The sequence below is a fragment of the Actinomycetospora chiangmaiensis DSM 45062 genome, assembly GCF_000379625.1.
GTDB classification, from domain to species: domain Bacteria; phylum Actinomycetota; class Actinomycetes; order Mycobacteriales; family Pseudonocardiaceae; genus Actinomycetospora; species Actinomycetospora chiangmaiensis.
Genome location: NZ_KB903244.1, coordinates 282,953 through 394,194, shown reverse-complemented (window position 1 = coordinate 394,194; position 111,242 = coordinate 282,953). Strand labels below are relative to the sequence as shown.

The following is a 111,242-nucleotide window of genomic DNA, read 5'->3' as shown; positions in this document are numbered from 1 at the left end:
CTGGTCACGACCTCCGAGATCGCGGCCGCCCACGGCTGGACCCCCCGGGCCCGTGTCCACACCGCCACGGTGACCGGCGACGACCCGGTCTTCATGCTCACCGGCATCATCCCGGCGACGGCGAAGGTGCTCGCCCGGGCCGGGCTCGCGCTCGGCGACATCGACGCCTTCGAGGTCAACGAGGCGTTCGCGTCGGTCGTGCTGGCCTGGCTCGCCGAGACCGGGGCCGACCCGGCACGGGTCAACGTCAACGGCGGCGCGATCTCGATCGGCCACCCGCTCGGCGCCAGCGGGGCGCGGCTCGCGACGACGTTGCTCGGAGTGCTCGAGCAGACCGGCGGGCGCTTCGGCCTGCAGACGATGTGCGAGGCCGGCGGCACAGCAAACGCCACGATCGTCGAGAGGCTGGACCGATGACCATCACCGGGAAGAACGCGCTGGTCACCGGCGCCAACCGCGGCCTCGGGGCCGCCCTGGTCGACGAGCTGCTCGCCCGCGGGGCGGGCACCGTGTACGCGGCGGCCCGCGATCCGCGGTCCGTCGCGCACCCGGACCCCCGGGTGGTCCCGCTGCGGCTCGACGTCACCGACCTCGCGACGATCCGGGCGGCCGCCGCCCGGGCCGACGACGTCGACCTGTTGATCAACAACGCCGGGACCAGCGGGGCGGGTTCGCTGCTGACCGGCGACCCGGAGCACGCCCGCGCCGAGATGGAGACCAACTTCTGGGGTCCCGTCGCCGTGCTCCGGGCCTTCGCGCCGGTCCTCGCGCGGCGGGGCGGGGGAACGGTCGTGACCGTTCTGTCCGCGCTGTCCTGGGCCGCCGCGCCGTGGGCCGGTTCCTACGCGGCGACCAAGGCCGCGGCGTGGTCGTTCACCAACGGCGTGCGGGTGGAGCTGCGTGAGCAGGGCACCCACGTGGTCGGTGTCCACCTCGGCTTCATGGACACCGACATGGTCGCCCACCTCGACGTCCCGAAGATCGCCGCGCCCGCGGTCGCGGCGCAGATCGTCGACGGCATCGTCGCGGGCGCCGACGAGGTCCTCGCCGACGCGCCGAGCCGCGGCCTCAAGCAGGCCCTGGCCGGCGCGCCCGCCGGTCTGGAGGTGTGAGGGGACCTCCCGCCGTGGCAGGGAAGCGTCGTTGCTGTCACCCAGTGGCAGATTCGCCGCACCGTCGGCGGGAGGGCAGCGGACCCGGCCGTGAGTGTCGGGGGTCGCTGCTAGCTTGCGAACATGAGTTCGAACGAGGTGGTGGACGCGGTCAGCGCCGAGCTGACCGCGCTCCTCGCCCGCCTCGGCGAACTCGCGCAGTGGCCCACCGACCCCGTCGGCAACGGTGCCGTACAGATCGACCGGATCGCGCTGCTCGAGCAGGCCCGCGCCGCGCTGGCCGCCGCCCAGCACACCGCGATCGTCACCTTCGGCCGCGCCCAGGTCGAAACCCAGATCGAGCAGATCGCCGACGGCCGCCTGGACCCGGAGAAACTCGGCCGCGGGATCGCCGACCAGATCGCCCTGGCCGCCCACGTCTCCCCCCACGTCGCAGACCGCCGCCTCGGAGTCGCCCGAGCCCTCGCGACCGACCTTCCCTGCACCCGCGCCCTGCTCGTGGCCGGGCGGATCACCGAACACCTCGCCGAACACATCGTGTCCCTGACCTCGCACTTGGATGCGGAGAACCGGCGGCTGGTCGACAAACAGATCACCGACGCCGGCCTCGAGGACATGGGGCGCAAACAGGCGGAGGCGGCGGTGAAGAAACTCGCCTACGAGGCCGACCCGGTCGGGTTCACCCGCCGCGGCCGCACCGCGCGGAAAGACCGGCGCGTGACCTTGCGGCCCGCCCCGGACACCATGAGCGTCCTGTCCGGGCTGCTGCCGGTCGAGCAGGGCGTCGCGTGTCTGGCGTCGCTGCGGAAGTACGCCGACAGCCTCATCGCTACCGGGGACACCGACGGCCGCACCCGCGACCAGATCCTCGCCGACACCCTCGTCGAACGGCTGACCGGTCAGGCGCGGGCGGAGGACGTCAACGTCGAGGTCGGGATCGTGCTCCCCCTCGACGCCCTCACCGACCCGCAGAGCCCGACGACCGGCGAGCTGGTCGGGCACGGCCCGCTGCCCGGGCCGATCGCCCGGGAGATCCTCGCGACCTCGAAAGGCCGGCGCTGGTGGCGGCGACTGTTCGCCCACCCCGACCACGGCACCCTGGTCGGCGGCGACCCCCAGCGGCGGCTGTTCGACGGGTTCCTCGCCACGCTCATCCGCTGGCGCGACCACGGCTGGTGCCGCGAACCCTTCTGCACCGCCCCCGGCCGCCACCTCGACCACATCATCGGCAAGCAGGCAGGCGGACCGACCAGCTTCGGCAACGGCCGCGGCACCTGCGCCCGCCACAACCAGAACAAAGAACTCCCCGGCTGGCGCCACCGCATCGTCCACGACGGCCACGGCAACCAACCCCACACCGTCGTCACCACCACCCCGACCGGCCACACCTACACCAGCCGCGCCGGACCCTGACCGGCGACGTGGTGTCCGACGACCGGGGGACGGGTCCCTCCCCGGGGCGACCATGCGTCCGGCGGACACCGCGCGGCCGCGCCCGGGACGAGCCTGATCCCAGAACGGCGCGGGCACGAGACCCGGCCGGCGACGAGATGGAGGCGGTCATGTTCACCGAGGAGACCCCGCGGGCGTGCGGCGAGGACGGGACGTCCGACCCGGACGGCTACATGATCCTGGTGATCGACCCCGCGACCGGCCACGGCGACTGCTTCGGCCCCTACGCCACGGCGGCCGCGGCGCAGGAGCAGGCCTTCTGGCGGCGCCTCGAGTACGACGTGGCCGACCTGCCCGACGTGCTCATCGGGGTCGTCCCGTGGCACGCCGAGGGGGACGGGCCGTCGCGGTGATCGACCGGGTCACACCTCCCGGGCGAGCATGTCGCGGATGCCCTGGTCGATGAAGGCGGTGTCGTCGGGGTTCATCCCGCCGCCCGCGAAGTGGCCCCACACCCCCGGGATGACGCGGACCTCGCCGTCGGGGATGTGCTGGGAGGCCCACTGCTCGTCCTCGGGCGGGAAGTACAGGTCCTTCTCGGCCGGCATCGCGAGCAGGGGGCAGCGGATCGAGTTCAGCGCGGCGACGGTGTCGCCGCCGAACCCGGGCGTCTGCCCGACGTCGCCGTGGAACCAGGTCCACGCCATGGCGAGCAGGTTGTTCGGGTCGCGCTCGTCGAGGAAGAACGCCTCCCAGAAACCGATCAGGAAGTCCTCGAGGGAGGAGAACCCGACCTTGCGCCACTCCTCCTGCCAGTAGAACGCCTGCGAGAAGCCCCACCCGGCGTAGACCCGCGCGAAGGCCCGCAGACCCGTCGTCGGCCACGCGTCGTCGGGGTACCAGCCGCCGGCGAAGGCGGCGTCGGCCCGGAGCGCGGCGGAGATCGACTCGAGGAAGACGCGGTTGTGCGGCGCGGTGACGCTCGAGCCGCAGAACGGCACCGCCCGTTGCACCATCTCGGGGTGGCTCACCGCCCACTGGTAGGTCTGGCCCGCGCCCATCGACCAGCCCGTCACCAGCGGCAGCGTCTCGATCCCGAAGTGCTCGGTGACGAGGCGGTACTGGCACTCGACCTGGTCGTGGAACGTCACGTGCGGGAACCGGGCGCGGTCGTACGGCGGCGGGGTGTTGCTCGGGGAGGACGACAGCCCGTTGCCCAGCATGTTTGGCACGATGATGAACCACTCGTCGGGGTTCAGCGCCTTGTCCGTGCCGATCAACCACTCGTTGTCGGTGTGCCGGCCGGAGTACCAGGTGGGGTAGACGATCGCGTTGCTGCGGTCGGCGTTGAGCGTGCCGTACGTCTGGTACGCGAGGCGGGCGTCCCGCAGCGTCGCACCGTGCTGGAGGACCACGTCGCCGAGGTCGAACACCTCGAAGTCGGTCGGGGCGGGCATCGGGGTCTCCTCAGCTCGCCGTCGCGCACTGGCCACGGTCGACCCGGGTGGGTCCGTCCTTGCCGGGGCGGATGTCGACGTCGAAGATCCCGGTCGGCACGTAGAGGGAGCAGCAGGCGTTCGGGATGTCGACGATGCCGCTGACCCGGCCCTCGATCGGCGCCGCGCACAGGATGAGGTAGGCCTGCTCGCCGGTGTAGCCGAACTGGGTCAGGTAGTCGATGGCCTGCAGGCAGGCGCGGCGGTAGGCGATCGTGGCGTTCATGTAGTGCTGGTCGCCCGCCTCGTCGACCGAGATGCCGATGAACGAGACGAAGTCGTCGTAGCGGGGCTCGTGGCGACCGGGCTGGAAGATCGGCGTCGTCGCCTTGTACTTCGCGACGCCGTCCTTGATGAGGTCGACGTGGACGTCGACGTAGCCGCCCATCTCCACCGCACCGCAGAAGCTGATCTCGCCGTCGCCCTGGGCGAAGTGCAGGTCGCCGATGGAGAACTTCGCGCCCGGCACGTAGACCGGGTAGAGGACGCGGGAGCCGATCGAGAGGTTCTTGATGTCGACGTTGCCGCCGTGCTCGCGGGGCGGCACGGTCCGCGCGGCCTCCGCCGCGGCCCGCTCGACGTCGCCGCCGGCCATCGTGCCGAGCAGGGCGTGCTCGGGCAGCGGCGGCAGCGCGAGGGGCGGCACCCGGTCCGGGTCCGTGTCGATCAGCGCCTGCTCCCGACGGTTCCACTCGGTGAGCAGCTCGTGCGAGGGGGCGCAGCCGGCGAGTCCGGCGTGCACGTTGGAGGCGATCCGGACGCCGGGCAGGTGCCGCGACGTGGCGTACTTGCCCTGGAAGTCCCAGATGGCCTTGCCGGGGTCGGGGAAGTGGTCGGTGAGGAACCCGCCGCCGTTGCTCTTCGCGAAGATGCCGGTGTAGCCCCAGCCCTGGCCGGCCTCGGGGCCGACGGCCGGGGCGCCGCCGTGCGCGGGCCCGAGGTCGAGGTAGTCGACGACGAGCAGGTCGCCGGGCTCGGCGCCCTCGATCTCGATCGGCCCGGAGAGCATGTGGTTGTGGTCGAGGACCATGTCGCGGATGTCGTTCGCGGAGTCGTCGTTGCGGACCTGACCGTCGGTCCAGTCCTTGCACTCGATCCGGAACACGTCGCCCGGCCGCACCGAGGCGGCCGCGGGGATGTCGGGGTGCCAGCGGTTGTGGCCCGGGACCTCCTGCTCCCGCATCGACTTCGACTGGTCCACGCGGAACACGGTGTCGGACACGGTGGCCTCCCCATCGACGACTTGTTCTCATATGGGAATACCGTCGGGGTGGGCGCGTCAAGGGGAGACGGCGGGCAGGGCGGTGATCACATCGAAGTCGAGGCCGTCGGCGACGGCAAGGTGCACGGGCTGGCGCGCCTGGCGTCCCCGGAACTCCACGGTGCCGCGGGGTCCCTCCCAGGCCGTGCCGTCGACGACGGCGTCCCAGGCGTCGAGGCGGTCGTCCGCTGCGCGCTCGGCGAGCGCGGCCAGGGTGCGCAGCCCCTCGTAGCAGCTCTCCGCCGCGCTGCTCAGCGCCGGGGCGTCCGGGCCGTGCGCGTGCAGGTAGCCGGACAGCAGGTCGAGGGCGCCCGTCGTCGTGAGGGACCGGAAGTAGGAGGAGGCGACGAACAGGTTCTCCGTCGCCTCGGCGCCGCTGGCGAGGAGCATGTTCTCCTCCATCAACGGGCTGAAGCGCACCAGCCGGTCGGCGAGGCCCCGGCGGGCGAACTCCCGGTTGAACTCCACGGCGTCCTGCCCCACCAGCAGCATGAGCACGCCGTCGCACGCGGCCCGTTCGACCCGGTCGACCAGCCGGCCGACCCGCCCCGCGCCGAGCGGGGTGAAGGACTGCCCGACCACGTCGAGGCCCAGCTCGCGGGCGAAGCCGTGCACGGCGCGGGCGGAGACGCGGGGCCAGACGTAGTCGTCGCCGACGACGTACCAGCGGCGCGCCCCGAGCTCGTCGCGCAGCCACCGCAGCGCCGGGGCGATCTGCTGGTCCGGGGTCTCCCCGCTGCAGAACACGCCCGGCCGCGTCTCGCCGCCCTCGTAGAGCGACGGGTAGGCGTAGGGCACGCGGCCGGTCACGGCGGGCACCAGCGCCCGGCGGACCGACGAGATGTGCCAGCCGCTCACCGCGTCGACCGTGCCCCGCGTGACCCGGGCGCCGACGTCCGCCGCGACCGCCGTCGGCGCCCGCCCGCCGTCGACGACCTCGCTCACCACCCGGCGCCCGCGGATGCCGCCGCGGGCGTTGATCTCGTCGACGGCGAGCCGGATCACCGCCTCGCACGAGGGCGCGAACAGGCCCGCGGGACCGCGCAGCGGCAGCACCATGGCCACCCGCCAGACCGCCTCCGCGGTGTTCGCGCCCATGGGCCCTCCAGCAGGCCGTCGGGTGACCCGGCATGGCACCCGCCGGGATATTCTCACGGGGGAGCGACGGGCGAGGAGGCTCGATGGACGGGGATCTCGACGCCGGGTCGCTGACGGTCGCCCTCCACCAGGTCCTCGCCCGGGTCGCCGCCCGGGTCGAGGAGATCACCGCGGCCGCGGGTCTGGCGCTGCCGCAGTGGCTGGTGCTGGCGTCCCTCGCCGACCGGGGCGACCTCGCGATGGGCGAGCTCGTCGCCGGGACCGGGCTGAACGACTCCACGCTCACCCGCGTCGTCGACCGCCTCGCGAGCCTCGGCCTGGTCTACCGGGGCGTCGACCCCGCCGACCGCCGCCGGGTCCGGGTGTCGCTGAGCGCCCGGGGCCGCGCCCTGCACGGCCGGATCGCCCCCGACGTCGCCGCCGCGGAACGCGCCCTGGTGGACGACCGCGACGGCGACGCCGTCGCGACGTTCCTCGCCGGGCTCGGCCGCGCGGGCGTCCGGGCCTGACGGCGCGCTCCTCCCGACGGCGGGTGGGCGTCCCGCCGACGATCTCCGCCTCCTACGCTCGGATCGTGCAGGGCGCCCTCCTCGTCGCGGGGACCACCAGCGACGCGGGCAAGAGCGTCCTCGTCGCGGGGATCTGCCGCTGGCTCGCCCGGCAGGGTGTCGACGTCGCCCCGTTCAAGGCGCAGAACATGAGCAACAACTCCGTCGTCACCCTCGACGGGGGCGAGATCGGCCGCGCGCAGGCGCTCCAGGCGGCCGCGTGCGGCCTCGCCCCGAGCGTCGCCTTCAACCCGGTGCTGCTGAAGCCCGGGTCGGACCGCACCAGTCAGGTCGTCGTCCACGGCCGCGTGGACGGCACTGTGAGCGCGTTGTCCTACCGCGAGCGCAAGCCGGCCCTCCTCGAGATCGTGACGGCGGGTCTCGCGCGGCTGCGGGCCGAGCACGACGTCGTCATCTGCGAGGGCGCCGGGTCGCCGGCCGAGATCAACCTGCGGGCCACCGACATCGCCAACATGGGGCTCGCCCGCGCGGGGGAGCTCCCGACGATCGTGGTCGGCGACATCGACCGCGGCGGCGTGCTGGCCCACCTCTTCGGCACGCTCGCCGTCCTCGAACCCGGCGACCAGGCGCTGGTGAGCGGCTTCGTCGTCAACAAGTTCCGCGGCGACCCCGCCCTGCTCGAGCCGGGGCTGGCGCAGCTGGAACGGCTCACCGGCCGACCCACGCTCGGCGTGATCCCGTACGCGCCCGACCTGTGGGTCGACGCGGAGGACTCCCTCGGCCACGACGGCGCCGTCGGCCGGCCCGCCGCGCCGCTCGGCCGGGACTGGCTGCGGGTCGCGGTGGTGCGGTTCCCGCGCGTCTCGAACGGCACCGACGTCGACGCGCTGGCCGCCGAGCCCGGGGTCTCGGTCCGCTACGTGACCGCCCCGTCCGAGCTCGTCGGCGCCGACCTCGTCGTCCTGCCCGGCTCGAAGACGACCGTCTCGGACCTCGCCTGGCTGCGGTCGTCCGGGCTCGCGGACGCCGTGCTCGCCCACGCCCACGCCGGCCGCCCGCTGCTCGGGATCTGCGGTGGTTACCAGATGCTCGCCCGCAGCATCGACGACCCGCACGGCGTCGAGGCCGCCCCCGGCCGCCACGAGGGCCTCGGGCTGGGTGCGTTCGACGTCGTCTTCGACCGCGACAAGCACCTCGGCACCCCGCGCGGGACGGCGCTCGGCGAGGAGGTCGGCGGCTACGAGATCCACCACGGGCGCGAGCTGCGCGACGGCGGCGCGCCCCTGGTGACGACGGCCGACGGAGCCCCGGAAGGGCTCGACGTCGGGAACCTCTGGGGAACGCACTGGCACGGGTTGCTGGAGAACGACGGTTTCCGACGGCGGGTGCTGACGCGGGTGGCGGCGGCGACCGGCCGGGACTTCCGGGTCTCGCCGACGACGTCGTTCACGGCGGCACGCACCGCCCAGCTCGACCTGCTCGCCGACCTCGTGGAGTGTCACCTCGACACGGCGGCGCTGCGGCGGCTGATCGAGGGCGGGGCCCCAGCCGGGCTGCGGATCGTGCCCCCGGCCGGCGCTCCCTGAACGACTACTTCGCGGCGTTCGCGACCTTGTCGATGGTCTCGGTCATCTGCTCCTCGGTGACCATCGGGAAGAAGCCCTTGAAGTTCTCGTCCTGCACGCCCGACCAGTCGTAGACCTGCGTGACCTGGGTGCCGGAGCCGGCGGGCTCGAGCTTCCAGGTCCAGGTGTGGCCGGTCGCCTTCACGTCGCCCAGCTTGTCGGTGTACCCGTCGATCGGGTGGATGGTGGGCGCCCAGCCGATCTCGCGGTTCTCCTCGAACGAGGTGACCTCGTTCTTCATCTGGTAAGGGCCCAGGGCGTCGTTCGTCATGTTCATGACGAACTCGTCGCCCGACTTCGAGACCTTGTCCGGGCCCGAGTCGAGGCCCTGGAGCATGCCCGCACCGTCGAACTCGGTGTGGCGCTCCGGGCGGGAGAGCAGGTCGAAGATCTGCTCCGGGCTGGCGTCCACGGTCTTGGTGACGGTCTGCTGCTCGCTCACGCTCGTCCTTTCCTCGGGGAAGTCGGGGCGGACCGGGTCGTGCGGCACACGACCGGTCGACACGGAGGAGCGTGCCCCGATCGTGTCCGTCTCAATCGCGCACGGTGGGCCGGACGGCCCAGACCGGGCGGGTCGTCCGCACCATCAGGTCGTCCCGCCGGAGGATGCTGCCCGGCCCGTCCGGGTCGACGAGCCGGTCCAGCGCCCCGAGGTCCTCGGGCTCCAGCCCGTCGGCGACGCCGTCACGCAGCCGCTGCAGCCCCGCCAGCGCGTAGCGGCCGACCGCCGCCGAGTGCGACCCGTCGACCGTCAGCGTGTCGGTGCGCTGCGCCTCGATCCGGAGCCCGGCGGCCTCGATCAGCGGGGCGAAGTCCGCTCCCCGGTGCGGCATCCGCTCGGCCGCGAGACGGTCCGCCACCACGTGGGCGCGCGCCTCCAGCCCGGGCCGGTCCGCGGGCGCGTCGTCGGGCAGGAAGCGCGGGAAGCCGTCGATCTCGACGACGACGATCAGGCCGCCAGGCGCGAGCGCGGTGCCCAGGCGGCGCAGCATGCCCTCCGGGTCCGCCAGGTGGTGCAGCGAGGCCGACGCCCACACGAGGTCCGGCGTCCCGAGGGGGACCCCGGCACCGTCGAGGTCGCAGGGCAGCACGTCGACCTGCCCGGCCAGCCCGGCGTCGTCGGCCTTCTCCTGCAGCCGCCGCAGGTGCGCCGCGGAGGAGTCGAGCGCCGTCACGTGCGCCCCGGGGAAGCGGTCGAGCAGGGCGAACGTGCCGACGCCGGTACCGGCGCCGAGGTCGACGATCTCGCGCGGGGTGTCGCGCACCGGCAGCCAGGCGGCGAGGTCGGCCAGGTGCTCGGCGAACACGTCGGCGTCGAGGTCGAGGACCTCCGCCATGTCGCCGGCGTGCCCGTCGTCGTGCCCGTGCCCGTGCCCGTGGCCGTGCCCGTGTGCGTCGCTCATGCCGCGCGCGAGGCCTCGTACACGTGCCCCGCGGTGCGCAGGCGCTCGACGAGGGCCGGCCCCATCGCGGTCGCGGGCGTGAGCGAGCCGGCGCGCGAGGGCAGCCGGTCGCCGTCGAGGGCGAGGCAGAGCACCGACTCGCCGAGCATCACCGCGGTGGCCGCGTACCCGGGGTCGCCGGAGCCGGAGACGCGCGCGGTGTAGTGCGCACCCGTCGTCGTGACGGCGTCGAGGTCGTGGCGGAAGAAGCCCTTGCGGCGCGTCTCCTCCGACGGGCCCTCGCCCGGCTTGGGGAGGACCCGGTCGAGCAGCTGGCGCGCACCCGGCGTCGCGAACCCGGCGAGCATCGCGCCGAGACCCGCCGTCACCGCGCCCGCCGTGACCGCTCCGACGGGGCCGGCGCCCGTGGCCATGACCTCTCCGTAGCGCAGGCCCTTGCCGTAGGAGTAGCCGGCGATCGCGTTGGAGCGGCGCACGATGCGGGTGTTGTAGGACGCCATGACGAACGGGGCCGCCCACTTCCCGTCGGGGAGGCGGTGCGGCGCCGGGTTGTCGCTGGGCTGGCGGGTGTCCGGCTCGGCGTCGCGGTCGGGGGACAGGCCGTACGGGTCGCGCAGCAGCTTCACCGTCGAGCGGTCGGCCTTCACCTCGTCGGCGATGCCCCGCATCGAGTCGATCGTCCCGCCGGAGACGCCGCCGCGGACCCGGGCGACGGCGGTGACGTCGGTCAGGTCGCCCTCGCCGTCGGCCTGGACCTGCGAGTGCAGCAGCAGGACACCGAGGTCGGACGGGACGGAGTCGTATCCGCAGGAGTGCACGATGCGGGCCCCGGTCCGCTGCGCGACGGCGTCGGTGGCGTCGATCGCCTCGCGGGCGAAGGTGACCTCCCCGGTGAGGTCGGCGTAGTGCGTTCCGGCCGCGGCGGCCGCCTCGACGAGGGGGAGCCCGAACTTGGCGTAGGGGCCGACCGTCGACGCGATCGCCGTCGTCGACGCCACCATGGCGTCGAGGGCCGCGCGGTCGGTCGAGTCGGCGACGATCAGCGGCCAGTCGCTCCCCGGGGCCGGGAGCCCCGCACGGACGGCCTCGAGCTTCGACCGGGACCGGCCGGCCAGCGCGATCCGGGTCCCGGTCGGGGCGTGCCGGGCCAGGTAGTCGGCGGTCAGGGCCCCGACGAAGCTGGTGGCGCCGTAGAGGACGACGTCGTGCTCGCGCTCGCTCATCCGGCGCACGCTAGCGCCGCCGCCGGGCGGGCGCGCCCGGAGTCAGTCGAGGATCACGAACACGGGGTGACGCGGGGCGATCGCGGCCAGGTCGGCGTCGGACGAGTCGGCCGACACCCCGTCGAAGAACGCCCCGACCTCCCAGGCCCAGACCTTCAGGTAGGCGCGCAGCACCGGCACGATCTCGGCGGGCGCGGTCAGCTCGCGGACGACGATGCGCTCGGTCCGGCGCCCGACGGTCAGCTCCGCCTCGCCCGCGACGCGGATGTTGCGGACCCACTGCGTCTGTCCCCGGGCGGCCACCAGGTAGCGGCGGCCGTCGAGCGGGAGCGGGTTGACGGGCGTCGTCCGCACCTCGCCGCTGGACCGTCCGCGCACCCCGAGGACGGCGGACCCGGCGAGGGAGAGGCCCCGGCGGGTGAAGAAGCTGACCAGCGGGTTCATGACGCGCCGCGTGATGATGCCGGGCTGCTGGTAGTGGGTGGTCATGGCCGGTCTCCCTTGTGTGAGCACTGCTCTCGTTCCTGCGAGAGCAATGCTCTCTGTTGTGGGTCCTGCTGTCAAGAGCAGTGCTCTCTGAAATGCTGGTGCCATGACCACCCGCCAGGAGCAGCGCGCCGAGACGACCGAGCGGATCCTCGCGGCCGCCCGCGCGCAGCTCGCCGAGGTCGGCGCCGCGGCGCTGTCACTGCGGGCGGTGACCCGTGAGGTCGGGATGGTGTCCTCGGCGGTCTACCGCTACTTCCCGAGCCGCGACGACCTGCTCACGGCGCTGATCATCGAGGCCTACGACGCCGTGGGAGAGGCGGCGGAGGCGGCGGACCACGGCGGCGAGCCGCTCGAGCGGTGGGTGTCGGTGTGGCGGGCGGTGCGCGCGTGGGCGCGGGAGCACCCGGCGCAGTACGCGCTGATCTACGGCTCGCCGGTGCCCGGGTACGCGGCGCCGCAGGACACGTTGCCCGCCGCCGGCCGGGTGGCGATCGTGCTCGCCCGCATCGCGATCGAGGCCGGGGGACCGGTGGCCGCGCCCCCACCCGCCGTCCGGAACGCCCTGGCGCCCGATCTCCTGCCGGGCCTGACCGCCGAGCTCGCCCCGGCCGCGATGGCGGCCTTCACCCAGCTCTTCGGGACGGTCGGCTTCGAGCTGTTCGGGCAGTACGAGAACGTGGTGCACGACCGCGACACGTTCTTCGACCACGTCGCGCGGACGGCGGGCGCGACCTGCGGGTTGTGAGGAGCCGTTTCGGCGACCGGGTGGTCCGGTCATCCGCCGGCGTCGTCATCGTGGACGAGGACCGGGAGGTACTTCGGTGGACGAGCCCCTCGACGTGGAGCCCGAACAGCTCGCGCAGGAGATCTCGGACGGCGCGAGCCGGGACGGACGCCGGATCGCGGTGGTGGAGTCGTTGACGGGTGGCCTGGTCTCCAGCGACCTGGCGGCCGCCCCGGGATCGAGCGAGTGGTTCCGGGGAGGCGTCGTCGCCTACGACCGCACCACCAAGCACGGGGTCCTCAAGGTGCCCGACGGGCCGGTCGTCGCCGAGCCGGCCGTCCGGGCCATGGCGGAGAACGCCGCCGAGATGTTCGGCGCGGACGTGGTCGTCGCCGTGAGCGGCGCGGGCGGGCCCGACCCGCAGGACGACCAGCCGCCCGGCACGGTCTGGTTCGCGGTCAGCGACCACGGCCGCACCGACGCCTGGGTGAAGCAGTTCCCGGGCGATCCGCCGGACGTGCTCAAGGCGACCCGGATCGAGGCCCTGCACACGCTGCGCGAGCACACCACCGCGGCCCGCTCGCAGGGCTAGGCGCCGAGGGCGGCCTGCCAGTGCGCGCGCAGCGCCCGGCCGGCCGCCCCGGGGTCGATCGAGTCCGGCGCCACCAGGTACTGCAGGGCGAGGCCGCGCAGCTCGGCCACCACGATCGCCGCGACGATCGCGGGCTCGACGTCCGCGCGGACGTCCCCGGCGGCCCGCCCCGCCTCCAGGTCGGCGGCGATGTCGGCCCGGAACAGCGCGTCGCGCTCGCGGAACACCGGGCCGAGCTCGGCCGAGGCGACCGACTCCGCCCACAGCACGAGGAACGCCCGCGAGAGCGACCCGATCCCGCCGACGGCGCCGAGGTAGCGCTCGACCAGGGCGAGGAACCGGCCGAGGCCGGGATCCATCTCGTCGAGCCCCGGGACGAAGCCGGCCTGGCTCGCCGACACGAGCGCCTCGACGAGGGCCTGCTTCGAGCCGAAGTGATGCGTGACGATGCCGCGGCTGTAGCCCGCACGCCGCCCGACCTCCGCGAGCGTCACCGACCCGAGGCCGGACTCGACCACGAGGTCGGCGGTCGCGGTCAGCAACGCGCGCTCGGTCGTCTCGCGCCGCTCCCGCTGCGTTCTCCGTTCCACGGGCGGATCGTATCGTGCTAACTTGCGTGTTAGTCGACAAGTAAGTGAGGCCGAGATGACCGCGGTGTTCGTGCACGGCAACCCCATGACGGCGGCGGTCTGGGAGGGCCTGCTCGCCGCGATCGGGCGCGAGGACGTCGTGCTCCTGTCCCCGCCCGGGTTCGGCGCGCCCCTGCCCGGCGGGTTCGACGTCTCCCCGGACGGCTACCGGGACTGGCTGGTGGGGCACCTGGAACGGTTCGACGGGCCGGTCGACCTGGTCGGGCACGACTGGGGCGGGGCCCACGTCGTCCGGGTGGCGATGGACCGTCCGGACCTGGTGCGGAGCTGGGTGAGCGACGCGCTCGCGCTCTACCAGCCCGACTACGTCTGGCACGACCTCGCGGTGACCTGGCAGACGCCGGGCGCGGGGGAGCGGCAGGTCGCCGGGCTCGCGGACCGGCCGGCGTGGACGGCGCGCCTGACGGGCCGGGGCATGCCCCGGGCGGTCGCCGAGCGCATCGTCGACGGCTACGACCCGTCGTTGGCCCACGCGATCCTCGCGCTGTACCGGGCGGCCGCCCAGCCGGTCATGGCGCGCGCGGGGCAGGGGCTGGAGCGGGCCGCGCTGCGACCCGGCCTCGCCGTCGTGGCCACCGGCGACCCCGTCGCCGGCACCCTCGCGCAGCGCCGGGCGGCCGCGGCCCGCGCCGGGGCGCAGGTCGCGGTCCTCGAGGGTGTCGGCCACTGGTGGCCGGCCCGCTACCCGGTGCGGACCGCCCAGCTCCTCGGCCGGTTCTGGCGCTCGCTCGACGTCGTCACGACGACAGTGGGAGCCCCAGCAGTGCGTTCTCGATCAGTTCGGGCAGTGCCGGGTGGATCCAGTACTGCCCGGTGGCGACCTCCTGCGCGGTCTGGCCGAACACCATGGCCTGGACGAGCACCTGGATCAACGAGGACGCCTGCGGTCCCATGAAGTGGGCGCCGAGGAGCTCGCCCGACGGGGAGGCGAGCACCTTGGCGAAGCCGGTGGAGTCCTCCATCGCCCAGCCGAAGGCGACGTCGCCGTAAGCCTGCACCTTCGAGACGTACGGGGTGCCGTCGCGGCGCAGGTCCTGCTCGCGGGCGCCGACGCTCGCGACCTGCGGGTCGGTGAACACGGCCGACGGGACGAACCGGTGGCTCGTGGCGCGGGGCGCGTCGGGGTGCAGCAGGTTGTGCTGCACCACCTTCGCCTCGTGGTTCGCGACGTGCTTGAGCTGGTAGGGCGAGCTGACGTCGCCGAGCGCGTAGATGCCCTCGACCGGGGTGCGCTGGTACTGGTCGACCTCGACGCGGCCGTCGGTGGTGAGCTGCAGGCCGGTCTTCTCGACGTCGAGCCGGTCCCCGTTGGGCCTGCGGCCGGTGGCCACGAGGAGGGCGTCGCCCTCGATCTCGCCGCCGTCGGGGCAGGTGAGCACGATCGTGCCGTCGGCGCGCTGCTCGGCGGCGGTCGGCTCGGCGTCCAGGTAGACGTTCCACCGCTCCTGGGCGAGGCGGGTGAAGCGCTCGGAGACCAGCTCGTCCTGCTCGCGCAGCAGGGCCGGCCCGCGGGTCACGATCGTGACCTCGGTGCCCAGCGCCGAGAACACGTGGGCGAACTCGCAGGCGATGTAGCCGCCGCCGACGATCGTCAGGCGGCGGGGGAGCTCCGGCAGGCGCATGACGTCGTCGGAGGTGTGGAACGGGACCCCGGAGTCCGCGATCACCGCGGGCGCGGTCGGCCGCGAGCCGGCGGCGATGACGATGCGGTCGGCGGTGACGGTCTCGCCGTCGCCGCCCGCCGTCGGGGTGATCGAGAGTTCCCGGTCGCCCGTGAACACCGCGTGCCCCTGGTACACGGTGATGTTGGAGCACTCCTGGTCGCGGTAGCGCAGACCGCCCGCGGAGATGGGGTCGATGCGCCCGAACACGCGGTCGCGGATGTCCGGCCAGCGCACCTTGTCGATGCTCGCGTCGACGCCGTACGTGCTCGCGCGGCGGATCGTCTCGGCGACGTCCGAGGCGTAGACGTACATCTTCGTCGGGATGCAGCCGACGTTGAGGCACGTCCCGCCGAACACGCCGTGCTCGACGATCGCCACGTCGAGGTCGTCGAAGCGCGAGTCGAGGATCGAGTTGCCCGATCCCGAGCCGATGATCACGAGGTCGTGGTGGGGCACGTGCCCCACTCTATTGAGCCCCGCCGGGTGCGGCTCGTCCGTCCGGCGGTGAACGGTGTCTCCTCGGTCTCGACGACGCTGCGTGATGATCACGGTTGTCCCCGGTGAGCGGTCCTCATTGACCGTTCATCGCCGTCTCCTCACTCGCCGGTGTCGTTTACCGTCCGAAATCGACCGTTCGTCGTCGCTCGGCGGGGCGAACTCCCGCTCGCCGACTTGTTGACCACCGCCGGTCTCTGGTCACCTCTGCTCCGACGGACGGTGAGCGGTACGCCGGACGGGCCCCGCGAGGGGGCGGCGGAACTGCAGTACGTGAGCGGAGGCGGGATGCGGGAGCGAACGCACGGTCGGCACCGTGTCGAGGTGACCCGGACGCCGCGGGGGCCGCTGGTGCGGCGGGCGGTCCTGTGCGCCTCGACGGCCGTGGTGGTGCTCGCGGTCGTGGCGGTGGGGCTGGTGGGGTTCGGCGGACGGAGCTCGGCGGTGACGACGGGGAGCACCGGCGACGACCCGGGGGGCACCGGCGGCGACGGGGTGGCGCAGGCGCGGATCGTGGGCGGCGAACGCACCAGCACGGCCGACGAGCCGTGGGTCGTCTACCTCACCGACTCGTCGGGCTTCCAGTTCTGCGGCGGCACCCTCGTCGCGCCGACGAAGGTGGTCACGGCCGCGCACTGCACGGCGTCGGCGCCGGACCGGAAGATCCTCGCCGTGGTCGGGCGGGACGACAAGGACTCGAGGACCGGCCGCTCGGTGGCGGTGTCACGGGTCTGGATCAGCCCCACCTTCCAGTCGGTCGGCTCCGGGCTCGACGTGTCCGTCCTGACGCTCGCCCAGGCGGTCACCACCCCCACGCTGCCGCTGGCGACGGCCGCCGACTCCGCGCTCTACGGCGCCGGCACCGCCGCCCGCATCTACGGCTGGGGCGCGACGTCGGAGAACGGCTCGGCCTCCCGCTACCTGCTCGGGGCCACGGTCCCGATCCGCGAGGACTCCTACTGCCGGTCGTCCGCGTCGTCCTACGACCCGACGCTCCTGACCTGCGCGGGCTTCGACGCCGGGGGCGTGGACACCTGCCAGGGCGACTCCGGCGGGCCCCTGGTCGCGGGCGGCAAGCTCATCGGGATCACGAGCTTCGGCGACGGGTGCGCCCGCGCCGGCAAGCCCGGCTACTACACGCGGGTCGGTCCGAACGCCGATCTGATCGAGAAGCAGATCGCGTCGTAGGAGAGGGACATCCCGGTCGGAGGGCAGACCGGACGGGGGACCGAGGGCGGATCGGCGGGCAGGCCGGTCCGCCCTTCGTCGTGCCCCGTCCGTCCCGCCGTTCCCGACGCCGGGTCCTGCCGGACTTGCACCGGGCCGCCGGGGCGATCTAGCCTGAACTCACCAGTTAGTACATGGAGGTTCCGGTGACCCTGACCCTGCCCGACGTCGCTGCCGCCGACCCCGCCCGGGACGACCGCGCGAGCCACCTCGTCGGGCTGGTGGGCACGGGCATCGGCCCGTCGCTGACGCCCGCGCTGCACGAGCGCGAGGGCGACGCGCAGGGGATGCGCTACCTCTATCGACGGCTCGACCTCGACGTGCTCGGCATCGGTGCCGCCGAGGTCGGCCGCGTCCTCGACGCCGCCCGCCTCACCGGCTTCTCCGGGCTCAACGTCACGCACCCGGCCAAGCAGACGGTGCTCGCCCACCTCGACCGGATCGACCCCGACGCCGCCGTGCTGGGCGCGGTGAACACCGTGGTGTTCGGGCCGGACGGCGCCGTCGGGCACAACACCGACCGCTCCGGCTTCGCCCGCTCCTTCCGGCGCGGCCTCCCCGGCGTGCCGGTCGACCGGGTGCTGCTGCTCGGCGCCGGCGGTGCCGGGGCCGCGGTCGCCCACGCCCTGACCGATGTCGGGGTCCGTGAACTCCTCGTCGCCGACGCCGACCGCGCCCGTGCGGAGGCCCTCGCCGCCGCCGTCCGCGAGGCCGGCCGGGCGACCACGGCCGTCGTCGGGACCGGGGACGTCGAGGACACGCTGCGCCGCGTCGACGGGTTGGTCCACGCGACGCCGACGGGGATGGCGGCCCACCCGGGGATCCCGGTCGCCCCCGACGCGCTGCACCCCGGGCTGTGGGTGGCCGACGTCGTCTACCGCCCGCTCGCCACCGCGCTCGTCACCGCGGCCCGCGCCCGGGGCGCCCGCGTCCTCGACGGCGGGGGCATGGCGGTCTTCCAGGCCGTCGACGCCTTCCGGCACTTCACCGGCGTCGAGCCCGACGCCGGGCGGATGCTCGCCCACTTCGCCGAGCTCGTCGCCGCCGGGGCCTGACGTGGGAGGTCGACGGCACGGCATCGCGACCGCCTGTCTCTCGGGCCTGCTCGAGGACAAGCTGGCCGCCGCGGCCGCCGCCGGGTTCGACGGCGTCGAGCTCTTCGTGCCCGACCTCCTCGGCTCGCCGGAACCGCCCGAGGACATCGCCCGCCGCTGCACCGACCTCGGGCTCGCGATCGACCTCTATCAGCCGATCCGTGACGTCGAGGCGCTCCCGCCCGACGCGTTCGCGGCCGCGCTGCGCCGGGTCGAGCACGCCTTCGACGTCATGGCGCGGCTCGGGACCACCACGGCCCTGATCTGTTCCTCGGTCGACCCCCGGGCGATCGACGACGACGAGCTCGCCGCCGCGCAGCTCGCCGAGGTCGCCGCCCGGGCCGCCGACCGGGGACTGCGGATCGCCTACGAGGCACTGGCGTGGGGTCGGCACGTGAACACGTGGGACCACTCGTGGCGGATCGTCGCGCTCGCCGACCATCCGGCGCTGGGCCTCTGCGTGGACTCCTTCCACCTCTACGCCCGCGACGGCGACCCCACCGGTCTGCGGTCGGTACCGGCCGGCAAGCTCTTCTTCTGCCAGCTCGCCGACGCCCCGCGCCTGGACATGGACGTGCTGCCGTGGAGCCGGCACCACCGGCTCTTCCCCGGGCAGGGCGACTTCGACCTCACCGCCCTCGTCGGTCACCTCGACGCCGCCGGCTACGACGGCCCGTGGTCGCTCGAGGTGTTCAACGACGTCTTCCGCCAGGCCGACCCCGGGCCCGCCGCGCTGGACGCCCGGCGCTCCCTGCTCGGACTCGAGGAGTCGCTCGCCGGGGGCACCATGCCCGCAGTGGACGGGACCGCCTTCGTCGAGCTGGTGGTCGACCCCGCGACCTCCGCCGAGGTCACCGACGCGCTGGCCGCGTTCGGCCTCGTCCGCACCGGCGAGCACCGCACCAAGCCGGTCGGGCTGTGGGAGGCCGGCGGCGCGCGCGTCGTCGTCCGCGAGGAGGCCCCCGTTCCCGACGCCGGGTCGGCGCCGGCCGCCGTCGCCGCGCTCGCGGTGCGCACGCCCGACCCGGAGGCGCTGGCACGGCACGGGGTCGAGCTGCTGGCCCCGCGCGTGCCGCTGCCCCGCGCCGCGGACGAGGCGGAGCTGCGCGCGGTCGCCGCCCCCGACGGCACCCTGCTGTTCTGCTGCCCCGACCGGCCCGATCCGACCGCCGACGACTTCTGGCCGGGGGACTTCCTCGTGACCGGCGCCGTGGCGGGGGTCGGCGTGAGCGGGATCGACCACGTCGCGCTCAGCCCGCCGTTCGACCTGATCGCCGAGGCCGAGCTGTTCCTGCGCACGGTCGTCGGGCTGGCCCCGGTCGGCGCGCCCACCGAGATCGTGGCGCCCTTCGGACTGGTCCGGGGTCGGATGTTCGCCTCGACGGGACCCGACCCGGTACGGGTGGTGCTGTCCTCGACCCTGGTGCGCCGCGGTGGCTGGGCCCCCGGTGTGCCCGCGCCGCAGAGCGTGGCGTTCGCGGTCCCCGACGTGCTCGCCGTGGCGCGGGCCGCCGCGGCCGCGGGGCTGGAGCTGCTCGACGTCGGGCCGAACTACTACGCGGACCTCGCGGCGCGGGGGGTGGCGGACGTCGACCTCCTGGCCGCGCACCGCGTCCTGGTCGACGTCGACGGCTCCGGCGGGCAGTACCGCCACGTCGTGACGCCGGTGCTCGGCGGGCGGGTGTTCCTCGAGGCCGTGCAGCGGGTCGGCGGGCACTCCGGATTCGGTGCCGCGGACGCCCCGGTGCGGATGGCGGCCCACCGGCGGGCGCGACGCTAGGACGCTGACCGGCGTGTCCGGTGCACGCCGACGCGCCGGTCCCGTGTCGAGCGAAGGGCCCCTCGGCTCGGTGGAGCGGGCCGTGCGCGCCCTTCGCCGGCCGCATGGCGAGGGTGCCGTCAGGCAGGTCCGCGGGTGCTCGGGGACGCGTGGTGTGCACCTCGGCGCGGGAGCGGCCCTGACCGCGAGCCCGGCCCTCCACACACGACGACGGCGGGCCCGGTCGAGGTGACCGGACCCGCCGTCGGGAACGGGGGAGCGTCAGACGGCGGCGGGGACCGCGGGGGTGCCGTGGTCGGCGACGCGGTCGAGGTCCGCGGTGGGGACGTGGGCGGTCTCGCGGGCCGTGAGCCCGGCGATCGCGGCGAGCGCGCAGAGCCCGGCGCCGAGGATCGCGACCGGCACCCAGCCGCCCGCGCCCTTGCCGACGAGCGACTCGGCGATGGTGGGGACGAACCCGCCGACCGCGAAGCCGATCTGGGTGCCGACGGCCATGCCGGTCAGCCGGACCCGGGCCGGGAACATCTCGCCGTAGAAGGCGGGCCAGACCCCGTTCGCGGCGCTGTAGACGACGCCGGAGAGCAGGACCCCGAACACGAAGATCAGCGGGTAGCTCGCCGTCGAGATCGACCAGAGGTAGAAGGCCAGGACGACGGCGCTGGCCACGCAGCCGAAGACGAACACCGGCTTGCGGCCGACGCGGTCGGCGTACCGGGCGAACAGCGGGATCGCGCCGAGGGCGACGGCGTTCGCGGCGATCGAGACCCACAGCATCACGGTCTTGTCCAGGCCCTGGGTGCTGGTGGCGTACGACAGCGCCCAGACGCTGACCAGGGTGCTCACCGAGGAGACCAGCGCGCCGAGGACGACGCGCAGGACGGCGGCCCAGTGGTCGCGCAGCAGCGCGACGATCGGCAGGCCCTCGGTACGGCCCCGGGCGCGCTGCTCCTCGAAGACCGGGGTCTCGGAGAGGGTGCGGCGGATGACGACCCCGGCGATCACGACGACGACCGACAGCCAGAACGGCACGCGCCAGCCCCAGCTGAGGAGCTGCTCCTGGGGCATCGCGGCGACCGGCAGGAACACGAACGTCGCGATGATCATGCCGCCCTGGGTGCCGCCCAGGGTGAAGCTGGAGAAGAAGGCCCGCTTGTCGTCGGGGGCGTGCTCGAGGGTCATCGAGTTCGCACCGGCCTGCTCCCCGCCCGCGGAGAAGCCCTGCAGCAGCCGGCAGACGACCAGCAGGACCGGGCCCAGCGCGCCGACGGTGGCGTAGTCGGGCAGGCAGCCGATCGCGAAGGTGGCCGTGCCCATCATGACCAGCGTGAGGATGAGGACGCGACGACGGCCGACGCGGTCGCCGACGTGGCCCAGCACCACGGCCCCGAGCGGCCGGGCGACGTAGCCGACGCCGAAGGTGGCGAGGGCGAGCAACGTGCCGGCGGTCGGGCTCGACGACGGGAAGAACACCTTGCTGAACACGAGCGCCGCCGCCGTGCCGTAGATGAAGAAGTCGTAGTACTCCAGGGCGCTGCCGATCCAGGCGGCGAGGGCCGCCCGGGCGGGCTGCGCGCCGGCGGGCGCGGCGGGTGCGGAGGACATCGTCGGGCTCCTCGGGATCGTGCTTATGTACCGTCTGGTTACGTACCAGATAGTGAGTTGCGTGGAGCGGCGGTGTCAAGGGTCGACGTGGGCCCGATCACCGGACGATCTGTGGTCAGGGTCTCCCGACGTGCGCGGTGAGGTACTCGACGACCAGGTCGGAGAGCATCCGCCGGTAGTGGTCGCGCTGCGCGGGGTCGAGCATGTCGCGGTCGAAGATGGCGGCGACGGTGTGCCGGTTGGCCGTGCGGAAGATGCAGAACGAGCTGATCAGCAGGTGGATGTCGAGGGCGTCCACGTCGTCGCGGAAGAGCCCGGCGTCGCGACCCCGCGCGAGGATCCGCTCCAGCACGGCGAGGGCGGGCCCGGAGAGGCCCTCCCGGATCGGCGAGGCGCGCAGGTGCTCGGCGTGGTGGATGTTCTCGATGCTCACGAGGCGGATGAACTCGGGGTGCGCCTCGTGGTGGTCGAAGGTGAGGTCGCAGACCGCGCGGATGGCCGCGGTCGGGGCGAGCTCGTCGACCTCGAGGTGGCTCTCCAGGGAGCGGATGCCCAGGTAGGCACGCTCGAGGACCGCGAGGTAGAGGCCCTGCTTGCTGCCGAAGTAGTAGTAGAGCATCCGCTTGGTGGTGCGGGTGCGGGCCGCGATCTCGTCCACGCGCGCGCCCGCGAGGCCGCGTTCGGCGAACTCGGCGGTGGCGACGTCGAGGATCTCCGCGCGGGTGCGCTCGGCGTCGCGCTGGCGCGGTTGGGACTCGGTGCTCACAGCGGCCCTCCTCGCACTGGACTCACCGGCTAGTACATCATGACGACCGTGAACCGCGTCGCCGTGCACCATTCGGTCCTCGACCCGGGTGACCCCGTCGCCTGCGTGCTCGCCGCCCGCGCGGGTGGGCTCGACGCGGTCGGGCTGCACGTCGCCGCCGAGCCGGAGGCCGAGCGGGCGTGGGGCCACGGGGCCGGGACGCCCCTGCTCGCCGCACTCGTGGACGTGCTGCTCGTGACCCGGGTGACCACGCTCGACGTCGGCCGCATCGACCTCGGCGAGCCCGGCACCGACGCGACCGACGACCCGCGGCGGCGCACCCTCGACCTCGGGGCGCGGCTGGGGGCGCAGTTCGTCACGGTCCGGGCGGTGGACGGCGTCGACACCGGGGACGCCCTCGCGGGGCTCGCCGTCCAGGCCGCGTCGTTCCGGGTGCGCCCGGTGCTGGTGCCGGGCGGCGACGTACGCGACGCCCTCGCCGCGGTCGCCGGGACGACGGCGGGGGTCGTGCTCGACGTCGTGCCGTCGGTCGCCGACCCCGAGGAGGTTGCCGAGCTGATCGTCGAGGCCGGGGACGCGCTCGGCTACGTCCGGGTGCCCGCCGACGAGCTCGGCCCGGACATGGGCGCGGCCACCTCGCTCCTGGCGACGTTGCCGCCGTGGGTGCCGGTGGTGGTCGGGACGCCGCGCACGCCCCTGTCGGCCCGCGACCCCGCCGACCCGGCCGCTCCGGCCCGGGCCGGCGCCTTCCTCGCCGCCTGTCGGGCCGGGGTGGACCGGCTGCTCGTCCACCCCCGCGCCCTCGCGGCCGAACGAGGGGAGTGACCGCACCCGTCGTCGGGAAGTAAGGTGAGCCTCACCTACGAAAGGGTGAGGGCATGGCGAAGGGCGGACCGGGACATCGGCTCGAGGTGCTGCGCAGCGAGCAGCTGACCCCGCACCTGCGGCGGGTCGTGCTGGGCGGGCCGGGGCTCGCGGGCATCGAGGACAACGGGTTCACCGACCGGTACGTGAAGCTCGCGTTCCGGCGGCCGGGCGTGGTCTACGAGGAGCCGCTCGACGTCGGGGCGGTGCGGGCGGAGCGGCCGCGCGAGGAGTGGCCGATCTCGCGGACGTACACGGTGCGCGCACTCGACCACGCCGCCGGGGAGATGACGATCGACTTCGTCGTGCACGGCGACACGGGTATCGCCGGTCCGTGGGCGCTCGCGGCGCAGCCCGGTGACGAGCTGATCCTGCTCGGGCCGGGTGGGGCATACGCGCCGGCGGACGACGTCGACGCCCACGTGTTCATCGGCGACGAGGCGGCGCTCCCGGCGATCGCGGCGGCCTGCGAGCGGGTCCCGGCGCGGACGACGGTGCGGGTGTTCCTCGAAGTGGACGGATCGGCCGACGAACTCCCTCTGACCTGCGACGGCGACCTCACGGTCCGCTGGGTGCACCGCGAGGCCGGCGAGACGCTGGTCGACGTCGTGCGGGCGGCGGACTGGCCCGCGGGCCGGGTCCAGGCGTTCGTGCACGGCGAGACGAGTTCGATGAAGGCGCTGCGCGGACTGCTGCGCGACGAGCGTGACGTGCCGAAGGAGCTGCTGTCGATCTCCGGCTACTGGCGCCGCGGGATGGACGAGGAGGGCTTCCAGGCCGACAAGCGCGCGGGCAACGGGGTGGCCGCCTGACGGAGGTGCACATCTCAGCGACCGCTGAGATGTGGGCGTCGGCCGCGGGATAGGGTCGGCGCCCGTGGCGTTCCCCTTCTCGGCCGTCGTCGGCCACCCGGACCTGCGGCTCGCGCTCCTGCTGTCCGCCGTGGACCCGGGGATCGGCGGGGTGCTGGTGCGCGGCCAGAAGGGGACGGCGAAGTCGACGATCGTGCGGGCTCTCGCGGCCCTGCTGCCCGAGGTCGAGGTGCGGGCCGGCGACCGGTTCGGGGTGGACGTCGACGCCGGTGAGGAGAGCCCGGACGGCCCGTTCCCGGCCGACACGCCCGTCGAGCGGCGCCCGGCCCGGCTGGTCGAGCTGCCGGTCGGCGCGTCCGAGGACCGGCTGATCGGGTCGCTCGACCTGCAGGAGGTCCTCGCCCACGGTCGCGGCTCCGTCCAGCCCGGCCTGCTCGCCCTCGCCCACCGCGGCGTGCTCTACGTCGACGAGGTCAACCTGCTCCACGACCACCTCGTCGACCTCCTGCTCGACGCCGCCGCCTCCGGGCGCTCCCACGTCGAGCGCGACGGCGTCTCGTTCACGCACCCGGCGCGGTTCCTGCTCGTCGGGACGATGAACCCCGAGGAGGGCGAGCTCCGCCCGCAGCTGCTCGACCGCTTCGGCCTCACCGTCCGCGTCGAGGCGTCCCGCGTGGTCGCCGAGCGCACCGAGGTCGTCCGGCGCCGGCTCGCCCACGACGCGGACCCCGCCGGCTTCGCCGCGCGCTTCGCCGGCGACGAGGACGCGCTGCGCGCGCAGATCGGCGAGGCCCGGACACGGCTCGGCGCGGTCGCCCTGACCGACCGGGAACTGGTCCGCATCTCGGCGGTGTGCGCGTTCGTCGAGGTCGACGGGATGCGCGCCGACGTCGTCGTGGCCCGCACGGCGGTCGCCCACGCGGCGTGGCGCGGGGCCGCCGCGGTCGACGTCGACGACGTCCGCGCCGCCGCCCGCCTCGCGCTGCCGCACCGCCGCCGCCGCGACCCCTTCGACGAGCCGCACCTCTCCGACGAGGAACTGGAGAAGGCGCTCGAGGCCGCCGAACAGGCGGTGCAGGACCTGGACGACGCCGACTCCGACGACGAGGGTCCGGACGACGACGGCCCCGGCGGTCCGGGATCGGACGGTCCGGGGGAGTCCGATGGTCCCGACGACGGGTCCGGTCCGGACGGCGGGTCCGCGGCGGCTCCGGAGGTGGGCGACGCCGGGGGCGCACCAGCTGGTGGCGACACCGGGTCCGACGGACACGGTGCGGAAGCCGCATCCGCGTCCCCGAGCCGATCCGACCCGGCGTCGGGACGGGGGAGCGGGAGCGACGGTGCGGATTCTCTGCCACTGGACGACAGCAACGACGCTCCGCTGTCGCCGGTCGGCGCTCCACGACCGGTCCGGCTGCGGACCCGCCGCTTCGAGGTGCGCGGGGTCGGGGAGGGCGTGCCGGGACGGCGGTCGCGGGCGCGTGGGCGCCGGGGACGGACGGTGCGTGCGGTCGCGGAGGCCCCCGACTCGGGGCCGGCGCCGCACGTGCCGGCGACGGTGATCGCGAGCGTCCGCAGCGGGCGGCGCGGTCGGCCGGGACCGGACGATCTCCGGCACGCGCACCGCGAGGGCCGCGAGGGCAACCTCGTGCTGTTCTGCGTCGACGCGTCCGGCTCGATGGCCGCCCGCAAGCGGATGTCGGCGGTCACCGGGGCGGTCGACGCGCTGCTGCGGGACGCCTACCAGCGGCGGGACAAGGTCGGGGTGGTGACGTTCCACGGCACGGGCGCGGCCGTCGCCCTGCCTCCGACCTCCAGCGTGCACACCGCCCACGCCCGCCTCGCGGACCTGCGGACGGGCGGCCGGACCCCGCTGGCCGAGGGACTGCGCACCGCGCGACGCGTGCTCCGCGCGGAGCGGGTGCGCGACCCGCGGCGCCGCGGTCTGCTGATCCTGCTGACCGACGGGCGCGCGACCGTCGGCGGCCCGAAGCCCCTCGACGCCGCGCTCGACGCCGCCCGCGGCCTGGCCCGTGAGGCCGGACCGGGGCGCGGGGGAGCGGCGATGAGCACGGTGGTCGTCGACTGCGAGTCCGGGCACGTCCGGCTCGGGTTGGCGGGCCGGATCGCCGGGGCGGCCGCCGGTGCGATCGTGACCCTCGACGAACTGACCGGCGAGAACGTCGCGGCGGTGGCCCGGACCGCCGTCGGCGGCTGAGCCCCGACCAGGAGGAATCGTGCCTCAGGGCGTCCCCACCACCGTTCCCGACGACGGGCTCACCACCCGCCAGCGCCGCCGGCGCCCGCTGCTCGTGGTGCACACGGGCGTGAACAAGGGCAAGTCGACGGCGGCCTTCGGGCTCGCGCTGCGCCAGTGGACGGCCGGCAACTCGATCGCGGTGTTCCAGTTCGTGAAGTCGGCGAAGTGGCGCGTCGGCGAGGAGACCGCGCTGACGGCGCTGGGCGAGCTGCACGAGTCGACCGGTCAGGGCGGGTCGGTGGAGTGGCACAAGATGGGCGAGGGCTGGTCGTGGAGCCGCAAGGCCGGCTCCGAGGAGGACCACGCCGAGGCCGCGCGCGAGGGGTGGGCGGAGATCCGGCGTCGGCTCGAGGCGGGCGCACACGACTTCTACGTCCTCGACGAGTTCACCTACCCGCTGAAGTGGGGGTGGATCGACACGGGCGAGGTGGTCTCGGTGCTGGCCGACCGGCCCGGGTTCCAGCACGTCGTCATCACCGGCCGGGACGCGCCGCCGGCCCTGGTCGAGGCGGCCGACCTCGTCACGGAGATGACGAAGATCAAGCACCCGATGGACGCCGGTCAGAAGGGTCAGAAGGGCATCGAGTGGTGACGCCGTGAGCGCTGTCCTCCCGCCCCGCGTGGTGATCGCGGCCCCGTCGTCGGGCAGCGGGAAGACCACGATCACGACGGGGCTGCTGGGCGCGCTGGCGGCCCGCGGCACGGTCCCGGCGCCGTTCAAGATCGGCCCGGACTACGTCGACCCCGGCTACCACGCGCTCGCCTCCGGACGGCCCGGCCGCAACCTCGACCCGGTGCTCTGCGGCGCCGACCGCCTCGCCCCGCTCGTGGCCCACGGCGCGGCCGGGGCGGCGCTCGCCGTCGTCGAGGGCGTGATGGGGCTGTTCGACGGGCGGCTCTCTCCCGGTGGCGGCGCCGACGCCCGGCCACCGGGGATCCATCCCGACGACGGGTCCACCGCGCACGTCGCGCGCGTGCTCGACGCGCCCGTCGTGCTGGTCGTCGACGCGCGCGGCCAGCACCGGTCGGTCGCGGCGCTGCTGCACGGGTTCCGCGCGTTCGACCCGCGGGTGGCGCCGGCCGGCGTGATCCTCAACCGGGTCGGCACCGAGCGACACGCGGACGCGCTGCGGGTGGCGTGCGCGGAGGTCGGGGTGCCGGTGCTCGGTGTCGTCCCGCGCCGCGCCGAACTCGCGGTGCCGTCGCGGCACCTCGGGCTGATCACGGCGGCCGAGCACGGTGCCGACGCGCGCGCGGCCGTCGACGCCATGACCGCGCTGGTCGCCGCCCACGTCGACCTCGACGCCGTCGAGCGGCTCGCCCGCCGGGCGCCCGCGACCCCCGTCGAGCCCTGGGACCCGGTGCTCGAGGTCGCCCCCACCGACCGCCGGGCCCGCCGCGTCGTCGCCGTCGCCGGTGGTCCCGCGTTCACGTTCGGCTACCCGGAGCACGCGGAGCTGCTGCAGGCCGCCGGGGGAGAGGTCGTCGTCGTGGACCCGCTGCGCGACGAGGCGCTGCCCGAGCGCACGGCCGGCCTCGTGCTGCCGGGTGGGTTCCCCGAGGAGCACCTCGAGGCGCTGTCGGCGAACGTCGCGCTGCGCTCCGCGGTGCACGCGTTCGCGACGGCGGGTGGCGCGGTCCACGCGGAGTGCGGCGGCCTGCTCTACCTCGGCCGGTCGCTCGACGGGGCGCCGATGTGCGGGGTGCTCGACGCCGAGGCGGCGATGGGCCCGCGGCTGACCCTGGGCTACCGGACCGCGACGGCGCTCGTCGACTCGCCGGTCGCGGCGCGGGGGGAGATCGCGACCGGGCACGAGTTCCACCGCACCGTCACCACGCCGCGCGCCGGGGCGACCCCGGCCTGGGCCTGGAACGACACGACCGAGGGCTTCGTGCAGGGCAACGTCCACGCCTCCTACCTGCACACCCATCCCGCCGGCCGGCCGCAGGCGGTGCGCCGTTTCGTCGCGGGACTGGTCGGCCCGCCGTGATCGTCCTCGGTGTGGGCGTCGAGCCGGGAACGCCCGTGGCGTACCTCGCGGCGGCGGTCGGCGACCTCGAGTTCGACGCGGTCGCCACGATCGACCGCCGCCTCGGCGAACCGGCGATCGACGCGGTCGCCGCGGGCCGCAAGCTCCTGGTGTTCACGACCGCGGAGCTCGACGCAGTGGACGTCCCGAACCCGTCCGCCGTCGTCCGGCGCCTGACCGGGACCGGCTCCGTCGCCGAGGCGGCCGCGATCCTGGCCGCCCGGGAGCTGGGCGGCGCAGGCGAGCTCGTCGTCGAGAAGCAGCGCGGCCGGATGGTGACGGTGGCGCTGGCGCGCTGAGACCGGGTCGCCTTGGCCACCCCGCCCGCTCCTCGGGCATCGGGGCGACGGGACCCGGACGGGCGATCCGGACACCGGTCGCAGAGCGCTGCAAACGCCCACTGACCTGCGGAGACGTGGCGGCGCACCGGTGTAGCTTCGGCGGTGTGTCCGAGCAGTGGGACGGCCGGGGCCTGCCGCCGGTGGCGGCCGAGCGGGTGCGTCGCGCGGCGGCCGGGGGCCCCTGGACCTCGATGCTCTCCGTGCCGTCCGCGGCCGGCCTCGCGACCACGGAGTACGAGCCGGTCGGTGAGGTGATGGGCTCGATCGTGCAGAACGTCGGCTGGTCGGGCTACGGCGGGTGCGGCGGCTTCGGGGGCGGCATCCTCGGTGGCGTCGCCGGACCGATGGCGCCGATGCCCGCCTTCCGGCCCTACGTGGAGGCGCTCGAGCGTGGCTACGGAACCGCCCTGCACCGCATGCGGCTGGAGGCGGCCGCCATCGGCGCCGACGGCGTCGTCGGGGTGATCCTCAGGGCCGACCACCTCGGTCAGGGCAGTCGCGAGTTCGTCGCGCTCGGGACCGCCGTCCGCTCGCGCACCGGCCCACCTCCCCAGAAGTTCACCACCTCGCTGGCCGGGCAGGACGTGGCCAAGCTCCTCGCCGCGGGCTGGCTCCCGGCCGAGATCGTCTACGGCATCGCGATCTCCATCCGCCACGACGACTGGGCCACCCGCCAGCAGGCGTCGTGGGTCGCCGGCAACACCGAGGTCACCGGGTACACCCAGCTCGCCACCGTGGTCCGCGCCGACGCCCGGCACCGTTTCGCCGAGCAGGTCGCCGGGGCCGGCGGGCAGGGCGCGATCGTGTCGAGCCTGGGCGTGCGGATGTGGCACGTCGAACCGGCCGAGAACCACCGCGACCACGTCGCCGAGGCCACCGTCTTCGGCGACGCGCTCGTCGCGGTGGAGCGTTCGGCGCCGCGCGTCGCGGCGCCGTTGACCGTCATGCCCCTGCGCCCGCGAGGAGGACTCTCGTGACCGACGTCTCGACCCAGGCCGGTGTCCCGCAGGACGCGATGCGGCGCCTCGAGCACATGCGACCCGGCCAGCCGACCAGCATGTTCACCTCGGATCTCTCGGTGAACGAGTTCCTCCTGGTGCGCGAGGCCGGGTTCCGCCCGCTGGGGCTGGTGCTGGGATCGAGCATCTACCACGTCGGCTTCCAGGTGGGCCGGTGGGGGAAGAACCAGGAGCTGACCACGCTCTCGCAGGCGATGTACCACGCGCGGGAGCTCGCGATGACCCGCATGGAGGCCGAGGCCGACGCACTCGGCGCCGACGGCATCGTCGGGGTGCGCCTCGACATCGAGTTCAAGGAGTTCGGCAACGACCTCGCCGAGTTCATCGCGGTCGGCACGGCCGTCGGGGCGGACCACGCGCCGCCGACCGGGGACTCCTGGCGCAACGTGCACCGCCAGCCCTTCACCTCCGACCTCTCCGGCCAGGACTTCTGGACGCTGATCCAGGCGGGCTACGCGCCGCTGGGCATGGTGATGGGCTCGTGCGTCTACCACATCGCCCACCAGGGGATGTTCAAGGCGATGTCGAACATCGGGCAGAACGTCGAGCTGCCGCAGTACACCGAGGGGCTCTACGACGCCCGTGAGCTCGCGATGAGCCGCATGCAGGCCGAGGCGGAGGCGCTGCACGCCGAGGGCATCGTCGGGGTCCGGCTGAACGCCCACGGACACCGCTGGGGCGGGCACACCACCGAGTTCTTCGCGATCGGCACGGCCGTGCGCCCGCTGCGCGAGGACCACCACATCGCGACCCCGCAGCTCGTGCTGCCCCTGACCGATGGGTGACCTCGTTCCCGACGCCGGGTCGAGCGGCATGGGGCCGCTCGCGGACGTCTCGGTCCTCGCCGCCGCGCTGCGGGCCGACCGGCTGGACGTGGCGTCCTACGCGCGGATCCTGTCCGGGTCGCTCGGCGAGGCGATGCCGGCGGGCTCCGTGGAGATCGGGCGCCGTCGCGGACTGGGCGACCGGATGGCGGGGCGCGAGGGCCGCGTCGAGTCGGTCGTCGTGCACGGCGAGGGCCGCGACCTGGAACTGCGCGCCGAGGGGGAGCGGGTGCACGCGGAGGTCCGGCGGGTGTCCGGCGGGGTGGTGATCAGCCGCCGTCGGGTCGACGTGGAGACCTGGCTGCAGGCGCTCGCCGAGGACCTCCGGCAGATCGCCGCGCGCGACGCGGCCGCCCGTCGGGCCCTCGAGCGGTGGCTCGCCCCGGGGAGCGCCTGACGACCCGTCCTCAGAGGTCGAAGACGCCGCTCGTGATCGGCGCGGTCGTGTGCGGGAACGGTCCGGCGCCGGGCACGTCGGCGCTCCGGCGGGTCCGGGTGTCCGGGCCGGTCGGGCTCGCCTCCGGCTTCCCGGCGGCGGTGGTCTCGGTGATCGCCACGGGACGGGCGGCGGCTCCGGGGGCCGGGAGGACCGCCGCGAGGGTGCCGGCCCCGCCGAGGGCGGCGATCCCGGCGAGCGTGGCGGTCAGGCGGAAGCGGTTCCCGGTCATGCCGACGAGCCTGCGGGGCGGCGGTGGGGCACGGCTCGGAGCTCGATGAGGGCCGGCTGTGCGCCTCAGCCCGCGAGGATCTGCTCGCGGAGGATGTCGGCGTGCCCGCCGTGCTGGGCGAGCTCGCGCAGGACCTGCAGGAGGACCCAGCGCAGCGTGCGCGGCCCGCTCCGGTGGCCGGTCACGACGGTGTCGAGGGGCAGGTCCGCGACGATCCCCCGCGCCGTCGCGCACGCCGCGCGGTGGGCGGCGATCACCGCGTCGACCGAGTCGGCGTCGTCGAGCCGGAACGACGCGTCCGGGCTCCCGACCAGCCCGAGCTCCCCGCGGGGCGTGCCGCCGACGCACTCCTCGAACCACACGCGCTGCATCCACGTCACGTGCTTGAGCAGCCCCAGCAACGTCGTCGCCGACGGGACGAGGCGGCGACGGGCCTGCTCCTCCGTCAGACCGTCGAGGGTGCGGTCGGCGGCCGCGCGGTGGTCCTCGAGGAACGCCTCCAGCTGCGTGCGCTCGTCCTCGAGCGGTACGTCGAACGCTCCCATCGGGTCCTCCTGTCGTCTCGTCGCCCCGGAGATCTGCCGCGGGTGGTCCCCCCGGACGGACCCGCCATCAGGACGGGACGAACGTCCCACCCGCCGCGACCGCGAGATCGGCCCCGAACAGCGCCCCGGGCGTGAACGCGCCCGGTCGCCCGTGGCCGGCGGCGAGTCGACGGGCGGTCTCCGCGGTCGCGGCGGCGGTGAAGTCCATCGCGTCGTCGAGGCGCAGCCAGGTGGAGCGCACCGTCCCGTCCGGCCATGACGCCCGCGCGTGGGCCCAGGAGTGCGGGCGCGGGCGCTCGGCCGCCGGCACGGGGACGCGCGCGAGCCCCGCCGTCGCGAGCCGCGTCGCCCCGGGGACGCGCAGGAGCGCGCTCAGGGCCGGCATCGCGATCCGCACCGCCGCCCCGCCCGGCACCATGCTCGACGCCGCCTCGACCTCGGGCGCCCCGCTGGCCCGCCAGGCCGCGAGGAGCTCGCCGAACGGGGCGACCGTCGTCGGGATCGCCTCCCCGTCGGGGGTGTGCAGCACCTCGGTGCCGCCGACGGGGGCGGTCCGGACGAGGCGTCCGCCCCGGACCGCCCGACCCCCCTCCGGGAACTGCCCGACGATCGTCCCGGCCAGCGCGGGGCCCACCGGGCCGGCCTCCGCCGCGACCGACGGCATCACGGCGACCCGCACCCGCTGCGGCGCCGGCCGGTCCTCGACGAGCCGCAGCACCACCGACTCCCCGGCGAGCACCCCGAAGCCCGCCCCGGTGACCACCGTCCGTCCCTCCCGCTCCGCGACCCCGGCGAGGGCGAAGAGGGCCTCGAAGGCCGGGATCTCGTTGGCGACGTCGACGTAGTGCGTGCCGGGCGGGCACGTCCGGGCCGCGGCAGGACCCGTCGTCGTGAAGGGACCGACGGCATTCACGACGACGGGTGGGGCCGCGTCGGGCAGCTGCGCGAGCAGCTCGCCGAAGGAGCCGGCGCGGACCCGGGCACCCAGCTCGGCGGCCGGGCCGGCGAGCCGTGCGGCGGAGCGCCCGCACAGGGTCAGCGGGACGCCGCGCTCGGCCAGGTGCCGCGCGATCGCCCGACCCGTCCGGCCGGTCGCCCCCAGGACCCACACCTCGTCGTTCATCGGACCCTCCATGTCAGAGACTGACATCAGAGTAGCGGCCGTGTCGGCTCCCCGTGAGGCGTCGAAGGCGCCAGGATGGGCGCCATGAGCGAGAAGGACGCGGCCGGCCTGCCGGACCTCACCGCGCCGTCCCCGGCCGACGGGCCCACCGTCGAGCAGTCGACCGTCGCCCGCCGGGACAACCCGCCCGCAGAACGCGAGACCGAGCGCATCCCCGGCGGCACCGCCGGGGCCGCGCCGACCCGCACGCACGCCACCCCGCGCGGCCCGGGGCGTACTCGCATCGGCGGCGCCTGGGTCGGGCTGATCCTCGGCGCGGTCGTCCTCGTCTTCCTCCTGATCTTCATCCTGCAGAACCTCGACCCCGCCCGCGTGCAGTTCCTCGGCTTCCAGGCCGAGCTGCCGCTCGGCATCTGGATGCTCTTCTCGGCGATCGCCGGCGTGCTCCTCCTGGCCATCCCCGGGCTCGGGCGGATGATCCAGTGGCGCCGTGCCGCGAGGGCCCCGAAGCGCTGACCGGGCTCGGCGGGTCGAACCCCCTCGGTCCGTCGCCCGACCCGGCAGGATGGCGGCGTGACGACCTCGCGCCTCGCCCTCGCCGGAGAACCGCTGCCGACGGTCGGGCACGCCCGCGCCTACGTCTGCGGCATCACCCCCTACGACACGACCCACCTCGGCCACGCCGCGACGTTCGTCTGGGCGGACGTCGCGACCCGCGTGCTCCGCCGCGTGGGCGTCTCCGTCGAGGTCTGCCGCAACGTCACCGACGTCGACGACGTCCTCGACGCCGCCGCCGAGCGGGCCGGCAGCCGCTTCGACAGCTTCGCGGCCGTCGGCCAGTTCCGCTTCGACCGCGACATGGCGGCCCTGAACGTCCGCCCGCCCGCGCACGAGCCGCGGGCGCACAACCACGTCGACGACGTCGTCCGGCTCGCCGCCGGCCTGCTCGAGCGGGGCGTCGCCTACGAGCGCGACGGGGAGGTGCTGCTGCGCGCCGCCGCCGTCGGGCTCGCGGCCCCCGTTCCCGACGACGGGTCCTCGCAGGTCCCGCCGTCGGACCGCGCCGAGGACCCGGCCGACCCGACGGTCTGGCGCCCCGCCCTGCCCGGCGAGGCCGCGTGGCCCAGCCCGTGGGGCGACGGCCGCCCCGGCTGGCACGCGGAGTGCGCGGCGATGGCGCTCTCGGCGCTCGGCCCCGCGGTCGACCTGCACGTCGGCGGCGCGGACCTGCGCCACCCGCACCACACCGCGATGGGGGCGATGGCCGAGGCGATGACCGGGGTGCGGCCCTTCGCCCGGGCGCGGCTGCACGTCGGGACGGTGCAGGTCGACGGGGCGAAGATGGCGAAGTCGGCCGGGAACCTCGTCCTCGTGTCGGACCTCCTCGAGTCCTGGCCCGCCGCGGCGGTCCGGCTGCTCGTGCTCGACCGCCCCTGGGCGCAGGCGTGGGACGTCCACCCGGCCGACGTGACCGCCGCGGCCGACCGGCTGGAGCGCCTCTTCTCCGCCGCCGGCCGGCACGTGGACGGCGTCGCGGCCGCCGACGCCGTCGTCGGGGCCCTGCTCGACGACCTCGACGTCCCCGCTGCACTCGCCGTCGCCGAGACCGAGGGCGGGGAGGCCGCGCGGGTGGCACTGTCGGTGCTCGGCCTGACCTGATCGGGGGTCGGGACCGGTGATGCTTCTGTGACACGCGGGGCGGATGTGCCGCGGAACGGGCCGCCGCTGCCTACGGTGTGACGTCGGGTGTCGACGCTCCGGTCGCGCCGGGGGAGCGGAGGAGGGCGTCATGCGCTGGGGCGGACCCGAAGAGGTGACGCTGAAGCCCACCGGAGGGACGGAGCCGGCCGAGCCACCCGCCCCGCGGACCTCGCCGGAGAACACGCCCGGTCCCGACGACGGGTCGCGCGAGTCCGCCAGCCGGTCCTCGTGGCGTGCCCGACGGCGGGGCAAGGACGCCCGTCGCGGGGCCGCCCCTCCCGTCGAGGAGGCCCGCCAGGAGTCCGCCGCGCCGGCGCCCACTCCTGATGACGACGGCGGGTCCCCGACGTCCGACGCCACGTCGCCGCCTGCGCCGGCCGTTCCGTCACCGAAGAGCGCCGGCGACTCCGACGAGCCTGATGTGCACAAGTCCGGGCCGACGTCGTCGGGCACCGCCGACGAGCGGCGGACACCCCGCGAGCAGCCCACCGTCCCGCAGGGGCGCGCGGTCCCGCCGGCCGAGCGGACCGGGGCCGACGCGCGCCCGGCGGTCGGCACCCCGCCGGCACCCACTCCGCCGCGATCGTTGTGGCGCAGCCGGACGTCGGGCCCGAAGCCCGCTCCGGCGGGCCCTCCGGCGCCACCGACCGACGCCGGGAGCGGGGACTCCCCGGCGCCCACCATGACCCCGCGCACCCCGCCGTGGCGCACCCCGGGGCTGACCCCCTCCGCGGACGACGCGCCGTCGACGCCCCGTCCGCGGGACACCGTGCCGTCGGCGCGCGCGACGTCGTCGCCACCCCGCCCGTCCGGCTCGACGCCGTCGCGGCCGGGCCCCACTGCCCCGAAGGCGACGGCGGCCACCGCGGGGGCGGCGGCTGCGGCGTCGGGTGCCGCGCCCGCGGTCAAGGCCCCGGGCAAGGCCGTGGACGCGGCCGAGAGGAGGGGCGTCGACGAGAAGGGCGCGACGGAGAAGGGCGCCACGGCGACGACCGTCGCCGCCACCGGGGAGGCCCGCACCGAGCGCCCGACCCCCACCGAGCCCGGGACCGTGCGGACCGCGTCCCCGACCGCCGCCGACGAGCACGCCACCGACACCCTCGACCGCGTCCGCGATGAGGACCGGCCCGGCGCCGACGGTGGCACCGAGGTGATCGACCGGGTCGACGAGGCGCCGCGCACGGGCGGCACGCCGACCGAGTCGCCGCGACGCGGTTCCGGGCGCGGCGGTGCCGTCCTCGGCGCCGCCGCTGCCGGTGTGGGCGCCGTCGCCGGCGCGATCGCCGGTCGCTACCGCCGTCGGGACACGGAGGGCGCGACCCCGCAGCAGGCCCCGCCGCGGCCGGACACCACCCCGCGCGACAAGGCCGCCACGCGCGACGAGACCCCTGCCCGGGACGAGACCAGCACTGCGGTCCCGACGGCAGCCGGCGCCTCCACCGCCGAGCGCCCCGCGACGACCGAGCGCCCCGCGAAGGGTGCCCGCGCCGCCACCGACCGCGCCGCCACCGACCGCGCGGCCACCGACCGCGCGCCCACCGAGCGACGCGGCTCTGCGCGTCCGGCGACCGGGTCCCGGACGTCGAGTGGCGAGGGGTCCTCCCGTGCGGCCGTCGGGGTCGCCGCGGCGGGTGCCGCCGGTCTCGCTGCCGCGGCGAGCAGCGGGACGACGACACGGTCCGAGCCGGAGTCCGGGCCGCGGTCGGCCGGGGCCACGACGAGCACCGCGTCCCCGACACCCACGAGGCCCACGACCGACGCGGACGCTCCGACGACCGGATCGACGTCGACGACCTCCGAGGCCCCCACCACGCCCTCTGCCCCGGCGGTCGACCGTGCGGCGCTCGCGGCGCCGACCACCGACGAGCCGGCCGCCGACAGGACGACCGCCGACAAGACGACCACGGAGAAATCCGCCGGGAAGCCGACCGCCGCGGCGACGGCTGCCACGGCGACGGCAGGTACGTCGACGGCTGCCACGTCGACGGCACCCACGGCGACGGCCGCCACCGCCCCGCCCGAGTCGGCCGCCGAGCGCACCGAGATCACCCCGTCCGAGCGCACCGACGTGATCTCGCCGGTCGAGGAGCCGCGCCCGGCGAGCGAGCCGCGGCCCGGCGTCGTCCGGGACCGCCGTCGTCGTCGGCGCGTGGTCTTCGCGTTCGTGCTCGCGGCCCTCGTGCTCGCGGCGTTCCTCGGGCTGGTCGCGCTGATCACCGACCACGGCGACGGACCGGCGCCACCCCGTGCAGCGGCCACGGACCCCGCGATCCGGGTGCCGGTCGAGTCGGCGGCCCCGCCCACGCCGCCGCCCGTGCCGCAGCTCCCGCGCGGGGGCACGACGTTCTTCCCGCAGCACCGGGTCGTGGCCTACTACGGCACCGCCGGGACCAACGCCCTCGGCGTCCTCGGCGAGGGTTCGCCCACGGACGCGGCGACGAAGCTCGAGGCGGCCGCGGCGCCGTTCGCGACGCCCGGCAGGACCGTCCTGCCGGCCATGGAGCTCATCGTCTCCATCGCGAACAGCACGCCGGGCCCCGACGGGACCTACCACAGCGACATCGACCAGGCCGAGGCCCGCCAGTACCTCGCCGCGGCCCGCGCGAAGCAGCAGGTCATGGTCATCGACATCCAGCCCGGGCGCGCGGACTTCATGACCGCCGTCCGCCCCTGGGAGTCCCTGCTCCGCGAGCCCGACGTCGGCCTCGCCCTCGACCCGGAATGGCGGATGCCGCCCGGCCAGGTGCCCGGGAAGACGATCGGCACGGTCAGCGCCGACGAGGTCAACCAGGTCTCGACCTGGCTCGCGAACCTCGTGATGACCAACAACCTCCCGCAGAAGCTCTTCGTGCTGCACCAGTTCACGCCGAACATGATCAGCAACCCGGAGCGGCTGCAGACCCCGCCGCAGCTCGCCGTCGTCCAGCACATCGACGGTTTCGGCGCGCCGCCCAACAAGATCGGCAAGTACCGGGAGCTGCAGCGCCCGCAACAGCTCCACCTCGGGTTCAAGCTGTTCATCGACGAGGACACCCCCACGCTGACCCCGCAGCAGGCCCTCGCGCTGCAGCCCGCCCCGGACCTCGTCACCTACCAGTAGGCGGCGGTCCGGCCCGCCCCGCGGGCCGGGCAGGCCCCGGAAAAGCCGTCGGCCCGGTCAGTAGGCTCGACGCATGGCACGAGGCGTCACCCGCATGTCCGAGTTGTTCCTGCGCACGCTGCGCGAGGACCCGGCCGACGCCGAGGTGACCAGCCACAAGCTGCTCGTGCGCGCGGGCTACGTCCGCCGGGTCGCGCCCGGTATCTACTCGTGGCTGCCGCTCGGGGTGCGCGTGCTGCGCAACGTGGAGCGCATCGTGCGCGAGGAGATGGACGCGATCGGCGCGCAGGAGGTCCACTTCCCGGCGCTGCTGCCCCGCGAGCCCTACGAGGCGACCGGCCGCTGGACCGAGTACGGCGACACGCTGTTCCGGCTCAAGGACCGCAAGCAGGCCGACTACCTCCTCGGGCCGACCCACGAGGAGCTCTTCACGCTGATGGTGAAGGGCGAGACGTCGTCGTACCGGGACTTCCCGGTGACGCTCTACCAGATCCAGACGAAGTACCGGGACGAGGAGCGGCCCCGCGCGGGCATCCTGCGCGGCCGCGAGTTCACGATGAAGGACTCGTACTCGTTCGACCTGACCGACGAGGGCCTCGCCGAGTCCTACGCCGCGCACCGCCTGGCCTATCAGAAGCTGTTCGACCGGCTCGGCCTGGAGATCCAGATCGTGTCGGCGATGTCGGGCGCGATGGGCGGCTCGGCCTCCGAGGAGTTCCTCGCGCCGTGCGAGGCGGGCGAGGACACCTACGTCCGGTGCCTGGAGTCGGGGTACGCCGCGAACGTCGAGGCCGTCACCACGCCGCCGCCGCCCGCGCAGTCGATCGAGGACAAGCCCGAGGCGGTCGTCCACGACACCCCCGACACGCCGACCATCGACTCGCTGGTGGCCGTCGCGCGCGAGGTCGCCCCGGACCGCGGCTACACCGCGGCCGACACGCTGAAGAACGTCATGGTGAAGACCCGGCTGCCCGGGGCCGACGAGTGGCAGCTCCTCGGCGTGGGCGTGCCCGGCGACCGCGAGGTCGACATGAAGCGCCTCGAGGCGGCGGTGTCGCCGGCGGAGGTCGCGCTGCTCGAGGACGCCGACTTCGCCCGCAACCGGTTCCTGACCAAGGGCTACATCGGCCCGGTCGGCCTGCAGAAGAACGGCGTCCGCTACCTGGTCGACCCGCGCATCGTCACCGGGACCGCCTGGGTCACCGGCGCCGACGAGCCCGGCCGCCACGTCTTCGACCTGGTCGCCGGCCGCGACTTCACCCCCGACGGCACCATCGAGGCTGCCGAGGTCCGTGCAGGCGACCCGTCGCCCGACGGCGCGGGCACCCTCGTCGCCGCGCGCGGCATCGAGATGGGCCACATTTTCCAGCTCGGCCGCAAGTACGCGCAGGCGCTGGGGCTCGAGGCGCTCGGCGCCGACGGCAAGCGCACCACGGTGACGATGGGCTCCTACGGCGTCGGCGTCTCGCGCGCGGTCGCCGCGATCACCGAGCAGCACGCCGACGCCAAGGGCCTCGTGTGGCCGCGGGAGGTGGCGCCCTACGACGTCCACCTCGTCATCGCCGGCAAGGACGACGCCCAGCGCGCGGCCGCCGAGACGATCGCCGCGGGCCTCGCCGAGGCGGGCCTGGAGGTGCTGCTCGACGACCGCAAGGCCTCCCCGGGCGTCAAGTTCGCCGACGCCGAGCTGCTCGGGATGCCGACGTCGATCACGGTCGGGCGCGGTCTCGCGAACGGGGTCGTCGAGGTGACCGAGCGCCGGTCGGGCGAGCGGCGCGAGGTGCCGGTCGACGACGTCGTGACCGCGTTGACCGGCGGTGCGTGATCTGATCGTCGGCACCCGTCCCTGATCATGATCAGGTGCGCGTGCTCCTCACGTCCTTCCCCGCCGTCGCCCACGTCCTCGCCCTGCGTCCGCTCGGCGTGGCGCTCGTGGCCCGGGGCCACGACGTCGCCCTGCTGAGTGCCCCCAGCGCGGCGCCGCTGCTCCCACCCGGGGTGCGGCACGTGGTCGCCGGGCCCGACCTCGACGACCTGCTGGCCCTGCCCCGCCCCGAGGCGGAGCGGCCCGACGGACTGCCCATCGACGTTGGGCACTTCTTTGGCGGCCTCCGGGTGACCGCGACCCTCGACGCCGCGTGGGAGGCCCTCGGTTCCTGGCGGGCGGACCTCGTCGTCGCCGAGGGCCTCGACGGCCTCGGGCCCGTGCTCGCCGCCGCGTGGGACGTCCCCCTCGAGCTGGTCTCCCTCGGCCCGGTCTGCATGGCGGACGTCGACGCCGACATCCGTTCGACGGTGCTCGCGACCGGGCTGCCGTTCGCCACGCCCGACCGCCGCCTCGACCCCTGGCCCGCGGCACTGCGCCCGCCGGGCTGGGAGGCCCCCGGACCCCTCACCCCGGTGCGCGCCGAGCTGGCCCTTCCCGACGCCGGGTCGGTGCCGGTCGCGGTGCCGGCTTACGGGGGACCGGTCGTCCTCGTGACCCTCGGGACGCTGTTCCTCGACGGGCCGACCCTGGCAGGAGTGGTCGACGCCGTCACGGCCGGCGGGGCGCGGGCGGTGGTCGCGCTGCCGCCGACGCTCGACACCCTGGACGTGGCCCGCCCCGACCGGGTCGCGCTCCGTCCGTTCGGCCCGCTGGGACCGGTGCTCGAGCGGATCGACGCGGTGGTCTGCCACGCGGGAGCGGCGACGGTGCTCGCGGCCGTGATCCACGGTCGGCCGCTCGTGGTGGTCCCGCAGGGCGCCGACCACCACGTCAACGCGGCGGGCGTCGTGGCGGGTGAGGTCGGGATCCGGGTCGACGCCGCGGACGGAGCGGACGCGATCGCGGCGGCGACCACGGCCGTCGTCGGGACGGCCTACCGGGAGCGCGCGGCGGCGACGGCCCGGACGATCGCGGCGACGCCCGGGTGGGAGGACCGCCTCGCCTGACCGAGTGGTCCCACAGCGCGGTCACCGTGGGCCCGCCGCAGCGCTGGGGGACCACTCGGCGTCAGCCCAGACCGACGCACACCCCGGCGACGATCTTGGCGCAGACCGTGACCCCGCCGCCCGAGGAGCCGCCCGATCCCTTCGACCCGCCGGACGACCCGGAGGACCCCGACCCGCCCGACGACCCGGACCCGCCCGACGACCCGGACCCGCCCGACGACCCGGACCCACCCGACCCCGAGGACCCGCCGGCCGAACCGGAGGACCCGCCGCCGGACCCGGAGGACCCGCCGCCGGACCCGGAGGACCCGCCCGCGCCCGACCCGGTCCCCGCCGTCGATCCCGACGAACCGGCGGTGCCGCCGACCGCCGTGCCGCCGACCGCCGTGCCCGGAGCCGCGGGTGCGGGCGCCGCCACGCCCGGAGCTGGGACGCCCGGCCGGACCCCCGGCGCGGCGGGGGCGGCGCCGGGGACCGGGACGGTCGTGCCTCCCGGGGGCGCGGCCAGGCTCGTCGTCACCGCCGCGACCGCGGGACCCGGCACGCTGGCGCCGGCGGGGACGGCCGGGGAGACGCCGGTCGGCCCGGGGTCCGTGCCGGTCGACACGATCAACAGGGTCGCGATCCCGGCCACGCCCAGCACCGCCGCGACCGCGACCACGAACGCGAGCAGCACCCCGGCGCCCCGCCCGCGGACCCGACGGTGACGGTGCCGCGGGGGAGCCGCGCTCCTGCGTGTCACCACTCTCACGGCCGGCTCCCTCCCGACGCCGGGTCGGGGCGTGGTGTCGCCCCCGTGGTCCCGGCCGGAGAGTGTCGACGCAGGTCGCAGGGGCGTGAGCCGTCGTCGGGTGGTCCCACCCGGGCGGAGCAGCAACAGTGCTCCGACGGACGATCAGGGGGTCGCGGACGGGGACGCGCGCGTGGTCCGGACACCCGGATGACCCCGCCTGACGGTCCGTCCGGCGGGGTAATCGGAGCGCTTCAGGCCCGCCGCTCGAGCGCGACGCTCACCCCGAACACGGCCAGCCCGAGCAGCGGCAGGGCCGCCCCGACGAGGGCCGGCGCGTCGTAGCCCAGCCCGGCGGCGAGGACCGCCCCGCCGAGTGCGGCGCCGAGGGCGTTGGCGACGTTGAACGCGGAGTGGAACGTGGCGGCGGCGAGCGACGGCCCGTCCGCGGCGAAGTCCATGAGCCGGCCCATGAGCGCGGGGCCGGCCGAGAGGCCGACGAAGCCGAGCAGGAACAGCCCGATCGCCGCGGTGACGGCGTGGTGCGCCGCGACCACGAAGACCAGCAGTACCACGGTGTACACCGCGAGCGCGACCGCGATCGTCGCGCGCGGCGCCCGCTCGGCGAGCCGGCCGCCGACGACGTTGCCGACGGTCATGCCGATGCCGAGCGCACCGAGCAGCAGCGGGACGGTGCCCGCGGCGACGCCGGCCTGGACCGTCAGGATCGGGGTGATGTAGCTGTAGACCGCGAACAGGCCGCCGAAGCCGGCGCTGATCGCGCCGAGGGTGAGCCACACCTGCGGGCGGGTGAGGGCCGTGAGCTCCCCGCGGACGCTGCCGCCCTGCGCGGACGCCGCGTTCGGCACGAGGACCGCCACCGCGACGACGGTGACCAGCGCGATCACCGTGACCGCGAGGTACGCCGACCGCCACCCGAACGTCTCGCCCAGCCAGGTCGCCGCGGGCACGCCGACGATGTTGGCGATCGTCAGACCGAGCATCACGGCGGCCAGCGCCCGGGCCCGGCGGGCCGGTTCGACCAGCGCGGCCCCCAGCACCGCGGCCGTGCCGAAGTAGGCGCCGTGCGGCAGCCCGGCGAGGAAGCGCAGCGCGACGAACGGCACGAACGCCGGCGCCAACGCGGACAGGGCATTGAAGACGACCAGCGCGGTCGCGAGGGCGAGGATCAGCTTCTTGCGGGCCCACCGGGCGCCGGCGATGGCGATCAGCGGGGCGCCGACGACGACGCCGAGGGCGTAGGCGCTGATGGCCACCCCCGCCGTCGGGACGGAGACCCCGAGGTCGGCGGCGAAGCCGGGCAGGACGCCCATGCTCGCGAACTCGGTCGTGCCGATGGCGAGTCCGCCGAGGCTCAGCGCGGCGAGGCTCACGCCGGTCGGCACCCGGCGCGGGCTGAACCGCCGGGTCTGCGGTGCGGTCTCGAGGACGGCGCTCATCGCGTCAGCTCCAACAGGTCGGTGAGGCTGGTGATCGGGAGATCCGCGTCGATCCCCTTGAGTCCGGCGACCCGCGCGCCGGCGGCCTTCCCGGCGGCGGCGCCGGTGGCGGAGTCCTCGACGACGAGGCAGCGGGTCGGGTCCACGCCGAGCTCCTCGGCGGCCCGGAGGTAGCCCTCGGGGTGGGGCTTGCCGTGGGTGAGGAGGTCGCGGGTGACGAGCAGCGGGGCCGTGATGCCCGCGGCGCCGAGCCGGAGCCCGGCGAGGCGCGCGTCGGCGCTGGTGACGACGGCCCACGGGACTCCCGTGCGGTCGAGCGCGGCGAGCAGGTCGTGCGCGCCGGGCGCGGCGACGACCCCGTCGAGGTCGACGTACTCCTTCGCGAGCTGCGCGCGCCCCTGTTCCTCGGCGTCGAGGTCGGGGCGCAGCTCGCGCACGGTGTCGGCGGCCGGCCGCCCGGGCATCGTCGTGAGGACGAGGTCCTCGTCGACGTCGTGCGCGCGGGCCCAGGCACGCCAGATCCGCTCGACGACGGCGTCGGAGTCGACGAGGGTGCCGTCCATGTCGAACAACACGGCCTCCACGGTCGTCTCCACCTCCACGTCGCTTTTCCTCGCCAACCGAGGATAATCGAGGGATGTTCCCGACGACGGGTGGTGAACCCGGGATCCGCTGTGAGCCCGGTCGCGCGGCGGTCGACCGTTGGCGTACCGCCGCCCGCGTGCTCGACGTCGTGCGCGATGCGCCCGGGGTGACCCGGGTGGCCCTCGCCGAGCGCCTGGGCCTGTCGAGCGCGACGACCACGGAGACGGTCGCCCGGCTGCGCACCGCGGGCTGGGTGGCCGAGGAGCGGGCGCCGGTGTCCGGGCGCGGCCGCCCGACGACGTGCCTGGTCCCCGCCCCCGACGGCCCGACCGTGCTCGCCCTGGACCTGCGCCACGAGGACTGGCGGCTCGGGGTCGCGGGGCTCGACGGCGTCCCCACGGTGGTGGCATCCGGACGGCGGGTCCGGGAGTGCCCGGAGGAGGTGGGCGCGGCCGTGGGGGAGCGGGGCGCGCTCGCCCTGGCCGTCTCCTACCCCGCGCCGCTGTCCGACGGCCGGGTGGTGCACGCCGGCGAGCTGGACTGGACGACGCTCGACCACGCGCGCCTCACCGGCGGCGCCGCGTTGCCGGTGCTGCAGGGCAACGACGCGACCCTCGCGGGGCTCGCAGAGGCCCGCAGCGGTGCGGCCGCCGGCGCGGGGACGGCGCTGTCGGTGCTGGTGGAGGTCGGCCTCGGCGGGACCCTGCTCCTCGACGGGCGACCGCAGACGGGGGCCCACGGCGCGGCCGGCGAGTTCGGGCACCTGCCGTTCGGCGACCCGGCGGTGATGTGCGGGTGCGGCGCCCGGGGCTGCTGGGGTCCGGAGGTGGACGGCTACGGCCTCGCGCGGCGACTCGGAGTGGCCCCGCCCGCGGACCCCCGGACGTTCGCGACGACGGTCCTGGACCGGCAGGACCCCGCGGCGCGGGCCGCCGTGGCGGGCGCGGGTGCCGCCCTGGGACGGGGTCTCGCGGGCCTGGTGAACGCGCACGACCCCGACGTCGTCGTCCTCGGCGGCCTCGCCCCGCGGCTGCGCGGGCCGGCGTTCGACACGGCGTACCGCGCCGGGCTCATGGCGTGGCGCCGCGCGTCGCCGACCCCGGTCCGCGACGGGGTGCTGGGCGCCGACGCCGCTCTGTACGGCGCGGTCGCGCTGGCCCTGGACCAGGTCACGAGCGCGACGGGGCTGGCCCGGGCCGCGGAGTGAGCCGCATCGTCGGCAGGGTCTGCCGACGGGGACCGGTTTCTGGTGGGGACGCGCCGACCGGGCCTACCGTGCGGAGCCGTGACGGCGGCCCGGGTGCTCGACGCCGCCCGCGAACGGTTCCGGCGCGGCGGCCGGGCGTCGCTGCCCGCGGGCGCCGTGCGCGAGGAGATCGTGGCGTCGTGGGAGCGCTCGGCCGTCCTGCCGACGGACCCGCCGTTCGTCGGCCACCACGACGGCGGGCCCCTCGTCGCGGCCGCCGACGCCGTCCTGCACCGCTTCGTCCGGGAGAACCCCGAGGGGGGATGCTCGGTCGCGCTCGTCGGCGACGACGGTGTCGTCCGGGTGCGCTACGACACCGACCCCGCGCTCGGCGAGCTCCTCGACGCGGCGGGGTTCGTCCCGGGCCACCGGTGCGACGAGGCCGCCGTCGGCACCACGGCCGCGGCCGTCGCGCGGGCCGAGGGGCGGGCCGTGCTGGTCGACGGCCCGGAACACCTGCACCCCGCGTGGCGGACGCTGCGGGAGGCGGCCGCGCCGGTCGGCGCCGGCCAGATCGTGATGGTCGCGCACGCCGGGGACCCGGTGTCGGTCGCGGTGGCCCGGCTGCTCGCCGACGCGGTGGCCGACCACGACGAGCGCGACCGTCGCCGCCGCGTGCTCGCCGTCCACGACGCGATGTCCGCCCTGCGGGCCGAGGGCGTCCCGTGGGTGGTGGCGGCGACCGGCGACGAGACCTGGCTCGGCCGGGAGGTCGTCGCCCTGCCCGACGCCGACCGGCAGACCCTCGCCGACGCGCTCACCGCCTGCGTCCTGCTCGGTGAGACGGGCGGGCCCCGCCACCTCGACCTGCCGTCCGGGACGTGCGCCGAGGTCGACCTGCGGGAGGTGCACGGGGACGACGGGGAGGTGTTCGGCGCGGTGCTCGCCGGCGGTCCGGTCGCGGTGCACGCCGGCGCCGGGCGGGTGAGCGTGGCGGCGCGCGAGGCCCGACGTCGCCAGGGCTCCCACGTCGCGCCGACCGCCCGACGCGACTTCGCGGCGGACCTGCACCGCGACCCGTCGTCGGGGGAGGAGGCCCGGCGACGCGCGACCCAGGACCTGTTCGGTCCCTACGCGCGGGTGCGGCGCGACGCCACCGCGGCGCTCGGCCGACGGCGGCACCTGCTGCTCGTGGGGGAGACCGGGGTCGGGAAGCGCACGCTCGCGCGGGAGCGGTTCACGTTCCTGTTCCCGCGCGGCACCTCGACGACCGTGGACTGTTCCGCCCCCGCCGACGACCTCCGGCTCGACCCGGGCGGTGGCGACGCGCACCTCGTCCTGCTCGACCAGGTGCACGCTTTGACGCCGGTCGCGGCCCGCCGGCTCGACGAGGCCCTCCGACCCCTGACCGCGATACCGGGACAGGTGATCGTCGTCGGCTGCCTCGACTCGGCCGCCGTCGACGCGGGCCGGCCCTACGGGCTGCTCCTGCGCCACTTCCACGACACCGTCCGGGTGCCCGCGCTGCGCCACCGCACGGACGAGCTCGCCGGGCTCGCCCAGGCCGTCCTGCGCGCGATGAGCGGCGGCCGGTCGCTGCGGCTCTCGCACCAGGTCGTCCGCGTGCTCGAGGGCTACGCCTGGCCGGGCAACATCGCCGAGCTGGAGGACGTGCTGCGCTACGTCGTGGCGCGCAAGCCGGTCGGGATCGTGCAGCCGCCCGACCTCCCGGCCCTGTGCTTCACCAGCGCCCCGCGCCTGACGATGCTCGAGACCGCCCAGGCCGACGCGATCATCCACGCGCTCTACGAGACCCGCGGGAACCGCTACAAGGCCGCCGCGATGCTCGGTATCGCCCGGTCGTCGCTGTACCGCAAGATCGACGCGTTCGGGATCAGCTACATCGCCTGACGGGTGTCCCGGCCCCGGGACAGCACCCGCTCCGTCGTCGGCAGGCGGGCCGGAGGATGTCCCGGAATCGGACAGTCGCCGTGTGGCCTGCGCCATAGCGTCGGGGACGCAGAGCGGGCGCAACCAGCGGAGGTCGCGATGAAGGCCCTTGTGTACCACGGTCCCGGTCGGAAGGCCTGGGAGGACGTCCCGGACGCCGCGATCGTCGAACCCACCGACGTCGTCGTCAAGGTCGACACCACGACGATCTGCGGCACCGACCTGCACATCCTGCAGGGCGACGTGGCCGCCGTGACCGACGGCCGCATCCTCGGCCACGAGGCCGTCGGCACGATCACCGAGGTCGGCGGCGCCGTGCGCGGGTTCTCGGTGGGCGACCGGGTCCTCGTCCCCGCGATCACCAAGTGCGGGCGCTGCGAGTACTGCCAGCGCGGCATGCCGTCGCACTGCCAGACCGTCGGCGGGATCGGCTGGATCTTCGGGCACCTCATCGACGGCACCCAGGCCGAGTACGTGCGGGTGCCCTACGCCGACACCTCCCTCTACGCCGTCCCCCCGGAGGTCACCGACGAGCAGGCCATCTTCCTGGCCGACTCGCTGCCCACCGGCTACGAGGTCGGGGTCCTCGCAGGCGGGGTGCGGCCCGGTCACACGGTGGCCGTCGTCGGCGCCGGGGCGGTCGGACTCTCCGCGGTCCTGACGACGGGTCTCTGGGGCGCCTCCAAGGTCATCGCCATCGATTCGAACAAGTTCCGGCTCGAGAAGGCGATCGAGTTCGGTGCGACCGACGCGGTCGAGGTCGGGCCGGGCACGGTGTCGGACGTCGTCGGGCTGACCGACGGGCTCGGGGTCGACGTGGCCATCGAGGCGGTCGGCTACCCGGAGACCCTGCTGACCGCGGCGTCGCTCGTGCGGCCCGGCGGGACGATCGCCAACGTCGGTGTCCACGGCACGCCGGTGGAGATCCCGATGCAGGACATGTGGATCGCGAACGTGACCCTGACGATGGGCCTGGTCGACACGGTGTCGATCCCGACGCTGCTGAAGATGGTCGCCTCGGGCCGCATCCCCGCCGAGAAGATGGGGACGCACTCGTTCACCTTCGACCAGATCGACGAGGCCTACGACGTGTTCGGCAATGCGGCGGCGAACCTCGCGCTCAAGGTCGTCATCACGCCCTGATCCGGGCGCGGCCGCTGCTCCGCCTCGACACCGGAGGGTGGTGGGCCCCCTGTCGAGGTTCCGGGCGACCTCACGGACGGGTCGGTCGGTCGCGACGGGCCACGCGTCGGCGTCCCACGCGTCGTCGCCCCGGTCCTCGTCCCCGGCCAGGTGCGGCCGCAGGACCTCGTCGCAGTGCACGCGCAGTTCCTGCTCGACGTACGCCGGGTCGGTGGCCGCGGCGATCGAGGTCAGGAACTCCTCGGCCTCCGCCAGGGCGCCGGCGTCATGGCCGTCGGCGGCCAGCGAGGCCAGACAGTCGAGCACCGCGCGCACGCCCACCGTGCCGAGGACGTCTGCGGCGACGGCCCGCGCGAGCAGCGGCACCCCCGACGTGGCGAGGGTCGACGCCAGCTCGGCACGGGGGTCGGACGGCAGGTCCTGCGGCATGATTCGAACACTAGTACGAAGGTCTGACAGTCACGCCCCGTCGCGACGCGGGCGCGGGCGGAGTCGGGAGCGGCAGGGTCGGGTCGTCAGCCCGCGACCGGCGTCCGCAGGTCGGCCGCCGGGAACGGGGGCAGCTCGTCGGCCTTCAGCGACGCCTTCCCCGCCAGCCGCCACGCCCGGGCCACCACGTCGTGGTCGGCCTCGGTGACGAGGTTGCCCATCACGCGCAGGGCCACCGTCATGAGCGCCTTCGACCGCATACCCACCGGACCCGCGACGGGGAGCAGCTTCGGCACCGTCAGGAGCTTCGCGAGGCGGCGGGCGATGGAGAAGGCCGAGCCGTAGTGCGAGCGCAGGGTCGCCGGCCAGGCGAGCGACCAGTCGTCGGCGTCGAACAGGTCGACGACGAGCCGGCCGGTCTCGAGCCCGTAGTCGATGCCCTCGCCGTTGAGGGGGTTCACGCAGCCCGCGGCGTCGCCGACCAGCGCCCAGTTGCGGCCCGCCACGCCGGACACGGCGCCGCCCATCGGTAGCAGCGCCGAGGCGACGTCGCGGACCTCGCCGGAGAGCTGCCAGTCCTCCCGGCGCTGCGCCGCGTAGTGCTGGATGAGGGACCGGAGCCGGACGTTGGCCGGACGCCTGTCGGTGGCGAGCGTCCCGACGCCGATGTTCACCGACCCGTCGTGCAGCGGGAACACCCAGCCGTAGCCGGAGAGCACCTCGTTCTCGGTGCCGCGCAGCTCGAGGTGCGAGGAGATCCACGGGTCGTCGTGGCGCGCCGAGGTGATGTAGCCCCGCGCGGCGACACCGAACGCCGTGTCCTTGTGCCAGACCCGCCCGAGCACCCGGCCCAGGGTCGACCTCGCCCCGTCCGCGACGATCAGCCGACGGCAGGAGATTCGCGACCCGTCGTCGAACACGACCGCGGACACCGCGTCCCCGGCGAACTCCACGTCCACCGCGCGGCGGCCCTCGACGGGCACCGCGCCGCGCTCCAGCGCCACCGAACGGATGCGGGCGTCGAGCTCGGTCCGTGCCACCGCGCCCCCGTGCGCGGGGAGCGAGCCACCCGGCCACGGCAGCGTCAGGAGCTGCCCGAACCCGGCGGCACGCAGACCGCGGTTCTCGCCCCGGCCGCGGACCCATTCGCCGAGTCCGAGCTTCGTCAGCTCGGCGATCGCGCGGGGGGTCAGGCCGTCGCCGCAGGCCTTGTCGCGGGGGAAGACGGCGGCGTCGGCGAGGACGACGTCGTGGCCCGCCTGCGCGGCCCACGCGGCCGCGGACGAGCCGGCCGGGCCGGCGCCGATGACGAGGACGTCGGTGTTCACGTCGTCCAGGATGCCAAGATCCGCTCAGCCCGCGAGCAGGCTGAGACGAATCTTGCGCGAGGGGTTGTCGGTATTGGTGTCGACCAGGCAGACCGACTGCCACGTGCCCAGCGCCATCCGCCCGCCGAGCACCGGCACGCTCATGGACGGCGCAATCAGCGCCGGGAGCACGTGGTCGCGCCCGTGGCCGGGGGAGCCGTGACGATGCCCCCAGCGGTCGTCGGCGGGGAGGATCTCGTGCAGCTGGCGCAGCAGGTCGGAGTCCGACCCGGCGCCCGTCTCGATCACCGCGATCCCCGCGGTCGCGTGCGGGACGAACACGTGCAGCAGGCCGTCGTCCGCGCCCGCGTCGCGCAGGAACCGTTCGCACTCCGCCGTGATGTCCCGGACCGTCTCCTGCTCGCCCGTCCGGACCTGGATCTCCTCGCTGCGCATCGCCGAGGAGCCTACGTCCGCCGTCCCGACGACAGGTGCGCGAGACTCCGCGCCACGAAGCCGGATTTCCTGCCACTGGGTGCCAGCAGTGACGCATTGCTGGCACGGGAGCCCGAGAGGAGCAGCACATGACCGACGTCGCCGTCGTCACCGGCGCGGGACGGGGGATCGGCGCCGGCCTGGCCCGGGCGCTGTCGGACCGCGGGCTCCACGTCGTGGTCACCGACGTCGACGGCGCCGCTGCGACGCGGACCGCCGACGCCCTGCCCGGCCCGGCCACCGCCCTCCCGCTCGACGTGCGCGACCCCGGCGCCCACCGGTCCGTCGCGGCCGCGGCGGCCGACCTCGGCGAGGTCACGGTGTGGGTCAACAACGCCGGCGTGCTCTCCACCGCCCCGGTCTGGGAGGCCACCGACGCCGAGGTCACCGCGACCGTCGAGATCAACACCCTCGGCGTGGTCCACGGCTGCCGGGCCGCGGTCGACGTGATGCGCCGCGGCGACATCCTCAACGTCGTCTCGCTCTCCGGGCTCGGCCCGACGCCGGGTCTCGCGATCTACGGCGCCTCCAAGGCCGCCGCGCTCTCCTACGTCCAGGCCCTGCACACCGAGCTCGGCGGGGCCCGGCGGCCGATCCGCTGCCTCGCGCTCTGCCCCGACGCGGTATCCACCGAGCTGCTGCGCGCGGTGTCCGACCGGCCGTCGTCGGCGCTGCTGTTCACCGGCCCGCGGGTGCTCGGTGTCGACGAGGTCGTCGCCGCCGGGATCGCGATGCTCGACGGCCGGCGCGAGCTGCGGGTGCTCCCCGGGTGGCGGGGTTGGCTCACCCGGACGCAGTCGATGCTCCCGACGGCGGCGCGCACCCTCACGCCGATGGTCGCCCGGATCGGCGAGCGGCGGCGTCCGGGCGGGTGACCGACGCGACAAGGCGGGGGTCGTGACGCTTCCGTGATCTCGGCGGCTACCGTGAGCGCCGCCCGTCGTCACCCGGTCGTGGAGGTCGGATGCTCCTCGTCGCCCCGGATCCCCGTCACGGGATCGCACCGGAGCGCGTGCGCCGGACCCGTCGTCTGCTCGACGGGCTCCCCACGGCACCCGGGGTGGCCGTCGCGCTGCCGGGCGGTCCCGACGGCGTCCTCGACGCCCTCGTGCTCCGGCCCGACGGGGTCCTCGGGCTCGTCCCGGCCGGGGACCGGGTGCCGGTCCCCGCGGGCCCGGGCGGTGCGGCCGGCGCGCAGGACCGTGCCGCCGCCGAGATCGACCGGCTGCTCGCCCTCGCCGACCCCACGCCCACGGCGCCCCGCCAGGTCGTCCCCGTGGTCGACCGTCCGGCGCCGGACCGTCGCGACCCGGAGCGCACCGCCGAGGACGCGGGCATCGGGGTCGCCACCGCCGCGAGCCTCGTGCTGACCGCCTCGTCCGGCCCGACGGTGCTCGACGCCGCCGAGGTCCGCCGGCTCTTCGCCGCCTGGCGGCTGGCCGAGTTCGTGCCCGACCCGGTCGACCTCGCGGCCGCCGGCTTCGCGGGGTCGCTCCCGCCCGGCGCGGTCCCCGCCGCCCGGTCCGCGGCCGTCTCGAACCCGGGCGGGCCCCTCGCCCGCCCGGCCACCGCGCCCCTCACGGTGGCGCCCGGGTCCGTCCCGGGCCCGGAGGAGTCGCCGCGGCTGGGGGGCATCCCCGGCGACACCCGCCGTCGTCGGCGGGCGCGGCGGGAGGTGGCGCTCCCGGCCCTCCCGGGGTGGATGGCGACCTGGCGCGGCCTCGGTGTGGCCGCGACGGTCGCCTTCGGGCTCGCGCTCGGCGTCGCCGTGCTGGTGGTGCGCAGCGGCGGGACCGCGCCCGAGGAGATCTCAGCCGAGCCGGTGCGCGTGGTGGACGGCATGTCCTGGACCCAGCGCGTCGTCACCACGGAGCCGACCTGCGAGGGCCACGCCTACGGCCTCGCCGTGCAGTTCCTGCAGGAACGCCCGTGCACGCAGCTCGACCGCGCGCTCTGGACCGCCGACGCCGGCGGCACCCCGGTCGTCGCGTCGGTCGCCGTCGTCCGGATGCACGACGCCGCGTCCGCCGCGGCCCTCAAGTCGCTCGTCGACTCCTCCGGCACGGGCAACGTGGCGGACCTGCTCCGCGAGGGACACGGCTACCCGGGCGCCCCGACCGGGCTCTCCGGCGCCGGCTACGCCTCGACGCAGCTCGGGGAGTCCGTCGTCATCACCGAGACCGACGGCACCGGCGGGGCGAAGGTCCCGGAGTCGACGCTGGATCGCGTGGCCCGGACCGCGCTCGGCCTGCGGTAGCACCCGCCGTCAGGCGAGGTGGGCGGCGGCCAGGAGCACGAAGGCGAGCAGGGCGGCCGACGAGCGCACCACGTCGATCCGCTCCCACCGCCGCACGAGGCCCTGCCATCCCGACGGCGGGTCGGCCGGGTCCCAGCGCGCGATGCGCATGTTGACGGGCACGGTCCCGACGCCGGTGACCAGGACGAAGACCGCGAGCGCCCCGACGGCGGCCCAGGCCACGGCGTCGCCGCCCCGGGCCACGACCACCACCGTGACGACGACGGTCGGCACGATCACGACCGGGACGACCACGCGCAGCCGGTGCACCAGGGCGACCCGCGCGCGGACGTGGGCGTCGTCGGGCAGCGCCCGCAGGGCCGGGGCGAGCCCCCAGCGCACGAGCAGCTCGCCGCCGGCGAGGACGCCGCACAGGACCAGGCAGAGCACGGACATGGCACCCTCGTTATCGATCGACCGGTAAGTTGGCGGGCATGCCGAAGCGCGCGGGGGCGAACGCCGGGCCGGAGACCCGGGAGGCGGTGCTCGTGGCCGCGCGCCGGCTGTTCACCGAGCGCGGGTACGACGCGACCTCGATGCGGGACGTCGCGGCGGCGGTCGGCCTCACCAACGCGGCGCTCTACTACCACTTCGCGGGCAAGGAGGCCCTGCTGGCGGCCCTCTCCGAGCAGCGGCGCGACGAGATCGACGCGCTGCTCGCCTGGGTCGGCGAGCAGGAGCCGGGGCCCGGCCTGCTTCGGGAGACGGCCCTGCGCCGGGTCGACACGGCCTCGCAGGAGCAGCTCGACGGCCTGCGGTTCGCGCTGGCGAACCGTCCCGCCCTCCAGCGGGCCACCACGCCCGAGCAGGCCGTCCCTCCCGGAATCGACGCCCTCGTCGACGTCCTCGCGGCCGGGGCCGACCCGACCCGGCGCGTGGTGGTCCGCCTCGCCCTCGAGGCCGTCAGCTGCGCCGGGCTCGCCGCCGGGCCGGACGCCGACCTGGAGACGGTCCGCGAGGCCGCCCGGGTCATGGTGCTCGCGCTGACATGAGGGCAGCTTACTTACCGGCTGATCGGTAAACAAGCCTCACGTGGCCCCGGGCGTGCCCGGGAGGGGTGCCACGGACGGCGTGATGCCGGCGAGCACCCGCCAGCGCCGCCCGGTCGTCGCGGCCGCCGTCATCGCCCCGACGCCGGTGGTCCGCAGCCCCCGGTCGTCGGTGCGCTCCAGCACGGCCCGCCAGGCCGTGGCGACGTCGTCCTCGGCCACCACGAGCAGGGCCGCGGCGCTCGCGGCGTCGGTCACCGGCCGGGGGGTGGCGTAGGCGGCCGCGGCGGGCACCGGCGGCTGACCCGCCGCCTCGAGCTGGGCGATCAGCGCGTCCCGGCGCTGCCGGTGGGCGAGCGCCGCGTCCGCGAGCGGCTGGGCGGCGGAGGCGGGCAGGAACGCGGTCGCGAGCCCGTAGCACCAGACCGCGGCGTGCTCCGCGCCGAGGGCGGCCTGGGCGGCGTCCCGGGGGTCCGGGGAGTCCAGCGGTGCGGTCATGCGGCCAGCGCCTCCGCCCAGCCCGCGCACGAGGCCGCGACGGACGCGACGAGCCCGGCGCGGTAGCGGGCCGTCGTGACGGCGAGCGCGCCGCCGGCGTCGCGGGCCGCGCCCAGCGACCGCGTGAGCGAGGCGGTCGCGTCGGCGGCGGACGGCGGGTTCCCGACGGCCGGTGCGGGGGCGTCGAGCACCTCCGCGCGGTCCGGACGGGCCCGCCGGATCTCCGCCGCGAGCGCCTCGGCGTGGACGCGTCGGGCGTCGGCGACCGGGGTGAGCCGGGCGGCGGCGTCGGGGAACGCGCCGGCCGCGGCGGCGGCCAGGGCCGCGTCGGCCCGCGCGGCCGCCCACGGCGCCTCGAGCTCGTCGGGCCCCTCGTCGCGGGCGCACCCGGTGGCCCCCAGGGCGACCGCACCCGCCGCCAGGACGGCGAAGGATCGACGGGACAGGAGCGGCATCACCGGCCATCGTGCCAGCCGGGGGCGGGACTACTCTGGGGGCACCGCTCCCTCACCGTCCTGGAGGCTGACCCGTGCCCGTGGGCCCACCCACCGGTGCCGCCGCCACCGCCCTGACGCCCGTCGTTCTCGACGTCGTCGAGCGGGCCGGCTTCGTGCTCGACGACCTCGACGTGCGCCCTGCAGGCCGCCGTCTCCTCGTCCGCGTCACCGTCGACACGCCCGACGCACCCGCCGTCGACGACGGCCCCGCCGGAGGCGTCGACCTCGACGCCGTCGCCGCGCTGAGCCGCGACGTCGCCGCGGCCGTCGACGCCCACGAGGAGGCGCACGGCGCGGTGCTGGGGGAGTACACCCTCGAGGTCTCGACCCCCGGCACCGACCGGCCGCTGACCGAGCCCCGGCACTGGCGCAAGGCGTGGCTGCGCCGCGTGGCGGTCACCCTCACCGACGGGACGAAGCTCTCGGGCCGGGTCGGTGCCGTGACCGACGAAGCGGTCACGCTCGCCGTCGAGAAGGGACTGCAGGAGGTCCCGCTCGACCGGGTGGAGCGGGCCGGGGTCGAGGTCGAGTTCAAGCCGGCGCCCGAGGCGCAGGTCGAGGCCCTGCGGGATGACCGATCGGACAAGGAGAAGGTGCAGCAGTGAAGGTCGACCTGATGGCCCTGCGCGCGATCGAGCGTGACAAGGACATCGCCTTCGAGACGGTCGTCGCGGCCATCGAGTCGGCCCTGCTGACCGCCTACCGCCAGGCCGGCAACGAGGCGCCCGGCGCGCGGGCCGAGGTCGACCGCACCTCCGGGGAGATCCGCGTCCTCGTCCCCGAGACCGGCGAGGACGGCGAGACCGTCGGCGAGGTCGACGACACCCCCGCGGGCTTCGACCGCATCGCGGCGTCGACGGCCCGGCAGGTCGTCGTCGCGAAGCTGCGCGACGCGGAGAACGACCGCAGCTACGGCGAGTACGCCACCCGCGAGGGCGAGGTCGTCTCCGGGGTCGTGCAGCGCGACGCGCGGGCCAACGCCCGCGGCGTGGTGGTCGTCGACATCGGCACCGTCGAGGGCGTCATCCCCTCCGCCGAGCAGGTGCCCGGGGAGAAGCTGGAACACGGCGAGCGGGTGCGCTGTTACGTGGTCGGGGTCTCGCGGACCCCGCGCGGCACGGCGGTGACGCTCTCCCGGACGCACCCGAACCTGGTGCGCAAGCTGTTCGCGTTCGAGGTGCCCGAGATCGCCAGCGGCGCCGTGGAGATCACCGCGATCGCCCGCGAGGCGGGCTACCGCTCCAAGATCGCCGTGCGGTCCACCGTGCCCGGGCTCAACGCCAAGGGCGCCTGCATCGGACCCATGGGCGCCCGGGTGCGCGGCGTGATGGACGAGCTGCACGGTGAGAAGATCGACATCATCGACCACTCGGACGACCCGGCGGAGTTCGTGGGCAACGCCCTCTCGCCGTCCAAGGTGGTCTCGGTCGAGGTGGTCGACCTCCGCGCCCGCGCCGCCCGCGTCGTCGTGCCCGACTACCAGCTCTCGCTGGCCATCGGCAAGGAGGGTCAGAACGCCCGCCTCGCCGCGCGGCTCACGGGCTGGCGCATCGACATCCGCTCGGACGCGGAGCCCGGCTCCGACCTCGTCGCGCCCTGAGCGTGGGTACGGGGCTTCGGCGACGCGGCGAGGACGCGGTAGAGTCAGACATGGCCCGGACCCGTCCGGTACACCACGAGGTTCCACCGATCGAAGGACCGGTGCGCACCTGTGTGGGGTGCCGATCGCGGGGGCCGGTGTCGCAATTGCTGCGAGTGGTGGCCGTGGACGGGACCTGTGTGCCCGACCCACGGCGTCGCGAGCCGGGGCGGGGTGCCTGGGTGCATCCCGACGCCGACTGTCTGCACCGCGCGGAGCGCCGATCGGCGTTCCCCCGGGCGCTGCGCGTCCCGGGGCCGTTGGATCTCGGTGCCCTGCACGCACTGCTCGCACCGCAACCGACACCGACCGACCCGAGCGCAGGCCCCGACGCCCGTCGGGGTCGGAGAACCAGGAAGCAGGTCGACCCCCATGAGCCAGCCGTGAAGCACTCGCGATGAGCGCGCAGGCGTAGGACACGAGGTCGCGGGCATGCCGCCGACCTCGAGAATGAGGAGATCAGTGGCAGGCAAGGCCCGGGTGCACGAGCTCGCGAAGGAGCTCGGCGTCACCAGCAAGCAGGTACTTTCGCAGTTGGAGTCGCTCGGCGAGTTCGTGAAGTCCGCGTCCTCGACGGTCGAGGCTCCCGTCGCGCGCAAGCTGCGCGACTCCATGAACGGCGGCGGCAACGGTGGCCCGTCGCGCGGCCCGCGTCCCGGCGCCCGCCCCGGCGGCTCGTCCTCCGGCGGCAACGGCAACGGCAGCGCGTCCGCCCCGGCTCCCGGCCCGCGTCCCGGTGGCGCACCGCGTCCCGGCCCGGCGGCCCCGGCCGCTCCCGCGGCCCCGGCCGTCCCTGCGGCCTCCGCTCCGGCGGAGTCGGCGCCGGCCGCGTCCGCGCCCAGCCCGGCGGCCCCGCGGCCGTCCGACGCCCCGCGTCCGGGCGCCGAGCGCCCGGGCCCGCGTCCCGGGCAGGACCGTGGCCAGGACCGTGGGCAGGACCGTGGGCAGGACCGTGGTCCGCGCCCGAGCGGCACCGACCGTCCCGACCGTCAGCCCCGTGGCATCCCGAAGCCGGGCAGCCAGCGTGGCGGCACCGTCGAGCGTGGCGGCGACCAGCGCCAGGGCGGTCCCCGTCCCGGCCAGGGCCGTCCCGGCGACCAGCGTCCCGGCGCGCCGCGCCCGGGCCAGCAGGAGCGTCCCGCGGCCGCTGCGGCATCCGCCGGCGACACCTCCACCGCGCCGCGTCCGTCCGCCCCGCGCCCGGGTCCGAAGACCCCGCGGGTCGGCAACAACCCCTTCGGTGTCGGCTCCGGGGCCCCGCCCCGTCCGCAGGCACCGCGTCCCGGTGGCGGCGGCACGGGCGAGCGCCCGCCGCGTCCGCCGCGGGACGGCGAGGCCCCCATGCCGCGTCCGCCGCGTGACGGCGAGCGCCCGGCGGCGAACGACCGTCCGCCGCGTCCCGGTGGTTCCGGCGGCGCGAACCCGGGCAACATGCCCCCGCGCCCGAACCCCGGCATGATGCCGGCCCGTCCCGCCGGTGCGCCCGGTCGTGGCGGTCCCGGTGGCCCCGGTCGTGGCGGCCCCGGTGGTCGTCCCGGTGGCGGCGGCGGTCGTCCCGGTGGCGGCGGCGGTGGCTTCCGTCCCGGTGGCGGTGGCCCCGGTGGCGGTGGTGGCGGTGCCCCCGCGGGTGGTTTCCGCGGTCGTCCCGGTGGTGGCGGTGGCCGCGGCCGTGGTGGCGGCGCCGCGGGTGCGTTCGGTCGCGCCGGTGGCCCGGTGCGCCGTGGTCGCAAGTCGAAGCGGCAGAAGCGTCAGGAATTCGACAACATGCAGGCGCCGTCGGTCGGCGGTGTCCGCCTGCCGAAGGGCAAGGGCGAGACCGTCCGGCTGCCCCGCGGCGCGTCGCTGACCGACTTCGCCGAGAAGATCGACGCGAACCCCGCGTCGCTGGTCCAGGTGCTGTTCCACCTGGGCGAGATGGTCACGGCCACCCAGTCGGTGTCCGACGACATCCTCGAGCTGCTCGGCGGCGAGATGAACTACGACGTGCAGGTCGTGTCCCCCGAGGAGGAGGACCGCGAGCTGCTCGAGTCGTTCTCGATCAGCTACGGCTCCGACGAGGGCGACGAGGACGACCTCGCGGCCCGGCCGCCGGTCGTCACCGTCATGGGTCACGTCGACCACGGCAAGACGCGCCTGCTGGACACCATCCGCAAGACGAAGGTGGCCGAGGGCGAGGCCGGCGGCATCACCCAGCACATCGGCGCCTACCAGGTCGAGACCGAGCTGGAGGGCGAGGAGCGGCTCATCACGTTCATCGACACCCCGGGTCACGAGGCGTTCACCGCCATGCGTGCCCGTGGTGCGAAGTCCACGGACATCGCGGTGATCGTGGTCGCGGCCGACGACGGCGTCATGCCGCAGACGGTGGAGGCGATCAACCACGCCCAGGCGGCCGACGTGCCGATCGTGGTCGCGGTGAACAAGATCGACAAGGAGGGCGCGAACCCCTCCAAGATCCGTCAGCAGCTCACCGAGTACAACCTCGTCGCCGAGGAGTTCGGTGGCGACACGATGTTCGTCGACATCTCGGCACGCGAGAACATCAACATCGACGGGCTGCTCGAGGCCGTCCTGCTCACCGCGGACGCCTCGCTGGACCTCCGGGCCAACCCGGACATGGAGGCCCAGGGTGTCGCGATCGAGGCCCACCTCGACCGTGGCCGCGGCCCGGTGGCGACCGTCCTGGTCCAGCGCGGCACGCTCCGCGTCGGGGACTCGGTGGTCGCGGGCGACGCCTCCGGGCGTGTCCGACGGATGCTCGACGAGTTCGGCGAGGACGTGCGCGAGGCCCTGCCCTCGCGCCCGGTGCAGGTCATCGGCTTCACGTCGGTGCCCGGTGCGGGCGACACGTTCCTGGTCGTCGACGAGGACCGCGTGGCCCGGCAGATCGCCGACCGGCGGCGTGCGCGTGAGCGCAACGCCCAGCTGGCGAGCCGCCGCAAGCGCATCTCGCTCGAGGACCTCGACGCCGCGCTGAAGGAGACCAACGAGCTCAACCTGATCATCAAGGGTGACAACTCGGGTACGGTCGAGGCGCTCGAGGACGCGCTGGTGAAGCTGGACGTCGGCGACGAGGTCCAGCTGCGGGTCCTGCACCGCGGGGTCGGTGCGATCACCGAGGGCGACATCAACCTCGCGATCGCGTCCGACGTCATCGTCATGGGCTTCAACGTCCGTGCCGAGGGCAAGGCCACGGAGCTGGCCAACCGCGAGGGCGTCGACATCCGCTACTACTCGGTGATCTACCAGGCCATCGACGAGATCGAGGCGGCCCTCAAGGGCATGCTCAAGCCGATCTACGAGGAGGTCGAGCTCGGCACCGCAGAGGTGCGCGAGGTCTTCCGCTCCTCGCGCATCGGCACGATCGCGGGTTGCCTGGTCACCGAGGGGATCATCCGGCGCAACGCCAAGGCCCGACTGGTCCGCGACGGTGCGGTCGTCGCCGAGAACCTGACGATCAACTCGCTCAAGCGGTTCAAGGACGACGCGACCGAGGTCCGCGACGGCTACGAGTGCGGTCTGACGCTCGGGTCGTTCAACGACATCAAGGTCGAGGACAAGATCATGACCTACGAGATGCGGGAGAAGCCGCGCGAGTGACGGTCATGGTGAGCTCGGGGACGCCGTGTTCGTAGGCGTCCTCGAGCTCGACCTGCTGCTCGGGGACGTGTTCTCGATCAAGCAGAAGCGCTCGGTCGTGCGACCCGTCGTCGCCGAGCTGAAGCGGAAGTACGCGGTCTCGGTCGCCGAGGCCGGACACCTCGACCTCCACCGCCGCGCCCTCATCGGCGTGGCGGTGGTGGCCGCGGACGCCGAGCACGTCTCGGACGTGCTCGACCACTGCGAGCGCCTGGTGAGCTCACACCCCGAGTTCCAGGTGCTCTCCGCGCGGACCCGCTGGCTCGGTCCGCACGACGACTGATCTGTTGGAGGATGGCCCGAGATGGCCGATGCACCCCGCGCCCGGCGGCTCGCCAAGCGGATCATCCAGATCGCCGCCTCGACGCTGGAGCACGAGGTGAAGGACCCGCGCCTGAAGCTGGTCACCATCACCGACGCCCGCGTCACCGCGGATCTCCGCGAGGCGACGGTGTACTACACCGTCTACGGCGACGAGACCGACCACGACAACTCCGCGACCGCGCTCGCCAGCGCGACCGGTGTCGTCCGGACCGCGGTCGGACGCCAGACCGGTGTCCGCCACACCCCGTCGATCGCGTTCGTCCCCGACGCGGTGCCCGAGGGCGCCGCGCGTATGGAGGAGCTGCTGGCCGGAGTCCGCGCGGCCGACGAGGAGGTCGCCTCGCTCGCGTCCGGCGCGAGCTACGCCGGCGAGGCCGACCCGTACCGGAAGCCGCACGAGGACGACGACGAGGACGGCCTGGACGAGGACGACCCCGACGACGGGCCCTCCCGCGCCTGATCACCCTGCCCCTGGTGGCAGGGAAGCGTCGTTGCTGTCACCCAGTGGCAGAGAAGCCACATCGTCGGGGAGCCCGGTGACCACCTCGCTCGACGCCGGGCCCACCCGGGTGCTGTCGCTCTCCGCGGCCGCCCTGGTGGTGCTCGTCGCGGAACCGCTGTACCTGCTCGTCGACACCGCCGTGGTGGGCCGCCTCGGGGCCCTGCCCCTGGGCGCGCTCGCCGTCGGCGCGGTGGTCCTCGCACAGGTGTCCTCCCTGGGCACGTTCCTGGCCTACGGCACCACCGCACGGGCCGCGCGGGCGTTCGGCGCCGGCCGTCGCGACCGCGCGGTCGCCGAGGGCGTGGCCGCCACGTGGCTGGCGGTGCTCGCGGGTGTCGCGGTCGTCGTGGTCGGTCAGCTGCTGGCCCGGCCCGTCGCGGACGCGCTCGGCGGCGGTGGGGTCCTCGCCGACGAGGCCGTCGGCTGGATGCGGATCGCGCTGTTCGGCGCGCCCGGCATCCTCGTCGCGATGGCCGGCAACGGCTGGATGCGCGGCGTGCAGTCGACCCGCGCCCCCGTCGTCGTGGTGCTCGCCGGCAACGGGGCCTCCGCGATCGCGTGCCCGATCCTGGTGCACGGGGTCGGGCTCGGCCTCGAGGGCTCGGCCATCGCGAACGTCGGGGCGCAGACGGTCGTGCTCCTGCTCTTCGTCGGGGCGCTCGTGCGCGAGACGGGGCGCCTCGGCGTGACCCTGCGGCCAGTGGGCGCCGACCTGCGCGCCCAGCTCGGGCTCGGCCGCGACCTCCTGCTGCGCAGCCTCGCGTTCCAGGCCTGCTTTCTCTCCGCGACCGCCGTCTGCGCGCGGTTCGGGGCGTCGTCGGTCGCCGCGCACCAGGTGGTGCTCCAGCTGTGGGCCTTCATGGCGACGGTGCTCGACTCCCTCGCGATCGCGGCGCAGCAGCTGGTCGGCGCGGCCCTGGGCGCCGCGGCGGCCGCCTCCGCGCGCATCGTCACCCGGCGGGTCACCGGTTACGGCATCGCGCTCGGCGTCGTGGCCGGCCTCGTGTTCGCCGCGCTCGCGGGCGTCCTGCCGCGCGTGTTCACCCCCGACCCGACGGTGCTCGCCACCATCCCGGCCGCCTGGTGGTTCTTCGTGGCGCTGCAGCCGGTCGCCGGGTTCGTCTTCGCCCTGGACGGGGTCCTGCTCGGCGCGGCGGACGCGGCGTTCCTGCGCCGGCTCACGCTCGGGTGCGCGCTCCTGGGCTTCCTCCCCGCGATCTGGGCGTCCCTGGCCTTCGGGTGGGGCCTGGCCGGGGTGTGGGCCGGACTGTCGCTGTTCATGCTCGGCCGCGCGGTCGGGGTCGGACTCCGGGCGCGGGGCGATCGGTGGATGGTGACGGGGGCGAGCGCAGCGACGGGGAAGGTGACCGGTCAGGCGTGACCGGTCCCACCCGTCGTCCGGAAAGCCCCGGGTGCAGGATGGGCCGGAACCGACCCGTACCAGGAGGTCCTCCTGTCATGACCGCTCCCACCCCCCGCGTCGCGATCGTCACGGGCGCCGCCCGCGGTCTCGGGGCCGCGACCGCGCTGCGTCTGGCCGCCGACGGGCTGGCCGTCGCCGTGATCGACCTCGACGAGTCCGCCGCGAAGGGCACCGCGGACGCGATCACCGAGGCCGGCGGGACGTCGATCGCGGTCGGCGCGGACGTGTCCGACAACGACGCCGTCACCGCGGCGGTCGAGCGGATCGTCGCGGAGCTCGGCCCGCCCACGGTGCTGATCAACAACGCCGGGATCACGCGGGACAACCTGCTGTTCAAGATGACCGAGTCCGACTGGGACCAGGTCATGGGCGTGCACCTGCGCGGCTCGTTCCTCATGACCCGCGCGGTCCAGGGCCACATGGTCGCCGAGCACTTCGGCCGCATCGTGAACCTGTCGTCGACCTCGGCGCTGGGCAACCGCGGCCAGGTCAACTACTCCGCGGCCAAGGCCGGCCTGCAGGGCTTCACCAAGACCCTCGCCATCGAGCTCGGCCGCTTCGGCATCACCGCGAACTGCGTCGCCCCCGGCTTCATCGCCTCGGAGATGACGAAGGCGACCGCCGAGCGCCTCGGGCAGGACTGGGAGGAGTGGCAGGCCGCGCGCGCCAAGGAGATCCCGGTGCAGCGCGTCGGCGTCCCGGAGGACATCGCCAACATGGTGTCGTTCTTCGTCGACGAGCGTGCGGGCTATGTGTCCGGCCAGGTCATCTACGTCGCGGGCGGCCCGAAGACGTAGTCCTCCTTCCCGACGACGGGTCGGGTCACGCTGTCGGGGGGTTCTGGTTCCATCCCGGGCATGGATGGACGGTGGGATCCGGGCGCGATGGCGTGGCTCCGGGAGGTACGGGACCGGTGGCGGGCCCTCGGGGTGCTCGGGCTCCTCGAGGACGCCGTCGCCGCGGTGTGGGAGCACAACGTGGCGCGCCACGACCCGGCCGTCGCGGGGGACACGGCGCTGACGCTCGGCCTCACCTCGTCGGAGAACCTGCGCACCCGGCTGCTCGCGGTGGCGTCGGAGTGGGCGGGACGGGGCGTGCGGATCGGGGCGCCCCGCAACTCGCTGGTCGTCGAGCACGAGCACGTGGCCCTGCACGCGATGAAGGCACCGCCGGGTCACGGCCCGGCGCCGAACTTCGCCGCGTTGCGCTGGGACGGCGCCCTCCGCGTCGACGCCGCGGCCGAGAACGGTGCGGGCTACCTGCCGGTCGGCGGTCAGCTCGCGCTGGACGGCTTCCCGGTGCCCCGGCGGGCGCCGGAGCGCGAACCGGGCCTGCGCCACGTCGTGCTCGTGTGGACGGGCCGGCCGAGCACGATCACGACGACGGGGTGGCTCGCCGTCCCGTGGGAGGGGGCGATCGGCGCCGACCCGCCCGGGCCGGCGTGGCTCGCGGCGCTGCCGGTGTGGTCGCACGGCCCACCGGACGTGCCGCACCCGCCCGACGTCCCCGCCGTCTCGATCCCCTTCGGGCTGCTGTGCCCCTGATCGCCGTGGCCGCCCGGGCAGGGGAGGATCCCGGGTGATGAACGCCAAGGCTCCCCGCCGCCCGCCCCCGCCGCCCGGCCTGCTCGTCGTCGACAAGCCCGCCGGGTGGACCTCGCACGACGTCGTCGGCAAGGCCCGCCGGCTCGTCGGCACCCGGAAGGTCGGGCACGCGGGCACGCTCGACCCGATGGCCACCGGGGTCCTGGTCCTCGGCATCGAGCGGGCGACGAAGCTGCTGGGGCACCTCGCGCTCGACACCAAGACCTACCTCGCGACCATCCGGCTCGGGGCCGCCACCACCACCGACGACACCGAGGGCGAGGTCACCGCCACGGCTGACGCGTCCGCCGTCACCGACGCCGCGGTCGACGCCGGCGTGGCCGCCCTGACCGGGAACATCGAGCAGGTGCCGAGCACGGTGTCCGCGATCAAGGTCGACGGCCGCCGCGCCTACGAGCGCGTGCGGGCCGGCGAGGAGATCGTGCTGCCCGCGCGGCCGGTGCACGTGGCCCGCTTCGACGTCCTCGACCGACGCCACGAGGGGGAGGCGCTCGACCTGGACGTGCTCGTCGACTGCTCGTCAGGCACCTACGTGCGGGCCCTCGCGCGCGACCTGGGCGCCGCACTGGCGGTCGGCGGTCACCTGACGGCGCTGCGTCGGACCCGGGTCGGGCCGTTCACCCTGGCCCACGCCCGCACCGTCGACGAGCTCGTCGCGGAGGCGGACGGGGAGGCGGGCCGGGCCGGGCTGTCGCTGGACCTCGACGCCGCCACCGGCACGGCGTTCCCCCGCCGCGACGTCGACGCCGCCGGAGCGGCCGACCTCGCCCACGGCCGCCCGCTGCCGCCGACCGGCGAGCCCGGCACCACGGCCGTGTTCGGCCCGGACGGGCACGTCGTCGGGCTGGTCGCCGACTCCGAGGGACGCGCCCGCCCGGTGCTGGTGCTCGCGCCGGCGAGCTGAGTCGGCCCGGCCGTCCGCGAGGGTCACGTGGAGCAGGTCCAGCGGCGCTCCGGCCTGCCCGGTGTGACGCTCGCGAAACGGCCCGACACCGGGTGAGGTGACGCCGCCCCCGTCCCGGGGAAGCCCACCGGGCCCGGCCGTAGGCTGGGCATGATCCGACGACACCCCCGCGGGGAGGCCCGAGGCACGTGCAACGCTGGCGCGGTCGTGACGGCGTGCCCCCCGGCTGGGGTCGCTGCGTGGTGACCATCGGCGTGTTCGACGGGGTGCACCGCGGTCACCAGCAGCTCATCGGCCACGCGGTCGAGCGGGCGCGGGAGCTCGGCGGCCTGCCGACCACCCTCATCACGTTCGACCCGCACCCGAGCGAGGTGCTCCGCCCCGGGTCGCACCCGGCGCAGCTGACCACGCTCGCGCGCCGGGCGGACCTCGTCGCCGGTCTCGGGATCGACGCGTTCTGGGTGCTGCCGTTCACCACCGACTTCGCCCGCGTGGAGGCCGACGAGTTCGTCCACGAGCTGCTCGTCGACCGGCTGCACGCCTCGGCGGTGGTGGTCGGCAAGAACTTCACCTACGGCTACCGCGCGGCCGGGGACGTCCCGGAGCTCGTGCGGCTCGGCCAGCGGTTCGGGTTCGAGGCGGTCGGCCTCGACCTGGTGGAGGACGGAGACCGGGGGCGCACCGTGACCTACTCGTCGACCTACATCCGCAGCTGCATCGCGGCGGGCGACGTCGAGGCCGCCGCGGACGCCCTCGGACGCCCGCACCGCGTCGAGGGCGTGGTGGTCAAGGGCGACCAGCGCGGCCGCGACCTGGGCTACCCGACGGCGAACGTCGCCGCGACGGCCCACGCCGCGATCCCCGCCGACGGCGTCTACGCCGGCTGGTTCATCCGCGACGGGGAGAAGCTGCCGACGGCGGTGTCGGTCGGCACCAACCCCACCTTCTCGGGGCAGCAGCGGACCGTGGAGGCGTTCGTCCTCGACCACACCGAGGACTTCTACGGCCAGCGGGTCGGCGTCGAGTTCGTCGCCCGGGTGCGGGGCCAGGAGCGCTTCGACTCGGTCGAGGAGCTCATCACGGCGATGGACGGCGACGTCGCGAACACCCGCAAGCTCCTCGGGATCTAGTGCGCCTGTTCGTCGCGGTGTTCCCCGACGAGGCGGTGAACGCCGCCGTCGACGCGGTGGTCGCGGATCTCGACCGGGACCGGTGGCGGCCCGTCGCCCGCGAGCGTCGGCACGTGACGCTGCGCTTCCACGCCGACGCGGACCCCGGGGCGGTCGCCGCGGACCTGCGCCGGGGACTCGCCGGCGGGACGGCGACCACCGGCCTGCACTGCGCCGGGGCGGGGGTCTTCGGCTCCGCGCTGTGGCTGGGCGTGCACCCCGACGACGAGCCCGCGTGGCAGCGGGTCCTGCAGGCCGTCGCCACCGACCCCGCCGACCACGTCGCCCACCTCACCGTGGCGCGGGGGAGCGGACCGGTGCCCGCGGCGCTGCGGGACCACCACGGTCCGCGATGGCGCCCGGACGCGGTCGCCCTCGTCGCGAGCGGGACGCCGTACCGGGTGCTCGAGCGGTTGCCGCTGGTCGGCGCACCGGGCGCCGACGAGGCCGTCGGAGGTCCCCGGTAGACTCGGGAGTGATCCGGCTGCGGTCCGTGGTGGCCGGGCACCGAGACGTGGGAGAACGCGGCGTCGCGCCGCACCCGCCGTCGGGAAGACACACGGTACCGGGCGTCCGAGCCCGGGTACGGCATCGAAGACACGAGGAGCACCACCGACGTGGCCCTGACCACCGAGCAGAAGAAGTCGATCCTCTCCGAGTACGGCGTGCACACCACCGACACGGGGTCTCCCGAGGCCCAGGTGGCGCTGCTGACGAAGCGGATCACCCAGCTCACCGAGCACCTGAAGCAGCACAAGCACGACCACCACTCCCGCCGCGGCCTGCTGCTGCTGGTGGGTCGCCGCCGCCGCCTGCTGAAGTACGTGGCGTCGGTGGACATCAACCGCTACCGCACGCTGATCGAGCGTCTCGGCCTGCGCCGCTGACCCCCCGGGCCGCCCGCGACACCCTCGCGGGCGGCCCGATCTGCACCACCGACACCTGAACACGAGCCCCGCCGCCGTCGCCCCACCCGGGGAGGACCCGGTCTCCGACAGTGGCTCCCGGAACGAGCGTCCGGGCGCTTCGATCGAAGACCGGTCACGTCACCAGGTGGGAGGCGCGGGACTCGCCTCACCGTTCCCTCTGGAGGCCACCCATGGCGAACTCCGCCACACCTGCCGTCGTCGACACCGAGACCGGGGTCCACGAGACCACCGCCGTCCTCGACAACGGCGCTTTCGGCAGCCGCACGATCCGCTTCGAGTCGGGCCGCCTGGCCCGCCAGGCCGCGGGTGCCGTCGTCGCCTACCTCGACGAGGAGACGATGCTCCTCTCGGCGACCACCGCGTCGAAGCGGCCGAAGGACAACTTCGACTTCTTCCCGCTGACCGTGGACGTCGAGGAGCGGATGTACGCCGTCGGGCGCATCCCCGGCTCGTTCTTCCGGCGCGAGGGCCGCCCGTCGACCGACGCGATCCTCACCTGCCGCCTCATCGACCGCCCGCTGCGCCCGACGTTCGCCGCGAACCTGCGCAACGAGGTCCAGGTCGTCGTCACGGTCCAGAGCCTGGACCCGAACGACCCGTACGACGTGCTCGCGATCAACGCCGCGTCGGCCTCCACCCAGATCTCCGGCCTGCCCTTCGAGGGCCCCGTCGGCGCCACCCGCGTCGCCCTGATCAACGGCCAGTGGGTCGCGTTCCCCACGTGGGAGCAGCTCGAGGACGCCGTGTTCGACATGGTGATCGCGGGCTCGATCACCTCCGACGGCTCCGACGTCGCGATCTCCATGGTCGAGGCCGAGGCCACCGACAAGGCCGTCTCGCTCGTCGCCGGGGGCGCCCAGGCGCCCACCGAGGAGACCGTGGCCGCCGGCATGGAGGCCGCGAAGCCGTTCCTGCGCACGCTCTGCGAGGCGCAGCAGAACCTCTACACCTCGCTCGGCGTGTCGACGAAGGACTACCCGACCTTCCCGCCCTACCAGTCCGACGTCCTCGACGCCGTGACCTCCGCGGCCGGCGACGAGCTGGACAAGGCTCTCGCGATCGCGGGCAAGCAGGAGCGCGACGCCGCCCAGGACGCGGTCAAGGAGCGCCTGGTCACCGAGCTCGCCCCCAAGTTCGAGGGTCGCGAGAAGGAGATCGGCGAGGCGTTCCGGTCGCTGACCAAGTCGACCGTCCGGAAGAAGATCCTCACCGAGGGCTTCCGCATCGACGGCCGCGGCGTCACCGACATCCGGCCGCTGGCCGCCGAGGTCGAGGTCATCCCGCGCGCGCACGGCTCGGCGCTGTTCGAGCGCGGCGAGACCCAGATCCTCGGCGTCACCACGCTGAACATGCTGCGCATGGAGCAGTCGATCGACTCCCTCACCCCGGAGACGACGAAGCGCTACATGCACCACTACAACTTCCCGCCGTTCTCCACCGGCGAGACCGGCCGCGTCGGCTCGCCGAAGCGCCGCGAGATCGGCCACGGCGCGCTCGCCGAGCGGGCGCTCGTCCCGGTCCTGCCGACCCGCGAGGAGTTCCCCTACGCGATCCGGCAGGTCTCCGAGGCCCTCGGCTCCAACGGCTCGACGTCGATGGGCTCGGTCTGCGCCTCGACGATGTCGCTGCTCAACGCCGGTGTGCCGCTGAAGGCGCCGGTCGCGGGCATCGCGATGGGCCTCGTCTCGGGCGAGGTCGACGGCCAGGAGACCTTCGTCGCGCTGACCGACATCCTCGGTGCCGAGGACGCGTTCGGTGACATGGACTTCAAGGTCGCCGGGACCAAGGACTTCGTGACGGCGCTGCAGCTCGACACGAAGCTCGACGGCATCCCCTCGGAGGTCCTCGCCAAGGCCCTCACCCAGGCCCGCGGCGCCCGCCTCGCGATCCTCGACGTCATGGCCGAGGCCATCGACTCGCCCGACGAGATGAGCGAGTTCGCCCCGCGCATCACCACGGTGAAGGTCCCGGTCGACAAGATCGGCGAGGTCATCGGCCCGAAGGGCAAGATGATCAACTCGATCACCGAGGAGACCGGCGCCGACATCTCCATCGAGGACGACGGCACGATCTACGTCGGTGCGGCCGACGGGCCGAGCGCCCAGGCGGCGGTCGACCGGATCAACGCCATCGCCAACCCGCAGATGCCGAAGATCGGCGAGCGCTACCTCGGCACCGTCGTCAAGACGGCCGCCTTCGGGGCCTTCGTCTCGCTGGTGCCGGGCCGCGACGGCCTGGTCCACATCTCGAAGCTCGGCGGCGGCAAGCGGATCGGCAAGGTCGAGGACGTCGTGAACGTCGGCGACAAGATCCGCGTCGAGATCACCGACATCGACAACCGCGGCAAGATCAGCCTGCTCCCGGTCAAGGAGGACGACGCGGCGGACGCGTCGGCCACCAACGGTGCCCCGCAGGGCACCGGGGCCGAGGGCGCGGGCGCGAAGCCGGCCGCGGAGGCGACCTCCTGACCGGCCTGATCCTTCCCGACGGCGGGCTCGTCACCACCGAGCACCCGGGTCCCGGCGTGGCACGCACCGTGCTGCCCGGGGGCCTGCGGGTGGTGACCGAGCACGTCGCCGGGGCCCGGTCCGCCGCCGTCGGCCTGTGGGTCGACGTCGGCTCGCGCGACGAGCCGGGGTTCGACCCGGCCGCGCGCGGCGCCGCGCACTTCCTCGAGCACCTGCTGTTCAAGGGGACGCCGCGGCGCACCGCGCGGGAGATCGCGGAGGAGATCGACGCCGTCGGGGGCGACCTCAACGCGTTCACCTCCAAGGAGCACACGTGCTTCTACGCGCACGTGCTCGACTCGGACCTCGCGCTCGCGGTCGACGTGGTGTGCGACGTCGTGCTGAACGGCGTCATGGACGCCGCCGACGTCGAGCTCGAGCGCGACGTCGTGCTGTCGGAGATCGCGGGCCGCGACGACGACCCCGAGGACCTGCTCGCCGACGACTTCGACGACCTGCTCCTGGGCGACCACCCGCTGGGTGGCCCGGTGGTGGGGTCCGAGGAGTCGGTCGGCGACATGACCCGCGACGTCCTCGCCCGCTTCCACGGCGCGCACTACGTGCCGTCGCGGTCGGTCCTCGCCGTGGCGGGCAACGTGACGCACGCCGAGGTGCTCGAGGCGGTCGCGGCCGCGTTCGGGTCCCGGCTCACCGGGAGCGCCGCCGCGGCGGCCGCCCGGCCGGACGCCCCCGCCGTCGTGGGGGTCCCGGCGGACCGCCTGTCGGTGCGCGAGGACGACACCGAGCAGGCCCACCTCATGCTCGGCGTGCCGTCGGTGCGCCGCGGCGACCCGCGGTGGGAGGCCCAGCTGGTCCTCTCGACCGTGCTCGGCGGCGGGACGAGCTCGCGGCTGTTCCAGGAGGTCCGGGAACGTCGCGGGCTGGCGTACTCGGTGTACTCCTCGGCCACCGGCTACTCCGACCTCGGCGTGCTCAACGTCTACGTCGGCTGCGCCCCCGAACGGCTCGGGACGGCGGCCGGGGTGCTCCGCACCCAGCTCGCCGACCTCGCCCGGGACGGCATCACCGAGGCCGAGCTCACCCGGGCACGCGGCCAGCTGCGCGGCGAGTACGTGCTCGGGCTGGAGGACACCCCGTCGCGGATGAGCTGGTTGGGTCGCCGTGAGCTCGACGGCCCGGCGGCCCCGCTCGACCTCGGCGACGCCCTCGCGCGGGTGCAGGCGGTGACCGTCGACGACGTCTCCGCCGTGGCGCGCGACCTGTTCACCACGCCGGTGACCGCCGCCGTCGTCGGGCCCTACGCTGACGTCGAGGATCTTCCCGACGAGGTGCGTGAGGTGGGCGAATGACGCTGCGCGTCGGTGTGCTGGGAGCCCGCGGTCGCATGGGGTCCGAGGTGTGCCGCGTCGTCGGGGAGGCGGACGACCTCGAGCTCGTGGCCACGGTCGACGACGGCGACCCGATCTCGGCGCTCGCCGACGCGGGCGCCCGGGTCGCGGTGGACTTCACGCACCCGTCGGCGGTGGCCGACAACGTGCGCTGGCTCGTCGCGCACGGCATCCACGGCGTCGTCGGCACCAGCGGCCTCACGACCGACGTGCTCGACGACCTGCGCGGGCGGCTCGACGACGCCCCCGGGCTCGGCGTCATGGTGGTGCCGAACTTCGGGATCGGCGCCGTGCTGATGATGCGCTTCGCGGCGCAGGCGGCCCGGTTCTACGACTCGGTCGAGATCCTCGAGCTGCACCACCCGAACAAGGCCGACGCCCCGTCGGGCACCGCGACCCGGACGGCGCAGATGATCGGCGAGGCCCGTGCGGCGGCCGGCGTCGGCCCCGGACCGGACGCCACGACGCACGACCCCGACCACGCCCGCGGCGCCACCGTCGACGGGGTGCACGTGCACGCGGTGCGGATGGCCGGACTGGTCGCGCACCAGGAGGTCCTGCTCGGTTCGGAGGGCGAGACCCTGACGATCCGGCACGACTCGTTCGACCGCGCCTCGTTCATGCCGGGCGTGCTGCTGGCCGTGCGCTCGGTCGTGTCCCGCCCGGGCCTGACGATCGGCCTGGAGTCGGTGCTCGACCTCGACTGACCCCCGCGAACCTGACGAACGGGTCGTTGGTGCCGACAGCGCGGACGAACGACCCGTTCGTCCACCTCAGAGCAGCGGCAGACCCAGGTCGGCCGCTGTGGGCTGCACCGCGAACTGCAGGTCGAGCGGACCACCGAGGCGGACCTCGCGCAGCGGGCGACCGCCGGCGTCGAGGGTGCGCACGGTCCCGTCGGGCTCCCACCCGGCGCGGGCGTAGAAGGCCCGCGAGGCGGCGTCCCGCTCCGGGACCCAGGTGATACCCCGGGTCGCGCCCGCGGCGCGCAGGGCCTCGGCCGCCGTCACGAGCAGCCGACCGCCGTGGCCCCGCCGGCCCCAGCGGGGCGAGACCAGCAGCGTCGCGACCAGGCCGACCGACCCGGCGTCGTCGGGGACGGTGCCCACCGCGTCGGCGAGGTCGTCGGCGGACGCCGGGCCGGCCAGGACGAACCCCGCGACCGCGTCGCCCTCGGTGGCCACGAGCAGCCCGTCGACGGAGCGTTCCCAGGCGGCGGTGACGGCGGCGTCGTCGAACCCCTCGGTGAGACCGGCGGGCAGGAACGCGGCCCAGGCCGTCGTCCACACCTCGCGCTGCACCGCGGTGACGGCGGCGGCGTCGTCGGGGGTCGCCGGGCGGACGTGCGCGATCGCCATACCGAGACACTAGGACGCGGGTCACCTCGCGACGGCGACCGCACCCGCCGTCCGGAATGATCACGAACGACGCATACCGCCGAGAGACAGGGAGACACCGTGTCCGTCACCGACGAGATGCTGGCCGCCAACGAGTCGTTCGCCGCGGGCTTCGGCGACGGGGGGCAGCCCGGGCCGCCGTCGCGGCACGTCGCCGTGGTCGCCTGCATGGACGCCCGCCTCGACGTCTACCGCGCCCTCGGGCTCGGCCCGGGGGAGGCGCACGTCATCCGCAACGCGGGCGGCGTGGTCACCGACGACGTGCTGCGCTCGCTGACGATCAGCCAGCGCAAGCTGCAGACGACCGAGGTCGTCCTCGTCCACCACACCAGGTGCGGCATGGCGACCTTCGACGACGACGAGTTCGTCGGCGAACTGGAGAGCGCCAGCGGGCAGAAGCCGTCATGGGCGCCGGGCGCGTTCTCCGACACCGAGCAGGACCTCCGCGACTCGCTCGCGGCCGTGCGGTCCTGCCCGTTCCTGCTGCACACCGACGCGGTGCGCGGGTTCGTCTACGACGTCGACGCGGGGACGCTCACCGAGGTGTCCTGACCTTGCTCGACACCTAGGCCGGGCGCGGCAGGGGCAGCGCGGGCGGCTCGTCGTCGGCGAGCCGCACCGCCGAGGCCGGGTGCTCGACGAGCGCGAGCACCCGCGAGGACATGAACCGCGCGGTGCGCACCGGGGTGCCGCCGCGGGTCACCTCGCTCACCTCGACGACACCGCGCCCGTGCGCGATCTCCACCCGACGGCCCGCGCGGGTGGCCTCGACGTCCCAGCTACGCGTGGTGCCACCGGCGTCCACGACGATCTCGACGCGATCTCCGACCATGGGTCCTCCTCAGACGTTCTCCCAGGTCAACGCCGGTGCGGGCGGCTCCATTCCGGTGGTTGTCGGGGGTGGCTGGCAGGATCGCGGGTGTGGGATCACCGGAGCGGATGGGGGCGGACGCGGCGCGGCGCGCGGCGCTCGGCGCGCAGGGCCTCGATGCGCCGCCGCGGCCGGTCCCGCCGAACCGCGGCGGGCTGACGCGCCTCGTACGCCACCTCGGGCTGCTCCAGCTCGACTCCGTGAACGTCGCCGTGCGGGCGCACTACGCGCCGGTGTTCGCCCGGCTCGGGAGCTACGACCGGGACGTCCTCGACGCGCTCGCCTGGCCGCGGACGGCGGCCGACCACCGCCGGCGGGCGTTCGTCGAGTTCTGGGCCCACGAGGCGAGCCTCGTCCCGGTGGAGGACTGGCCGCTGCTGCGCTGGCGGATGCGGGACAACACCGCGCGCACCAGCCGGTGGCTCGGCAACGCGCTGGACCACCGGCCGGACATCCTCGACGCCGTGCACGACGCGGTGGCCACGCACGGCCCGCTGGAGGCGCGCGAGGTCGAGGCGGTGCTCGGGGACGGCGGGGAACGCCGGGCCCGCGCACACGGCGGCTGGTGGCACCGCTCGGACGTCAAGGTCGCCTGCGAGCACCTCTTCGCCACGGGGGTCCTGACGACGGGGACGCGGCGCGGCTTCCGCCGGGCCTACGCGGTGAGCGAGGACGTCATCCCGCCCGAGGTGTTCGCACAGCACCCCGACCGGGCCGAGTCGATGCGGCAGCTGACGCTCCGGGCCGCGGCCGCGCACGGGGTGGCGACGGAGCCCGACCTGCGGGACCACTACCGGCTGCCGCCCGCCGAGAGCCGGGTCGCCGTCACCGAGCTGGTCGACGAGGGGGAGCTGGAGGAGGTGGAGGTCGCCGGGTGGGGCGCGCCCGCCTACCGGTTGCCCGGCACCCGGGTGCCGCGCCGGGTCACGGGCGGGGCGCTGCTCGCGCCGTTCGACCCGATGATCTGGTTCCGGCCCCGGACGGAGCGCCTGTTCGGCTTCACCTACCGGATCGGCATCTACACGCCCGCCGAGCAGCGCACCCACGGCTACTACGTCTTCCCGTTCCTGCTCGACGGGCAGCTGGTCGGCCGGGTCGACCTCAAGACCGACCGGGCGGCCGGGGTGCTGCGGGTGCCGGCCGCATTCGCCGAGCCGGAGTGCGTCGAGCGGGGTGCCGACGAGGCGCGGGTGGCGGCGGAGCTGGCCGTCGCCCTGCGCGACATGGCGGCGTGGCTCGGGGTGGACGACGTGGTCGTCGAGGGCGGGCCACTCGCCCCGGCGTTGAGCCGGGCGCTGGCGAGCCGGACCGTCGCCGTCGCGGGCGGTCACTGACGCCGGTCCCGTTCAGCTCCCGCGCGGCTACCCGGCCGAGCGGCCGGCGCACGCGCGCTCGTCACCGACGCCACGTCCGCCGAGAACCGCCGTTTGCGGGCCCCGAGCGGTCGGGGAGCACCTTCCGTCGGGCCGCGGGCGATCCGCCGGCCCGCGCCTGCGACGAGGAGGACTCGGGTGTCGGACGAACAGCGCAAGGTGGGGGTCGCCGTCGTCGGGGTCGGGGGTGCGGTCGCCACCACGGCCATCGCCGGCGTCGAGCTGCTGAAGGTCGGCGCGTGCGGGTTCGAGGGGCTCCCGTTCGCGGACGTGACGTCGCTGGTGCCCTACACCTCGCTGACCTTCGGCGGCTGGGACCTCGACGGCGACGACCTCGCGAAGGCCGCGCACCTGCACGGGGTGCTCGAACCGCGCGTGGTGGAGGCGGCGGGGGCCGGCCTCGCGGCCGTGGCGCCCTGGCCCGCGGTCGCCGACCCGGACTACTGCCGCAACGCGATCGGCGCGAACGTCATCCCGATCTCCTCGCTGCGCGGGCGCGTGGACCACGTCCGCGGCGACATCGAGCGGTTCCGCGCGGCCCAGGGACTCGACCGCGTCGTCGTCGTGAACCTCGCGTCGACCGAGCGGTGGCCGGACCTGACCCTGCCGTCGCTGCAGACGCCGGAGGCGTTCGAGGCGGCCATCGACGCGGACGACCCGGTGATCAGCCCGAGCATGGTCTACGCCTACGCGGCGATCACCTCGGACTCGCCGTACGTGAACTTCACGCCGAGCGCGTCCGCCGACATCCCCGCCCTGCTGGAGCTCGCGCTGCAGCGGGGCGTGCCGGTCGCGGGCAAGGACGGCAAGACCGGCCAGACGATGATGAAGACGGTCCTCGCCCCGGCCTTCCGGTCGCGGTCGCTGCACGTCGACGGCTGGTACTCCACCAACATCCTCGGCAACCGCGACGGCCAGATCCTCGAGGACGCCGACTCGCTGTCGAGCAAGCTGCAGACCAAGGGCACCGTGCTCGACCAGTGCCTCGGCTACGAGGTCGAGGACCACGTCGTGCGCATCGACTACTACCGACCGCGCGGCGACCAGAAGGAGGCCTGGGACAACATCGACCTGACCGGCTTCCTCGGGCAGCGGATGCAGGTCAAGGTCGACTTCCTGTGCCGGGACTCGATCCTGGCCGCGCCGCTGGTGCTCGAGCTCGCGCGGCTCGTCGACGAGGCCGCGCGCCGGGGCGAGGGCGGCGCGCAGGAGCAGCTCGGCTACTTCTTCAAGCAGCCCATCACCCGCGACGGCTCCGAGCCCGAGCACGCGCTCCACCGCCAGGAGCAGGTGCTGCGCGCGTGGCTCGACCGGTGACCGGACCCGGCCCGCTCGTCGGGCTCCTGCGCGAGATCGGCGATCTCAAGCGCGTCCACGTGGCCGGTCGGGCCGGGTCCCTCGCCGACCACGCGTTCCTGCGCGCGTGGTCGGCCCTCGTCGCGGGGGAGGACCTCACGACGGTGGCCGAGGCCGAGTGCGCCGCGGCGGTCGCGGGGGCGCGCCTCGCCGGGCTCGACGGCCCCGTGCTCCGGGCGGCGGGTCTCACCGCCGAGGAGGCCCGCGCGGTGCGCACCCGCGCGATCGACGAGGTCGGGGCCGCCCTCCCGCCCGACCTCCGGGCCCGGCTGGTCGCCGCGCCGGACCCCGTCGACGACCTCACCCACGCCCCGGCCCTCGCGCACACCCTGGTCGACCAGCCCCGCGCCGGCGCGACCGCCCCGGGCCGCCCCCGGCTGATCGTCGAACCGCCGGAGGACCACGGCGAGCACTGCTGGGCGGTCGCCGTCTCCGGCGCGCTGCTCGCCCCGGGCCAGGACGCCGACCCCGGCGAGGCCTTCCTGCTCGGGCTCGGCCACCACCTGCACAACGTCGCCCTGCCCGACGCCGGGTTCGCCGGGGAGATCCTGCTCTCCGACCACCTCGAGCCCGTGATCGAGCGGCTGACCGAGCGCGAGCTCGCCACGCTGCCGGCGGCACTCGCGGACCGGCTCCGGACGCTGCTGACGGCCCGCGCCGACGCCGACACCCCGCTCGGGCGCGCCTTCCACGCCGCCGACGTGCTCGACCGGGTGCTGCAGGTCCACCACCACGCCCGCGCCGCCGGGTTCACGGCGAAGGACGCCCTGGTCGACCTCGAGCTCGTCCACGCCTCGCCGGTCTCGGCCTACCACGACGCCGTCCTCGCCGAGGCCGGGTTGCTGCCGTGACTCCCACCGACCCCCGTCGCTCCGCTCGCTCCGGGCTCCTCGACCCCGTGTCCCGCCGACCGCTCGCGCCGGACACGCCGCACTCGCTGTCCGACCTCGCCGACGGTGCGCGCCGCTGGCCCGTGCTCGACGGCATCCCCTACCTGCGGACCGGCCGCGAGGAGGTGGTGGAGCGCGCGCTCGCCGCGCTCGACGACGGGCGGGTCGCCGATGCCGCCGCAGTGCTGCTCGCCGACAACGACGACTGGTGGGACCAGCCGCCTCCGCCCGCGGACGAGCTCGCCGCGGCCTACGCGGCGGCCGCCGACCCCGGGACGACGCTGCGGGACGCCGCCGCCGCGCTCGGGCTCGGCCGGGTCGGCGACTACTTCCTGCACCGCGACCACGACCCGTCGGGCCTCGCCGTCACCGCGCTGGTGGCCACGCACCCGCCCGCGGGCCGACCCGTCGTCGACCTCGCATGCGGCGCGGGCCACCTGCTGCGGCGCCTCGTCGCGGAGCCGGGGGAGTGCGCGGGTGTCACCGGGATCGACATCGTGTTCGCGAAGCTCTGGTTGGCCCGCCGGTTCGTGCTCCCGACGGACGCGGCCGTGCGGCTGGTGTGCGCCGACCTCCGGTCGTCCTGGCCGGTGACGGACGACGGTGACGCCTGGGTCTCCTGCCACGACACCCTGTACTTCCTCGACGATCCGGCCGACGTGCTGCGCCGCGCGGCGGACCTCGCGGGTCCCCGCGGCGCCGTGCTGGCCGCGCACTGCCACAACGCCGACCACCCGCTCGGCGCCGCCGGACACCCGCGCCGCCCCGAGGAGTGGGCCGCGATGCTGCCCGGCGCCGCGACCTACGCCGAGGAGGAACTCACCGCCGCCGCGCTGGCCGCCCGACCCGCGGGACCCGCCGTCGGGAAGGACCTCGACGGGACCGAGGCCGTGGCGCTGGCGCTGGACCGGGCTGCGGCGCCCCCGCAGGAGAGCCTGCTGCGCCCCGCGCCGGGTGCGCGGCTGCACCCCAACCCGCTCTACCGCGACGGTGCGCGGGAGTGGCCGAACGCGCGGTGGGGCGCCGAGTACGGCGAGCGGGCGGCGGCCTACCTGCCGGAGCGGCTGCCCGAGCTCGACCACGACCTCGACCACGACGAGGCCGTGCGCCGCCGGGTCCTCGTCGACCTCCCGGGACGGTGGTGAGCACCGGCTGGGGCGTGGTCGGGCTGGGCTGGGTGGCCCGCGACCACGTGCTCCCCGCCATCGCCGCCGATCCGCGCGCCCACGTCGTCGCCGTGTGCGACCGCGACCCGGCCGCGCTCGACGGCCTGCCCGACGGCGTTCCCGACGACATCACGGCCACCGACGACCTCGACGTGCTGCTGGCGGCGGAGCCCGACGCGGTCTACGTCGCGACGCCCAACCACGCGCACCTGCCCGTGGTCCGGGCGGTCGCGGCCGCGGGCGTCCCGGTGCTGTGCGAGAAGCCGATGGCCCACACCGTGGCCGACGCCCGCGCGATGGTCGCCGCGGCGGGGGACGGGCTCGTGGCCACCGCGTTCGACCAGCGCTTCCACCCGGCGCACCGGATGATCGCCGACCTCGTCGCCGCCGGACGCCTCGGCACGGTCACCGCCGTGCGGATCGTCTACGGCTGCTGGCTGCCGCCCACCTGGACCCCGCCGAGCGGCGCCGCGGGCGCGAACTGGCGCGTCGACACCGCGCTCGCGGGCGGCGGCGCGGCGATCGACCTCGCCCCGCACGGCCTGGACCTCGCGGGCACGCTGCTCGGCGAGGACGTCGTCACGCTCACCGCCGTCCCGCGCCGCCGGGTGCACGCCTACGCCGACCCGGCCGCCGACGACGGCGCCGTGCTCGTCGGCGCCACCGCCTCGGGCACGTTGTTCGACGCCCACGTCAGCTTCGCCCTGCCCGACGCCCTGCCCCGCCGCCGGCTCGAGCTCGTCGGTACCCGCGGGCAGCTCGTCGCGGAGAACACGCTCGGGCAGGTCGCGGGCGGCACGCTCACCTTCCTCGACGCCACGACCGGTGCGGCCGAGGCGGTCGCCTTCGATCCCGACGGTCCGTTCGAGCGCCAGATCGCCGCGTTCGGCGCCGCCGTGCGCGGCGAGACGTGCTGGCCCTACCCGCTCGCCCGGGACCTCGCCCTCCACGAACTGCTCCTGGACGCCCTCACCGAGGAGGCACCGTGCCCCTGAGCCCCTGGACCTGCACGAACTGCGGCCACTGGCAGCGCTGGTTCGCGGCGCCGCCGCTCTGCCCGGTGTGCACCGACGTCCGCAACGCCCTGCCCGACGACGGGTGGGACTTCCGGCCGCTCGACGAGATCGCCCGCGGCCGCGAGGCCCGCTGGACCGAGGTGCGCCCCGGGATCACGGGGTTCTGGTGCGAGCCGCAGGTGGGGCTCGGCACGTGCGGTTGGGTCATCGAGACCGACGTCGGCCTCGTCGGCTGGGAGGGCGCCGGCTTCTATCCCGACGACGGGCTCGCCGAGATCCGCCGCCGGGGCGGCCTGGTGTCCCTCGCGGCGAGCCACGTCCACGGCTACGGCGCGCTGTTCCAGCTGCAGGACGAGCTGGACCCACCGGTCGTGGCGGTCGGGGTGCGGGACCTGGAGTGGACCAAGGCGTTCCGGGTGACCTGGCCGCTCGACGACCGCCACGAGTTCGCGCCCGGCCTCGTCGCGCACCGCACCGGCGGGCACTTCGACGGCCACATGGTGCTCCACGACGAGCAGCGCCGGGTCCTCTTCTGCGGCGACATGCTCAAGGCCGCCCTCGACGACGCGGGCCGCGCCACCGGCCTGTCCGCCCACAAGGCCTTCCACGCGCAGATCCCGCTGTCCCACCAGGAGATCCGCGACGCGTACGAGGTCATCGGGAACCTCGACTTCGACGCCGTCGCCACGCCGTTCGAGTTCGTCGAGGGCGTCACCACCGCGCACGTGCTCGCCCTCTACGACCGGCTGCTGTCCGCGCAGCCGGTCGCCGGGCCGATCCCGTTGGCGGAGCTCGCGTGAGCGACCTCGACGCGGTCGCCCGGGCCTACACCGACGCGCTCCCGCCGGGCGACACCGACGAGTTCGACCTCCGGGCCGCCGACCGCACCGGCGTCCACGTCGTCGCCGCCGACTTCGCCGACCCGACCGGCACGTGGCCGCGCTCCGGCTCGTTCGGCTACGGCCTCGCCCCCGACCGCGCCCGGGTCGCGGCCCGTGCCGAGCTGGCCGAGGAGATGCTGCTCGCGGTGCACCTGCGCGGTCTGGAACGGACCCGGGACTCCTACTCGGCGCTGCGGGCCCGCCTCGGCGACGACGGCGTCGTCGACCCCGTCCGGCTGACGCTGCCCGCGGGCACCGCGTTCGACCCCGACGCGCCGCGCTGGTGGCTGCCCGCCACCCGCGTGCGGACCGGCGACACCGTGCTCGTGCCGGCCGAGTTCGCCGCGGCCTACCCCGTCGACCTGCCCTGGCAGGACCCGGCCGAGCGGCTCACCACCGTCATCACCAACGGCTGCGGCGCCGGCGACACCGTCGAGCGGGCGCTGGCCCACGCCCTCGGCGAGCTGCTGCAGCGCGACGGGAACGCCACGGCCTTCCGCGCCCTGGACCGCGGCACCGTCCTGGACCTCGGGCCCGACGACGAGCAGGTCCGCGACCCCGACACCCGCGCGCTGCTCGCGCACCTGCGCCGGGTCGGCATCCGGGTCGTGCCGAAGCTGGCCTCGACGGCCTTCGGCGTCACCGACCTCCACGTCGTGGGTCACGACGTGGCCGGCGACGCCCCGCATCCCATCGCCCTGACGGCCTGCGGCGAGGCCGCCCACCCCGACCGCGAGGTCGCCCTGCAGAAGGCCCTGCTCGAGTTCTGCTCCGCCCGCGTGCGCAAGACCTTCGCCCACGCCGACCTCGCGACCGTGCGCCCGCTCGCGCCGGCGGACTACTGGGACCGCGAGCTCGCCACACCGGTCCCGCCGCAGGAGACCCGTGCGTTCACGACGATGCAGGACTGGACGGCGCGGAGTGCCGACGAGCTCCGCGACCTGCTGGAACCGGTGCTCGCGGAGCACACGCGGGTGCGCTTCGACGAGCTGCCGACCACGGACGTCGGCGGGCCGGTCGCGCTGCTGCACGACCTCATGGAGCGGATGGCCGGGTTCGACGTGCTGGCCGTCCTGGCCGACGGCGGGGGAGAAAGCGGGGGAGACGGAGCGCGGCGGAGCCCGACCGGGACCGACCGCGGGTGCGCCGCCAAGGTGATCGTCCCGGGCCTCGAGGTCGAGACCATGTCCTACGGCCGGATCGGGCGCCGCGGGGTGGACCGGCTGCTCGACCGCGCCGCCGACCCGCACGACCCCGCCTTCGGCCTCGTCGGGCTCGGCGACCCGCCGCACGCCGGCGCGCTGCCCGTGGTCCTCCCCGACGACGAGGCGGCGCGGCTCGGCGACGAGCGCGGCGACGACCGCGCGTGGCTGGACCGCGACCGCGTCGACCGGGTGGTCGGCGACCTCTACCCCCTCTACCGCGAGCCGACCCGGCACGCCGTCGCCCGGGCGGCGGCGGGCGAGGAGGTCGAGCTCCGATGACACGCACCGGAGCGGAGCCGGACCGTCGAGTCAGCATCCGCTGGGCCTACAACACGAACGGGCTCTCCTCCCACCGCCTCGACGACGCCCTGGAGCTGCTCGCCGACCACGGGTACGCGGGGGTGGCGCTCACCCTCGACGTCGCCCACCACGACCCGTTCGCCCCCGAACTGGCGCGCCGGACCGCGGCGCTCGCCGAACGGCTCCGCGGGCTCGGACTGGGCAGCGTCGTCGAGACCGGCGCGCGGTTCCTGCTCGACCCGCGCCGCAAGCACCACCCGACGCTGGTCAGCGCGGACGCCGCGGACCGGGCCCGCCGGGTGGCGTTCCTCCGGTTGTGCGTCGACGTGGCCGCCGACCTCGGCAGCGAGGCCGTGTCCTTCTGGGCGGGCGTCCTCGCGCCGGGCCTCGACCGCGACGACGCGTGGACCCGGCTCGTCCTCGGGGCCACGGCGGTCGCCGAGTACGCCCGTGCCCGCGGCGTGACGGTCGCCGTCGAGCCGGAGCCCGGCATGCTCGTGGACGACCTCGACGACTGGTCGGCGCTCCAGGTCGAGGTCCCGGGGATCACGCTCGCGCTCGACACCGGCCACTGCATCGTCTCCGGGCGGTGGGACCCGGCGGCCGCGGTCCGCGCGTTCGCGCCGCACCTCGGGGCCGTCGCCGTCGAGGACATGCCCCGCGGCGTGCACGACCACCGGGCCCCGGGCGAGGGGGACATGGACCTGGGCGCGGTCGTCGGCGCGCTGCACGCGATCGACCACCGCGGTCTCGTCAGCCTCGAGCTGTCCCGCGACTCCCACCGCGCCGACCGGCTCGTGCCGGAGGCCATCGCGACGCTGCGCGCCCTGGAGGACGCCCGATGAGGATCTGTTTCGTCTCGCGCCGCTACTGGCCCGCCGTGTCCGGCATGAGCGCCTACGCGGAGAACCTGCTGCGCCACCTCGTGCGGGCGGGCCACGACGTCACGATGATCTCGCAGTACCGGGGCGACCCCGCGGGCCGCGCGGTCTACGGCGGCGGGCCGCCCCCGCCCGAGCGGGTCCCCGACGGCGTCGAGGTCGTCGCGCTGGAGGCCCACGGCGAGCAGGAGGTCGCGGCCGGCCGTCCCGCCGACTTCGAGGCCGACGTCGCGACGATGCACGCGACGATCGCCCGGCTCCACGCGCGGCGGCCGATCGACGTGCTGCACGCCCAGTACGCCTACCCCACCGGCCTCGCGGCGCTCCGGGCCGCGCACGACCTCGGGCTGCCCGCGGTGGTGAGCGTGCAGGGCGGGGACGGGCACTGGGTCGGGACCTGCTGCACCACCCACCGGGACCTCGTGCGCGCCGTGTTCACGCACGCGCCCGCGCTGGTGATCGGCTCACCGTCGTTCGCCGCCGAGGTGTCGGCCCGGCACGACGTGGACCCCGCGCGCTGGACGATCGTCTCCGGCGCCACCGACACCGCCCGGTTCACCCCCGCCCACGAGCCCGGGGCGCTCCGGGAGCCGGCGACGCTGCTCTACCACGGGCGCGTCGACGCCCGGAAGGGCGTGCTCGACCTCCTCGAGGCCCACCGGACCCTGCTCGACGCCGGCCGCCGGGTCCGCCTCGTGGTCTCCGGGATCGGCCCGGACACCGGGCTGGTCGCCGACCGGGTCACCGAGCTCGGGCTCGACGACCACGTCGAGCAGCTCGGCTACACGCCCTACGAGCGGGCCCACGAGGTCTACGGCCGCGGCGACGTCTTCGTCAGCCCCACCTACGCCGAGGGCTTCTCCAACACGATCCTGGAGGCGATGGCCTCGGGCCTGCCGGTGGTGTCCACCGACGTCGTCGGGGTCCGCGACTGCGTCCGGCCCGACGACAACGGCGTCCTCGTCCCCGCGAAGGACCCCGCGGCCCTGGCGGCCGGGATCGCGCGGGTCCTCGACGACGGGTCCTTCCGCACCGGGCTGGCCCGGCGCGCCCTCGAGGAGGTGCGGGCCGTGTGGTCGTGGCCGGTCATCGCGGACCGGGTCACGGCCGTCTACGACACCGTTCGGGGCGTGCCGGTGCCGGCGATCGCCGACCCGCCCGTGGACCCGTCCTGCCGGTTCCGCGCGGCGCCCCACCTGCTGTGAGGCCGCACGTGGTGGCGGTCAGCCCGCACCTCGACGACGCCGTGTTCTCCGTGGGCGGCACCCTCGCGCGCCTGGGGGAGGCCGCCACCGTCACCGTGGTCACCTGCTTCACCGGCTCGGTCGACCCCGCCGTCGCCACCCCGTTCGCCCTGTCCACCCAGCTCGACAAGGGGCTCGCGGCGGACGTCGACTACATGGCGCTGCGCCGCGCGGAGGACCGCGGCGCCCTCGGCGTGCTGGGTGTCCCCCCACGCCATCTGGGCCTGCTCGAGGCGCCGCACCGCGGGTACGACTCCGCCCCGGCGCTCTTCGCCGGGCGCCGGGGCGACGACGTGGTGGCGCGGCCGCTCACCGAGGCGTTGGTGCCGGTGCTCGCGGGCGCCGACCTGGTGCTCGCCCCGCAGGCCCTCGGCGACCACGTCGACCACCAGTGGGTCTCGGCGGTGGTCGCCGACCTGGTCGACCCCGACCGTCGCGCGTGGTGGCGCGACACGCCCTACGTGGCACGGCGGCCGGACGCTCTCCCGATGGCCCACGTGTCCGGTGACGAGCTCGCCGTGGACGTCACGGCGGAGCTGGAGCGCAAGATCGCCGCGGTCGCGTGCTACCTCACGCAGGTGCCCTTCCAGTTCGGGTCGGCCGACGCGGCGGGCCCGGCCCTCGCGGGGCTGGCCCACGACGAGGGCGCGCGGGCCGGGGCCGGGGGAGCGGCCGAGGTGCTGCGCGCCGGGCCCCGGGCGGCGGCGGTGCTGGCGGCGCTGCTCGACGCCCCTAGGACGACGGGTGGATGAACCGGACGCCGGGCGGGAGACCGCCGGTGCGCGAGGTGCGGGCGAGGACGGCCAGCAGGGTCTCGCGGAACGCCTCGGCCGCCCGCGTGGGGGCGACGTCGGTGCGGTGGGCCAGCACGATCGTGCGGTGCGTCCAGCCAATGCCGTCGAGCCGGGTGGTGTGCAGGCCGGTGCGGCCGGCGAGCACGAGGCTCGGCACGATCGCCACCCCGAGACCCCGCTCCACCATGCGCAGCACCGCGTCCATCTCGCCGCCCTCCACCGCGATCCGCGGCGTCACCCCCGCCGCCGCGCACGCCGAGAGGACCGCCTCCCGCAGCTCGTAGCCGGGACGGTTGATCACCAGCGGGTGCCGGGCGATCTCGGCGATCCCGGCGTGGTCGCCCAGCACCTCGTCGAGCGGGGCCCGGCCGGCCGTCGCGGAGATCGCGACCAGTTCCTCGCGCAGCACCGGGGTGAGCCCGAGCGCCGTGCCGGGGATCGGCGGGCCGGGGGCGGGGAGCCGGCCGCGCAGCCGGCCCGGGGTCGTGCCCGAGGCGCCCGGACCCGGCGTCGGGAAGCGGTCGGGTTGGTGGATGACGAGCGCGAGGTCGAGCTGGCCGTCCTCCAGGTCGGCCACGAGGTCCTGCGAGCCGCCCTCGGAGATCTGCAGCGAGACGCCCGGGTAGGCGTCGTGGAAGACGGCCAGGACGTCGGCGACGACGCTGACGCAGAGCGAGGGGGTGGCCCCCAGTCGCAGTCGACCCCGGCGCAGGGTGGCGAGCTCGGCGATCTCCAACCGGGCCGTCTCGACGTCGGCGACGATGCGCCGCGCGAGGGGCAGCAGGGTCTCACCGGCCGAGGTGAGTGTGACGTGATCCCTACCCCGCGTGAACAACGTCTCACCGAGATCATCTTCCAAGGCCTGTATCTGTCGGCTCAGCGTGGGCTGCGCGACCCGCGACTCCGCCGCTGCCTGCACGAACCGTCCCGTGTCCGCCACAGCGAGGAAGTAGATGAGCTGTTTGAGGGTCACCCCGATAGCTTAAGAGCATCGCTGAACCGTCTTGCATGCATTGGCAGACGGCGTGTTCGCGGGCTTAGCGTGTCGCCGTGGTCCTGACCCAGCAGCGCAACATCGTGACGAGGACGTGGGGATCGTCCGTCGGCAAGAAGTTCGTCATGGCCGTGACGGGCGTGATCTTCTTGCTGTACGTGATCGCCCACATGATCGGCAACCTGAAGATCTTCTTCGGGCGGGAGACGTTCGACGCGTACTCCGAGCACCTCCGGACCCTGGGAGCCGACATCTTCGGCTACTCCGGCGTCCTGTGGATCATCCGTGTCGTCCTGATCGCGGCGGTCGTGCTGCACATGGTCGCGGCCTTCAGCCTCTGGTACAAGGCGAAGCGCGCGCGGCCGGTCGGGTACCAGCACAAGGGGCACCAGGGCAGTTACGCGGCCCGCACCATGCGGTGGGGCGGCGTGATCATCGCGCTCTTCGTGATCTGGCACATCCTCGACCTGACCACCGGGACGGTGAACCCGGACCCGGCGGGCGGCGCCTACGGCAAGCTCGTGGCGAGCTTCGACCGGCCGGTCGTGGCGATCTTCTACATCGTCGCGATGGTCGCCCTGAGCTTCCACATCAGCCATGGTTTGTGGTCGGGCATCCAGACGTTGGGCGGCAACAGCGCCGTCAAGCAGCACGCGTTGAAGTCGTTCTCGATCGGTGTCGGCGTCGTCGTCGCCGTCGGGTTCGCGATCATCCCGGTGTCCGTCATGATCGGTCTGGTGAGGTGACCATGTCAGAGCTGCAGCAGGAGCCCACGTCGGTCCAGGGTGAGGGTCGCTGGTTGCTCGGTGACCCGATCGCCGACGACCGGGCACCCGACAGCCCCGTCGGCGACCGGTGGAGCGACCGGAAGTTCTCCGCCCGGCTGGTGAACCCCGCCAACCGGCGCAAGATGACGGCGATCATCGTCGGCACGGGTCTCGCGGGTGGCGCGGCCGCCGCGACGCTCGGCGAGGCCGGCTACCACGTCAAGTCGTTCTGCTTCCAGGACTCGCCCCGGCGCGCGCACTCGATCGCCGCGCAGGGCGGGATCAACGCGGCGAAGAACTACCGCAACGACGGCGACTCGATCCACCGGCTGTTCTACGACACGGTCAAGGGCGGCGACTTCCGCTCCCGCGAGTCGAACGTCCACCGGCTGGCCGAGGTCAGCCTCAACATCATCGACCAGTGCGTCGCGCAGGGCGTCCCGTTCGCCCGCGAGTACTCCGGTCTGCTCGACACCCGGTCCTTCGGCGGCACCCAGGTCTCGCGCACGTTCTATGCGCGCGGCCAGACGGGCCAGCAGCTGCTGATCGGCGCGTACTCCGCCCTCGAGCGGCAGATCGCGGCCGGCACGGTCGAGATGCACCCGCGCACCGAGATGCTCGACCTGATCGTCGCCGACGGGCGGGCCCGCGGCATCGTCACGCGCAGCATCCTCACCGGCCGGATCGAGACCCACCTGGCCGACGTGGTGGTGCTCTGCACCGGCGGCTACGGCAACGTCTACTACCTGTCGACGAACGCCAAGGGCTCGAACGTCACCGCCGCCTGGCGCGCGCACAAGCGGGGCGCGCTGTTCGCGAACCCCTGCTACACGCAGATCCACCCGACCTGCATCCCGGTCTCCGGCGAGTACCAGTCGAAGCTGACCCTGATGTCGGAGTCGCTGCGCAACGACGGCCGCGTCTGGGTGCCGAAGGAGCGCGGCGACAGCCGCCCGCCGAACTCCATCCCGGAGGAGGAGCGGGACTACTACCTCGAGCGCCAGTACCCGGCGTTCGGGAACCTGGTCCCGCGCGACATCGCCTCGCGCGCCGCGAAGAACATGTGCGACGCCGAGCAGGGTGTCGGCCCCGGCGGGCTCGGCGTCTACCTCGACTTCAAGGACGCCATCGGGCGTCTCGGCCGCCACGCGGTCGAGGCCAAGTACGGCAACCTCTTCGAGATGTACCAGCGCATCACCGGGGACGACCCGTACGAGGTCCCGATGCGCATCTACCCGGCCATCCACTACACGATGGGCGGGCTGTGGGTCGACTACGACCTGCGCTCGACGATCCCGGGCCTGTTCGTGGGCGGGGAGGCCAACTTCTCCGACCACGGTGCGAACCGCCTCGGCGCCTCGGCGCTGATGCAGGGCCTCGCCGACGGCTACTTCGTGCTGCCGACGACGGTCCCGAACTACCTCGCCGACGGCCCGTTCGACCCGATCGACGAGAGCCACCCGGCCGTCGTCGAGGCGGTCGAGGCGACCAAGGGCCGCATCGACAAGCTGCTCTCGGCCAACGGCAACCGCACCGTCGACTCGTTCCACCGCGAGCTGGGCCAGCTGATCTGGGACCAGTGCGGCATGGCGCGCAGCAAGGAGGGGCTGGAGAAGGCCCTCGACCGGCTGCCGTCGCTGCGCGAGGAGTTCTGGCGCGACGTCAAGATCGTCGGCACCGGCGACGGGTTCAACCAGTCCCTGGAGAAGGCCGGCCGCGTCGCCGACTTCCTCGAGCTGGGTGAGCTCATGTGCACCGACGCGCTGCACCGCGAGGAGTCCTGCGGCGGCCACTTCCGCGTCGAGCACCAGACCGAGGACGGCGAGGCGCAGCGCGACGACGAGAACTTCGCGTACGTCGCGGCCTGGGAGTACGGCGCCGACAAGCCGGGCGGCAAGCCGATCCTGCACAAGGAGGACCTGGAGTTCTCCTACGTCCACCCGAGCCAGCGGAGCTACAAGTGAGAATCACGCTGCGCGTCTGGCGGCAGAAGAACGCCGACGCCAAGGGCAAGATGGAGAAGTACAAGCTCGACGACGTCGAGGAGGACATGTCCTTCCTCGAGATGCTCGACGTGCTGAACGAGAAGCTGGTCCTCGCGGACGAGGACCCGATCTCGTTCGACCACGACTGCCGTGAGGGCATCTGCGGCTCGTGCGCGATGGTCATCAACGGGACCCCGCACGGCCCGCAGAAGAACACCACGACCTGCCAGCTGCACATGCGGCACTTCAAGGACGGCGACACGATCGACGTGGAGCCGTGGCGGGCGCGGGCCTTCCCGGTGATCAAGGACCTGGTGACCGACCGGTCGGCCTTCGACCAGATCATCCAGGCCGGCGGCTACGTCAGCGTCAACACCGGGTCCGCCCCCGAGGCGCACGCCACCCCGGTCGACAAGGTCTCGGCGGACGACGCGTTCGACGCCGCCACCTGCATCGGCTGCGGCGCCTGCGTCGCCGCCTGCCCGAACGGCAGCTCCATGCTGTTCACGTCGGCCAAGGTCACGCACCTCGGCCTGCTGCCCCAGGGTCAGCCCGAGCGGCAGACCCGCGCGATCAGCATGCTGGCCAAGCAGGACGAGCTCGACTTCGGTGGCTGCACCAACGTCGGCGCCTGCGCGGAGGTCTGCCCCAAGGGCATCCCGCTGGCCTCGATCTCGCGGCTGAACCACGACGTCCTCGGCGCCACCCTCACGGGGGCGCGCGCGGACTAGTCGGTCCGAACGCCACGAACGGCCCGTTCGTCACGGTAGATCGTGACGAGCGGGCCGTTCGTGTGTTCCCGGCAGGCGCGTTCAGGCGCCCGCGCGGACCACGCGGGTGTCGCCCGCCGCGGCGCGCCCGCGGATGCGGACCGTTCCCGACGACGGGTCGTCCTCCGGTCGCGTCGCGGTCACCGGCAGGTCCGACGAGGCCGACCCGGCCGCCGACCGGAGGTCCACCGAGGCGTCGACCCCGGCGTGGACGCCCACCCGCACCGACCCGGCCCCCGTCGACAGGTCGAGGTCACCGGCCGAGGCGTCCCGGACCGTGACGTCCCCGCTGCCGCAGCGGACGGCGAGGTCGGCGGCGACGCGCCCGGCCGTCACCGAGCCGCTGCCGGTGACCACCTCGACGCCGGCGTGGACCTCGTCGAGGAACACGTCCCCGGCGCCGCCCTTGACGCGCAGGGCACCGTCGACCCGCCCCACCGTGACGTCCCCGGCCCCGCACGTGATGGACGAGCGGGCCGCGACCCGGTCGAGCGACACGGTGCCGGTCGTGCGGATCGTGGCGGGCCCGGGGCTGCCAGCGACGTCGACCGGGGCCGCGCCCGCCCGGACCGTCACCGCGGACGACTCGGGGGCGTGCACCGTGATCGTGAGCGGGATCGTGCGCAGCGCGACCTCCCGGGGCGAGCGGACGGTCAGGACGCCGCCGGCCCACTCGACCGTCGTCTCCGCGACGGCCCGCGCGGCCCGCTCCTCGGGGGACTCGTCGCGGCGCACCCCGAGGCCCGCCACGGCACTGAGGTCGAACCCGAACCGCCGCTCCAGGCCGCCCGCGGCGTCGACCAGACCCGCGAGGCCCTGTACCCAGCCGGGCGCGCCCTCCCGGTCGGCGACCACCTCGACGGTCACCGCCGCCGTGGGGTCCGGGCGGGAGTCCAGCCGCACGTCCACGCGCCCGGCGTCGAGCTCGACGACCAGCTCGGCCGGTCCGGCGGCGTCGAAGCGCTCCCGGCGGGCCGTTCCCGGCGCGCTCATCCGCGCACCCACCCGGTCACGCCCGAGCCACCCTCGTCGTCGGGACCGGACCCCGGACCGGACCCCGGACCCCGGTCGCGGCCGGGCCCGGCGTCCGGAGCGGGCGCCTCCGGGGCCACGGGCGGTTCCGGGGCCTCCGGCCGTTCCGGGGGCTCCGGCCGCGTCCCGGACCGGTGCTCCGGGTCCCAGGACCCCTGCCACCGGCGCTGGCCGTGCCGGCCGAGGTTGTCGCGCAGGGCGCCCTGGACGGCCTGCGAGATCCACGAGTTGAGCGACATGCCCTGCGCCGCGGCGGCCTGCTCGGCCTGGCCCTTGATCTGGTCGACCAGGCGCAGCGTCATGCGGGAGATGTCGCCCATGTCGGCGCCGCGGCCGGCGGCGTCACCGGGCCGCGAGAACGGGCCGCCGGGCCCGGCGAACGGGCTCGACGACGGCCCGGCGAAGAAGCCCGCGCCGGCGTCGGCCCCGCCGTCGCGGTCGACGACGACCTCCACCTCGCGGCCGCGCAGGCGCAGCGAGACGGAGCGGTCGTCGAGCTTCTCGGAGATCTCGGCGGTGAGGTCGGAGAGCGCGGACTGCAGGGCGAGGCGGACGGCGGGCTCGAGGGCCCCGGCCAGCGCGGTGCCGGCCCGGGCGGTCTGCTCGTCGCCCACGGACGCGGCCGCGGCGAGGTCGTCCCGCAGGGCGGTGACGTAGGGCGTGAGGTCCATGTCACCACCGTGACACCACGACGACACCACGGCAAGCGGTTCTGCTGTCGGCGGACGACACCATGCGACGCCACTCGGAGGGTGTCGGGGTCGCCGGTTACCGTGGCGCCGTGGCCCAGGCAGGAGACGTAGCGCAGCGGAGCTCGACCGTGGACACCGTGACGCCCCGGGTGCAGCTCATCGCGAAGACCGAGTTCGTCCCGCCGGCCGACGTGCCGTGGGAGACCGACGCCGACGGCGGCCAGGCGCTCGCCGAGTTCGCGGGCCGGGCCTGCTACCAGTCGTGGTCCAAGCCGAACCCGGTGACGGCCACCAACGCGGGCTACCTGCGGCACATCCTCGAGGTCGGGCACCTGTCGGTGCTCGAGCACGGGACGGTGAGCTTCTACCTGACCGGGATGTCGCGCAGCCTCACCCACGAGCTGATCCGCCACCGGCACTTCTCCTACTCGCAGCTCTCGCAGCGCTACGTCCCCGAGTCCGACGCGGCGATGGTCGAGCCCGCCGTGATCGCCGACGACCCCGAGCTGCACGCGCTGTTCGAGGAGGCCTCGGCTGCGGCGCTGGCCTCCTACGAGAAGCTGCTCGCCGGTCTCGAGGAGCGGTTCGCCGACGAGCCGAACCGCACGCTGCGCCGCAAGCAGGCCCGGCAGGCGGCCCGGGCCGTGCTGCCCAACGCCACCGAGACCCGCATCGTCGTCACCGGCAACTACCGCGCCTGGCGCCACTTCATCGCGATGCGCGCCTCCGAGCACGCCGACGTCGAGATCCGTGACCTCGCGATCCTGTGCCTCGAGGCCCTCCAGGCCGCGGTGCCCAACGTGTTCGCCGACTTCGTGATCAGCGAGCTGCCCGGCGGGTCGCGCGTGGCGTCCAGCCCCTTCGTGACGGAGGGGTAGAGCCACCCCTCGTCCGGGTAGGGACTGCGCATGAGTGGAGCAGCGGTCGCGGCCGCCGAGCGCAACGCCCTCGCCGACTCGCTGCTGCGCGAGGGACCCGACGCGCCGACCCTGTGCGGGGACTGGACCACGCGCGACCTCCTCGCCCACCTCGTCATCCGTGAGCGGCGCCCCGACGCCGCCCCCGGCATCCTGATCAAGCCGCTCTCGTTCTGGACCGAGCGCGTGCAGAAGCGCGCCGCCGCACAGGACTACGGCACCAACATCGCCGCGATCCGCAGCGGCCCGCCGCTGTGGAGCCCGATCGCCCTGCCGTTCCTCGTGGGCGTCGACGTGCAGGAGTACTTCATCCACCACGAGGACGTGCGGCGCGCCCAGGAGGGGTGGGCGCCGCGGCCGGCCGCCGACGAGCGCGACCGCATCCTGTGGTCGCAGCTCGGGCTGCTCGGCCGCCTGTCCTACCGGTCGAGCCCGGTCGGGGTGACCCTGCAGCGCCCGGACGGGGCGGAGCACGCCGTGAAGAGCGGCCCGCGCACCGTGACCATCGTCGGTGAGCCCGGCGAGCTGCTGCTGTTCAGCGCCGGTCGGGAGCAGGCCGTGGTGTCGTTCTCCGGCGAGCCCGCCGACGTGGCTGCGGTGAAGGGCACCGACCGCGGGCTCTGAGGCGGCCGCGACGACGCCGGGTGCCACCCGGCGGGTGACGTCGCGGACACCACCGCCCCGGTCCGACCGAGGCGACGCACCGCACCCGTCCTCGCGGTACGGTGAGTACGGCATGAGCACGACCGTGGACCCCGGCCCCCGACGGCCGACGAGGCGCGACACCGCTCATCGTCAACTCGGACTTCCCGCGGCTCACGAGCAGCCGCACCCGCGGGCGGCTGCCCGCGCACCCGGCGTCAGGAACGCGTCTGCCGGGAGCCGCCCCCTGACCAGGAGGAACCCATCTCCCACGTGACGAGTACCGGGGTCGCCCGGTGAGCCGATCGACCGCCCAGCGCCGCCGCAACGGCGGGGGCCAGAACCAGCAGGGTCAGGGCGGCCAGAACGCCCAGGTCCCGAAGCACGACCACGACTGCGGCGCGACGGGCACCCCGACCCAGTCCGTGCCCGACCCTGACGCCCACCCGAAGCCGCTCGCGGACGGCGCGCTGCGCGTCGTCGCGCTGGGCGGGGTCGGCGAGGTCGGCCGCAACATGACGGTGCTGGAGTACGGCGGCCGCATGCTGGTCGTCGACTGCGGCGTGCTCTTCCCCTCGGAGGACTCGCCCGGCGTCGACCTCATCCTGCCCGACTTCCGTGCCATCGAGGACCGCCTCGACGCCGTCGACGCCCTCGTGCTGACCCACGGGCACGAGGACCACATCGGCGCGGTGCCGTTCCTGCTGCGCCAGAAGCCCGACCTGCTGATCGTCGGATCGCGCTTCACCCTCGCGCTGGTCGAGGCGAAGTGCCGCGAGCACCGCCTCACCCCGCACCTGCTCGAGGTGCGCGAGGGCGAGCGCGGCCACTACGGCTCGTTCGACTGCGAGTTCTTCGCGGTCAACCACTCCATCCCCGACGCGCTCGCCGTCGCGGTCCGCACCCCCGGTGGCACCGTGCTGCACACCGGCGACATCAAGCTCGACCAGCTGCCCCTCGACGGCCGGCTCACCGACCTCGCGGGGTTCTCGCGGCTGGGCGACGAGGGCGTCGACCTGCTGCTGATCGACTCCACGAACGCCGAGGTCCCGGGCTTCGTCACTCCCGAGCGCGACATTGCGCCGGTGATCGACGACGTGTTCCGCACGGCCCCAAGCCGCCTGATCGTCGCCTGCTTCGCGAGCCACGTGCACCGCGTCCAGCAGGTGCTCACCGCCGCGCAGAAGCACCACCGGAAGGTCTGCTTCACGGGCCGGTCCATGGTGCGCAACATGGGCATCGCCGCCGACCTCGGCCTGCTCGAGATCCCCGAGGGCCTGCTCGTCGACCTCGACGACGCGCTCGCCATGCCCGAGCGCGACGTGGTGCTCGTGTCGACGGGGTCGCAGGGCGAGCCGCTCTCGGCGCTCGGGCGCATGGCGCGCGGCGACCACCGGCAGATCACGATCACCCCGGGCGACACCGTCGTCCTGCTGTCGTCGCTGATCCCGGGCAACGAGACCGCGGTGTTCGCCGTGATCAACGGTCTGACCCGGCTCGGCGCCGAGGTCATCCACTCCGGCGTCGCGAAGGTGCACGTCTCCGGCCACGCGAGCGCCGGCGAGCTGCTCTTCCTCTACAACGCGCTGCGCCCGCGCAACGTGATGCCGGTGCACGGCGAGTGGCGCCACCTGCGGGCCAACGCCGCGATCGCCCGCCGGACCGGGGTGCCCGCCGAGCGGGTCGTCATCGCCGAGGACGGCGTGGTGGTCGACCTGGTCGAGAAGAAGGCGAGCATCGTCGGCCGGGTCGAGGTCGGGCACGTCTACGTCGACGGCAACCAGGTCGGCGACGTCGGCGAGTCCACGCTCTCCGACCGCCTCGTCCTCGGTGAGGGCGGCTTCATCGCGATCACGGTGGCCGTGGAGGCCGCGACCGGGCGCGCCGTCGCCCCGCCGCGCATCTCCGGCCGCGGGTTCTCCGACGACCCGAAGGCGCTCGAGAACGTCGTCTCGCTGGTCGAGATGGAGCTCTCGCGCACCGAGGCGGAGGGCATCACCGACACCCACCGGATCGCGCAGGCGGTCCGCCGGGTGGTGGGCAAGTGGGTCGGCGAGACCTACCGCCGCCGCCCGATGATCGTGCCGACGGTGCTGCCCGTGTGAGCTCCGCTCAGGTGAGCACTGAGTGGGGCCATAGCCCCACTCAGTGCTCACGAGCGCGGAGCGCACCTCGCACGAACGACGGCAGGTCCGGCAGCACCAGGTCGACCTGCTCGGGGCGGTACCAGGCGACGTGCAGGCTCACGGCGACCTCGTCCGCCGGCGGCTCGACGACGGGTCGCGCGGCCACGTAGGTGGTCGCGATCCCGTCGACGAGGTCGCGGCCGAGGACCTTCCCGGCGCGGATGCGCACCCGGGTCTCCTCCAGGCAGCCGCGCTCCGCGGTGGCCCCGACCGACTCCCGCGCCTCGGGACGCCCGCCCGGCAGCACCGCGGGCGGGGTCTCACCGGGCCGGTGCAGGAGCAGCACGCCCGGGCGCGCGACGACCACCGCCAGCACCAGGTGGTTCGCCCTGCTCATGGGGCCTTCCTACCCTGACCGGCCGCGGTCGAGCAGGTCCACCACGCGTTCCCGACGACGGGTCTCGGTCGCCGCGGGCACGCGACCGGCGCGGCGCAGGGTCGCCAGACCGTGCAACGCCGCCCACCCGACCTCGGCGAGCTCGTCGTCACCGCCGAGCGCGGTGCGCACCGCGTCGAAGCCCTCGTGCAGCGGCGCGGGCGTGTCCGCGGCGGCGAAGGGGAGGGCGGCGAGGTCGAACATCGCGACGTAGACCGCCGGGCGGTCGGCGGCGAAGTCGAGGTAGGCCCCGGTGAGGGCGGCGACGGCGTCGCGTCCGTCCCGGCCGTCGATCGCCGCCCGCAGCGTCCGGGCGAGGTCGGCGAAGCCCTCCAGCGCGACCGCGGCGACGATCTCGTCCTTCCCTCCGGGGAAGTGGCCGTAGAGGACCGGCTGGCTGTACTCGATGCGGTCGGCGAGCCGCCGGGTCGTCACGGCGTCCCAGCCCTGGTCCTCGGCCAGTTCCCGGGCCGTGGCGACGATGCGCGCGTGCCGGTCCGCCCGCTCCCGGGCCCGCCGCTCCTGCGCTGTCACAGGCCGAATCTAGCAGTGCTAGCGACGCTGTTCCACGACTCCGACCGCGCCCAGGTGGTCCAGCGCGTAGCGGCCGCCGGCGCCGCGGTGGGGCCAGTCGACGACGTCGACCACGGGGCCGACCTCGGCGAGCGCCTCGCGGATCTCGGTGCGGCTCCGGGTGGTCACCCCGGCGAGGCCGCGGCTGTAGGTGCCGTCCAGCACGGCGACGGCCTTGCGGTGGGCGGGCGCGCCGTGGGTCGCGGCGAGCACGCTGCCGGGCGCGAGCAGGTCCCGCCACCGGCGCAGCAGGGCCGCGACGTCGTCGTGCACGAAGTGCAGCACCCCGCAGACGAGCAGGGCGATCGGGCGGGACAGGTCGATCGTGGCGGCGACCTCGGGCGTCGCGAGCACGCAGTCGGGGGCCCGGAGGTCGCCCCACGTGACGGAGACGCCCGGCAGGTGGGAGACCAGCTCGCGGGCGTGGGCGACCACGACGGGGTCGAGGTCGACGTAGGCCACCCGCGCCTCGGGGTTCACCTGGTGCACGAAGCCGTGCACGGACTGGATCGACGGGATACCGCAGCCCAGGTCGAGGAACTGGTCGATGCCGAGGGCGTGCGCGTGGCGCACGACGCGGCGGGCGAACGCCCGGTTCGCGCGGGTGCGGGCCTCGAGGAGCGGGTCGATCACCGACAGCGTGGCCACGGCCTCCCGGTCGACCGCGAAGTTGGCGCTGCCGCCGAGGAGGGCGTCGACGGTGCGGGCGAAGTTCGGCAGTTCGAGGTCGGCCGCGGTGGTGACGATCCCGTCCAGCTCGAGCCCGGCGTCGTAGGGGAGCCCGGTGCCCCGCGGCCCCGGCGGCGGTGGCGCCGGGTAGTACTCGACCTGCATGTGGTCACTCCTTCGGACGTGCCTCTCCCACGATGTCGCGACGACACGTCGAACCGTGAGCCCACGAACGAGTGAATTCCCAACGCAGCGTCGCCCACGAGGTCGAACCGGCGGGTGCGGCACCGCGATGGTCGACACTGGACCTCGTGACGATCGTGGCCACGCGGGTCAGCACGGTGACCTCCCCGACGCTGCTGCTCGCCGTGCTGTACCCGGTGGTCGGCGCCCTGGCCGCGGGCCCGCCCGGGATCGCGTGGTCGCTCCTGGGGATGGTCTTCACGGTGGTGATCCCCGCCGCGATCGTCGACGTCGGGGTCCGCCGCGGCCGCTACACCGACCACCACCTCTCCCGCCGCGAGCAGCGGGCCGTCCCCCTCGGGCTCGCGGCCTTGTCCGTGCTGGTCGGACTGGTGGTGCTGTGGCTGGCCGGCGCCCCCCGCGCGATCGTCGCGCTGCAGGTCGCGGTGCTCGCCACGGTGCTCGTGGCCACGACGGTCACCCTCTGGTGGAAGGTCAGCTTCCACGTCGCGGTGGTGGCCGCGGCCGCCGCCGTGCTCACACTGCTCGGCGGCGGCTGGTGGGCGCTCGCCTGGCTCGCCGTTCCGATGGTGGCGTGGGCGCGCCTGACGCTGACCGCCCACACGCTCGCGCAGGTGATCGTCGGCGGCCTGCTCGGCGCCGGCGTGAGCGGGCTGGTCCTGATCGTCGCCGGCGTAGCGTGACCGGCGTGGCCACGACCTGGGACCCGGCCCTCTACCTGAACTTCGACGACCACCGCTCCCGCCCGTTCGCCGACCTGCTCGCGCGCATCGGGGCGCAGGCCCCGCGCCACGTCGTCGACGCGGGCTGCGGGCCGGGCCACCTCACGGCGGTCCTCGCGGCGCGGTGGCCGGACGCGCGGGTGAGCGCGTTCGACTCGTCCCCGGCGATGGTCGCCGCCGCCCGCGAGCGCGGCGTCGAGGCCACCGAGCAGGACGTCGAGACCTGGGCGCCCGAGGGTGACGTCATCGTCTCCAACGCCGTGCTCCAGTGGGTCCCCGGGCACCGCGCGCTGCTGCGTCGCTGGCTCGCGGCCCTTCCCGACGCCGGGTGGCTGGCCGTCCAGGTGCCGGGCAACTTCACCGCGCCGTCGCACGTGCTGGCCCGCGAGGTCGCCGACCGGTTCGACGTGCCGCTGCGCCACGACAACACGGTCGCCGAGCCCGCGGAGTACGCCGCGGACCTCGCCGTGGCGGCCGCGGTCGACGTCTGGGAGACGACCTACCTGCAGCGGCTGACCGGCGAGGACCCGGTGCTGCACTGGATCTCGGGCACGGCGCTGCGCCCGGTCCGCGACGCTCTCTCCGACGCCGCGTACCGCGACTACGTCGAGCTCCTCGCGCCGCGCCTGCGCGAGGCCTACCCCACGAACCCCGACGGCTCGACCTGGTTCCCGTTCCGCCGCATCTTCCTGGTCGCCCGGCGGTAGCAGTTCAGGCGTCGAGGCGTTCGCTCAGCTCCCAGAGCCGGCGGGCGTCGTCGGGGTCGAGCATCGCCGAGTTGGCGTCGGCGGGGACGCTGTCGGCGGTCAGCGGGCGGTCCTCGTCGTCGAGCACGGCGATGTCGGCGTCCTTGAGGTAGACCCCGCCGTGCCCGTCGAGCAGCGGGCTGGCCGCGCCGAACACGATGGCGGCGGCGCCCTGCTCGATCGTCTTCTTCCCCGCCTCCGGGGCGATGATCGTGGTGCCCTGCTCGTCGATGAGGCCCTGCGCGCGGTAGGAGTCGACCCGGCCAGCGGCGTGGGGCCCGGGGCCGATGACCACACCCGGGTGGACCGCGAACGCGCGGATGCCGTCGTCGGCGTGGCGACGGTCGAGTTCGACGGTGAAGAGGACGTTGGCCCGCTTGGACTGGGCGTAGGCGGCGAGCGGGGAGTAGTCGGTCGCGAGGTCGAGGTCGTCCCAGTGGATCGAACCGATCCGGGCGGCCCCCGAGGTCACGGTGACGACGCGGGCCCCGCCCGCCGCGCGCAGGGCCGGGAGCAGGGCCCGGGTGAGCCGGAAGTGACCGAGGTGGGAGGTCGAGAACGACAGTTCGTGGCCGCGGGCGTCGACGCGGCGCTCGGGGCTGTTGAGCACGGCCGCGTTGTTGACGAGCATGTGGAGCGGGCGTCCGGAGTCGAGCCACCGGGCGGCGAAGGGGTCGATCGAGGCCGGGTCGGCGAGGTCCAGCGGCTCGACCCGCACGGCTCCGTTGTCCGCGACGTCCGCGAGGATGCCGGCGGCGCGGTCGACGTCGCGGGCCGCGACGGTCACCCGGGCGCCGGCGGCGGCGAGGGCACGCGTGACCTCCCGGCCCAGCCGGCTGTGGCCCCCGGTGACGATCGCCTCGCGCCCGTGCAGGTCCACGCCCGCGAGGACGTCGGCGGCGGTGTTCGCGGCGGTGAAGGGGGAGGGGAGCGGGGCCTGTGCGGTGGTCATACCGTCAGCGTCGTCCCGCGGCGCCGGACGCGGAATCATTGCGCGTCCCGTTCTCCTGCGCGAGAGTACGGCGATGACCACCGTGTTCCCGACGGACACGCTCTCCGACGTCCTCGAGCAGGTCGAGGTCCGCGGCATGATGACCGGCGGGTTCGCGGTCCGCGAGGCCTGGGTGTCCCGCGGCGCGGTGTCCACGCCGCTGAAGCTCGTCGCGCTGGTCGCGGGGTCGGCACGGCTGCGCGTCGACGGACCGGGTGGGCCGGAGGGACCGGTCGAGCTGGCGCGCGGCGACGTCGTCCTGCTCAACCACCGCACCCACCTCGACGTGCGCGGCGGCCGGGGCGACGGCCCGCCGGTCGAGCTGGTCCCCGAGGCGGGCTTCGACTCGGCGGCCCTGGCCGCGGCCGACCCCGCCATCGACGACGTGATGGTGGGCGGCGCGATCCGGGTGGGCCCCGCCGGACTCGACCTGCTCGCGTCCGCGCTGCCCGGCCTCGTCCACGTCCGCGGCGCGACCCCCGCGGCCGCGCGGCTGGCCGGCCTCGTCGACCAGCTCGTCGTCGAGGCGTCGAGCCCCCGGCTCGGGTCGGCCTTCGCGATCCGGCAGCTGGGCCAGCTGATCCTCCTCGAGTTCCTGCGCGCCTACCTCGAGCAGGAGGAACCGCCGACGGGCTGGCTCCGACTGCTGGCCGACGAGCAGCTCGCCCCCGCTCTGCGGCTCGTCCACGACCAGCCCGGGCGCTCGTGGGACCTGGTCGGGCTCGCCCGGGCCGCGGGCATGTCCCGGACGTCCTTCGCCGAACGCTTCCGCGCGGTCGCTGGCGTCCCGCCCCTCGCCTACCTGGCGCGCTGGCGGATGGTGCTCGCACAGCGCGCCCTGCGGGACCCCGACGTCCGGGTCGGCGCGCTCGCCACCGAGCTGGGCTACGGGTCGGAGAGCGCCTTCAGCACGGCGTTCAAGCGGGAGGTGGGCGAGTCCCCGGTGCACTACCGGCGGCGGCTGCTCTCCGGGCCGGACCCTCAGACCTCCACCCGGGCCGGGGCCAGCAGTTCGGCGGCGTTCCCGCCCCGGATCCGCTCGGCGTCGGCCGGGTCCAGCCCAGCGGCGGCGAGCCGGTCCAGCGGGTCGGTCACGGCCATGTCGAACGGGTAGTCGGTCCCGAGCAGCACGCGGTCCGCGCCCGCCACCGCGACGAGGTGCCGCAGCGCCTCGGGGGTGTAGACGAGCGCGTCGAACCACAGCCGCCGCAGCGCGGTGCTCGGCGGTGCGGCCGCGGCCCGGTCGTCGGGACGCGCGTGCCAGGCGTGGTCCTGGCGGGCCGTGCCGGACGGGAAGAACCCGCCGCCGTGCGCGGCGAGCAACCGGCACCCGTCGTCGGGAAGGCCCGCGGCGACCAGCCGGGAGAGGGCGACCGTCGTCTCGACCGGGTTCCCGACGGTGTTCGACAGGTAGCCGACGTCGAGCCGCTCGCCCAGCGTGCAGCCCCACGGGTGGACGAAGACGACCGCCTCGAGTTCGGCGGCCACCGCCCAGAAGCCGGCCAGGTCGGGGTCGTCGAGTTCCCGACGACGGCCGTCGGGGCCCGTCACGTGGGTGGAGACCTCGACGCCGCGCAGCCCGTCGCGGACGGCCTGCCGCAGCACGGCGACGGCGAGGTCGGGGTGCTGCAGCGGGGCCGTGCCGAGGCCGACGAGCCGGTCCGGGGCGCCCGCGCAGTGCTCCAGGACCCCGGTGTTCACGACGTCGGCGTAGGCCGTGGCGAGGTCGCGGTCGGCCCACGGGTGGTGGATCGGCATCGGGCTGACCAGCTGGCGCTCGATCCCGGCCGCGTCCATCGCGGCGAGCCGGTGGTCGAGGCGGGTCAGGGCCGGGCCGAGGGCCGCGATCTGCTCGCGGTTGACCCGACTGCTCGCCGCCCCGGCCGCCCGGCCCTCGGCCGCCCGGGCCGCGCCGAGCTCGGGCCGGTCCGCGACGAGCGCCTCGGCGCCCGGGACGAGCAGGTGGGCGTGGACGTCGGTCGTGGGGCTCATCCCCAAGCTCCTGACGGTGTGGCGCTGCTGGCGTCCAGTGCACGCAGTGACGCATTGCTGGCACGGGAACGTGCCCGGGCGGGCGGGATCGGGACCGGGTCGACGCCGGGGACGACCCGGCTCGTGAGCGTCCCGATGCCCTCGACCGACAGCGACACGACGCTGCCCGAGCGCAGGGGCGGCAGCTCGTCGTGCGACGTCCCGCGACCCCACAGCTCGCCCAGGCACCCGCCGTGCCCGCAGGTGCCCGAGCCCAGCACGTCGCCGGGGCGTACCTCGGTGCCGCGCGAGGCGTACGCGACGAGGTCGCCGAAGGTCCACGCCATGTTCGAGAGCCGGTCGGTGCCCACCACGACGCCGTCGACCCGCGCCTCCAGCGCGAGGTCGAGGTCGGTGAACTCGTCGGCCGTGACCAGCCACGGGCCGAGGGTCGTCGCCGTGTCCTTGCCCTTCGCCGGCCCGAGCCCGACCTGCATCTCGGCGGACTGCAGGTCCCGCGCCGACCAGTCGTTGAGGATCGTGAACCCCGCGATGGCGGCCGTGCCCTGCTCCGGGGTGAGGTCGCGCCCGGTCCGGCCGATCACCGCCGCCACCTCGAGCTCGAAGTCCAGCACGGCCGACCCCGGGGGCACCGGCACGTCGTCGGCCGGGCCGAGGGTGGCGTACGGGTTGGAGAAGTAGAACGCGGGCGCGGCATACCAGGCGTCGGGGACGCCCGCGAGCTGCCGCATGCCCTCGACGTGCTCCTCGAAGGTGACGAAGTCCCGCACCGTCGGTGGCTGCAGCGGGGCGAGCAGACGCACGGCGTCCAGCGCCACGGGCGGCGCCGACAGCGCGGCCTCGCCCGCCTCGAGCAGGGTCCCGGCGCGCAGCAGGTCGAGCACCGTGTCCGGGGCGTCGAGCACGTGCACGGCGTCGGCAGGGTCTCCGACCACCCGCCCGACCCGCGCCGACCCGGCGTCGGGAAGGACGACCGTGGCGATACGCATCAGACCGGGGGAGCGACGAAGACGCCGCGGTCGACCTCGTTGAACGACTTCTTCGCGACGAACTCGCTCATCGGGTTCGCCGTGCCCCACTGGTCGGAGACCTCGGGCCGCGTGACGTCGTACAGCGACGGGTGCCAGGTGTCCTCGTCGAGGCACTCCAGCTCGGTCGTGTACTCGACGGTGTTGCCGTGCGGGTCGAGGAAGTAGGAGAACGTGTTGTTCCCGGCCATGTGCCGTCCGGGGCCCCACACCTTCTCGACGCCGGCCCGCAGCAGGCGTCCGGTCCCGCGCATGTACTCGTCGATGCCGCGGAGCTCGAACGAGGCGTGGTGCAGCGAGACGTGCGGGCATCGGGCGATCGCGAGCGAGTGGTGCTGGGGGTTGCAGCGCAGGAAATACATCATCTCGCCCAGGTGGGGCGAGTAGAGGGTGTCGGAGAGCCGGAAGTCCAGGTGCCGGTCGTACCAGGCCACGAGCGCCTCGGGCTGCGGCGAGTTGATCACCACGTGCGAGAGCTTGACGGGCACCGACTCGCCCTCCTCCACCTTCCGGTGGGCGCGCACGGCGACGTCGGCGGACACCTCGACGGTCCGGCCCTCGAGATCGAAGAACCGGAAGCCGTAGCCGCCGCCCGGCGTCTGCAGCTTGTCGGGCGTCGTCACGAGCGTGACGCCCCCGGTGCCGAGCTTCTCGGCCAGCGCGTCGACGTCGGCCGGGGTCTCGGCCCCGAACGCGATGAGGTCGACCCGCTTCTCCGCGGCCTGCCGCAGCCGCACCTGGTACTGCTCCGGCGAGCCCGCGGCGGCGAGGAACGCGATGCCGGTGTCGACGGTCTCCGGGGAGAGCTGCCAGAGGTCGCGGTAGAACTCGAGCTGGCGGTCGTAGTCGGGCACGGCGAGGTCGACGTGCCGGAGGTGGGTGATCAGGCGGTCCATGTCTGGTCCTCGTTACGGGCGCTGCGCGAGCAGCGCGGAGGTGCGGCCCATCAGGCCGGGGACGTCGGCCGTGCCGCCGGCCTGCGGCGGTGGCTCGTGGTCGAGCAGCCAGCGGGCCAGCTGCACCGAGCCGGCCACCACCGCTCCGGCCCGTTCCCGACGACGGGTGGCGTAGGCCGTGAGCGCGGTGTCGGTGTCGTCGTGGGCGGTCAGCTCGTCGACCAGGACGCTCGCGTCCTCGAGGGCCATCGCTGCGCCCTGGGCGAGGGTGGGCGGGCAGGAGTGGGCGGCGTCGCCGACCAGCACGACGCGCCCGCGGTGCCACGGCCCGTCGACGATGTGGTGGGTGAACCAGGTGTAGTTGACCCGGTCCGCGTCGGTCATCCGGTCCCGGATCTCGGTCCAGGGCCCGCCGTACCGCCCGGCCAGCTCGCGCATCGTCGCGAGGCGCTCCTCCGGGGTGAGGGCCGACCGGTCGCGCCCTTCCCCCGTCGCTCCGCTCGCCCCACCGGCGTCCTCGACGAGGTAGGCGTAGATCGAGTCCTCGCCCGTCGGGCAGTACCCGGCGATGTAGGCGGCGCCGCCGTAGGCGAGGTCGGTGCGGGTGATGCTCTCGGGCCGCGTCGTGAAGACCCGCCAGATGCCCATGCCGAGCGGCTCGGGACGGGTGTCGATCCCGAGCTCCGCGCGGACCCCGGAGTGGAGCCCGTCCGCGGCGACGACGAGGTCCCAGGTGCCGGACGTGCCGTCGTCGAGGGTGGCGTGGCCGTCGGCGTCGACGTGCGTGACGCGCGTGCCGGTCCGCACCGTGGCCCCGGCGGCGCCCGCCTGCTCCAGCAGCAGCGTGGCCATGACGGCGCGCGGCATCCCGACCGTCGCCGGCAGGTCCTCCCCGCCGGTGCGCGCGTCGGGGATGACGGCGAGGACGGTGCCGTCAGGCGCGCGGAGCCCGACCTCGTCGAAGGCGTAGCCGTGGGCGAGGATCGCGTCGAGGACGCCCAGCTCGCGGAACACCCGCAGCGCGTTGCCCTGCAGGGTGATGCCCGAACCGGCGGTCCCGACGTCGGGGGTGGCCTCGACGAGGTCGACGGCCACGCCCGCACGGGCGAGCAGGATCGCGGCGGCCGCGCCGGCGGCGCCGCCGCCGACGACCAGGGCCGAACCGATCATCACCGCACCGCGATCGGGTTGACGGGGGAGCCGACGGCGCCGGTGATCCGCAGGGGGGCCGCCGTCAGGAAGAAGTCGTACCGACCGTCGGCGGCGCAGGCGTCGGCCAGCCCGTCGAGGTCCCACATCTCGCCGAGGAACAGGCCGAGGTGCGGGATCGCGACCTGGTGCAGCGGCTGGAAGGCGACGTCGAACTCGTTGGGCCGGACCTCGACTCCCCAGGTGTCGGTGGCGATCGCGGCGACGTCGGAGCCGTGCAGCCAGTCCAGCGTGGTGAACGACAGGCCGGGGGCGGGCCCGCCGGCGTAGCCGCCCCAGCCCTCGCGGCGGGTGCGGGCGTACTGGCCGGTGCGGACGACGACGATGTCGCCGGGGCGGACCTCGACGCCGTGGCGCCAGGCGATCTCGTCGAGGTCGTCGGCGGTGATCGGATAGGAGTCGGGCAGTTCGCCGCGCTCGTCGCCGAGCACCCGGCCGGCGTCGAGCAGGACCCCGCGTCCGGCGAGGTGGGCGGCGGCGGTCTCGATGCCGGTGACCCGGTCGCCCTCGACCCGCACCACGTCGGCGGCGTCCCGGCCGTTCCAGGCCTTGCCGTGGTCGAAGATGTGGCCGAGGCCGTCCCACTGGGTGGAGCACTGCAGCGGCATCGCGATGACGTCGTCGGCGCCGCCGATGCCGTGCGGGAACTCGCCGTCGAGGGCCTCGTGGCCGGTGCCGAGCATCGTGTGCACCGGGTTGGTGCGCTTCTTCCAGCCGTTCTGCGGCCCGCCCTCGTCGAACGGCTGGGAGAGCGAGAACGCCTCCCCGGTCCGCACGCACGCCGCACCTTCCAGCCGCTTGGCCGGGGTGAGCAGGTTGAGCGAGCCCAGGACGTCGTCGGCACCCCACCGGCCCCAGCGGGAGTCGCGGGCGACGACGGCGGCGACGGCCCCCTCGGGGTCCGCCGGGTCGTGTCCGGCGGCGAGGACCGCGGTGCGGTCGGTGGTGGGGACGGTGGCGGTCACGGCGCCACGACCCGGGTGCGCTGCGTGCCGAGGTCGACGCCCGGGCCGGTGATCGCGCCGATCATGACGTCGCCGTCGCGCAGCAGCCGGCCGCGCGCCATGCCGTTGCCGGCCGGGCTGCCGGTGAGCACCAGGTCGCCCGGACGCAGCGGCGTGATCTCCGCGGCCGCGGCGACCAGGGCCGCGACGTCGAAGAGCATGTCCTTCGTCGTCTCGTCCTGCATCACCTCGCCGTCGAGCTCCAGGCGGATGTGCAGGTCGGCGGGGTCGACGTCGCGGGCCGGGACGAGCCACGGGCCGAGCGGGGTGAAGCCGGGGCCGTTCTTCGCACGGAACCAGTCGGTGCCGATCTCGGGCATGTCCCGGCGGAACACCTGGTCGCGGGCCGTGAGGTCGTTGGCGACCGTGTACGCGGCGACGTGGTCGAGCGCGTGGGCGCGGTCGACGTGGAACGCCTCCCGTCCGATGACGGCGGCCAGCTCGAGCTCCCAGTCGAACTGCTGCGTCCAGGCCGGGATCGTGACGTCGTCGCTCGGCCCGGTGACCGCGCTCGGCAGCCCGACGAACAGGTAGGGCGTGCCCTCGGCGGCGCGGCGGTCCATCAGCGCCGCGACCTCGGCGCGGATCTCGGCGTCCGGCCGGGTGCCGCGTTCGGCGTGGTGGGCGGCCGCGAGGTCGATGACGTGGGTCCGGTAGTTCGCGCCGGACTGCAGGATCTGCCCGGGCGCGACCGGCGCGTGCACGGTCAGCTCCGCGAGCGGCGTGCCGCGCTCCTCGGCGCGGGCGTCGAGGGCTGGGAGCACCGCGTCCCAGTCGGCGAGCAGGGCCGCCGTGGTGGTGTCGAGGTCGACCACCTCGTCCGCCCCGGTGACGAGCCCGGCGAACCGGCGGTCGTCCCCGGGGCGCGAGAACGTCCCCAGCCTGATCATGGGCCCTCCGCGGTGAGAGTCGGTGTGGTGCACACGACTCTGCGGTGGCCTCGCAGACCCCGGAAGGCCGAACTGCTGATGGTGGGCATCCACCGGGCCGATCCCTGCTGGTCAGCGCCCTGCCGGGACGGTCACGCCGGCCGTCCGGGACCGCGAGAGTGACGTCAGGAAGGTCCGGGGCGCGGCGGACCTGTCTCCTGTACCCCTCGGAACGGCGGGTGCCGCGTCACGTCGACGAGTCGTCGCCCGAGTCGGCCCCGGAGTCCGAGCCAGAGCCGGAGTCCGAGCCCGAGCCGGAGTCCGAGCCGTGCCGCGAGCCGTGCGCGTGGTCCGACGTCCGGTCTGCCGTCCCGCTCGTGAGGCGGTCCACCAGGCGACCCGGACCCTGGTCGGAGCGGCTCGTCCCGGAGTCGTCGGAGTGTCCGGACCGGTCGGCCTGCTTCGCGTCCTGGCCCGAGCCCTGGTCGCGCGAACCGGAGTGGTCGGACCCGTCGGAAGCGGTCGACCGGTCGGCCCCCTCGGTGCGGTCATCCCCGTGCGCGGCGGACGTGCTGGAGGCACTGTGGGACCCGGCGTCGGAGCGTGCCACGGCCGGCTGCTCCCGCACCTCCGCCTGCCCGTGGCGGGCCGGCGCGACCGCTGCCGCGACCTCCACCGGTGCCCGGGCGTGCCCGGCCGGCTGGGCCGGCTCGGCGTCAGCAGCCGGCGCAGGGACCTCGGCCGGAGCCGCCGGCCGTGGGGGCGCCGCCGCCACGATCGGCGGCAGCGGCACCCCCGGCACGCGGGTGGGCCCGGCGGCCGCGTAGGCGGCCGACCCGGTGCCCGCCCCGTTCACCACGGCTCCCAGGCCCACCCCCGACGCGAGCAGCAGCGCCGCGGCGGCGACCACCGCGGCCCGGCGGCCGTGGAGACCGGCCGCCGCGACCCGTCGTCGGGACGGGTGCGACAGCGTGCCCAGCCGCTCGGCGACGACGTCGACCGCGGGTCGCGCGTGGGGGTCGGCGGTCGTCATGTCCGCGAGGAGCGCCCGCAGCGGGCCGGGGACGGGCCGGGGGGCGAGCTCGTCGAGCAGTCGGCCGAGCGCGTAGACGTCGGCCGCGGGGGTCGGGTCCGGCTCCGGGGCGGGGAAGGGCGGGGTCAGCGGCACGTCGGACCAGCGGGCGAGCCAGGGCAGGAGCCCGACGTCGGAGAACGCGGCGCCCTGCTCGGACCAGGCCACCGTGCCCGGGCCGAGGCCGCCGTGGCAGCGGCCGCGCCGGTGCAGCGGCGCGAGGGCGGTGGCGACGGCGAGGCCGAGGTCGCGGACCTCGTGGACCGGCAGCCCGGTGGGCGGCGCCGTCTCGGCGAGCGTGCGGCCCTCGGGGTGCTGGGTCACGAGGAACAGCCGGCCGCGCCAGGGGCCGCCGTCGTACAGCTCGGCGACCTCGGGCGACCGGCCGTGCCAGGACTGCGCGGGGAGGTGCAGGCCGTCGCCCTCGACCAGCGTCACCGACACCGTGCGACGCAGCAGCCGGTCCACGGCGCGGTGCGAGCAGCAGCCGGGCGAGCGCCGCAGGACCGCTCCGAGCCGGTAGCGGCCCGCGATCTCCTCGACGTGGTCGGAACAGGGCTCGGCGATCGGTCGCACGTCGGGCACGGTCCGCCCCCTCCTCAACGGGCCGGGCAGGACCCGGCGGACGACGGCCGCGCTCGTGGACCCCGCCGCAGGATGACCCGGCCGTCGACCCCCGAACCATCCGGATGCAGACGATCTCGGGAAGGCGTGTGGCGACCGCCCGCGGCTGGTATCCGGGCCCCTCGCCGACACCCCCGAGGGAGCACGCATGGACGCGGAAGACGCCCGACGCACGCTGACCGAGGAGCGCCGACGCCTCGTCGAGGTCGGCGACTTCAACCGGGAGCAGCAGCCCGAGCCCGCCGTCGAGCAGGAGGGCGCCATGGGGCAGCACCCCGGGGACTACGGCACCGAGGTCGAGGAGTTCATGGACGCCGACGCCATGGACGACTTCACCCGCCGTCAGATCGAGGAGATCGACGCGGCCCTGCGCCGCATCGACGACGGGACGTGGGGCCGGTGCGTCGTCTGCGGTCGCGAGATCGACGGCGAGCGGCTCGAGGCCCGCCCGCAGGCCGAGCGGTGCCGCGAGCACCAGGAGGAGCTCGAGCGCTCCTCCCGGTGAGCCGTCACGACGACGGGCGGTGGCCCGGGTCGACCTCGTCCCCGCGCAGCCGGGCGGCCGGGCCGCTCGTGCCGGGGTCGTCGCCCGCGCCGTCGGCGCTGCGGTCGCCCGGGGCCGTGAGCTCGTCCTCGTCGATCTCGTGGACCGCGGCCTCCTCGGCGGCGGCCACCCCACCCGACAGCCCCGCGTCGTCGGCGTCGAGGACGTCGGTCGCCCGGGTGTCGGGGGCCGTGTCGTCGGCCACGAGCCGGCCCGCGCGCTCGTCGCCGGCCTCGCTGCCGAGGTCGTCCGCGGTCGGGTCCGGGGCGGCGGTGACCCCGTCGAGGCCGACCGTGTCGTCCGGGATCTCGCGGGCGAGCCGCTCGTCGACCGTCTCGCGGTTCCGTTGGCCCTCGGGGGTGGTGTCGGGGTCGTCGAGGCCGAAGGGACGGTTGGGCGCCACGTACAGGGCGTCCATCGCGTCGGTGCCGGGCGGCCCGTCGAGGGTCTCGCCGCTCTCCAGCTGGATGGCGGAGCCGAGGTCCGGCTCCTCCGGGACGGCGTCGTCCTGCTGCTCGGGGTGCGTCATCCGACCCGGCTACCCCGAGGGCGGGCGCGGCGATGTGCCCGATTGACGGACACCCGTCGTCGGGAACCCGCGCGGCCATGGCGGACACCGTGATCCTCGACGTCGACGGCACCCTGGTCGACTCCAACTACCAGCACGCGCTGGCGTGGTACCGCGCGTTCCGCCGCCACGACATCACCGTCCCCGTGTGGCATCTGCACCGCGCGATCGGGATGGGCGGCGACCAGCTGGTCGCCCACGTGACCTCCCAGGAGGTCGAGGACGCGCACGGCGACGACCTGCGCTCCGAGCACTCCGAGGAGTTCGACGGCCTCATCGACGAGGTCGCGCCCTTCGCCGAGACCGAGCAGCTCCTGCGGGGGCTACGCGACCAGGGGCTGCGGATGGTCCTCGCGACGTCGGGCGGCAGCAAGCACGCCGAGCACTTCCTCGACCTGATCGACGGCCGCTCGTACGCCGACGACGTCATCACCTCCGGCGACGTCGAGGCCAGCAAGCCGGCCCCGGACCTCATCGAGCTCGCGCTCGAGCGGGAGCACAGCGGGGACGCGGTCCTCATCGGCGACTCGGTGTGGGACGGGCAGGCCGGCGTCCGGGCCGGGGTGCCGTTCCTCGCGGTCCGCACCGGCGGCTTCTCGGCCGACGAGCTCACCGAGGCGGGCGCGGAGTTCGTCGCGCACGACCTCACCGAGCTCCTCGACCACGTCCGCCGTGAGGTGTCCACCCCGCAGTAGCGGGTCGATGCGGTATGCCTGTGCGATGCGCGCCGAGCCCGGGCCGCCGGTGGTCGAGCGGTCGGCCCTCACCCGACTGGTCAACCTCGACCTCAACCTGCTGCTGTCGCTGCGCGCGCTGCTCGCGGAGCGCAACGTCACGCGCGCGGCCGCCGCGCTCGGGCTCTCCCAGCCCGCCGTCAGCGCGGCGCTCGCCCGGCTGCGCCGCCACTTCGGCGACGAGCTGCTCACCCGGGTCGGCAACCGCTACGAGCTGACCCCCCTCGCCGTGCGCCTCGTCGACCGCACCGAGGCCGCCGTTGCGGGCATCGAGCGGGTGTTCTCGGCGGCACCCGACTTCGACCCCGCCGCCACCACCCGCGAGTTCACCCTCCTCGTGTCCGACTACGCCACGAGCGTGCTCGGCGCCCCGTTGGCCGCCGCGTTCGCCCGGGCCGCCCCCGCCGCACGGCTGCGGCTGTGCCCGCATCGGCCGGAGGACATCGCCGGCGCGGCCGACCGGTTGCGCGCCGTGGACGGCCTGTTCATCCCGCACGGGTTCATCGACGACATGCCGTTCCTCGACCTCTACGAGGACCACTGGGTGGTGCTGGTCGCGGTGTCGAACCCGCGGGTGGGGGAGCGGATCACCCTCGACGACCTCGCCGCCCTGCCCTGGGTCACCGTCTACCACCGCCCGACCGCCTTCACGCCCGCCGCCCAGCAGCTCCGCGGGCACGGGATCGAGCCGCGCGCCCAGGTGGTCGTGGAGTCGTTCCTCCCCATCCCCGAGCTGGTGGCCGGCACCGACCGCGTCGCCCTCGTCCAGGGACGGCTCGCCGCGCGGCTGCGGCCCGCCGACGGGCTGCGGGTGCTGCCGTGCCCGATCACCACCTCACCGCTCGTCGAGGCGTTCTGGTGGCACCCGATGTACGACGCCGACCCGGCCCACCGGTGGCTGCGCAGCCTGCTCGCCGAGGTGTGCCGCGGGCTGCCGACCATCGATCCCGTGGATGGTGCCCCCCAACCGGAGTGATTTCCGATCACCCGCGACCCGCCCCGAGACTCCGCTGTGGTGCCGATCACGGCCCCATCCAGGACGACAGGGAGGTCGGCCGTGACGGTCACACAGCAGCAGGGGGCGCCCCCGACGACGGGTCGCGCGGTCGGGCAGGGCGCCATCCTGCTGGCGGGCAGCTGCTTGCCGATCCTCGGTTCGGTCCTCCTCGCCCCGGTGCTGCCGCGGATGATGGACGCCTTCGCGACGACGGCCGGGGTCCAGGTCCTCGTCCCGGTCGTCCTCACCGCCCCGGCCCTCATGATCGGCCTGCTCGCCCCGGTGGCGGGCCGCCTGGTCGACGCGGCGGGCCGCAAGCGGGTGCTCGTCGTCGCGCTCGTGGTCTACGCGCTGTTCGGCACCGCGCCGCTCTACCTGGACTCGCTGGTGGCGATCGTCGCCAGCCGCGTCGGGGTGGGGATCTGCGAGGCCGCGATCATGACCGCCTGCACCACCCTGCTCGCCGACCTCTTCGCGGGCCCCACCCGCGACCGCTGGTTCGCCCGGCAGACGATCGCGACCACCCTCGCCGCCACCGTCTTCTTCGCCCTCGGCGGGGCGCTCGGCGCCGTGAGCTGGCGGGCGCCGTTCGTCCTCTACGTCTCCAGCCTCGTGATCGCGGTGCTCGCCGCGGTGTTCGTCCGCTCCACCGGCCGCACCCCGGCCGCCGCGCTGCCCCCGATCCCGTGGCGCCTGATCGCGGTGCCGTGCCTCGTGAGCCTGTTCGGCGGCATCGTCTTCTACACCCCGATCGCCGAGCTCTCGCTCGTGCTCGCCTCGGTCGGCGTCGGCTCCACCGCCACCATCGGGCTGGTCAGCGCCGTGGCCTCGCTCGCCACGGCGGTCGGCGGCTTCACCTTCGGTCGCGTTTCGGGCCGGGGCACCCGCGTGCTGCTGCCGGTCGCGCTCGGTCTTGCGGCGGTCGGTCTGGTCGTCGTCGGGCTGACGTCGTCGGTGGTGGTGATCGCCGTCGGGGCCGTGATCGCCTCGGCGGGGACCGGCCTGCTGCTCCCGACCCTGCTGACCTGGGCCCTGTCCGGCCTCGGCTTCGCCGAACGCGGCCGCGGCACCGGGATGTGGACCGCCGCGATGTTCATCGGCCAGTTCTTCTGCCCGCTCGTGCTGCTCGCCGTCGCCGTCCCGCTCGGCGGCCTCTCCGCCGCCGTCCTCGCCCTGGGCGTGGTCACGGCCGTGGTCGCGGGTGTCGCCCCGGTGATCGTGCGCCGCTGGGCCGCCCGCGTCGCCTGAGCCCGTTCGCTGCCGGCCCGCGCGGTGGTGCCACAGCCCGACAGGTGACGTCTCGCCGCGGTGTCGCCGGATGTCAGTAGCAGCCCGACGGGTGACGTCTCGTCGCCGGACCACAGCGGAATGCGACGACTCCGACACCCGGCCGGACGCGTGTGGCTCCCGGGGCGTGTGGGGCGCCGCGGTTACCGTGTCCGCCATGGCCCGTACCGACACGCGTTCGCAGCGCAGCCGCCCGCTCACCGGTGGGCGGACGCCGGGGCGCACGGTCGCGACCGCCCAGCCGTCGCGGTCCAGGTCCGGTCGCCGGACGCCCGCCCGCAAGCCCCCGGCGCGCCGGCCGGCGTCGCGGCGGACCGGGCCGGGGCCGTTCGTCCGCGGGATGCGCGGCGCGTGGACGCTCACGGCGCGCGGCCTCGGGTCGGTCGCCCGCACCATCGGGCGCGGGCGGGAGATCGACGCGGCGCACCGTCGGGACGGGGTCGCGCTCGCGCTGGTCGTGCTCGCGCTGGTCACGGCGGCCGGGCTGTGGCTCGGCGCGGGCGGCCCGATCGGCGCCGGTATCCAGATCGCGTTCCGGACGGTGCTGGGGTCGCTGGCCCTCGCGCTCCCGGTGGTGCTCGTCGGGATCGCCGTGTTGCTCATGCGCACCGACCCGAATCCCGAGACGCGGCCGCGCACCGTGGTCGGTGCCCTCCTGCTCACCCTCGGCGTGCTCGGGGCCTGGCACCTCTCGGTCGGCGCCCCCGCGCCCCTCGCCGGGCGGCAGGCCGGGGGAGGGGTGATCGGCGCGTGGCTCGCCGACCCGCTGACCGCGGGCGTGACGGTGTGGATCGCCATGCC

110 protein-coding genes and 2 pseudogenes (2 of these 112 running past the window's edge) are annotated in these 111,242 nt (G+C 75.1%); 74 read left to right on the top strand and 38 right to left on the bottom strand.

From position 1 onward, the window contains the following. From A3CO_RS0123740 to A3CO_RS34025, 4 genes are all read left to right on the top strand, one after another. Positions 1–417, top strand: the 3' portion of a protein-coding gene (locus tag A3CO_RS0123740; RefSeq protein WP_026204936.1) for a thiolase family protein. 795 nt of this gene lie to the left of the window's left edge; only the last 417 of its 1,212 coding nucleotides appear in the window; the start codon falls outside the window, past its left edge; it ends in the stop codon at positions 415–417. Further along, positions 414–1,112 (top strand): SDR family oxidoreductase, encoded by a 699-nt coding sequence (locus A3CO_RS0123735; protein WP_018334752.1) that lies wholly within the window; start codon positions 414–416, stop codon positions 1,110–1,112. Before A3CO_RS0123740 ends, A3CO_RS0123735 begins: the two co-directional genes overlap by 4 nt. Before the next feature lie 123 nt (positions 1,113–1,235). Further along, positions 1,236–2,525, top strand: a complete 1,290-nt coding sequence (locus tag A3CO_RS34030) for a DUF222 domain-containing protein (protein ID WP_245561575.1) — start codon at positions 1,236–1,238, stop codon at positions 2,523–2,525. A gap of 149 nt (positions 2,526–2,674) precedes the next feature. Next, complete coding sequence (locus tag A3CO_RS34025; RefSeq protein WP_157647812.1) at positions 2,675–2,917, top strand: hypothetical protein; 243 nt, start codon at positions 2,675–2,677, stop codon at positions 2,915–2,917. A gap of 9 nt (positions 2,918–2,926) precedes the next feature. Here the strand turns inward: A3CO_RS34025 and A3CO_RS0123720 are convergent, their stop codons facing one another. Genes A3CO_RS0123720 through A3CO_RS0123710 form a run of 3 tightly spaced genes read right to left on the bottom strand, consistent with a single transcriptional unit; the run spans position 2,927 to position 6,359 of the window. After that, the gene (locus A3CO_RS0123720; RefSeq protein ID WP_018334749.1) at positions 2,927–3,961 is read right to left on the bottom strand and encodes an alpha/beta fold hydrolase; all 1,035 of its coding nucleotides are present in this window, start codon (positions 3,959–3,961) and stop codon (positions 2,927–2,929) included. A gap of 10 nt (positions 3,962–3,971) precedes the next feature. Further along, complete coding sequence (gene fmdA / locus A3CO_RS0123715; RefSeq protein WP_018334748.1) at positions 3,972–5,222, bottom strand: formamidase; 1,251 nt, start codon at positions 5,220–5,222, stop codon at positions 3,972–3,974. Between the two features lie 57 nt (positions 5,223–5,279). Next, positions 5,280–6,359, bottom strand: a complete 1,080-nt coding sequence (locus tag A3CO_RS0123710) for a substrate-binding domain-containing protein (RefSeq protein ID WP_018334747.1) — start codon at positions 6,357–6,359, stop codon at positions 5,280–5,282. Between the two features lie 83 nt (positions 6,360–6,442). On the opposite strand from A3CO_RS0123710, the gene A3CO_RS0123705 reads away from it, so the two are divergent. Beyond that, on the top strand, positions 6,443–6,868 hold the full coding sequence (locus A3CO_RS0123705; protein ID WP_018334746.1) for a MarR family winged helix-turn-helix transcriptional regulator: 426 nt from the start codon (positions 6,443–6,445) through the stop codon (positions 6,866–6,868). Between the two features lie 65 nt (positions 6,869–6,933). Beyond that, a complete protein-coding gene (locus tag A3CO_RS0123700) occupies positions 6,934–8,454 on the top strand; it encodes a cobyric acid synthase (protein ID WP_033414936.1) in 1,521 nt (506 codons plus the stop codon). A gap of 4 nt (positions 8,455–8,458) precedes the next feature. On the opposite strand, the gene A3CO_RS0123695 is transcribed toward A3CO_RS0123700, so the two are convergent. The 4 genes from A3CO_RS0123695 to A3CO_RS0123680 form a co-directional block, all read right to left on the bottom strand. After that, a complete protein-coding gene (locus A3CO_RS0123695; RefSeq protein ID WP_026204934.1) occupies positions 8,459–8,935 on the bottom strand; it encodes an SRPBCC family protein in 477 nt (158 codons plus the stop codon). A gap of 91 nt (positions 8,936–9,026) precedes the next feature. Further along, positions 9,027–9,896 (bottom strand): class I SAM-dependent methyltransferase, encoded by an 870-nt coding sequence (locus A3CO_RS0123690; RefSeq protein WP_018334743.1) that lies wholly within the window; start codon positions 9,894–9,896, stop codon positions 9,027–9,029. Further along, entirely contained in the window at positions 9,893–11,119 is a 1,227-nt protein-coding gene (locus tag A3CO_RS0123685) for a saccharopine dehydrogenase family protein (protein WP_018334742.1), read from the bottom strand. The genes A3CO_RS0123690 and A3CO_RS0123685 overlap by 4 nt, the downstream gene beginning before the upstream one ends. Positions 11,120–11,161: 42 nt before the next feature. Next, a complete protein-coding gene (locus A3CO_RS0123680) occupies positions 11,162–11,608 on the bottom strand; it encodes a nitroreductase/quinone reductase family protein (protein ID WP_018334741.1) in 447 nt (148 codons plus the stop codon). Between the two features lie 103 nt (positions 11,609–11,711). On the opposite strand from A3CO_RS0123680, the gene A3CO_RS0123675 reads away from it, so the two are divergent. Further along, entirely contained in the window at positions 11,712–12,353 is a 642-nt protein-coding gene (locus A3CO_RS0123675) for a TetR/AcrR family transcriptional regulator (protein ID WP_018334740.1), read from the top strand. 76 nt (positions 12,354–12,429) lie between these two features. Further along, complete coding sequence (locus A3CO_RS0123670; protein WP_018334739.1) at positions 12,430–12,924, top strand: CinA family protein; 495 nt, start codon at positions 12,430–12,432, stop codon at positions 12,922–12,924. On the opposite strand, the gene A3CO_RS0123665 is transcribed toward A3CO_RS0123670, so the two are convergent. After that, on the bottom strand, positions 12,921–13,514 hold the full coding sequence (locus tag A3CO_RS0123665; protein ID WP_018334738.1) for a TetR/AcrR family transcriptional regulator: 594 nt from the start codon (positions 13,512–13,514) through the stop codon (positions 12,921–12,923). The two genes, A3CO_RS0123670 and A3CO_RS0123665, sit on opposite strands and share 4 nt — an antisense overlap. A gap of 55 nt (positions 13,515–13,569) precedes the next feature. On the opposite strand from A3CO_RS0123665, the pseudogene A3CO_RS37235 reads away from it, so the two are divergent. Next, positions 13,570–14,265 (top strand): annotated as a pseudogene (locus A3CO_RS37235) (alpha/beta fold hydrolase); the annotation flags it as partial. A 46-nt stretch (positions 14,266–14,311) separates the two neighbouring features. Here A3CO_RS37235 and A3CO_RS0123660 read toward each other — a convergent pair. Continuing rightward, a complete protein-coding gene (locus A3CO_RS0123660; protein ID WP_026204932.1) occupies positions 14,312–15,694 on the bottom strand; it encodes a mycothione reductase in 1,383 nt (460 codons plus the stop codon). Between the two features lie 363 nt (positions 15,695–16,057). Between A3CO_RS0123660 and A3CO_RS0123655 the strand changes: the two genes are divergently transcribed. From A3CO_RS0123655 to A3CO_RS0123645, 3 genes are all read left to right on the top strand, one after another. Beyond that, the gene (locus tag A3CO_RS0123655) at positions 16,058–16,921 is read left to right on the top strand and encodes a S1 family peptidase (protein WP_018334736.1); all 864 of its coding nucleotides are present in this window, start codon (positions 16,058–16,060) and stop codon (positions 16,919–16,921) included. 185 nt (positions 16,922–17,106) lie between these two features. Beyond that, complete coding sequence (locus tag A3CO_RS0123650; RefSeq protein WP_018334735.1) at positions 17,107–18,015, top strand: shikimate dehydrogenase; 909 nt, start codon at positions 17,107–17,109, stop codon at positions 18,013–18,015. A 1-nt stretch (position 18,016) separates the two neighbouring features. Next, positions 18,017–19,834: a sugar phosphate isomerase/epimerase and 4-hydroxyphenylpyruvate domain-containing protein gene (locus A3CO_RS0123645; protein ID WP_018334734.1), complete on the top strand. Its 1,818-nt coding sequence runs from the start codon at positions 18,017–18,019 to the stop codon at positions 19,832–19,834. A gap of 261 nt (positions 19,835–20,095) precedes the next feature. Here the strand turns inward: A3CO_RS0123645 and A3CO_RS0123640 are convergent, their stop codons facing one another. After that, positions 20,096–21,436 (bottom strand): MFS transporter, encoded by a 1,341-nt coding sequence (locus A3CO_RS0123640; protein WP_018334733.1) that lies wholly within the window; start codon positions 21,434–21,436, stop codon positions 20,096–20,098. Positions 21,437–21,551: 115 nt separating this feature from the next. Beyond that, a complete protein-coding gene (locus tag A3CO_RS0123635; protein WP_018334732.1) occupies positions 21,552–22,202 on the bottom strand; it encodes a TetR/AcrR family transcriptional regulator in 651 nt (216 codons plus the stop codon). Positions 22,203–22,250: 48 nt separating this feature from the next. Between A3CO_RS0123635 and A3CO_RS0123630 the strand changes: the two genes are divergently transcribed. The 9 genes from A3CO_RS0123630 to A3CO_RS0123590 all read left to right on the top strand — a co-directional run bounded on the left by A3CO_RS0123630 (position 22,251) and on the right by A3CO_RS0123590 (position 30,749). Continuing rightward, the gene (locus tag A3CO_RS0123630) at positions 22,251–23,027 is read left to right on the top strand and encodes a hypothetical protein (protein WP_026204930.1); all 777 of its coding nucleotides are present in this window, start codon (positions 22,251–22,253) and stop codon (positions 23,025–23,027) included. 53 nt (positions 23,028–23,080) lie between these two features. Next, positions 23,081–23,878 (top strand): siderophore-interacting protein, encoded by a 798-nt coding sequence (locus A3CO_RS0123625; RefSeq protein ID WP_018334730.1) that lies wholly within the window; start codon positions 23,081–23,083, stop codon positions 23,876–23,878. A 64-nt stretch (positions 23,879–23,942) separates the two neighbouring features. Next, the gene (locus A3CO_RS0123620; RefSeq protein ID WP_018334729.1) at positions 23,943–26,096 is read left to right on the top strand and encodes a VWA domain-containing protein; all 2,154 of its coding nucleotides are present in this window, start codon (positions 23,943–23,945) and stop codon (positions 26,094–26,096) included. A gap of 19 nt (positions 26,097–26,115) precedes the next feature. Continuing rightward, the gene (gene cobO / locus A3CO_RS0123615; RefSeq protein WP_018334728.1) at positions 26,116–26,730 is read left to right on the top strand and encodes a cob(I)yrinic acid a,c-diamide adenosyltransferase; all 615 of its coding nucleotides are present in this window, start codon (positions 26,116–26,118) and stop codon (positions 26,728–26,730) included. Between the two features lie 4 nt (positions 26,731–26,734). Further along, complete coding sequence (locus A3CO_RS0123610) at positions 26,735–28,129, top strand: cobyrinic acid a,c-diamide synthase CobB (protein ID WP_026204929.1); 1,395 nt, start codon at positions 26,735–26,737, stop codon at positions 28,127–28,129. After that, entirely contained in the window at positions 28,126–28,467 is a 342-nt protein-coding gene (locus A3CO_RS0123605; protein ID WP_018334726.1) for a cobalamin biosynthesis protein, read from the top strand. The genes A3CO_RS0123610 and A3CO_RS0123605 overlap by 4 nt, the downstream gene beginning before the upstream one ends. A gap of 146 nt (positions 28,468–28,613) precedes the next feature. Continuing rightward, positions 28,614–29,486: a heavy metal-binding domain-containing protein gene (locus tag A3CO_RS0123600; RefSeq protein ID WP_018334725.1), complete on the top strand. Its 873-nt coding sequence runs from the start codon at positions 28,614–28,616 to the stop codon at positions 29,484–29,486. After that, positions 29,483–30,313: a heavy metal-binding domain-containing protein gene (locus tag A3CO_RS0123595; protein WP_018334724.1), complete on the top strand. Its 831-nt coding sequence runs from the start codon at positions 29,483–29,485 to the stop codon at positions 30,311–30,313. Before A3CO_RS0123600 ends, A3CO_RS0123595 begins: the two co-directional genes overlap by 4 nt. Then, positions 30,306–30,749, top strand: coding sequence for a hypothetical protein (locus A3CO_RS0123590; RefSeq protein ID WP_018334723.1), 444 nt, complete (start codon positions 30,306–30,308; stop codon positions 30,747–30,749). Before A3CO_RS0123595 ends, A3CO_RS0123590 begins: the two co-directional genes overlap by 8 nt. A 10-nt stretch (positions 30,750–30,759) precedes the next feature. Here A3CO_RS0123590 and A3CO_RS0123585 read toward each other — a convergent pair whose 3' ends face one another. The 3 genes from A3CO_RS0123585 to A3CO_RS0123575 form a co-directional block, all read right to left on the bottom strand. After that, the gene (locus A3CO_RS0123585; RefSeq protein ID WP_018334722.1) at positions 30,760–31,020 is read right to left on the bottom strand and encodes a hypothetical protein; all 261 of its coding nucleotides are present in this window, start codon (positions 31,018–31,020) and stop codon (positions 30,760–30,762) included. A 65-nt stretch (positions 31,021–31,085) separates the two neighbouring features. Next, positions 31,086–31,565 (bottom strand): DinB family protein, encoded by a 480-nt coding sequence (locus A3CO_RS0123580; protein WP_018334721.1) that lies wholly within the window; start codon positions 31,563–31,565, stop codon positions 31,086–31,088. Between the two features lie 67 nt (positions 31,566–31,632). Beyond that, complete coding sequence (locus tag A3CO_RS0123575) at positions 31,633–32,688, bottom strand: saccharopine dehydrogenase family protein (RefSeq protein WP_026204927.1); 1,056 nt, start codon at positions 32,686–32,688, stop codon at positions 31,633–31,635. A gap of 84 nt (positions 32,689–32,772) precedes the next feature. Here A3CO_RS0123575 and A3CO_RS37230 point away from each other — a divergent pair, with 84 nt between their 5' ends. From A3CO_RS37230 to A3CO_RS38425, 6 genes are all read left to right on the top strand, one after another. Beyond that, a complete protein-coding gene (locus tag A3CO_RS37230) occupies positions 32,773–33,204 on the top strand; it encodes a LapA family protein (protein WP_018334719.1) in 432 nt (143 codons plus the stop codon). 57 nt (positions 33,205–33,261) lie between these two features. After that, complete coding sequence (locus A3CO_RS0123565; protein WP_018334718.1) at positions 33,262–34,347, top strand: class I tRNA ligase family protein; 1,086 nt, start codon at positions 33,262–33,264, stop codon at positions 34,345–34,347. A 130-nt stretch (positions 34,348–34,477) separates the two neighbouring features. Further along, positions 34,478–37,489 (top strand): hypothetical protein, encoded by a 3,012-nt coding sequence (locus A3CO_RS36250; RefSeq protein WP_157647810.1) that lies wholly within the window; start codon positions 34,478–34,480, stop codon positions 37,487–37,489. Between the two features lie 73 nt (positions 37,490–37,562). Continuing rightward, positions 37,563–39,314, top strand: a complete 1,752-nt coding sequence (locus A3CO_RS0123555; RefSeq protein ID WP_033414852.1) for a proline--tRNA ligase — start codon at positions 37,563–37,565, stop codon at positions 39,312–39,314. Between the two features lie 35 nt (positions 39,315–39,349). Then, a complete protein-coding gene (locus A3CO_RS0123550) occupies positions 39,350–40,423 on the top strand; it encodes a glycosyltransferase (RefSeq protein ID WP_018334715.1) in 1,074 nt (357 codons plus the stop codon). A 95-nt stretch (positions 40,424–40,518) separates the two neighbouring features. Then, the gene (locus tag A3CO_RS38425; protein WP_157647809.1) at positions 40,519–41,130 is read left to right on the top strand and encodes a hypothetical protein; all 612 of its coding nucleotides are present in this window, start codon (positions 40,519–40,521) and stop codon (positions 41,128–41,130) included. Positions 41,131–41,407: 277 nt separating this feature from the next. Here the strand turns inward: A3CO_RS38425 and A3CO_RS0123540 are convergent, their stop codons facing one another. Then, positions 41,408–42,613, bottom strand: a complete 1,206-nt coding sequence (locus A3CO_RS0123540) for an MFS transporter (protein WP_018334713.1) — start codon at positions 42,611–42,613, stop codon at positions 41,408–41,410. Beyond that, a complete protein-coding gene (locus A3CO_RS0123535) occupies positions 42,610–43,215 on the bottom strand; it encodes an HAD-IA family hydrolase (RefSeq protein WP_018334712.1) in 606 nt (201 codons plus the stop codon). Before A3CO_RS0123535 ends, A3CO_RS0123540 begins: the two co-directional genes overlap by 4 nt. Before the next feature lie 35 nt (positions 43,216–43,250). Here A3CO_RS0123535 and A3CO_RS0123530 point away from each other — a divergent pair, with 35 nt between their 5' ends. The 3 genes from A3CO_RS0123530 to A3CO_RS0123520 all read left to right on the top strand — a co-directional run bounded on the left by A3CO_RS0123530 (position 43,251) and on the right by A3CO_RS0123520 (position 47,477). Beyond that, the gene (locus A3CO_RS0123530; protein WP_018334711.1) at positions 43,251–44,405 is read left to right on the top strand and encodes an ROK family protein; all 1,155 of its coding nucleotides are present in this window, start codon (positions 43,251–43,253) and stop codon (positions 44,403–44,405) included. Positions 44,406–44,483: 78 nt separating this feature from the next. Further along, positions 44,484–46,295, top strand: coding sequence for a helix-turn-helix domain-containing protein (locus A3CO_RS34005; RefSeq protein ID WP_018334710.1), 1,812 nt, complete (start codon positions 44,484–44,486; stop codon positions 46,293–46,295). A gap of 138 nt (positions 46,296–46,433) precedes the next feature. Continuing rightward, on the top strand, positions 46,434–47,477 hold the full coding sequence (locus tag A3CO_RS0123520) for an alcohol dehydrogenase catalytic domain-containing protein (protein ID WP_026204923.1): 1,044 nt from the start codon (positions 46,434–46,436) through the stop codon (positions 47,475–47,477). A gap of 515 nt (positions 47,478–47,992) precedes the next feature. Here the strand turns inward: A3CO_RS0123520 and A3CO_RS0123510 are convergent. Both A3CO_RS0123510 and A3CO_RS0123505 read right to left on the bottom strand, forming a co-directional pair. After that, positions 47,993–49,234: a geranylgeranyl reductase family protein gene (locus A3CO_RS0123510; RefSeq protein ID WP_018334707.1), complete on the bottom strand. Its 1,242-nt coding sequence runs from the start codon at positions 49,232–49,234 to the stop codon at positions 47,993–47,995. Positions 49,235–49,258: 24 nt separating this feature from the next. Beyond that, the gene (locus tag A3CO_RS0123505; RefSeq protein WP_018334706.1) at positions 49,259–49,669 is read right to left on the bottom strand and encodes a secondary thiamine-phosphate synthase enzyme YjbQ; all 411 of its coding nucleotides are present in this window, start codon (positions 49,667–49,669) and stop codon (positions 49,259–49,261) included. 128 nt (positions 49,670–49,797) lie between these two features. Here A3CO_RS0123505 and A3CO_RS0123500 point away from each other — a divergent pair, with 128 nt between their 5' ends. Both A3CO_RS0123500 and A3CO_RS36245 read left to right on the top strand, forming a co-directional pair. Then, positions 49,798–50,583 (top strand): SDR family oxidoreductase, encoded by a 786-nt coding sequence (locus tag A3CO_RS0123500; RefSeq protein ID WP_018334705.1) that lies wholly within the window; start codon positions 49,798–49,800, stop codon positions 50,581–50,583. A gap of 89 nt (positions 50,584–50,672) precedes the next feature. Then, positions 50,673–51,965 (top strand): hypothetical protein, encoded by a 1,293-nt coding sequence (locus tag A3CO_RS36245; RefSeq protein ID WP_018334704.1) that lies wholly within the window; start codon positions 50,673–50,675, stop codon positions 51,963–51,965. A gap of 9 nt (positions 51,966–51,974) precedes the next feature. Here A3CO_RS36245 and A3CO_RS0123490 read toward each other — a convergent pair whose 3' ends face one another. Beyond that, positions 51,975–52,400, bottom strand: coding sequence for an anthrone oxygenase family protein (locus A3CO_RS0123490; RefSeq protein ID WP_018334703.1), 426 nt, complete (start codon positions 52,398–52,400; stop codon positions 51,975–51,977). Positions 52,401–52,438: 38 nt separating this feature from the next. On the opposite strand from A3CO_RS0123490, the gene A3CO_RS0123485 reads away from it, so the two are divergent. Continuing rightward, on the top strand, positions 52,439–52,996 hold the full coding sequence (locus tag A3CO_RS0123485; RefSeq protein WP_018334702.1) for a TetR/AcrR family transcriptional regulator: 558 nt from the start codon (positions 52,439–52,441) through the stop codon (positions 52,994–52,996). Between the two features lie 36 nt (positions 52,997–53,032). Here the strand turns inward: A3CO_RS0123485 and A3CO_RS0123480 are convergent, their stop codons facing one another. Together A3CO_RS0123480 and A3CO_RS0123475 are read right to left on the bottom strand one after the other, a co-directional pair. Further along, positions 53,033–53,491, bottom strand: coding sequence for a DUF4439 domain-containing protein (locus tag A3CO_RS0123480; RefSeq protein WP_018334701.1), 459 nt, complete (start codon positions 53,489–53,491; stop codon positions 53,033–53,035). After that, positions 53,488–53,946, bottom strand: coding sequence for a hypothetical protein (locus tag A3CO_RS0123475; RefSeq protein ID WP_211214537.1), 459 nt, complete (start codon positions 53,944–53,946; stop codon positions 53,488–53,490). The genes A3CO_RS0123480 and A3CO_RS0123475 overlap by 4 nt, the downstream gene beginning before the upstream one ends. A gap of 80 nt (positions 53,947–54,026) precedes the next feature. Here A3CO_RS0123475 and rimP point away from each other — a divergent pair, with 80 nt between their 5' ends. The 16 genes from rimP (at position 54,027) to dapB (ending at position 70,684) form a co-directional block, all read left to right on the top strand. Next, positions 54,027–54,593: a ribosome maturation factor RimP gene (gene rimP, locus A3CO_RS0123470; protein WP_018334699.1), complete on the top strand. Its 567-nt coding sequence runs from the start codon at positions 54,027–54,029 to the stop codon at positions 54,591–54,593. Next, positions 54,590–55,588, top strand: coding sequence for a transcription termination factor NusA (gene nusA / locus A3CO_RS0123465; RefSeq protein ID WP_018334698.1), 999 nt, complete (start codon positions 54,590–54,592; stop codon positions 55,586–55,588). The genes rimP and nusA overlap by 4 nt, the downstream gene beginning before the upstream one ends. 50 nt (positions 55,589–55,638) lie before the next feature. Then, complete coding sequence (locus A3CO_RS37215; RefSeq protein ID WP_211214536.1) at positions 55,639–56,028, top strand: YlxR family protein; 390 nt, start codon at positions 55,639–55,641, stop codon at positions 56,026–56,028. A 61-nt stretch (positions 56,029–56,089) separates the two neighbouring features. Further along, the gene (infB, locus tag A3CO_RS0123460; protein WP_018334697.1) at positions 56,090–59,227 is read left to right on the top strand and encodes a translation initiation factor IF-2; all 3,138 of its coding nucleotides are present in this window, start codon (positions 56,090–56,092) and stop codon (positions 59,225–59,227) included. Between the two features lie 25 nt (positions 59,228–59,252). Beyond that, positions 59,253–59,549 carry a DUF503 domain-containing protein gene (locus A3CO_RS0123455; protein WP_018334696.1) on the top strand — a complete coding sequence of 99 codons (297 nt, stop codon included), beginning with the start codon at positions 59,253–59,255 and terminating at the stop codon, positions 59,547–59,549. Between the two features lie 21 nt (positions 59,550–59,570). After that, positions 59,571–60,050: a 30S ribosome-binding factor RbfA gene (rbfA, locus tag A3CO_RS0123450; RefSeq protein WP_018334695.1), complete on the top strand. Its 480-nt coding sequence runs from the start codon at positions 59,571–59,573 to the stop codon at positions 60,048–60,050. Between the two features lie 76 nt (positions 60,051–60,126). Next, positions 60,127–61,473 carry an MATE family efflux transporter gene (locus A3CO_RS0123445; RefSeq protein ID WP_018334694.1) on the top strand — a complete coding sequence of 449 codons (1,347 nt, stop codon included), beginning with the start codon at positions 60,127–60,129 and terminating at the stop codon, positions 61,471–61,473. A gap of 77 nt (positions 61,474–61,550) precedes the next feature. Next, positions 61,551–62,312: a 3-oxoacyl-ACP reductase FabG gene (gene fabG / locus A3CO_RS0123440; RefSeq protein WP_018334693.1), complete on the top strand. Its 762-nt coding sequence runs from the start codon at positions 61,551–61,553 to the stop codon at positions 62,310–62,312. 60 nt (positions 62,313–62,372) lie between these two features. Then, positions 62,373–63,059: a hypothetical protein gene (locus tag A3CO_RS0123435; protein WP_157647808.1), complete on the top strand. Its 687-nt coding sequence runs from the start codon at positions 62,373–62,375 to the stop codon at positions 63,057–63,059. A gap of 37 nt (positions 63,060–63,096) precedes the next feature. Beyond that, the gene (gene truB / locus A3CO_RS0123430; RefSeq protein ID WP_033414850.1) at positions 63,097–64,023 is read left to right on the top strand and encodes a tRNA pseudouridine(55) synthase TruB; all 927 of its coding nucleotides are present in this window, start codon (positions 63,097–63,099) and stop codon (positions 64,021–64,023) included. Positions 64,024–64,211: 188 nt separating this feature from the next. Beyond that, complete coding sequence (locus A3CO_RS0123425) at positions 64,212–65,153, top strand: bifunctional riboflavin kinase/FAD synthetase (RefSeq protein ID WP_026204921.1); 942 nt, start codon at positions 64,212–64,214, stop codon at positions 65,151–65,153. Next, the gene (locus A3CO_RS33995) at positions 65,153–65,659 is read left to right on the top strand and encodes a 2'-5' RNA ligase family protein (RefSeq protein ID WP_018334689.1); all 507 of its coding nucleotides are present in this window, start codon (positions 65,153–65,155) and stop codon (positions 65,657–65,659) included. The genes A3CO_RS0123425 and A3CO_RS33995 overlap by 1 nt, the downstream gene beginning before the upstream one ends. A gap of 150 nt (positions 65,660–65,809) precedes the next feature. Next, the gene (gene rpsO / locus A3CO_RS0123415; RefSeq protein WP_018334688.1) at positions 65,810–66,079 is read left to right on the top strand and encodes a 30S ribosomal protein S15; all 270 of its coding nucleotides are present in this window, start codon (positions 65,810–65,812) and stop codon (positions 66,077–66,079) included. A gap of 212 nt (positions 66,080–66,291) precedes the next feature. Beyond that, a complete protein-coding gene (locus A3CO_RS0123410) occupies positions 66,292–68,589 on the top strand; it encodes a polyribonucleotide nucleotidyltransferase (protein ID WP_018334687.1) in 2,298 nt (765 codons plus the stop codon). A gap of 56 nt (positions 68,590–68,645) precedes the next feature. Continuing rightward, positions 68,646–69,938: a M16 family metallopeptidase gene (locus tag A3CO_RS0123405; RefSeq protein WP_018334686.1), complete on the top strand. Its 1,293-nt coding sequence runs from the start codon at positions 68,646–68,648 to the stop codon at positions 69,936–69,938. After that, on the top strand, positions 69,935–70,684 hold the full coding sequence (gene dapB, locus A3CO_RS0123400) for a 4-hydroxy-tetrahydrodipicolinate reductase (protein WP_018334685.1): 750 nt from the start codon (positions 69,935–69,937) through the stop codon (positions 70,682–70,684). Before A3CO_RS0123405 ends, dapB begins: the two co-directional genes overlap by 4 nt. 66 nt (positions 70,685–70,750) lie before the next feature. On the opposite strand, the gene A3CO_RS0123395 is transcribed toward dapB, so the two are convergent. Continuing rightward, positions 70,751–71,335: a GNAT family N-acetyltransferase gene (locus tag A3CO_RS0123395; protein WP_018334684.1), complete on the bottom strand. Its 585-nt coding sequence runs from the start codon at positions 71,333–71,335 to the stop codon at positions 70,751–70,753. Positions 71,336–71,434: 99 nt separating this feature from the next. On the opposite strand from A3CO_RS0123395, the gene A3CO_RS0123390 reads away from it, so the two are divergent. Beyond that, positions 71,435–71,926: a beta-class carbonic anhydrase gene (locus A3CO_RS0123390; RefSeq protein ID WP_018334683.1), complete on the top strand. Its 492-nt coding sequence runs from the start codon at positions 71,435–71,437 to the stop codon at positions 71,924–71,926. A gap of 13 nt (positions 71,927–71,939) precedes the next feature. On the opposite strand, the gene A3CO_RS0123385 is transcribed toward A3CO_RS0123390, so the two are convergent. Further along, positions 71,940–72,206: a hypothetical protein gene (locus A3CO_RS0123385; RefSeq protein WP_018334682.1), complete on the bottom strand. Its 267-nt coding sequence runs from the start codon at positions 72,204–72,206 to the stop codon at positions 71,940–71,942. Positions 72,207–72,313: 107 nt separating this feature from the next. On the opposite strand from A3CO_RS0123385, the gene A3CO_RS0123380 reads away from it, so the two are divergent. From A3CO_RS0123380 to A3CO_RS0123335, 10 genes are all read left to right on the top strand, one after another. Beyond that, on the top strand, positions 72,314–73,579 hold the full coding sequence (locus A3CO_RS0123380; protein WP_018334681.1) for a winged helix-turn-helix domain-containing protein: 1,266 nt from the start codon (positions 72,314–72,316) through the stop codon (positions 73,577–73,579). A 177-nt stretch (positions 73,580–73,756) separates the two neighbouring features. Further along, a complete protein-coding gene (locus tag A3CO_RS0123375) occupies positions 73,757–74,935 on the top strand; it encodes an inositol-3-phosphate synthase (RefSeq protein WP_018334680.1) in 1,179 nt (392 codons plus the stop codon). Continuing rightward, complete coding sequence (locus A3CO_RS0123370) at positions 74,920–75,825, top strand: HD domain-containing protein (protein WP_157647807.1); 906 nt, start codon at positions 74,920–74,922, stop codon at positions 75,823–75,825. Before A3CO_RS0123375 ends, A3CO_RS0123370 begins: the two co-directional genes overlap by 16 nt. A gap of 47 nt (positions 75,826–75,872) precedes the next feature. Then, positions 75,873–77,009, top strand: a complete 1,137-nt coding sequence (locus A3CO_RS0123365; RefSeq protein WP_211214535.1) for a class I SAM-dependent methyltransferase — start codon at positions 75,873–75,875, stop codon at positions 77,007–77,009. Beyond that, on the top strand, positions 77,006–78,025 hold the full coding sequence (locus tag A3CO_RS0123360) for a Gfo/Idh/MocA family protein (RefSeq protein ID WP_211214534.1): 1,020 nt from the start codon (positions 77,006–77,008) through the stop codon (positions 78,023–78,025). The genes A3CO_RS0123365 and A3CO_RS0123360 overlap by 4 nt, the downstream gene beginning before the upstream one ends. Next, complete coding sequence (locus A3CO_RS0123355; RefSeq protein ID WP_018334676.1) at positions 78,016–78,846, top strand: MBL fold metallo-hydrolase; 831 nt, start codon at positions 78,016–78,018, stop codon at positions 78,844–78,846. Before A3CO_RS0123360 ends, A3CO_RS0123355 begins: the two co-directional genes overlap by 10 nt. Further along, positions 78,843–80,411, top strand: a complete 1,569-nt coding sequence (locus tag A3CO_RS33990) for a YcaO-like family protein (RefSeq protein ID WP_018334675.1) — start codon at positions 78,843–78,845, stop codon at positions 80,409–80,411. Before A3CO_RS0123355 ends, A3CO_RS33990 begins: the two co-directional genes overlap by 4 nt. Beyond that, positions 80,408–81,277: a sugar phosphate isomerase/epimerase family protein gene (locus tag A3CO_RS0123345; RefSeq protein WP_018334674.1), complete on the top strand. Its 870-nt coding sequence runs from the start codon at positions 80,408–80,410 to the stop codon at positions 81,275–81,277. The genes A3CO_RS33990 and A3CO_RS0123345 overlap by 4 nt, the downstream gene beginning before the upstream one ends. Then, on the top strand, positions 81,274–82,518 hold the full coding sequence (locus tag A3CO_RS0123340) for a glycosyltransferase family 4 protein (protein ID WP_018334673.1): 1,245 nt from the start codon (positions 81,274–81,276) through the stop codon (positions 82,516–82,518). Before A3CO_RS0123345 ends, A3CO_RS0123340 begins: the two co-directional genes overlap by 4 nt. 11 nt (positions 82,519–82,529) lie before the next feature. Continuing rightward, positions 82,530–83,309, top strand: a complete 780-nt coding sequence (locus A3CO_RS0123335; protein ID WP_018334672.1) for a PIG-L deacetylase family protein — start codon at positions 82,530–82,532, stop codon at positions 83,307–83,309. On the opposite strand, the gene A3CO_RS0123330 is transcribed toward A3CO_RS0123335, so the two are convergent. Beyond that, positions 83,290–84,324, bottom strand: a complete 1,035-nt coding sequence (locus A3CO_RS0123330; protein ID WP_026204917.1) for a LysR family transcriptional regulator — start codon at positions 84,322–84,324, stop codon at positions 83,290–83,292. The two genes, A3CO_RS0123335 and A3CO_RS0123330, sit on opposite strands and share 20 nt — an antisense overlap. A 77-nt stretch (positions 84,325–84,401) precedes the next feature. Between A3CO_RS0123330 and A3CO_RS0123325 the strand changes: the two genes are divergently transcribed. The 3 genes from A3CO_RS0123325 to A3CO_RS0123315 are packed head-to-tail and all read left to right on the top strand — an operon-like array spanning position 84,402 to position 87,828. Further along, positions 84,402–85,091 (top strand): succinate dehydrogenase cytochrome b subunit, encoded by a 690-nt coding sequence (locus A3CO_RS0123325; protein WP_018334670.1) that lies wholly within the window; start codon positions 84,402–84,404, stop codon positions 85,089–85,091. 2 nt (positions 85,092–85,093) lie between these two features. Continuing rightward, the gene (locus A3CO_RS0123320; protein WP_051086049.1) at positions 85,094–87,076 is read left to right on the top strand and encodes a fumarate reductase/succinate dehydrogenase flavoprotein subunit; all 1,983 of its coding nucleotides are present in this window, start codon (positions 85,094–85,096) and stop codon (positions 87,074–87,076) included. Further along, positions 87,073–87,828 carry a succinate dehydrogenase/fumarate reductase iron-sulfur subunit gene (locus A3CO_RS0123315; protein WP_018334668.1) on the top strand — a complete coding sequence of 252 codons (756 nt, stop codon included), beginning with the start codon at positions 87,073–87,075 and terminating at the stop codon, positions 87,826–87,828. The genes A3CO_RS0123320 and A3CO_RS0123315 overlap by 4 nt, the downstream gene beginning before the upstream one ends. An 81-nt stretch (positions 87,829–87,909) precedes the next feature. Here the strand turns inward: A3CO_RS0123315 and A3CO_RS33985 are convergent, their stop codons facing one another. Both A3CO_RS33985 and A3CO_RS33980 read right to left on the bottom strand, forming a co-directional pair. Further along, positions 87,910–88,860 carry a DUF4097 family beta strand repeat-containing protein gene (locus A3CO_RS33985; protein WP_157647806.1) on the bottom strand — a complete coding sequence of 317 codons (951 nt, stop codon included), beginning with the start codon at positions 88,858–88,860 and terminating at the stop codon, positions 87,910–87,912. After that, on the bottom strand, positions 88,857–89,570 hold the full coding sequence (locus tag A3CO_RS33980) for a toxin-antitoxin system HicB family antitoxin (protein WP_018334666.1): 714 nt from the start codon (positions 89,568–89,570) through the stop codon (positions 88,857–88,859). The genes A3CO_RS33985 and A3CO_RS33980 overlap by 4 nt, the downstream gene beginning before the upstream one ends. A gap of 149 nt (positions 89,571–89,719) precedes the next feature. On the opposite strand from A3CO_RS33980, the gene thyX reads away from it, so the two are divergent. From thyX to A3CO_RS0123290, 3 genes are all read left to right on the top strand, one after another. Further along, complete coding sequence (gene thyX / locus A3CO_RS0123300) at positions 89,720–90,469, top strand: FAD-dependent thymidylate synthase (RefSeq protein WP_018334665.1); 750 nt, start codon at positions 89,720–89,722, stop codon at positions 90,467–90,469. A gap of 30 nt (positions 90,470–90,499) precedes the next feature. Continuing rightward, positions 90,500–91,132 carry a TIGR03085 family metal-binding protein gene (locus A3CO_RS0123295; protein WP_018334664.1) on the top strand — a complete coding sequence of 211 codons (633 nt, stop codon included), beginning with the start codon at positions 90,500–90,502 and terminating at the stop codon, positions 91,130–91,132. Positions 91,133–91,575: 443 nt separating this feature from the next. Continuing rightward, positions 91,576–93,255: a ribonuclease J gene (locus A3CO_RS0123290; protein ID WP_026204915.1), complete on the top strand. Its 1,680-nt coding sequence runs from the start codon at positions 91,576–91,578 to the stop codon at positions 93,253–93,255. A 40-nt stretch (positions 93,256–93,295) separates the two neighbouring features. On the opposite strand, the gene A3CO_RS0123285 is transcribed toward A3CO_RS0123290, so the two are convergent. From A3CO_RS0123285 to A3CO_RS33975, 3 genes are read right to left on the bottom strand one after another with little or no spacing between them, the layout of a single operon-like run. Beyond that, positions 93,296–93,673 carry an NUDIX hydrolase gene (locus A3CO_RS0123285; protein ID WP_018334662.1) on the bottom strand — a complete coding sequence of 126 codons (378 nt, stop codon included), beginning with the start codon at positions 93,671–93,673 and terminating at the stop codon, positions 93,296–93,298. A gap of 9 nt (positions 93,674–93,682) precedes the next feature. Continuing rightward, positions 93,683–94,246, bottom strand: coding sequence for a TetR/AcrR family transcriptional regulator (locus A3CO_RS0123280; protein ID WP_018334661.1), 564 nt, complete (start codon positions 94,244–94,246; stop codon positions 93,683–93,685). Between the two features lie 18 nt (positions 94,247–94,264). Next, entirely contained in the window at positions 94,265–95,119 is an 855-nt protein-coding gene (locus A3CO_RS33975; RefSeq protein WP_018334660.1) for an SAM-dependent methyltransferase, read from the bottom strand. Positions 95,120–95,265: 146 nt separating this feature from the next. On the opposite strand from A3CO_RS33975, the gene A3CO_RS39815 reads away from it, so the two are divergent. Then, the gene (locus A3CO_RS39815) at positions 95,266–95,841 is read left to right on the top strand and encodes a hypothetical protein (protein ID WP_018334659.1); all 576 of its coding nucleotides are present in this window, start codon (positions 95,266–95,268) and stop codon (positions 95,839–95,841) included. Continuing rightward, entirely contained in the window at positions 95,838–96,587 is a 750-nt protein-coding gene (locus A3CO_RS39810; RefSeq protein WP_018334658.1) for a trans-aconitate 2-methyltransferase, read from the top strand. The genes A3CO_RS39815 and A3CO_RS39810 overlap by 4 nt, the downstream gene beginning before the upstream one ends. 4 nt (positions 96,588–96,591) lie before the next feature. On the opposite strand, the gene A3CO_RS0123260 is transcribed toward A3CO_RS39810, so the two are convergent. Beyond that, positions 96,592–97,578, bottom strand: a complete 987-nt coding sequence (locus A3CO_RS0123260) for an SDR family NAD(P)-dependent oxidoreductase (protein ID WP_018334657.1) — start codon at positions 97,576–97,578, stop codon at positions 96,592–96,594. A gap of 73 nt (positions 97,579–97,651) precedes the next feature. Between A3CO_RS0123260 and A3CO_RS0123255 the strand changes: the two are divergent. Beyond that, positions 97,652–98,566: pseudogene (locus A3CO_RS0123255) on the top strand (AraC family transcriptional regulator); the annotation flags it as partial. Between the two features lie 32 nt (positions 98,567–98,598). On the opposite strand, the gene A3CO_RS39805 reads toward A3CO_RS0123255, so the two are convergent. The 7 genes from A3CO_RS39805 to A3CO_RS0123220 form a co-directional block, all read right to left on the bottom strand. Next, on the bottom strand, positions 98,599–99,609 hold the full coding sequence (locus tag A3CO_RS39805) for an amidohydrolase family protein (protein WP_018334655.1): 1,011 nt from the start codon (positions 99,607–99,609) through the stop codon (positions 98,599–98,601). Then, a complete protein-coding gene (locus A3CO_RS0123245; RefSeq protein WP_018334654.1) occupies positions 99,606–100,598 on the bottom strand; it encodes a fumarylacetoacetate hydrolase family protein in 993 nt (330 codons plus the stop codon). The genes A3CO_RS39805 and A3CO_RS0123245 overlap by 4 nt, the downstream gene beginning before the upstream one ends. Continuing rightward, a complete protein-coding gene (locus A3CO_RS0123240; RefSeq protein WP_018334653.1) occupies positions 100,598–101,533 on the bottom strand; it encodes a VOC family protein in 936 nt (311 codons plus the stop codon). Before A3CO_RS0123240 ends, A3CO_RS0123245 begins: the two co-directional genes overlap by 1 nt. Before the next feature lie 12 nt (positions 101,534–101,545). After that, the gene (locus A3CO_RS0123235) at positions 101,546–102,703 is read right to left on the bottom strand and encodes an FAD-dependent monooxygenase (RefSeq protein ID WP_018334652.1); all 1,158 of its coding nucleotides are present in this window, start codon (positions 102,701–102,703) and stop codon (positions 101,546–101,548) included. Further along, entirely contained in the window at positions 102,703–103,707 is a 1,005-nt protein-coding gene (locus tag A3CO_RS0123230; RefSeq protein ID WP_018334651.1) for a cyclase family protein, read from the bottom strand. Before A3CO_RS0123230 ends, A3CO_RS0123235 begins: the two co-directional genes overlap by 1 nt. Beyond that, entirely contained in the window at positions 103,704–104,636 is a 933-nt protein-coding gene (locus A3CO_RS0123225; RefSeq protein ID WP_018334650.1) for a fumarylacetoacetate hydrolase family protein, read from the bottom strand. The genes A3CO_RS0123230 and A3CO_RS0123225 overlap by 4 nt, the downstream gene beginning before the upstream one ends. Before the next feature lie 226 nt (positions 104,637–104,862). Beyond that, complete coding sequence (locus A3CO_RS0123220) at positions 104,863–106,272, bottom strand: serine/threonine-protein kinase (RefSeq protein ID WP_018334649.1); 1,410 nt, start codon at positions 106,270–106,272, stop codon at positions 104,863–104,865. A 187-nt stretch (positions 106,273–106,459) separates the two neighbouring features. Here A3CO_RS0123220 and A3CO_RS33970 point away from each other — a divergent pair, with 187 nt between their 5' ends. After that, positions 106,460–106,816, top strand: a complete 357-nt coding sequence (locus tag A3CO_RS33970; protein WP_018334648.1) for a TraR/DksA family transcriptional regulator — start codon at positions 106,460–106,462, stop codon at positions 106,814–106,816. 4 nt (positions 106,817–106,820) lie between these two features. Here A3CO_RS33970 and A3CO_RS36240 read toward each other — a convergent pair whose 3' ends face one another. Next, the gene (locus tag A3CO_RS36240) at positions 106,821–107,384 is read right to left on the bottom strand and encodes a DUF5709 domain-containing protein (protein WP_018334647.1); all 564 of its coding nucleotides are present in this window, start codon (positions 107,382–107,384) and stop codon (positions 106,821–106,823) included. Between the two features lie 77 nt (positions 107,385–107,461). Between A3CO_RS36240 and A3CO_RS0123205 the strand changes: the two genes are divergently transcribed. From A3CO_RS0123205 to A3CO_RS0123190, 4 genes are all read left to right on the top strand, one after another. Next, entirely contained in the window at positions 107,462–108,118 is a 657-nt protein-coding gene (locus A3CO_RS0123205) for an HAD family hydrolase (RefSeq protein ID WP_018334646.1), read from the top strand. A 25-nt stretch (positions 108,119–108,143) separates the two neighbouring features. Continuing rightward, a complete protein-coding gene (locus A3CO_RS0123200) occupies positions 108,144–109,133 on the top strand; it encodes a LysR family transcriptional regulator (RefSeq protein ID WP_018334645.1) in 990 nt (329 codons plus the stop codon). A gap of 81 nt (positions 109,134–109,214) precedes the next feature. Further along, a complete protein-coding gene (locus tag A3CO_RS0123195; RefSeq protein WP_018334644.1) occupies positions 109,215–110,402 on the top strand; it encodes an MFS transporter in 1,188 nt (395 codons plus the stop codon). A gap of 196 nt (positions 110,403–110,598) precedes the next feature. Further along, positions 110,599–111,242, top strand: the 5' end (the start) of a protein-coding gene (locus A3CO_RS0123190) for a DNA translocase FtsK (protein ID WP_018334643.1). 2,026 nt of this gene lie beyond the right edge of the window; only the first 644 of its 2,670 coding nucleotides appear in the window; the start codon lies at positions 110,599–110,601; its stop codon lies beyond the right edge, outside the window.

What these genes read in the sequence shown, in the direction of transcription:
- A3CO_RS0123735 (WP_018334752.1), top strand. Translation starts at nt 414, where the DNA reads ATGACCATCACCGGGAAGAACGCGCTGGTCACCGGCGCCAACCGCGGC.
- A3CO_RS34030 (WP_245561575.1), top strand. Translation starts at nt 1,236, where the DNA reads ATGAGTTCGAACGAGGTGGTGGACGCGGTCAGCGCCGAGCTGACCGCG.
- A3CO_RS34025 (WP_157647812.1), top strand. Translation starts at nt 2,675, where the DNA reads ATGTTCACCGAGGAGACCCCGCGGGCGTGCGGCGAGGACGGGACGTCC.
- A3CO_RS0123720 (WP_018334749.1), bottom strand. Translation starts at nt 3,961, where the DNA reads ATGCCCGCCCCGACCGACTTCGAGGTGTTCGACCTCGGCGACGTGGTC.
- A3CO_RS0123710 (WP_018334747.1), bottom strand. Translation starts at nt 6,359, where the DNA reads ATGGGCGCGAACACCGCGGAGGCGGTCTGGCGGGTGGCCATGGTGCTG.
- A3CO_RS0123705 (WP_018334746.1), top strand. Translation starts at nt 6,443, where the DNA reads ATGGACGGGGATCTCGACGCCGGGTCGCTGACGGTCGCCCTCCACCAG.
- A3CO_RS0123690 (WP_018334743.1), bottom strand. Translation starts at nt 9,896, where the DNA reads ATGAGCGACGCACACGGGCACGGCCACGGGCACGGGCACGGGCACGAC.
- A3CO_RS0123685 (WP_018334742.1), bottom strand. Translation starts at nt 11,119, where the DNA reads ATGAGCGAGCGCGAGCACGACGTCGTCCTCTACGGCGCCACCAGCTTC.
- A3CO_RS0123680 (WP_018334741.1), bottom strand. Translation starts at nt 11,608, where the DNA reads ATGACCACCCACTACCAGCAGCCCGGCATCATCACGCGGCGCGTCATG.
- A3CO_RS0123675 (WP_018334740.1), top strand. Translation starts at nt 11,712, where the DNA reads ATGACCACCCGCCAGGAGCAGCGCGCCGAGACGACCGAGCGGATCCTC.
- A3CO_RS0123640 (WP_018334733.1), bottom strand. Translation starts at nt 21,436, where the DNA reads ATGTCCTCCGCACCCGCCGCGCCCGCCGGCGCGCAGCCCGCCCGGGCG.
- A3CO_RS0123625 (WP_018334730.1), top strand. Translation starts at nt 23,081, where the DNA reads ATGGCGAAGGGCGGACCGGGACATCGGCTCGAGGTGCTGCGCAGCGAG.
- A3CO_RS0123590 (WP_018334723.1), top strand. Translation starts at nt 30,306, where the DNA reads ATGGGTGACCTCGTTCCCGACGCCGGGTCGAGCGGCATGGGGCCGCTC.
- A3CO_RS0123585 (WP_018334722.1), bottom strand. Translation starts at nt 31,020, where the DNA reads ATGACCGGGAACCGCTTCCGCCTGACCGCCACGCTCGCCGGGATCGCC.
- A3CO_RS0123580 (WP_018334721.1), bottom strand. Translation starts at nt 31,565, where the DNA reads ATGGGAGCGTTCGACGTACCGCTCGAGGACGAGCGCACGCAGCTGGAG.
- A3CO_RS0123575 (WP_026204927.1), bottom strand. Translation starts at nt 32,688, where the DNA reads ATGAACGACGAGGTGTGGGTCCTGGGGGCGACCGGCCGGACGGGTCGG.
- A3CO_RS37230 (WP_018334719.1), top strand. Translation starts at nt 32,773, where the DNA reads ATGAGCGAGAAGGACGCGGCCGGCCTGCCGGACCTCACCGCGCCGTCC.
- A3CO_RS36250 (WP_157647810.1), top strand. Translation starts at nt 34,478, where the DNA reads ATGCGCTGGGGCGGACCCGAAGAGGTGACGCTGAAGCCCACCGGAGGG.
- A3CO_RS0123555 (WP_033414852.1), top strand. Translation starts at nt 37,563, where the DNA reads ATGGCACGAGGCGTCACCCGCATGTCCGAGTTGTTCCTGCGCACGCTG.
- A3CO_RS0123540 (WP_018334713.1), bottom strand. Translation starts at nt 42,613, where the DNA reads ATGAGCGCCGTCCTCGAGACCGCACCGCAGACCCGGCGGTTCAGCCCG.
- A3CO_RS0123530 (WP_018334711.1), top strand. Translation starts at nt 43,251, where the DNA reads ATGTTCCCGACGACGGGTGGTGAACCCGGGATCCGCTGTGAGCCCGGT.
- A3CO_RS0123520 (WP_026204923.1), top strand. Translation starts at nt 46,434, where the DNA reads ATGAAGGCCCTTGTGTACCACGGTCCCGGTCGGAAGGCCTGGGAGGAC.
- A3CO_RS0123505 (WP_018334706.1), bottom strand. Translation starts at nt 49,669, where the DNA reads ATGCGCAGCGAGGAGATCCAGGTCCGGACGGGCGAGCAGGAGACGGTC.
- A3CO_RS0123500 (WP_018334705.1), top strand. Translation starts at nt 49,798, where the DNA reads ATGACCGACGTCGCCGTCGTCACCGGCGCGGGACGGGGGATCGGCGCC.
- A3CO_RS36245 (WP_018334704.1), top strand. Translation starts at nt 50,673, where the DNA reads ATGCTCCTCGTCGCCCCGGATCCCCGTCACGGGATCGCACCGGAGCGC.
- A3CO_RS0123490 (WP_018334703.1), bottom strand. Translation starts at nt 52,400, where the DNA reads ATGTCCGTGCTCTGCCTGGTCCTGTGCGGCGTCCTCGCCGGCGGCGAG.
- A3CO_RS0123485 (WP_018334702.1), top strand. Translation starts at nt 52,439, where the DNA reads ATGCCGAAGCGCGCGGGGGCGAACGCCGGGCCGGAGACCCGGGAGGCG.
- A3CO_RS0123480 (WP_018334701.1), bottom strand. Translation starts at nt 53,491, where the DNA reads ATGACCGCACCGCTGGACTCCCCGGACCCCCGGGACGCCGCCCAGGCC.
- A3CO_RS0123475 (WP_211214537.1), bottom strand. Translation starts at nt 53,946, where the DNA reads ATGCCGCTCCTGTCCCGTCGATCCTTCGCCGTCCTGGCGGCGGGTGCG.
- A3CO_RS37215 (WP_211214536.1), top strand. Translation starts at nt 55,639, where the DNA reads ATGGCCCGGACCCGTCCGGTACACCACGAGGTTCCACCGATCGAAGGA.
- rbfA (WP_018334695.1), top strand. Translation starts at nt 59,571, where the DNA reads ATGGCCGATGCACCCCGCGCCCGGCGGCTCGCCAAGCGGATCATCCAG.
- fabG (WP_018334693.1), top strand. Translation starts at nt 61,551, where the DNA reads ATGACCGCTCCCACCCCCCGCGTCGCGATCGTCACGGGCGCCGCCCGC.
- A3CO_RS0123435 (WP_157647808.1), top strand. Translation starts at nt 62,373, where the DNA reads ATGGATGGACGGTGGGATCCGGGCGCGATGGCGTGGCTCCGGGAGGTA.
- truB (WP_033414850.1), top strand. Translation starts at nt 63,097, where the DNA reads ATGAACGCCAAGGCTCCCCGCCGCCCGCCCCCGCCGCCCGGCCTGCTC.
- A3CO_RS0123410 (WP_018334687.1), top strand. Translation starts at nt 66,292, where the DNA reads ATGGCGAACTCCGCCACACCTGCCGTCGTCGACACCGAGACCGGGGTC.
- dapB (WP_018334685.1), top strand. Translation starts at nt 69,935, where the DNA reads ATGACGCTGCGCGTCGGTGTGCTGGGAGCCCGCGGTCGCATGGGGTCC.
- A3CO_RS0123395 (WP_018334684.1), bottom strand. Translation starts at nt 71,335, where the DNA reads ATGGCGATCGCGCACGTCCGCCCGGCGACCCCCGACGACGCCGCCGCC.
- A3CO_RS0123385 (WP_018334682.1), bottom strand. Translation starts at nt 72,206, where the DNA reads ATGGTCGGAGATCGCGTCGAGATCGTCGTGGACGCCGGTGGCACCACG.
- A3CO_RS0123380 (WP_018334681.1), top strand. Translation starts at nt 72,314, where the DNA reads ATGGGGGCGGACGCGGCGCGGCGCGCGGCGCTCGGCGCGCAGGGCCTC.
- A3CO_RS0123345 (WP_018334674.1), top strand. Translation starts at nt 80,408, where the DNA reads ATGACACGCACCGGAGCGGAGCCGGACCGTCGAGTCAGCATCCGCTGG.
- A3CO_RS0123340 (WP_018334673.1), top strand. Translation starts at nt 81,274, where the DNA reads ATGAGGATCTGTTTCGTCTCGCGCCGCTACTGGCCCGCCGTGTCCGGC.
- A3CO_RS0123320 (WP_051086049.1), top strand. Translation starts at nt 85,094, where the DNA reads ATGTCAGAGCTGCAGCAGGAGCCCACGTCGGTCCAGGGTGAGGGTCGC.
- A3CO_RS33985 (WP_157647806.1), bottom strand. Translation starts at nt 88,860, where the DNA reads ATGAGCGCGCCGGGAACGGCCCGCCGGGAGCGCTTCGACGCCGCCGGA.
- A3CO_RS33980 (WP_018334666.1), bottom strand. Translation starts at nt 89,570, where the DNA reads ATGGACCTCACGCCCTACGTCACCGCCCTGCGGGACGACCTCGCCGCG.
- A3CO_RS0123295 (WP_018334664.1), top strand. Translation starts at nt 90,500, where the DNA reads ATGAGTGGAGCAGCGGTCGCGGCCGCCGAGCGCAACGCCCTCGCCGAC.
- A3CO_RS0123285 (WP_018334662.1), bottom strand. Translation starts at nt 93,673, where the DNA reads ATGAGCAGGGCGAACCACCTGGTGCTGGCGGTGGTCGTCGCGCGCCCG.
- A3CO_RS33975 (WP_018334660.1), bottom strand. Translation starts at nt 95,119, where the DNA reads ATGCAGGTCGAGTACTACCCGGCGCCACCGCCGCCGGGGCCGCGGGGC.
- A3CO_RS0123260 (WP_018334657.1), bottom strand. Translation starts at nt 97,578, where the DNA reads ATGACCACCGCACAGGCCCCGCTCCCCTCCCCCTTCACCGCCGCGAAC.
- A3CO_RS39805 (WP_018334655.1), bottom strand. Translation starts at nt 99,609, where the DNA reads ATGAGCCCCACGACCGACGTCCACGCCCACCTGCTCGTCCCGGGCGCC.
- A3CO_RS0123245 (WP_018334654.1), bottom strand. Translation starts at nt 100,598, where the DNA reads ATGCGTATCGCCACGGTCGTCCTTCCCGACGCCGGGTCGGCGCGGGTC.
- A3CO_RS0123240 (WP_018334653.1), bottom strand. Translation starts at nt 101,533, where the DNA reads ATGGACCGCCTGATCACCCACCTCCGGCACGTCGACCTCGCCGTGCCC.
- A3CO_RS0123235 (WP_018334652.1), bottom strand. Translation starts at nt 102,703, where the DNA reads ATGATCGGTTCGGCCCTGGTCGTCGGCGGCGGCGCCGCCGGCGCGGCC.
- A3CO_RS0123225 (WP_018334650.1), bottom strand. Translation starts at nt 104,636, where the DNA reads ATGATCAGGCTGGGGACGTTCTCGCGCCCCGGGGACGACCGCCGGTTC.
- A3CO_RS33970 (WP_018334648.1), top strand. Translation starts at nt 106,460, where the DNA reads ATGGACGCGGAAGACGCCCGACGCACGCTGACCGAGGAGCGCCGACGC.
- A3CO_RS36240 (WP_018334647.1), bottom strand. Translation starts at nt 107,384, where the DNA reads ATGACGCACCCCGAGCAGCAGGACGACGCCGTCCCGGAGGAGCCGGAC.
- A3CO_RS0123205 (WP_018334646.1), top strand. Translation starts at nt 107,462, where the DNA reads ATGGCGGACACCGTGATCCTCGACGTCGACGGCACCCTGGTCGACTCC.
- A3CO_RS0123200 (WP_018334645.1), top strand. Translation starts at nt 108,144, where the DNA reads ATGCGCGCCGAGCCCGGGCCGCCGGTGGTCGAGCGGTCGGCCCTCACC.